The 91,197-nt window shown below is 43.7% G+C and carries 69 protein-coding genes and 2 pseudogenes (1 of these 71 cut by a window edge); 20 read left to right on the top strand and 51 right to left on the bottom strand.

Going from position 1 to position 91,197, the window contains the following annotated elements; genetic code table 11:
- Positions 1 to 507, top strand: a pseudogene (locus ACJAZP_RS06645) (hypothetical protein); the annotation flags it as partial.
- A gap of 161 nt (positions 508 to 668) precedes the next feature.
- Here the strand turns inward: ACJAZP_RS06645 and ACJAZP_RS06640 are convergent.
- The 22 genes and pseudogenes from ACJAZP_RS06640 to ACJAZP_RS06535 form a co-directional block, all read right to left on the bottom strand.
- A complete protein-coding gene (locus tag ACJAZP_RS06640; protein ID WP_415229955.1) occupies positions 669 to 1,880 on the bottom strand; it encodes a helix-turn-helix domain-containing protein in 1,212 nt (403 codons plus the stop codon).
- A 754-nt stretch (positions 1,881 to 2,634) separates the two neighbouring features.
- Positions 2,635 to 5,784, bottom strand: coding sequence for a DUF4157 domain-containing protein (locus ACJAZP_RS06635; RefSeq protein ID WP_415229954.1), 3,150 nt, complete (start codon positions 5,782 to 5,784; stop codon positions 2,635 to 2,637).
- A 25-nt stretch (positions 5,785 to 5,809) separates the two neighbouring features.
- Complete coding sequence (locus tag ACJAZP_RS06630; RefSeq protein ID WP_415229953.1) at positions 5,810 to 8,185, bottom strand: DUF4157 domain-containing protein; 2,376 nt, start codon at positions 8,183 to 8,185, stop codon at positions 5,810 to 5,812.
- Positions 8,186 to 8,248: 63 nt separating this feature from the next.
- On the bottom strand, positions 8,249 to 12,556 hold the full coding sequence (locus ACJAZP_RS06625; protein ID WP_415229952.1) for a DUF6519 domain-containing protein: 4,308 nt from the start codon (positions 12,554 to 12,556) through the stop codon (positions 8,249 to 8,251).
- A 43-nt stretch (positions 12,557 to 12,599) separates the two neighbouring features.
- Positions 12,600 to 14,276 carry a phage tail protein gene (locus ACJAZP_RS06620; RefSeq protein WP_415229951.1) on the bottom strand — a complete coding sequence of 559 codons (1,677 nt, stop codon included), beginning with the start codon at positions 14,274 to 14,276 and terminating at the stop codon, positions 12,600 to 12,602.
- 9 nt (positions 14,277 to 14,285) lie between these two features.
- Complete coding sequence (locus tag ACJAZP_RS06615) at positions 14,286 to 17,111, bottom strand: baseplate J/gp47 family protein (protein ID WP_415229950.1); 2,826 nt, start codon at positions 17,109 to 17,111, stop codon at positions 14,286 to 14,288.
- Positions 17,108 to 18,352, bottom strand: coding sequence for a hypothetical protein (locus tag ACJAZP_RS06610; protein ID WP_415229949.1), 1,245 nt, complete (start codon positions 18,350 to 18,352; stop codon positions 17,108 to 17,110). The genes ACJAZP_RS06615 and ACJAZP_RS06610 overlap by 4 nt, the downstream gene beginning before the upstream one ends.
- A gap of 35 nt (positions 18,353 to 18,387) precedes the next feature.
- The gene (locus ACJAZP_RS06605; protein ID WP_415229948.1) at positions 18,388 to 18,792 is read right to left on the bottom strand and encodes a GPW/gp25 family protein; all 405 of its coding nucleotides are present in this window, start codon (positions 18,790 to 18,792) and stop codon (positions 18,388 to 18,390) included.
- Position 18,793: 1 nt separating this feature from the next.
- Entirely contained in the window at positions 18,794 to 19,621 is an 828-nt protein-coding gene (locus ACJAZP_RS06600) for a phage baseplate assembly protein V (protein WP_415229947.1), read from the bottom strand.
- A complete protein-coding gene (locus ACJAZP_RS06595; protein WP_415229946.1) occupies positions 19,621 to 20,757 on the bottom strand; it encodes a hypothetical protein in 1,137 nt (378 codons plus the stop codon). Before ACJAZP_RS06595 ends, ACJAZP_RS06600 begins: the two co-directional genes overlap by 1 nt.
- Entirely contained in the window at positions 20,757 to 21,092 is a 336-nt protein-coding gene (locus ACJAZP_RS06590) for a hypothetical protein (RefSeq protein WP_415229945.1), read from the bottom strand. Before ACJAZP_RS06590 ends, ACJAZP_RS06595 begins: the two co-directional genes overlap by 1 nt.
- Positions 21,093 to 21,101: 9 nt before the next feature.
- The gene (locus tag ACJAZP_RS06585; protein WP_415229944.1) at positions 21,102 to 21,734 is read right to left on the bottom strand and encodes a hypothetical protein; all 633 of its coding nucleotides are present in this window, start codon (positions 21,732 to 21,734) and stop codon (positions 21,102 to 21,104) included.
- The gene (locus ACJAZP_RS06580) at positions 21,731 to 21,991 is read right to left on the bottom strand and encodes a hypothetical protein (protein WP_415229943.1); all 261 of its coding nucleotides are present in this window, start codon (positions 21,989 to 21,991) and stop codon (positions 21,731 to 21,733) included. The genes ACJAZP_RS06585 and ACJAZP_RS06580 overlap by 4 nt, the downstream gene beginning before the upstream one ends.
- A gap of 42 nt (positions 21,992 to 22,033) precedes the next feature.
- Complete coding sequence (locus tag ACJAZP_RS06575) at positions 22,034 to 23,380, bottom strand: ATP-binding protein (RefSeq protein ID WP_415229942.1); 1,347 nt, start codon at positions 23,378 to 23,380, stop codon at positions 22,034 to 22,036.
- Positions 23,380 to 24,561 carry a Pvc16 family protein gene (locus ACJAZP_RS06570; protein WP_415229941.1) on the bottom strand — a complete coding sequence of 394 codons (1,182 nt, stop codon included), beginning with the start codon at positions 24,559 to 24,561 and terminating at the stop codon, positions 23,380 to 23,382. Before ACJAZP_RS06570 ends, ACJAZP_RS06575 begins: the two co-directional genes overlap by 1 nt.
- 1 nt (position 24,562) lies before the next feature.
- Positions 24,563 to 25,354, bottom strand: a complete 792-nt coding sequence (locus ACJAZP_RS06565; RefSeq protein WP_415229940.1) for a hypothetical protein — start codon at positions 25,352 to 25,354, stop codon at positions 24,563 to 24,565.
- Positions 25,351 to 26,220 carry a hypothetical protein gene (locus ACJAZP_RS06560; protein WP_415229939.1) on the bottom strand — a complete coding sequence of 290 codons (870 nt, stop codon included), beginning with the start codon at positions 26,218 to 26,220 and terminating at the stop codon, positions 25,351 to 25,353. Before ACJAZP_RS06560 ends, ACJAZP_RS06565 begins: the two co-directional genes overlap by 4 nt.
- Positions 26,221 to 26,223: 3 nt before the next feature.
- Positions 26,224 to 26,733 carry a phage tail protein gene (locus ACJAZP_RS06555; protein WP_415229938.1) on the bottom strand — a complete coding sequence of 170 codons (510 nt, stop codon included), beginning with the start codon at positions 26,731 to 26,733 and terminating at the stop codon, positions 26,224 to 26,226.
- A gap of 43 nt (positions 26,734 to 26,776) precedes the next feature.
- On the bottom strand, positions 26,777 to 28,285 hold the full coding sequence (locus tag ACJAZP_RS06550; protein WP_415229937.1) for a phage tail sheath family protein: 1,509 nt from the start codon (positions 28,283 to 28,285) through the stop codon (positions 26,777 to 26,779).
- Between the two features lie 517 nt (positions 28,286 to 28,802).
- Positions 28,803 to 29,058, bottom strand: a pseudogene (locus ACJAZP_RS06545) (hypothetical protein); the annotation flags it as partial.
- Between the two features lie 679 nt (positions 29,059 to 29,737).
- Positions 29,738 to 30,364, bottom strand: coding sequence for a GerMN domain-containing protein (locus tag ACJAZP_RS06540; RefSeq protein ID WP_415229936.1), 627 nt, complete (start codon positions 30,362 to 30,364; stop codon positions 29,738 to 29,740).
- On the bottom strand, positions 30,361 to 31,050 hold the full coding sequence (locus ACJAZP_RS06535; protein ID WP_415229935.1) for an N-acetylmuramoyl-L-alanine amidase: 690 nt from the start codon (positions 31,048 to 31,050) through the stop codon (positions 30,361 to 30,363). Before ACJAZP_RS06535 ends, ACJAZP_RS06540 begins: the two co-directional genes overlap by 4 nt.
- 152 nt (positions 31,051 to 31,202) lie before the next feature.
- On the opposite strand from ACJAZP_RS06535, the gene ACJAZP_RS06530 reads away from it, so the two are divergent.
- On the top strand, positions 31,203 to 31,523 hold the full coding sequence (locus tag ACJAZP_RS06530; protein ID WP_415229957.1) for an alpha amylase C-terminal domain-containing protein: 321 nt from the start codon (positions 31,203 to 31,205) through the stop codon (positions 31,521 to 31,523).
- A 1,032-nt stretch (positions 31,524 to 32,555) separates the two neighbouring features.
- A complete protein-coding gene (locus ACJAZP_RS06525; RefSeq protein ID WP_415229934.1) occupies positions 32,556 to 33,953 on the top strand; it encodes an MFS transporter in 1,398 nt (465 codons plus the stop codon).
- A 311-nt stretch (positions 33,954 to 34,264) separates the two neighbouring features.
- Here ACJAZP_RS06525 and ACJAZP_RS06520 read toward each other — a convergent pair whose 3' ends face one another.
- The 3 genes from ACJAZP_RS06520 to apt are packed head-to-tail and all read right to left on the bottom strand — an operon-like array spanning position 34,265 to position 37,524.
- Entirely contained in the window at positions 34,265 to 34,594 is a 330-nt protein-coding gene (locus ACJAZP_RS06520) for a YbaB/EbfC family nucleoid-associated protein (protein WP_415229933.1), read from the bottom strand.
- 45 nt (positions 34,595 to 34,639) lie between these two features.
- Entirely contained in the window at positions 34,640 to 36,973 is a 2,334-nt protein-coding gene (gene dnaX / locus ACJAZP_RS06515; protein ID WP_415229932.1) for a DNA polymerase III subunit gamma/tau, read from the bottom strand.
- A gap of 5 nt (positions 36,974 to 36,978) precedes the next feature.
- Positions 36,979 to 37,524 (bottom strand): adenine phosphoribosyltransferase, encoded by a 546-nt coding sequence (gene apt / locus ACJAZP_RS06510; RefSeq protein ID WP_415229931.1) that lies wholly within the window; start codon positions 37,522 to 37,524, stop codon positions 36,979 to 36,981.
- A gap of 268 nt (positions 37,525 to 37,792) precedes the next feature.
- Here apt and ACJAZP_RS06505 point away from each other — a divergent pair, with 268 nt between their 5' ends.
- The gene (locus ACJAZP_RS06505; RefSeq protein WP_415229930.1) at positions 37,793 to 38,737 is read left to right on the top strand and encodes a tRNA-dihydrouridine synthase; all 945 of its coding nucleotides are present in this window, start codon (positions 37,793 to 37,795) and stop codon (positions 38,735 to 38,737) included.
- An 80-nt stretch (positions 38,738 to 38,817) separates the two neighbouring features.
- Here ACJAZP_RS06505 and ACJAZP_RS06500 read toward each other — a convergent pair whose 3' ends face one another.
- The 7 genes from ACJAZP_RS06500 to ACJAZP_RS06470 all read right to left on the bottom strand — a co-directional run bounded on the left by ACJAZP_RS06500 (position 38,818) and on the right by ACJAZP_RS06470 (position 48,887).
- Entirely contained in the window at positions 38,818 to 40,737 is a 1,920-nt protein-coding gene (locus ACJAZP_RS06500) for a DUF3466 family protein (RefSeq protein WP_415229929.1), read from the bottom strand.
- On the bottom strand, positions 40,738 to 42,654 hold the full coding sequence (locus ACJAZP_RS06495; protein ID WP_415229928.1) for an ABC transporter ATP-binding protein: 1,917 nt from the start codon (positions 42,652 to 42,654) through the stop codon (positions 40,738 to 40,740). It abuts the gene before it with no gap.
- A gap of 17 nt (positions 42,655 to 42,671) precedes the next feature.
- Positions 42,672 to 42,908, bottom strand: a complete 237-nt coding sequence (locus tag ACJAZP_RS06490; RefSeq protein WP_415229927.1) for a glutaredoxin family protein — start codon at positions 42,906 to 42,908, stop codon at positions 42,672 to 42,674.
- A gap of 8 nt (positions 42,909 to 42,916) precedes the next feature.
- Complete coding sequence (gene rlmKL, locus ACJAZP_RS06485) at positions 42,917 to 45,175, bottom strand: bifunctional 23S rRNA (guanine(2069)-N(7))-methyltransferase RlmK/23S rRNA (guanine(2445)-N(2))-methyltransferase RlmL (protein ID WP_415229926.1); 2,259 nt, start codon at positions 45,173 to 45,175, stop codon at positions 42,917 to 42,919.
- 169 nt (positions 45,176 to 45,344) lie between these two features.
- On the bottom strand, positions 45,345 to 46,577 hold the full coding sequence (locus ACJAZP_RS06480) for an ABC transporter substrate-binding protein (protein WP_415229925.1): 1,233 nt from the start codon (positions 46,575 to 46,577) through the stop codon (positions 45,345 to 45,347).
- A gap of 16 nt (positions 46,578 to 46,593) precedes the next feature.
- Positions 46,594 to 48,036, bottom strand: coding sequence for an ATP-binding protein (locus tag ACJAZP_RS06475; RefSeq protein WP_415229924.1), 1,443 nt, complete (start codon positions 48,034 to 48,036; stop codon positions 46,594 to 46,596).
- Between the two features lie 125 nt (positions 48,037 to 48,161).
- Complete coding sequence (locus tag ACJAZP_RS06470; protein ID WP_415229923.1) at positions 48,162 to 48,887, bottom strand: response regulator; 726 nt, start codon at positions 48,885 to 48,887, stop codon at positions 48,162 to 48,164.
- Between the two features lie 587 nt (positions 48,888 to 49,474).
- Here ACJAZP_RS06470 and ACJAZP_RS06465 point away from each other — a divergent pair.
- The 4 genes from ACJAZP_RS06465 to nspC all read left to right on the top strand — a co-directional run bounded on the left by ACJAZP_RS06465 (position 49,475) and on the right by nspC (position 54,839).
- Complete coding sequence (locus ACJAZP_RS06465; protein WP_415229922.1) at positions 49,475 to 50,899, top strand: diaminobutyrate--2-oxoglutarate transaminase family protein; 1,425 nt, start codon at positions 49,475 to 49,477, stop codon at positions 50,897 to 50,899.
- Positions 50,889 to 52,370, top strand: a complete 1,482-nt coding sequence (locus tag ACJAZP_RS06460; protein ID WP_415229921.1) for a pyridoxal phosphate-dependent decarboxylase family protein — start codon at positions 50,889 to 50,891, stop codon at positions 52,368 to 52,370. Before ACJAZP_RS06465 ends, ACJAZP_RS06460 begins: the two co-directional genes overlap by 11 nt.
- A 39-nt stretch (positions 52,371 to 52,409) precedes the next feature.
- Positions 52,410 to 53,627, top strand: coding sequence for a carboxynorspermidine synthase (locus tag ACJAZP_RS06455; protein WP_415229920.1), 1,218 nt, complete (start codon positions 52,410 to 52,412; stop codon positions 53,625 to 53,627).
- Between the two features lie 81 nt (positions 53,628 to 53,708).
- Positions 53,709 to 54,839 carry a carboxynorspermidine decarboxylase gene (gene nspC, locus ACJAZP_RS06450; protein ID WP_415229919.1) on the top strand — a complete coding sequence of 377 codons (1,131 nt, stop codon included), beginning with the start codon at positions 53,709 to 53,711 and terminating at the stop codon, positions 54,837 to 54,839.
- Positions 54,840 to 54,924: 85 nt separating this feature from the next.
- Here the strand turns inward: nspC and mtgA are convergent, their stop codons facing one another.
- Positions 54,925 to 55,647, bottom strand: a complete 723-nt coding sequence (gene mtgA / locus ACJAZP_RS06445; protein WP_415229918.1) for a monofunctional biosynthetic peptidoglycan transglycosylase — start codon at positions 55,645 to 55,647, stop codon at positions 54,925 to 54,927.
- A 316-nt stretch (positions 55,648 to 55,963) separates the two neighbouring features.
- Between mtgA and ACJAZP_RS06440 the strand changes: the two genes are divergently transcribed.
- Together ACJAZP_RS06440 and ACJAZP_RS06435 are read left to right on the top strand one after the other, a co-directional pair.
- Complete coding sequence (locus ACJAZP_RS06440; RefSeq protein ID WP_415229917.1) at positions 55,964 to 57,619, top strand: putative bifunctional diguanylate cyclase/phosphodiesterase; 1,656 nt, start codon at positions 55,964 to 55,966, stop codon at positions 57,617 to 57,619.
- A 192-nt stretch (positions 57,620 to 57,811) separates the two neighbouring features.
- Positions 57,812 to 59,491, top strand: a complete 1,680-nt coding sequence (locus ACJAZP_RS06435) for an alkaline phosphatase family protein (protein ID WP_415229916.1) — start codon at positions 57,812 to 57,814, stop codon at positions 59,489 to 59,491.
- A 96-nt stretch (positions 59,492 to 59,587) separates the two neighbouring features.
- Here ACJAZP_RS06435 and ACJAZP_RS06430 read toward each other — a convergent pair whose 3' ends face one another.
- The 3 genes from ACJAZP_RS06430 to ACJAZP_RS06420 are packed head-to-tail and all read right to left on the bottom strand — an operon-like array spanning position 59,588 to position 61,409.
- On the bottom strand, positions 59,588 to 60,244 hold the full coding sequence (locus ACJAZP_RS06430; RefSeq protein ID WP_415229915.1) for a sortase domain-bontaining protein: 657 nt from the start codon (positions 60,242 to 60,244) through the stop codon (positions 59,588 to 59,590).
- Positions 60,225 to 60,638, bottom strand: a complete 414-nt coding sequence (locus ACJAZP_RS06425; protein WP_415229914.1) for a hypothetical protein — start codon at positions 60,636 to 60,638, stop codon at positions 60,225 to 60,227. The genes ACJAZP_RS06430 and ACJAZP_RS06425 overlap by 20 nt, the downstream gene beginning before the upstream one ends.
- Before the next feature lie 27 nt (positions 60,639 to 60,665).
- Positions 60,666 to 61,409: an OmpA family protein gene (locus ACJAZP_RS06420; protein ID WP_415229913.1), complete on the bottom strand. Its 744-nt coding sequence runs from the start codon at positions 61,407 to 61,409 to the stop codon at positions 60,666 to 60,668.
- Between the two features lie 211 nt (positions 61,410 to 61,620).
- Between ACJAZP_RS06420 and pdsR the strand changes: the two genes are divergently transcribed.
- Both pdsR and pdsS read left to right on the top strand, forming a co-directional pair.
- Positions 61,621 to 62,325, top strand: a complete 705-nt coding sequence (pdsR, locus tag ACJAZP_RS06415) for a proteobacterial dedicated sortase system response regulator (RefSeq protein WP_415229912.1) — start codon at positions 61,621 to 61,623, stop codon at positions 62,323 to 62,325.
- Positions 62,322 to 64,481 (top strand): proteobacterial dedicated sortase system histidine kinase, encoded by a 2,160-nt coding sequence (gene pdsS / locus ACJAZP_RS06410; RefSeq protein ID WP_415229911.1) that lies wholly within the window; start codon positions 62,322 to 62,324, stop codon positions 64,479 to 64,481. The genes pdsR and pdsS overlap by 4 nt, the downstream gene beginning before the upstream one ends.
- 90 nt (positions 64,482 to 64,571) lie before the next feature.
- On the opposite strand, the gene ACJAZP_RS06405 is transcribed toward pdsS, so the two are convergent.
- The gene (locus ACJAZP_RS06405; protein ID WP_415229910.1) at positions 64,572 to 65,588 is read right to left on the bottom strand and encodes a diguanylate cyclase domain-containing protein; all 1,017 of its coding nucleotides are present in this window, start codon (positions 65,586 to 65,588) and stop codon (positions 64,572 to 64,574) included.
- A gap of 552 nt (positions 65,589 to 66,140) precedes the next feature.
- On the opposite strand from ACJAZP_RS06405, the gene ACJAZP_RS06400 reads away from it, so the two are divergent.
- Entirely contained in the window at positions 66,141 to 67,922 is a 1,782-nt protein-coding gene (locus ACJAZP_RS06400; RefSeq protein ID WP_415229909.1) for a putative bifunctional diguanylate cyclase/phosphodiesterase, read from the top strand.
- Between the two features lie 15 nt (positions 67,923 to 67,937).
- Here ACJAZP_RS06400 and ACJAZP_RS06395 read toward each other — a convergent pair whose 3' ends face one another.
- The 4 genes from ACJAZP_RS06395 to norV are packed head-to-tail and all read right to left on the bottom strand — an operon-like array spanning position 67,938 to position 71,795.
- Positions 67,938 to 68,276, bottom strand: a complete 339-nt coding sequence (locus ACJAZP_RS06395) for a DUF1971 domain-containing protein (RefSeq protein ID WP_415229908.1) — start codon at positions 68,274 to 68,276, stop codon at positions 67,938 to 67,940.
- Positions 68,277 to 68,322: 46 nt separating this feature from the next.
- Positions 68,323 to 69,096 carry a ferredoxin--NADP reductase gene (locus ACJAZP_RS06390; RefSeq protein ID WP_415229907.1) on the bottom strand — a complete coding sequence of 258 codons (774 nt, stop codon included), beginning with the start codon at positions 69,094 to 69,096 and terminating at the stop codon, positions 68,323 to 68,325.
- 18 nt (positions 69,097 to 69,114) lie between these two features.
- Positions 69,115 to 70,260 (bottom strand): NADH:flavorubredoxin reductase NorW, encoded by a 1,146-nt coding sequence (norW, locus tag ACJAZP_RS06385; protein ID WP_415229906.1) that lies wholly within the window; start codon positions 70,258 to 70,260, stop codon positions 69,115 to 69,117.
- A complete protein-coding gene (gene norV, locus ACJAZP_RS06380) occupies positions 70,257 to 71,795 on the bottom strand; it encodes an anaerobic nitric oxide reductase flavorubredoxin (protein WP_415229905.1) in 1,539 nt (512 codons plus the stop codon). Before norV ends, norW begins: the two co-directional genes overlap by 4 nt.
- Before the next feature lie 212 nt (positions 71,796 to 72,007).
- Between norV and norR the strand changes: the two genes are divergently transcribed.
- The 3 genes from norR to ACJAZP_RS06365 all read left to right on the top strand — a co-directional run bounded on the left by norR (position 72,008) and on the right by ACJAZP_RS06365 (position 75,124).
- Positions 72,008 to 73,561, top strand: a complete 1,554-nt coding sequence (norR, locus tag ACJAZP_RS06375) for a nitric oxide reductase transcriptional regulator NorR (protein WP_415229904.1) — start codon at positions 72,008 to 72,010, stop codon at positions 73,559 to 73,561.
- Between the two features lie 153 nt (positions 73,562 to 73,714).
- The gene (gene ltaE / locus ACJAZP_RS06370) at positions 73,715 to 74,728 is read left to right on the top strand and encodes a low-specificity L-threonine aldolase (RefSeq protein WP_415229903.1); all 1,014 of its coding nucleotides are present in this window, start codon (positions 73,715 to 73,717) and stop codon (positions 74,726 to 74,728) included.
- A 108-nt stretch (positions 74,729 to 74,836) separates the two neighbouring features.
- Complete coding sequence (locus ACJAZP_RS06365; protein ID WP_415229902.1) at positions 74,837 to 75,124, top strand: nitrogen fixation protein NifW; 288 nt, start codon at positions 74,837 to 74,839, stop codon at positions 75,122 to 75,124.
- An 11-nt stretch (positions 75,125 to 75,135) separates the two neighbouring features.
- Here ACJAZP_RS06365 and ACJAZP_RS06360 read toward each other — a convergent pair whose 3' ends face one another.
- On the bottom strand, positions 75,136 to 75,594 hold the full coding sequence (locus tag ACJAZP_RS06360) for a TlpA disulfide reductase family protein (RefSeq protein ID WP_415229901.1): 459 nt from the start codon (positions 75,592 to 75,594) through the stop codon (positions 75,136 to 75,138).
- 300 nt (positions 75,595 to 75,894) lie between these two features.
- Here ACJAZP_RS06360 and pyrC point away from each other — a divergent pair, with 300 nt between their 5' ends.
- A complete protein-coding gene (pyrC, locus tag ACJAZP_RS06355; RefSeq protein ID WP_415229900.1) occupies positions 75,895 to 76,926 on the top strand; it encodes a dihydroorotase in 1,032 nt (343 codons plus the stop codon).
- 115 nt (positions 76,927 to 77,041) lie between these two features.
- Here the strand turns inward: pyrC and ACJAZP_RS06350 are convergent, their stop codons facing one another.
- Together ACJAZP_RS06350 and ACJAZP_RS06345 are read right to left on the bottom strand one after the other, a co-directional pair.
- A complete protein-coding gene (locus ACJAZP_RS06350; protein WP_415229899.1) occupies positions 77,042 to 77,632 on the bottom strand; it encodes a PhnA domain-containing protein in 591 nt (196 codons plus the stop codon).
- A gap of 110 nt (positions 77,633 to 77,742) precedes the next feature.
- On the bottom strand, positions 77,743 to 78,795 hold the full coding sequence (locus tag ACJAZP_RS06345) for a glycoside hydrolase family 18 protein (protein ID WP_415229898.1): 1,053 nt from the start codon (positions 78,793 to 78,795) through the stop codon (positions 77,743 to 77,745).
- A 110-nt stretch (positions 78,796 to 78,905) separates the two neighbouring features.
- On the opposite strand from ACJAZP_RS06345, the gene ACJAZP_RS06340 reads away from it, so the two are divergent.
- On the top strand, positions 78,906 to 80,054 hold the full coding sequence (locus ACJAZP_RS06340; protein ID WP_415229897.1) for a methyltransferase: 1,149 nt from the start codon (positions 78,906 to 78,908) through the stop codon (positions 80,052 to 80,054).
- 143 nt (positions 80,055 to 80,197) lie between these two features.
- On the opposite strand, the gene ACJAZP_RS06335 is transcribed toward ACJAZP_RS06340, so the two are convergent.
- From ACJAZP_RS06335 to ACJAZP_RS06310, 6 genes are all read right to left on the bottom strand, one after another.
- The gene (locus ACJAZP_RS06335) at positions 80,198 to 81,583 is read right to left on the bottom strand and encodes a sodium-dependent transporter (protein ID WP_415229896.1); all 1,386 of its coding nucleotides are present in this window, start codon (positions 81,581 to 81,583) and stop codon (positions 80,198 to 80,200) included.
- A gap of 144 nt (positions 81,584 to 81,727) precedes the next feature.
- Positions 81,728 to 82,285: a cell division protein ZapC domain-containing protein gene (locus ACJAZP_RS06330; RefSeq protein WP_415229895.1), complete on the bottom strand. Its 558-nt coding sequence runs from the start codon at positions 82,283 to 82,285 to the stop codon at positions 81,728 to 81,730.
- A gap of 52 nt (positions 82,286 to 82,337) precedes the next feature.
- Complete coding sequence (gene pyrD / locus ACJAZP_RS06325) at positions 82,338 to 83,348, bottom strand: quinone-dependent dihydroorotate dehydrogenase (RefSeq protein WP_415229894.1); 1,011 nt, start codon at positions 83,346 to 83,348, stop codon at positions 82,338 to 82,340.
- 92 nt (positions 83,349 to 83,440) lie between these two features.
- Complete coding sequence (locus ACJAZP_RS06320; RefSeq protein ID WP_415229893.1) at positions 83,441 to 84,229, bottom strand: hypothetical protein; 789 nt, start codon at positions 84,227 to 84,229, stop codon at positions 83,441 to 83,443.
- A gap of 36 nt (positions 84,230 to 84,265) precedes the next feature.
- Complete coding sequence (gene tsaB, locus ACJAZP_RS06315; protein ID WP_415229892.1) at positions 84,266 to 84,979, bottom strand: tRNA (adenosine(37)-N6)-threonylcarbamoyltransferase complex dimerization subunit type 1 TsaB; 714 nt, start codon at positions 84,977 to 84,979, stop codon at positions 84,266 to 84,268.
- Positions 84,980 to 85,095: 116 nt separating this feature from the next.
- Positions 85,096 to 87,018, bottom strand: coding sequence for an ATP-dependent DNA helicase (locus ACJAZP_RS06310; RefSeq protein ID WP_415229891.1), 1,923 nt, complete (start codon positions 87,016 to 87,018; stop codon positions 85,096 to 85,098).
- 1,025 nt (positions 87,019 to 88,043) lie between these two features.
- Here ACJAZP_RS06310 and ACJAZP_RS06305 point away from each other — a divergent pair.
- Positions 88,044 to 88,442, top strand: a complete 399-nt coding sequence (locus ACJAZP_RS06305) for a nitrous oxide-stimulated promoter family protein (RefSeq protein ID WP_415229890.1) — start codon at positions 88,044 to 88,046, stop codon at positions 88,440 to 88,442.
- A 669-nt stretch (positions 88,443 to 89,111) separates the two neighbouring features.
- Positions 89,112 to 90,728: an aspartate:alanine exchanger family transporter gene (locus ACJAZP_RS06300; protein ID WP_415229889.1), complete on the top strand. Its 1,617-nt coding sequence runs from the start codon at positions 89,112 to 89,114 to the stop codon at positions 90,726 to 90,728.
- A gap of 434 nt (positions 90,729 to 91,162) precedes the next feature.
- On the opposite strand, the gene ACJAZP_RS06295 is transcribed toward ACJAZP_RS06300, so the two are convergent.
- Positions 91,163 to 91,197, bottom strand: partial view of an ATP-binding protein gene (locus ACJAZP_RS06295; RefSeq protein WP_415229888.1) — the 3' portion only. The gene runs 2,743 nt beyond the window's last position; the window shows 35 of its 2,778 coding nt (coding positions 2,744-2,778); the start codon falls outside the window, past its right edge — the gene reads right to left on this strand; it ends in the stop codon at positions 91,163 to 91,165.

Genomic DNA, 91,197 nt, shown 5'->3' with positions numbered 1-91,197 from the left:
AATGTAAAAGAGCTACAGAGCATAGTCGATTATTCTCGTTCTCCATCAACAAGTCATTCCCCTGCCATTGATCCCGTTTTCCAGACCACTAAGATCACCAACGAAGGCGGGCAGGATGATTATGGCTATTTTTGGAGCAGTGACACGCATATCGCTGCCATTTATACAGGTGATGACGCTCCAATGAAGGGAGGCAGCGCTGGTTACGTTGCCTTTGGACGTTCGTTAGGATATATGGGCGGTCAGTGGGTTGACGTACATGGTGCAGGCGCTCAACGTAGTGACCCAAAAGTAGGAGATGCAAGTCAGTTCTCAACGGGTCACGGACCCCAAGGAGATAATATCCGTATCGATAACTTCGTGCGTTGCGTGACAGGGGGGGCAACCAAGGTTATTCAACCGACTTATGTAGCACGTGACAAAGTGGAAATTACTTTGACGGGTAACGAAGCATCATCGGGCTTGCCTCCTGGTGGTTCTAAAGGTGAGCCTAAACCGAAGCAATAAGCTTTAAGCAAAATATAAAAGTATTTTATAGAAAAGCCTTAACTCAATAATGATTAAGGCTTTTTTGATAATAGATGGCTAGATAAGCCTCGTGTGTGAAAGCCATTTTTTGAAATTGGACTTTCACTTTTTATTGTGCCTAGCTAAATAAACGCAAAGAATTAGTCTAATTTTTTGCGATACTGAGAAGGTGTCATTTCAGTCAATCTTTTAAATACCGTATTGAAGGTGGATTTAGAGTTGAATCCAGATTCATAAGCAATATCTAATAATGTCATTTCTTGCCCTCCTTGACTCATCATCCACTCCTTAACGGTATTAATTCGATATTCATTGATAAATTGGTGAAAGTTTTTATCAAGCTGCTCATTAAGTACTTGGGTTAGGTAATGTCTGGGCATCTTCAGTTGATTAGACAGTTTATCAAGGGTTAGGTTTGCATCTAGATAAGATTTATTGTCATTCATATGGGTGACAATACGTTGTAAATAGCGATGTGATTGTTGTTGGTTAAGTCCTGAATTTTTATATTTTTCGCTTTGATTTTGGTCATCAGAAACTTTTTCCTTTGTTTCATGCTTAAGCGTGGCGGGATTAGATTCCAATTGAATTAACGCTTCCTGTGATGGAGCAACAGAAGTATCGAAATATTCGCTAGTAGGTACATCTGACGGATCGAAGTTTTGTAATTCTGATTGAGGGAATAATAGTCGAGGCTGTTTCATAGAAAAAAAACTCAGCATGAGAATTAGACTCACAAAAGTAAATCCATGGGTATGAAGTAAGCTTGGAAGTTGAAGAACAGGTGCAAATATCGGTATTAAAAAGGAGAGAATAAACCCAATCGTAAGCACTTGTAGCCATTTTAAGGTGATCATATTTGATAGGTATGAGTAGTGATTTAGCATATTCCGCTGATGTTTTACGAGGTGCCATAGGGTGGCAAGCGAATAACAAAATAGTGGGATATCTGACAGTATTACGTTTGGCAGATAAAAAGCGTCGATAGATACGCCATCAAGAGAAGGGATTTGGTTTTTTTCTGGCGCTAGAATCTGTAACAATGCAAGTATTACAAAGGGGAGACTATGCACCAGATCCCGAAAAGATAACGTTTGCACTTCATTGGTTAAGCTTCGGGTGTAGAGCCACAATAGTGGCCCGTAAGTGGCTGGATAACAGTTGATAGAGTCCAATCCCCAAAGCGAAATATTTAAGTTTTCGGGGCTAAACAAGCGCAGAAGCATCGGCAATACCAATAGCGGCATCCAAAAGACAATAATGTAGTCACTGGATGCTTTGGAATTTTTAAATAGTAAAAATAGCATCGTAAACAACGACTGGTAGATGCCAATGTAGAGTAAACTTTCCATTACCAATTCCAATTTAAAAATAGCGATTTTACACGAAGATAGGCTTAGTTCTAGCGGTTTTCTCGAATTGTTATGGTTGAGTATTAATGCGCATTTACCATTTAGCAGCCCTTTCAATACCCAATCGCGACATCAAGAAATTTCGTTTTTGCTCGCTATTGGGAGCAAGCGAGCGTAAATGGGGTAATATCAACAAATAAATAGTGCAAAAGCTCTAAGGCGATGTGCCCCTAAGTGCCTTGGATGGTGAAAATTTAAGCTCTCGTCACGATCGCTTTTCCCCGAGCCAGATACTCTTCGCACATCTCATAAGCATCTAGCTAAAATCAAGGCGTTAACATTAGAACTGAGCATCAGAACTAAGATTCATGGAAGCGCTAAAGAGTCGACAAATGATATTCTACTGCCCTTTCAATCTGTTTCGGCTCCTAAAAGACGCATATTGGGTGCATGTCCCTATAAATGTCTAGATGAGTATTACAACTATAAAAGTGACTTCGTTACTACTAATACGAATGATCACTCAAAAAACAAATACAAAATTATTTTAGATTTACTGGGCATCAAAGAAATCAACAAAATAAGATGCAAAAAGTCTTAATCAGCGAGAAATACAATGATAATAAGGTGTATCGAAAAACGTGATTGAGTCATTCCTACATTAAATACTATAAATAAAACCACTGGTTATATAGTGAGTGTAAATTATAAATGAGTTAAAAAAATGTGGCTGTCCTCACTTTTTCTCTTTATCCTACGGTCGGCGGAAAGGCGGCTTCTCGAGATCCTTCAGTAGCTTCTTTTCGATCCGGATGCTTTCGCGAATCGACTTAATCTCCCGCTCTATCTGGCGCTTTGCCGCCCAGTCTGGTTGGGCCGGTTCGTTATTGTTCCGGTAGACAGACCTGCTGGCCTCCGCAAGTCGTTTCTGGAGGGGGGCGAGATTAATCTCGAGCACATCGATGATCGCCCTCTGCTCGGATACTTCCTTCTTCGACGCTGGCTGGGTCCACAGAAACCTTTGACGATCTGCCGCTAAATGATCCTCCAATGGTGCGTCAATCAGGCCACCGACATTTGACCAATTGTCTTTGGACTGAAATTCGCTCTCTCCCATCGAAACCGCGTGCGCGCGCAACTTGTCCAAGGGTACCGATTTAACTTTGGCTTGAGCAATCACCTCGTCGATTGGTCCGTCGATAAGTGCTTCCATCCGACGCCAGTACTTTGCTACCTCAGGTCCGCGACCCGCTCTACCTCGAGGCAAAGCGCCAGTCGATTCGATTTTGTGCATCACGTACTCGCGTAGATATTCCTTAGAGAAATCGCCCTGCCGAGATTTCACTACGAGCTCCTCGAACTCCACTTGCGATTCGCCCAAGGCAGCCTCGACGCCTTTGATAACCTTGTTCCTCCGCCGTACTTCCTCGTCTGTGCCTTCAATAGGATAGTCGCGATATGAGTAGTGCAGTCGCACGTCCACCAGGAATCTGAACGCATCGCCGGCCCAATTGGTGTTGGGATCGTAGGATTTGGGTTTGTCTCCCTCAAAGACAACCTGCACATCCTTCACGTTCGCCACGTAGGACCACTCTCCGCTCGATAGTCCCGAACCCGCGATCGGATCGTTATCCACATGGGTCACGGAACCAGTTTCAACCACGACATGAAGGCGAACTCGGCGTCCCTGCGCTTGTGCCGCCTCAATCGACGAGCTATTGGCTTCGATCGCAGCGAGGTACCTTGGATTAGCCTTCGCGAGAGCTTGTTCCGTCAACTTGGAAAAACCTTCTGCTTTTCTTTCGCTGTGATATTCTTCGAGAAAATGGTTAATAATGGGCACAGCGACAATAGCGACAATATCAGCTGCTACGGCAGCGCTGACCCGTCTTCCACCAGTGCCGGTCGTAGACGGGGCAGCCTCTCCAGAGTGTGTTACCGATCCTAGCCTCGGCCCCGGTTTTCCCGACCTCCGAAGTTTACCGCCTCCAGGCGAACTACTTCCGCCTATCGCTCCGTTGGCAACGCGCGCAGGCGGCCCTGCACTAGCGGGCCATTTCGCGTTGGACATCCTAGCCCTTTTGCCCTGAGCTTTGGGGCTTCCGGGCGTGCTTGATCCCCGCGATCCAAGGCTATTTTCAGATGCGGATGATCGGCCTGATACCTGGGAAATCGACTCTATCTCTCCTGAGACAGAACGCGCAGGCGGCCTTTCACCAGCGGGAAATTTCGCGTTGGAAATCCGAGCTCTTTTGCCCTGAGCTTGGGGTCTTCCGGGCGTGCTTGATCCCGGCGAGCCGAGGTTATTCCCCGAGGCGACAGGTCGCGACACCGTAGTCTCTGCGAAGCGTATCTGTGCAATCGGACTTGAACGGGGTCTTGCACCCTTGATAGAATCATCGTCCGCGAACATGATTCTTACCATTTCCGCCTGGACAGCGCGGTCGCGGGGCCGGTCGTTGAAACTGATGACGACGGGTTCATTCACTAGTAAGTGGCCGATTCGACCGCGCTTCTTGGGGTCGCCATACATGTTCTTAATCGCCTGGACACGTGCTTGCTTAGCGATCTTCCGTGCGCCAGCCATCCCAATGTGTCTGATGTCGTTCGACTTCAGGTTGACATGGAGCCGGGCGCTTTCGCCGGCACTACGGGTCGTATCAGAAAAATCGGGCCGGGCGAAACCACCGCGTCTCTCAACGATTTCATGCTGGGGAGCCGCCGGCCCTCCGCTAACATAGGTTTGCTGGACAGACACACCGCGCCGCCGCGGCGTGCGCAGTGCTTCGTCGAAGGTGAATTGCTTGTTGGTGCGCTCCAGAACGATGGCCCTCTTGCGAGCTACAAGCCTCTTCCGCTCTCTGTCGCCCTTGGCGGTTCGGCCCATTCGTTCATCAATATCGGTCAGTTCGTCGAAACGATAGAGATCCAGTTGCCTGCGAAACTTGTTCGTCAGTTGCTGCTTGCTTTTGAGTGAAGCAGACTGGTGGCCGCCGCTCTCTGCATCGCCGATCATCCGATCTATCGTGGCTGCGGCTTCCCGCGCCGCGCGTCGTAGCGACTTGGTGTTGCCACGTTGCCGTAGTTTAGTGATCCGTTTGTCTTTCTCCTTCTTCTTTAAGCGGTCGGCGTGCACGTCGCTATCGAAATCGTCATCTGGTGTGCGTGCGATGGTCGACGGCGGCGGTGCGTCCGTCGCGCGCTGCTGCACCACATGCGTCAATTCATGGGCGAGTAATTTTTTCCCTTCCTGATTGTTGTGTGAATACTGACCAGTATTAAAGACAATGTTATTGCCCATGGTAAAGGCTTTGGCCTGAATTGCCTGTGCGGTATCGGTGGCTTTAGAGCCGGTGTGGATTCGGACACCACTGAAGTCCTGTCCCATACGCGATTCAAAGAAGCGCCGTTGATTTGTTGGTAAGGGCTGACCACCACCTCTTAAATTTTGGATATTGGCGGCAACATTTGGGGTCACCTGAGAAGTATGTCCCGGGGTGCCCTTGGCTTGTATGCGATCTTCTTCGTCTTCATCGAAATCTGTTTCTTGTTGTCTCCGAGGTAGATTGTTAGCCTTGAGCTGGATTCGCACGCCTCTCGCATCTTTTTGCTTAGATTCTTCTTGCCGCTGAATCGAATTTTCTGCACTGCCTGCTAAAAGGGAGGATGTTGTTCGATCAGTATTAGCGTTTCCTTGAGTGGTATTTTTCTCTTTGGGTTCGGTCATGCGAATGACCTGTTCAGCCACCCGATCGGCTTCCTGCTCATATTTATCATCGGCAGGACCAATTTTTAATTTAGGCTGCAGAATATCTTGAACGGCGGTCGCATGGGAGACGGAGACAGTTTTGTTTTTTTTACCTGTCGTATGCCGTGCTGTGACACGCTGCTGCATATTTTGCATTTTATTAACCTCAATATATGAACTTTTATATACTTGGATCTGCTGTGCTACCCGGCCAGTTGCGCCACTCCATATGCCATATTTCTTTCTGCGTATTATAACTGTCGAAACCAAAATCAGTTGAAAAACGTGATAACCAGACTCCCGCAGCTGCACGCAGCGCATTGGCATTATGACTGCGATTGATACCATGCATTTGAAAATTTGAATTACTAACTGCATAAGGAAAGTTAATATCCACCACCAAACCGGAATGATGTGTCGACCCACCGCGCGGCGCTTTAAAACCTGCGGTAATACGCACCAGCTGTTGTGCCAGAGCTGCATTCCAGCCGGGTTGGGCAGCCACGGCATCTCGAAAGTGCCGGTGCGCTGTCGAACCGGAAAACCCCAGTTCACTGCGCGCATCGTCTAGTAAGGCTGCAGGAAAAGTGAGCGTGCCGAAAATATCAGGATTGAGTATGATGGTACGCCTTAACGCATCAAGATAAAGATCACCCTCATGCTGGTTAGGGGGCCGATATCCAACCGCGATAAATGCCTGCAGCAGACTTTGGTCATTTAATCTGGCGCCTTCAGCCCGCATAGCCGACATCATTCTATTGAGGGGGTTCACGATCTCCGGGCGTAGAAAGGCGCTGCCGTTATCAGCAGCACCGGAATACTGCACCATGGATGACTGCGGGTGCTGAAACTGCGGTCTGCTGCGATTATTTGTATGTGTGCCAACAGCAGGAAAACGGTAAAATTGACCGACAGAAGTAGTATAAAGAGCTACCCCAGTCTGACCAATATCCAGTTCAGTCAATAACTGCCCCGGTGGTGGTCCCAGCAACTCTTCTCTACAAAACGCCGCGTTTTCCTCTCCCATTATTGATATACAGTCGTGCAGCTCTCTTGCACTTGCATAGGGAAGCGTCCCCCCCGCAGGAAAATGTTCCTGCTCATCCAGCGGCAGACGCTGGATAACATCATTGTTGCTTTTAAGACTTGTTTCCGCCGAGAGCGAATTACTTTCCTTACGGCGGACCGGCACATCAGACGGCTCTGGAGACGTTTCCGGCTGCTGAGCTTCTTGGGCGGCAAGCGCGCTACTCAAAGGCACCACGGCAATACCCAGCTGGGTTAACCATTGCCTAGGATGAATACGAATTGAAGCTCTTTCCTCATAATCAGAACCTCTAAATCGTGTATTCCCATTTCGCTCACTGGTCGGCCCTTGCCCCCTTAGAATTGCCTGCACACTAAAATGCAGATGAGGCTGCATGCCTTCTCTAACAGCACCTTCTCCCCGTCCTGACATGCCAACACTGCCAACTTGAGAGCCGGCAGCAACATCGTCACCAGCTGATACATCCAGCGAATCCAAATGGGCATAAAATGTACTGACAGGTCTATCTCCAGCAGCGCTCGTGCGCGGCGGACAATCATGCTGCAGCAGTACATTATTACCATAACCGCCAGTGCTGGATGAGGCGATAAGAACCCGACCGCGGATCGGAGCATACACAGCGCTGCCAATGGGGGCAGGTACATCCAAAGCGGCATGGATGCGACCGTGCAGGCGGCTTAACCTCGCAGTTCTTGTTGATGGACATTGTTCGGGGTCGCTTCGGCATAGAGCAGATAAGTCACGCCAGTCCGCTCTTTCAGCTGCATTTAACCGCAGCAAAAATGCGCTTCCTCGGCGGCCTGCCGCCACTAAAACCGCAGCGGTATTTTGGGCATCCCGCAGCTCATCGCTGCAGGGCGGCATTGTTGTTGGATCTGTTTGTCTCTGCACAGCATCCGACACGGCATTGCCCCTGCCGTTCTGCTGAACTACATGGGTTAACTCATGGGCGAGTAGTTTTCTACTTTGTGTCGAGTCGGACGAGTACTGCCCAGCACCGAATACCACATTGTTACCGTAGGTAAATGCTCGGGCATGCACTGTCTGAGCGGTATCGGCGGCCTGCTGTCCCCGGTGCAGCCGTACATCACTAAAGTCGGCTTCGAAACGCGGTTCAAAAAAACTGCGCTCAGAAGAAGACAAAGGTTGTCCGCCGGTTTTTAATGCATCGATTTTTGAGTTTATGTCCGCTGTCATATACGGGGAGGGAGCATCGGTTGATTTTTTCTGCAGTAATTCTTCTCCTTCACACTTGCTGCACACCCGCTGCACAGTTTCACGATAAGCCGCAGTATTATTGACAGGTGAAGCTTGCCTAGCTTTCGACATAGCCATCACCTGCTCGGCAACCCTGTCCGCCTCCTGTTCATACTTATCATTAGGAGGGCCAATTTTTAATTTTGGCTGCAGCACTTTTTTTACGCTGCCCGCATGAGAAACAACAACCGCTTTTACCTGTTTAAATTGAGGTCGATTGTGATTGATGCTTTTTTGTAAATGGCTGTGCATTTTTTTTCCTTTCATTTCTACCAAATAACAAATAACAAATTACAAATAACATTCAGATTTCATCTATTTATTGATAATGTTAATGGATTTGGTCAGTAAACTGGCAGCGGTTCTGTCGGTCAGGCCCATTTTGATCAGATTTTCTTTACTGACAGCGGTTAATGAACTGAGGTTGTTAATATTATTTTTTTCCAATAGTTTCAAATTGACGGTACTGATACCGGGAATTTCTGTAATAGGCTTGGCACCGTTTAACACAGGGCGAACATCTTTACTGATTTTCTCAAATTCCTGCAGGCTTTTTTCAAATTCAACAAATCGTTTTTTTGATGCAAGTGATTCGGTTTTTAAATTGAGCAGTTGCAGTTCCAACTCAGATACCTTCGCTTCTGCCAGCTTTTTTTCATTTGAAAAAGAGATAAAACGCGCTTCGACCGCGTTTTTTTCTTCCTGCAGTCGAATAACATCGACCGTTAACTGTTCAACATTCTGCGCATTAAGCTGATTGTCCAGCTCAAAGTCGGCAATTTTTTCCTGCAGCTGCTCATTATCAATTGACACTTTTCCAGTATCGATATAAACACCGGGTTTATAGCTGTATTTGCCGTGAACAAAATCCGTGTACTGCCCTTTATTATTGAAACCTGAGCCTAACGCACCTTCGACACTGCGTTTCATCATGTCACTGCCGCCTTTAGACAGATTTTCCAGTATTTTAGTAGGGCTGCTGAGCACCGCAGTTTTTACCATATTGGCCTGCAACGCACTGATCGACAGCTGACTCTTTTTAGCATCTCCGGTAATATCAGGGAAAATATAACAACATACTTTCTGTACAACCCAGCTGATCAGGCCTTCAATGGGAATTATTGACATCCAATAGGAGAGGGTTGGAAAGGTCTTCACATACTTGCGTTTACTAAAATTACAAATCTGGTAGACCTGATTTTCTTCAAAACTCAGGCAACCTAAATAGACTTTGCTCTGTTGATCACATTCAGGGCAGTTGACCAGCAGATGCTGACAGAAACAGTCTTTTATGTACTGAAAAATACCCGATGCTAAACCAAAGAAAGCAGCCAGCATAGCTGCCCGGTATTCAGCCAGAGCCTCCCGCTGTTGCTGATACGTCTGCAGGTCAAGGTTAAACACACTAATGGACTGGCCCGAGTGGTTTAAAATCAACAGCTGTTTGCTCTTTGTATTAACAAGTAGCTCAACGGGCCCTGCCTGTACGGGAATACTTAGCAGACGATCCTGTTGGTAGCGTTTGGGATCTGCAGGTATAAATTGTAAATCATGCATGGCGAAGCGGCTGGCAATCACACCTGCTGTTTTACCGTTATCAAAATATTTAATCGACACTTTTTCTGCCGCCTCAAAAGAATGCAGTCGAACACCCTGCAGCAGCATTTTTTTGTCACTGCTGGTTACTCTTTTCTGTGTGTCAAATAAACAGAGTGTTTTTTTATCATTCTCATTGATAACCACATATAACACTATTTGCGGTGTCTTCCTCCTTAGATCCGTAAGACTTACTTCACTGTCTGGACTTGAGTTGAGAACAGCAATATCAAAACCATCGTTGCCCTGAACATAATTGTCATTAACCTGCAGACGATAAATTTCCGGCTCCTGAGGTGTATCGGGTATCGAACCGTCAAAAAATACTACTGCGTTATAATGGCCTGTTTCACAGGTCCCCCTGTGTGTTGATTTTCGGCCAGCAATGGGTGAATTTTGATAGGCGGCAACGCTGACAAAGTGATTGTTTTCATCAAATTTCAGATGCCCGACAGCGGCAAAAGACCAGCTAGGTTTAGAGTCGATTTTTTCATTATTTAACAATGTTTCTATGGGCAGTAGAAAGACCCCTTTACATAAAGCGAGTAGATACAAATGCTGTCCAGACCAGGGAGATAATGCAAGTTCAGTAATTTTTACGCCGCAAATAAAAGTGCTTTGCCAATCTATAATCAGCTTGCAATTATCAATTTTCTGCTCTATAAATTCACCGCTGTAAATAACACTGTCTTGCCTATGCACAATAGCAGAAACGAACAACCTGTTTTTGTCATCAACTAGCAGGTCAGTGATGCTGCCGTCCTCTAGTTCAGGCAGATCAATACAGGCTAAAACATCCCCTAAGCATCCCTTTATCTGCTTGAAAACAAATATGCGCGAACTGTCACGCTGCCAGGCAAAGAACACTTTACCATCAGGGTGCTGGCGCATATGGTCTAATTTTTCAGGCGTAAACCAACTGCCGCGGCAGGCTTTCACATTGAAGGGATAATCTGGAAATGCATGATTCTTAAACTGTCCGCAGAAGGTTCTACTGCGCAACTTATCTTTAAGTTTATTAAAAAGATCTGCTAATAAAGCATGTTCACAGGGCGATACATTCAACACCGTTTTATTGTCATTTCCGCCGTCATTATAAATAAGATTAGTAATTGTCAGCGTACGCCTGTTTTCCGGGGGCAAAAGCTTTTTACCACACTCAGTTATCGCGCAGCGTGCTTCAACCTCTTGATCATCCTGCATTTCACCACGAAATATATTTAGCAGGTCAACAATGCAGTCCTGATAAAAATCCATTAACAAACTGTCGGCAAAAATAGTTTTCCAATCGGCATCCTGCACTTCACCCAACTCTGCTTTCACCTCCAGAGTATTACCTTGAGAACGGTCCAGATATAAACAAATCTCCTGCTCGCGGTTAAGATTATCCAGGGCAATGCCCGCTTCTTTGAGCAGCGTAACTACGTTAACTTCCAGTGCATCATTGACAATCATATCGCGCCCTTCACAGTCCAGCGCGTATCCAGGCTTGAGCGACACAGTCTGCGGATTTTCCCGATTACACTGCAGCGCCAGACCGCAGACGATACCCCAGCCGTGCAGGTGTTTATTGTGCCAAGGCAGGTCTTTTTTCTGACATAAATGATCTAAAGCATCCTGCACCGTATCCACCTCGGGCATAGCGCATTTTTCATTGTCATAGCAGATATCATCGGCATGCAGATCCGTCAGGCTCGGAAACTGCACCTTTTTACAGGCATTGTAAACATCACATTCACTTTCTGCGGGCAAACTCCATAGGTTGTCGGGAGCATCGCCAACATCCACCAGCAGCATGTAATGATGCAGCTCGCCTTCTGGTAATGCACCTTGACCGGATACCTCTCCCTCAAGCAGCACTTCTCCCTGCTGATGCACAGACTCTCGAACCGGCACCGTCCAATAGTCTCCGGCAATCAGATCAAAATCAGCCAATTCTAAAGAAACAGAGATCACCGACAGTTCAATAGAGATACTACTCCCGCCCTGCTCTACATGCCCGGGCTTAGCGGACCCTATGCCGCTGCTCAGATCAACACGTCCTTCAAACCCCTCAGTGACCTGCCAGTTCCCTCCGTTTTTTTCGATTCTGCACCAACCGTCCCAGCGCCGGGTAAAAGTTTTTGCCGAGGCTGAAACCGCAGAAAACTCACTAACGAGAGGCGCGCGACTGCCGTCAATGACACGACTGCCGCCCGCATTGCGGGCGAGATGATTACCAAGCTGCTTTTCAGAAAAATCATCAAAATACTCGTAGACGTACTGATCGGCGACAAAGTCCGGCGGCAGATCAGCAGTTTTATAGGCTTCGGCGCCGTTCTCCGATGACCATTTTAAAATAACCGCATCGGGACGATTATTATCGTCATAATGAACATCATGCACTTCTGCCCTGAACAGATAATTACCAACGGCCTCATTGATCTGCAGTTCCTGTGCGCAGGGATCGCACGGATCGGCGGCACTGAACAGGCTGCGCAGGACCAGATGCAGACGGGCATTACCGATGGCCGGATTAATTTCTGCACACAAAGGGTCTAACTGCGAAGCACACCATTTAACCTGCGCGATAGTCTGGGTTCGCGCTGTGGTATCTGCACCGTGCAGACCAGGATCGCGAAGCATTTCATCCTCTAACCAGCTGACCGAACGCTCCCAGACATCAAGGTAAAACCGATAACCCGTTTCAGGTAAAGCCGGAGCGCCCGGATAATGAAGCTGATGTGCATAATCAAACACCAGTTTATCAGCAGCCTTAGCGTCGGCAACAACAACTGCAGGTACTCCATCTACATAAACACGTCCCCATAACAGCTGCGGTAGTCCCTCTTCTGAGATGCTCAATATTCCGTCATGTCTGGGCGTGCCGCTGCCTATCACATCGCGCAGCGAATCGCTTAATCTGTCTCTAGCGAGTAAAGCCTGCTCATTTAAATCAGAATCCGTGAGCATTCTGCCCTGTTGATGGGTAACTGAAGAGTAACCTTTTGCAGCCTGCCTGCTGTTGCGAGATATCTGTATTTTCATAATAATATTCCCTTGATATATGCTGGGCTGATTGTTTTATTTTTTATTGTTTTATTTCATTGGGCAGCTGCAGCAGTGAATGGTCCGGTATTAGTAGCGCTTTTATCCCCACTGGTAAAAAGTCCTGCATTTTTTTGAGCACCGCCTGTTGCGCGGCAATCAAATAAAGATGATGGTATGCACCTATTTCAGTGCCGTCCTGGGCAGCGTTTTGTAACTTTTGATCACAAGCGGGGTGCAGTACCCCGCAACCGGCATCGCCAAATTCAAGTGAATAAAAAACCGCTGCCGTAAAATACGTTTTAAAGAGGGATAAAGCGCCTCTTTGTTGCCCCGGATTAAGGGCGGAAAAGCGTATACAGCCATTACCGGGAAGCGAACCAAAAACGCTCTCTTTCTGTACAGCACCATTAAAAATAGAGTCACTGGCATTTACTCTCTCGGCAGTTGTGCTGGTCAGGACAGTACAGTACTGCAGCTGAATATGGCCCTTCAGCGCTTCAATACGTTTAAACAAACAATTATCTGCCGTTAAATCAACAGGCCTGCCATTAGGCGCATTATGAAAAATCACCGTGCGCACCGCACATTGCTGCAGCTTAAGTGCACCATTATTGATCTCAATGGTGTGGCTGAAAATAAATCCTGAAAATGTCCAGACGTTAAGCTCTGGCGCTGCTTCAAGTATCACTTTTAGTCGAATAACAATTGGTTTAAATAGCATTTCATCGAGACTTTTATTGCGAAAAATTGTTTCACTGCCGCGAGTTTCAATAGAAACCAGCGCTAGAAAGTCCGTATTTTCAAGCAATGACTGCTGCCATAAAAACCTTCTCTGCGGCGGTACAAATTCGAAAAAACCAGAATGAGGGGCAGTAAACAGCAGTACCCTGCGCGGATGAAAATGTCCCTGCCGCCAGTTAGGATTTCTAAAGTCCACGGTTCTTACAGAAGGGTCATCAAAGTAACCCGGCAGCCAGTCAGCAATGCGGCTGTCGCCTACAGGCAGCACAGTGTGCCCCGTATTACAGCTCTGCGCACCATGTACACTGCTTTGCCGCCAGCGATAGGTGTTTCCCGCAACGCGGCTGGTCACGGCAGCCGGATTATCAGCATCTGCGCTAACTGCCCCGCCTTGACAGCGAAAATCCACAGTGCCTGCAGGTATTGCCGGATGTTTCGCCCACATTGGTGCTAGGTCGGGCGTTCTGCTTTCCAGAAAGCTTTCAAAATTATTTTCATAGTTTTCATTACCACTATATCCATAGCTGTCCAATGGTAAAACTGGCAGGCCGACTCTCGCTGTGACAGCAACCCGTTTCCATCCTTCCTGCACCACCACCTCCAACTGCCCGACCGATTCAGCAGCCTGTTCAAGCACCGGCACGGTGCCTTTGGCTTTGCGCCATGCAACAGCACGGCTTATCTCTTCACGTTTGCCCTGCTCGAAGGGAGAAACCAGTTTTACATCTAACAGCTGCGCGATGTAGGGCAGTAGCCAAGGCTGCGACAGCAGTTCAAAGGCCGGGTCGCTATCGGCAAAAATATCGGCATAACGCTGCAGCAGGGTATTGTGCAACTGATTAAGCACCACCCCTGTACCATTGAGATATTTTTTTAAATCCCCTCTCTTATCACGCTCACGGTAAACCGCGGGAAAAATCTTATAGAGGATTTTTGCATGGTCGTGCCGTCTGGCAGGATTAAAAGAAATACTCATATTATTCTCCTAAATCTGATAAGGCTGACTGAGGATCTGCAGCGGATAACTCTCCACATCAAGAAACAGCAGTTGAAAAGGTTTAATGCTCACCTTGCGGATCAACCCGTCATCCCCTCTATGCAGTAGCGGCGCAGCAGCTTCCATTGTCCTATAAGGCGTATCCATTATTGTACAAGTCGCGTTTTCCACGCCTTCAACCTGTTCTAATAATGCAGTCACGTCACTGCGTAGCAGCCCTTGGCCGAGCGCTCTATTTTTTATCTTCAGACTCTCCTGAAGATGTTCAGCGACAGCCTGCTCAACCTGTTTTTTGTCAAAGGCCTGCTCATTCACCATAATATTCAACTGCAGATGTATCTGTACTGGGCTGTAGGAGATAACCGACAGCGGCGTTCCCGGAACGCCATGACTGGCTAAATAATTTTCAATGAGAACGGCTGTTTCAGAGCCGCTGCTAAAGACTTCGCCTCCTGAGGCGACCACCACCACTTCAACCAATGAACGGGCTGGTCTGTCGGGCATTTTTTCAAATGCACGCGCCTGCCACAACATGCTGTGACGGGCAGCTAAATGACTGTAATCATCAATAGATACTGCTCTGTCGAGTGTCAATACAGTGGCAGGGGCATTTTCTCGCAGCGATTCAGAAGTCTCTTTATCAGCCCCTCCGCCGCTGTTGAGCGGCGCACTAAAAGCTTCTATTAAAGGATGGGGCCGCAGTATTTTGTGCAGAGCACCCGCTACTAAATTGCCCTCTTCACCATAACCATCGCGGTAAATAACCCGGATATTATCAATGCCAGAGGGCAGTCTGCGCCCGTGTTTACCATCCCCGAAACAGACACTGAGTTTATTATCCTCATTAACTTTAACCTGGTAATGACTGTCTTCGGGAGCTGCTAGTGATAATCTTTCAACCTGCAGCCAACTTCGTTGACCGACAAACAGATTTAGATCAGCACGCACCCCAGTGCTGAATGCCGCATCACTTATCCAGGAAATACTCTCTGAACTCAGCTCAAAACACTGCTTACTTTTAGACGCATCACCGCTGCCGACGATTTTTACAGGCTGGGTTTCTCCGTGCGCGGCTTTAACCGCATTACCATGAATAATAGTATTGTTACGCGTAAAACCAACGGCCGACGGATCTAGATGAAATGGTGGAGAGAGATACAGCAGGGATATGCCGTCAGGGGAGAGTGCTTTATCTTTGAGCTTTACAACAAAAGAGCGCTGCTTCGATGAGATGATAAGCTTCTGTCCAAGAGGCAAACTATCAGTAGCAGACAGATCATCTAACGGCAGCACTGTCTGCACAGCACTGCTTTCATCACACCAAGCATGTAGCGTATTTTCATTAAAATCTTTCGCTTTCAGAGCGCGTTTGAATGCGCCTCGAAGCTGCGATACTGTGCCTGACAAACCGCTGAGATTAACCGTATACCATGCTTCATCTGTTCTGATATTGCTTATTTTATAGGCTTCAACAGTCGTTCCTGATTCAACTAATGCCCAGCTGCCGGTTTTAATGTCCGGTGCTTTGCCGGGAAAACTAATCTCAGTCAGCCTTATCTGCTTAATAGAGCCAGCAGATGATTGATCCGGATAATATAAGTCTCCGGCAGTAATTGAAGGCTCATAGCGAAAATTGACACCGTCTAACGGTTTTCCTTCAAAAACTGCGTCTTTTACATTGAGTTCACTGTCTACAAAAAACTCAGGATCAGCAGCAAACTCTACTGGTAATACGAAAACATCATTATTAGCATCAAGTTTAGGGATGTGCTGTTTTTTTAAAAGCCGCGCGCGGAAAATCGCCCCGTTAACATCCTGATCGCGTAAGGCGATTTGAAATTCGATATGTTTCTGTGCATTACGCAGAACCCGCTGAGCAGCCCATTGACCGTTACTCTTTATAAAGACAATCTCTTGTTCTGCTGTACTTACCTCCTCAAAAACCAATGCACTATTCTCCCCGTTTGCCAACGGCGAAGAGACAAAATCCGCCTGCAGATACAGAGTGACACTATGTGCGGGCTCATTTATTAAACCGTTTTGCGATAAAACTTCAAGGTCGAGGTAACTGTCGACATCTTCATTCATATTGACCGCGGTAACCCGCACTGAGCACGCACTGTGTTCTCCTGCCAACACCCCCATCTCCCCGATATTAATGTCTTCTGACGGCTCAGGCAGGAAAAAACGAACCTTATTTTCCGAGAGCACGAGGTAGGGTAAAGAGATATTTTTATCCCAGTCATGGAGGTGCAGCGCATTAACTAAACTGCTTCCTTCGAGTTTCTCCATCGTCTCAAAAATAACCGTCGATTGCCCGGCAGCCGGTTTGTTTTTTACTGCAAAACCTTTATCAACGACGCCCGTACTGTTTTCTTTAAAAATTAAGGCAATAGTCGTTTCTGCCGAGGCAGGTGGAGACGGCCGGTAATCAAGCATGGCAGTCAGTTTGCGCAGATTATCCCACTCCAGCGCAGTAGAAATGTAACCTTCATTGGCATAGGCATTGATATATTCACCTAAAATATGGGTGCTCCGCGAAAAGCTTCTCAATATCTCCCATGCATAATCCCTGCGCTGATCATAATATTGCGCGGCCAGGCGTTTTCTATTTTGCAGGCGCGATTCATTCGCCAATTCAGGAAAGCGCTCGATCAGCTCTTTCCACTGCACTTCACCGTCCTGTTGAAATTCTTCTGCCAACTGCTGTCTAAGTGTTTCAAGAAAAATGATCGCGTTACCGTCGAGATAGCGAAACTCACTCAAACCAGCACGATTCCAGCGGCTTAAATCAATTTTTTTATTCAGTCTCATCCCGGTTTACCTCCATGCAGTGTAATACTGAGTCTGCCCCGCTGCGGTTTTTGCGGATCATTTTCCAGTACAGCAGCTTCAAAACCCTGCAGCACAATGCGCCCGCTACCGGACTGATCTGCATAAATACTGCCGACCCGTTTAATGCGGTTGATACAGACAGATTCGACGCCATCAAGCAGAGTTAACAGCTCGATAATATTACTGCTGACAATGTCCTCGCCAAAGCGAGTATTACCGGGGGCAAAAAAACCATCATTCTGATCAATTAACACTTCACTTACCGCATCTCGTATTTCTGTTCGGTAAAAATCACCTTTAATGCCTATCGACACAGCTAATACGATCCCGACCAGCAGCGCATTTTCCAACAGCACTTCTTGACCGACCATGCGCTGCTGTTTGATTATCTGCTGCAGGATGAAACGGCTGCTGCGCCCCTCAATATCCGCAACATCAGCTATCTCCATCCGCTGATAATAATCCGCCATCTGCTCGTTAAAAATCTCTACAGCCTGCTCTTGATCAAGCTCACCGGCAGTCACCAGGGTTTCGCTTAACTTATCGTCAAGCTGCAGATTAGCGATTAACCTCACTACCACATAATGGGTGTTCCAGGAGCCTGTCCATTTCATATAAGCATCGACATCAGCGACCAGCGGATGAGTCAATAACTGATCGCGGTAATCCTGCAGGGTCACCATGCGCAGCTGCTGGTGAATGGAAAGCGGGCCGGCCAATTTTGCTTCTTCCATCAAGTGCGGATAATAACTCCACAACTTTTCCAGTGTCTGGTTGTCATGGCGCTGATTTTCAGCTGCTGTACTGCCGTTAAGTCGACGGCTTACCCTCTCCAGCAGCTTGCTGTCGGTATGAAGTAAAGGGTTATAACCTATCATCTGCAGCAGACGGCGAACCGTATCAGGTCTCCTGGCCGTCTCTAAAAAAGATTCCGCCTGAATGCGGTCATTCATATCCGAGAGTTGATCCAGCACCACGGAAAGGCTTTCTACCAGCAGTACTTCCATATCCGCTGGAGTCCAGCTGCGGCGCTCTGGAAAACGTGCGCTCAGCTCTTCGAGCATAAACAAACGAAAGCCGTCGTAGTCGCGTACATCCCAGTCAAAGTCATCACCGATTTCAGGCAGAGGGGCAGGCAAAACGGCCCGTCGAGCACCGCAGTCTCCGCAGCCCTCAAAGTCTTCAATAAATTGTAAATCGAGCTCGGGTTTATCTGCCACGTTCCTCTCCCCTATCTACCTGCTATTGCAAACTGTTACTTTCCGCCGCCGTTAAGCAGAAATTCAAGATTCTCGGTATGCGCTAGCGCCGCCATCTGATAACTGATTATGATTTTCAGTTTTTCATTTTCACCCTCTACCTTTACCGATAAGGTTTCCGGCAGCACCTCACCTTTCAACGCTTCCGCCAGAGATGCTAATAAACGTTTTTTAACCAGCTCCCACATCACTTGATGGTTCGGTTCAAACACCAGAGCAACGGCGCCGATACCAAACTCCGGCCGGTACCAGCGTTCGCCGGGATTGGTAAACAGAATTTGTTCTATCTGCTCACGCACATGCCGTGCGCGACTACTCACCGTCGAACCTGATGCCTCAATGCGCAAAGGGAAACTCATATAATCCCGGTTATTGAGCTGTGTTCTTGTTACCTTTTCCATATTATTTCACCATCCCGGTTGTGCTTAGCGTACTGAACTCACCCTGCGGTATCGGTGGAGATGAGGGCGAACCCGGCGCAGTACAGGTGTGCATATGGGTGGCAAATAAACTCAGAAAACTCTGTCCTTTGATCAGCGGCTCTCCACCCGCACCACCTACATTCACCACACTGCCTTTAATGGTTACGGCTGCGCTGCTGCTGATCTTTACTCCGCCGCCTTCCATGACAATTTTATTGCCGTTACGGTCGGTGACCGTGGTACCCGATGCGTTGGTTAACATGCTGTTGCCATGGCTATCGGTAATTTCAATAAAAGGTTTTTCACCCGCGGTCATCACCAGCGTTGCTCCTGCTCCGTCCGTCAGCTGCACTGTCCCTGCAGGGTTAATCAGCAGCTCGGCTTTACTAGGGTGAAACAAACGGATCTGCTCTTCACCCTTGGTATCGTCAAAGGAAAGAATTTGACCAGAAGGGGTTTTAAGCTGGCGCATATGCGGCGACCTGTCGGCAGCCTCTTTCGGTGCATCTCCTTTCTTCTTCCAGGTCGTGCCCGTCCAGATCGGATGATTAAGATCCCCTGCTTCAAACTCCACCCACAACTCAGCGCCTTTTTCCGGCACCACAAACAAGCCCTGATCCGCCAGCCCGCCGAAGGGCAGGCAGGGCTCAGCCCAATGGCTCTCTACTTGACTGTCCAATATCGTGGAAACAGTCAATTTCACTCGAGCACGATTTTCCGGATCGTTATTATCAACCACCTCGCCCCGATACTTGCCGTAATGTTTTTCCTGCGATTGGGTGATTAATTTTTCCACTACAGATTCCATTACAGTATCCCCGCTAAAATATGAATTTCGCTACTACTTTCATCACCCGCAGCACCATTACGTATTATTTCAAAATCAACAAAATAGCCGTATGCATTAAAAGTATGTTTAGTAAAATCGACATACCATTTTCCGTCGTTATGCCCGGAGCCGCCCACTTCCACCATATTGCCCGGCAGCAGCAACGCCCCGTAGGCGGTGCCGTCTAACTTTCCACTTGCCTGAAGCTTGAAGGCATTTTCATTCGCTTGCGCCTGGGCGTTTTGCGACGCTTGGCTTTCTTTTACTGAATCCTGTGGCGGTAGGCACCATTCAAAGGCTTCAAGCCCACGGTCATTAGAATCGGCACTGCGGCTGCCGAATAACTGCAGCTGTGGTTGTGTGGTCTGCATATTATCCTCCCCCTCTTTAACCGGCGCAGTAGAAAAACGCACACGGTCAGGTTTATAGCCATCGAAACTGACATTAAAACTCAGGCAGTTAGTCTCCCTGCCCGCCCTAATCATCAGCTTGGGCAGAGCACTCTTCGAAGCGGCCTGCACATTACCGAAAGTTAAACAACGTTCGCCATTTTCAAGATCGCGCAGATACCATTCATAATGACTACCGGCCAGTGCCCGAATAAAACGAAAATCAGTGACATTCTGGTGGGTATTAGGCAGCGGCAGCACAGATAAATCCGTTTTCAAGGTTAACCCATAGGGCCGGATCACTTCGCGGATAATATCCAGACCATCACGGCCCTCATCCCAGGTAACACGGCGGCAGCTTCTATCCATAGCTGCGTAAATATCCTGACATATCACAGTCACCGTGCCAATATTGCCCGACTGGCCAGTTTCGGTATTTATCTCTTTGATATAACCGCTGAATAAGGGCTGCTCACTGTCACCAAATACCACAATAATTTCTATTTTCGACCAGGTGCGAAGCTGCTCACTCTCTTCCATGGGCCAGCTGGCGCCGTCTCTCAAGACTGAAAATATTAAAGTTGCTTGGCCGCTGCCGCGACGTGTTAAATCAACAACGGTAGTCTGCAGATTCTGGTAAAAATCAGAAAACTCTCGGCCCGCTATTTTGATGATGCATTCGCCCATATCCCGGCCTGCACCACCTAGCAGAGATGCAATACCCATTATTTAACCTCTCGAGCAGCAGGCACAGCAATCACATCGCCATAGATATCCTGTTCTGAGATTTTGTCCTGCTCTGCTGTTTCCGGCGGGTGGATAAAATCGCTGCCGAGCAGATCAAAACCGTAAAAAAAAGCGGGGTTAGCATCCATAATGCGCCACCAGCGGCGGTTCTTTTTATAATAATCATTGGCCAGATGATCCAGCCTGTCCGTATGCAGCAGCGTATGTTCAACCAGTCCCGGCGGAGAAGTGAGTTTTCGTTCTCGATAACCGGCAAAGTGTTTATCTTCACTAAAGGGACGGGAATTTTCATATCTTGAGCCTTTTAAACGCATCATTTTTCCTTAAAACGGTAAGGGAACATTAAGCGAATTTGCAGCCGACAAGATCATGCGCTGCACCTGTTCCACTTGATAAAACGGGTTATTACTCTCTAAAACCTGCAGACTAATAGCGGCTTTTGCTCGATAGGGGGCCAGCAGCGGCAGGTGCGCCTGCTCTTCAATATTTAAGCTGGTCATAAATACCGGCAAAATATGGGTGCCCCAGACAAACAGCAGCACAGACAAATGCTCATCTCGTTCGTGAGCGTGCGCCGAATTACCCGCCAGAGAAGACATCATCTGAAATGCACTCGGACCATTAATTTTCGGCTCCAGCATACTGCGCAGCGTGGCAATCTCAGGCTCAACCCCGGAAACTTTAGCCACCTGATGCATAATATGACTGCTATCGCTGAGCTTATCCGTGGCATCGAGTAAAATATCAAAACTAATCATTTCCGCCGTCGCAGAGGCGGCCTGACCAATACGATTACTTTCCGACGAAGTTACAAAATCAATAATCGGCAGCGCGTTGCTATCGAAGGTTACGCTTCTACTGCGTGTCACCGATTCAGGATTAAATTCAAACTCCAGAGCCAGCGGCGGCAGACTTAATGTATATTCAATGAGCATCCCCTTTGCAGTTTTTATCATCTACGGTCTCCTCTTGAGGGATTTGTAGACTTGCCCGTTGCCTCATTCAACCGTTCAGACAGCTGCTGATTCACTCTGGCTGCCACGCCTGAAAAATGCCCCTGTGCTTTTATTCGTATCTCTTGGCTGCTGCTTAACTGTGCAGAGTGAAGCTGGATCTGCTCAGACACTTTACGGGCAAGATAAACAGGATCACCCTGCCAGCCGCTGCTGAGGTGAATATTTAAACTGTCGATATTGACCTGCTTGTTAGCCATGCCAGCACCCCTCTGAAAAACAAATTTAACTACCTAGTGCGGTTAGTCACTGCCGATAATGCCCGGTGGCAGGTACAACGCCAGTTGCCGCAACTCGTTAACTCGGGTTTTACCTTCACTTTTCTGCAACACCCGCCACACGCCGACACTGATATGACGCATGGCGACATTTTTTTGTTCGTCCGCCGCCAGAATCGCCGCATGCATAGCCGCGTTACGTATTTCACCGCCCGACAGGGCGACCGCCTCGGCCGTCAGCGGCAGATCTAAATCATCGTCCAAAGGCGCTTTGACAGGAAGCAGTGCTTTCCACAAAGCAAGCCGCTCTTTTACTCCCGGGCGGGCAAAAGTCACCACAAAATGAAAGCGCCTCTGAAAGGCCAGATCTATTTGTTTGCTTAAATTAGTGGTCAGAATACAAGGCCCTTGATGCTGCTCAATACGTGATAACAGATGGCTGACCTCCATATTGGCATAGCGGTCACGGGCATCTTTAATCTCACCCCGCTTGCCCATCAACGCATCCACTTCATCAAATTGCAGAAGCAGTTTCTGTCCTTGGGCCGCATCAAATAGCGCATTGAGGTTCTTTTCTGTTTCACCTATGTATTTACTGATTAACGCCCCCAGATCGACACGGAATAACGACCAGCCAAGCGCATTAGCCAAAACACTGGCGGCAAAGGTTTTACCTGTCCCTGACGGACCGCAGAACAGGGCTATCGGTCCACCCGCACTACGTCCAGCCCACTCATTTTCTACCTGCTCGCGATGCGCTATCCACATTAAAAATTCCTGCAGCATACGCAGCTGAGCGGCCGGAATGATAAGATCCTGCCAGTTCACATCACTGACAATGCGCACCGCACCGGGAATTTGCAGCAAAGCGCGACGCCCAGTTATGACCTGCATAACAGCTGTATGCGGGGTTAACTGCATCATCGGCCCTTCCCCCTGCACCATTATCAAGCCGCGTGAAAGCAGTTCTCCCTGCTGGTCGGTCAGCTGTTGCGCTAACTGATAATCTGCTTCGCTAAGGGCCAACAAACGATACAAAAAAGCCAATGTTGGACTGCTTCGGCTGCTCTGCTGCAGATCTTGAAACAGCAAAGCGACACTGGGGTTTACGGTTGGCGCATACACTGCTGCTAACAGGTCCAGCGCTAAACTTGGCAGATTGTGAACTGGCAGTTTATCCCAGCACCCTTGACTGCCGCGAAGCAATGTCACTTGCTGCTGCTGATATTCGAGCTGTTTAAGCTGCGCTTCGCTGATATTTTTTGCGGAGCGGCTGTCTAACAGGCACTGCGATAAAATTTCAATACGTTTCCATTCATGGGATAACCCTTGATCCGGGATCATATCCACGTTATCGGCGGCCGCATCCATTACACAATTGCTCGAGTAATAGTGATCAGCACAGGATTACTGCGAATACGTACCGCCAGATCGTCCGGCCCGACATCCGCCCAGTCATTATTCACGGCGTCAAATTTGATATAACGCTCTGCAAACAGCTGCACTTGCCAGCTGTTCTGGGCTGCGTCAATATCTGTCCAATGTGCCTGCCGCAGCACAAACGCCGCAGCACCGGCTGCCGGTGCAGGATCAGGAAGCGCAGCCATATCAAGCAGATCCGTATCGGCGCTGATATTGGCAACGGCACTGATGTCATGCCAACTCCCAGCACTATTAGCAGTGTCTGGGTTTTGTAGTAGTTGCCCGACTAAGGTCAGATCGCTGTTTTTTGTTGTGTCCCCGGCAATCCAGATCTCTATCGCCGGGAAGGTGCTGAAATCAGCCAGTCCGGCTGGACCGTTCGGCACTTCAAAATGTAAACTGAGATTAGCTTTTCTGTCTCCGGCTAAGCCGCTGAGCATGACAATGGCCGGCGCCCATTGTGAATTATCACTGTTTACTGTAATAGATTCGGCAACCGGGTAACGCGTTTCCCGATCAGCAGGCCAAGGCATATGGGTATTTTCCATTGAGGCATTGGCCTGCAAGCCTATGGAAGCAACCCGAGCAGCCTGCGGCGCGATTTCTTCTGGAATAATCGGCGCAAGAGCAATTTCATAGACAATCGACGGACGGTAGATAGTGTCCCCTTGAGACGACCAAATCTGATTGATCTGTTCATCGTTAAACGGGCGCGCTATAAACTGTAGGTGCCATTTCTGATCATCGTCCCCATTGATCAACATAACGGGCTGCTCCTGAAACAAACGCATCACTTGCGACAGCATGCACAATTCATTAAAGCCGACTGAAAAATCCAGACTGCTGTCGTCTCCAGTCCCCTCATCGATACCGAAAGCGGTGATCACACACAGCACCTTCATCCACTGAACATCTCCAGGTAGGGCGTTTGCGGCAAATGCAAAAGGCTCAAAACGATAAAAAAACAAATTCAGGGTATTTTTACTTTGGGCGGTAGCTAGATTAACGCCGGGCGCACCGATGGTAACAGCAATATCCCAGTCACTAGGGCTGGTAACTTTACCGAGCGTGTTAATATGCTCACGAATAACATCGCAAATTCTAGCCAGCGGCGATACCGGTAATGTCATATCACAACCCCCTCAATCCGAATGAATTGGGAGATTTTGCAGGGCTTTGAACAGGGCTGTGTTTTACTTTTGCTGACCGGTCATCAATGACCACATTGACCTGCCCGATACGAACCTGGGGGATCTCTTCCGCCGCAGCATGTGCAGCCAGTAATGGAGAGGGGCGGCTGGTTTCATTTCCAATGGTAGAGTTTACAGGGGGATGATTTTCAATTAACTGCTGTGCGATATTAAAAACGGGCTCCGCCTGAATGCGCTGTGCAGTATGTTGAGGTTTAAGGTCGGCATTTTCATTTAAAGTGCTGACATCTTCGTGAGTCACAGAGCCGCGCTGATCAAGTGAATTGGTCACGACAGGGCCGCTTAGCGAAGATAGTGCAGGCTTCGCATCTGTTTTATTATCGAGCAGTAAATCACCACCGTTTTTCTTTTGTGTCAATGGCTTATCCGTGGTTGCATTAATCTGATTCTGCCTATTATTAATTTCTTCTGCGTTTCCCGGCAGTAACTTCTCTAACAGATCTTTTTTAATGGAATTTACGGGATCAGCTGCTGCTTGCGGTTTATCAAGCGCCGTAAACCCTGTTTCTAGCTTTCCCGCCCCCCTGGTGGAATTCAACTGTTGCAGTTTTTGCTGCGGCTCATCGTTAACATGTTCCGGTGTATCTGTTAATGGATATCGCAGCTCAGATTGAACGGCAGCGGTTGAAGTTTCAATTTGTGAAGACGAAAACTCCGCAGCCCGTTTCGCGGGCTGCAGGCAATGGTTTATAAATGCGGACAGAAATTTCATATACCGCCCCTTGAAACATCACTATGGTCAACATCACCACGACCCTTAAATAAATTTCTTTCTATCAGCGTGACATACTGTGATCGGCGTTTCTTCGGCAGCGAGAGGATCTCTTTTTCTGACCAATGATAATAAAATGCAAGAGTATGTATTTGCTCATCCAAGCTGCTGTTTTCATGAATTATCCACTCATAATTATCAATCGACTGTAGCTGTTCTGTTAGGCAGTAGGGACAGGTAATATTCACGGAGCGGCTAATTTGCGGACTCATTTGATCCAGCACTCGGTCAATCATCAGCAGGTCAGAGGTTGTTAATCTGTCGTAGGCTATAGCTTGATCGAGGCAATTTTCATCACCTAAGGTCAGCAGCCGTTTCAGCAGCATCGACATGGCGGAATCATGATCTTCGCAATTATCAGCTAGCGCTTCCTCATCGGTGCCGATCGGCACACGCATCTGCGCATCACAAAAACTTAACTTAAGCGCTGTTTGCGGGTATTTTTCACCAGCAGACTTTACAGGAAGCGCGGCAGCATCAATCTGAAACTGTACCGGTTGGTCACACTCAGCACATCGGCGGGTGATCCACCGAGGATCAGGCTCAAGCAAAGAGTGCAAATAAAGAATTAGAAATTCCCTATCACCAGAGCTTAGCATTCTGATCATTTTTTTAGTGACCCGCTGTCCGGCAACGTTGTCCAATGCGTAGGCCAATATATTGGTAACCTGACGCGCCAGACTATGCATACCTAACCCACTTTCAGCGATTTCACGCTCAAGCATTCCGGTGATCGGCGCAAACTCAAAACTTCGATGAAGCTCACCATCAAGCAACAGGCCGCCCGGCAGTTGTGATGAATTCATGGTTTAGGTCTCCGACGGTTCACTAACTGCAGAGTCACGTTCCCAGCCTTCATGTTGCAGCGTCAAAGTTTGAATACCCATGGTATTCATACTGTTCGAATCTAATTCCGGCAGCGCCTGGTATTCCGATACCCAGGCCCGCAGCAGTTTATAGGAGATGGCCACCTGTCCCTGTAAATTAAGCACATTGATAACAATATCTTTACGGTAATTGAGCAGTGAAACGCCGCCGTCCCCCTCGATGTTATTGACCAGATTTGCCCACTGTTCAAACACCGGATCGTGCGTTAAACCCTGCTCTAGTGTGACTGCCTCGTAGGAGGTGCCGCCCGGGATCACTCTCTGATGTGACGGATCGCCGGCAGAGCGCCATTTAACCTGCTCGGTGGTTTTTTTCAACGCGCCCATTTTCTGTAGACCAGCGACCGCTCGTCCGTCGATAAGACACTGAAATTTAAATGTTCTATAAGGGTCAAAACGATGTGCATTGGCCGAAAAAGTTGGAGCCGGCATGATCTTCTCCTTAGTAAAGTTGATGCTAAAAATTATATTTAGGTTATTCTTCGCCTACTTTCTGCTGAATCCTGACTATCACAAATTCCGCAGGTTTAAGCGCGGCAAAACCCACAAGAGCAATCACCTGTCCACGGTCAATATCCGCCTGCGTCATAGTGTCTCCCAAACCGCAGCGGACAAAATACGCATCACTCGATTTTTGTCCTTGGAATGCCCCAGCGCGGTACAGACCGTTCATAAATGCGCCGATATTAGCGCGCAGGGAGCTCCAAAGTGGCACATCATTGGGCTCAAAAACCGCCCATTGAATACCGTTATAAATACTTTCTTCAATGAATATTGCGGTGCGACGAACCGGGATGTAACGCCACTCTGGATCGGCTTTGGTAGCCAGCGAGCGTGCCCCCCAGATAACAGAGCCGTAATTGGGGAATTTTCGAATACAGTTAACACCGAGTGGATTAAGCTGGTCCTGTTCCAGGTTTTCCACCTGAAACTGCAGAGACGAAGCCCCGGTAATTTGAGCTTCAACACCAGCAGGTGCTTTCCAAACGCCGCGTTTTGCATCAATTTTTGCCCACATGCCGGCGGCAATTGCAGAAGGAGCGACATCAACACTGGCACTGACATCAGGATTTTTATCGGGATGAAAAAGGGGATTAGAGACGCCTACCCAAGGATAATAAAGTGCAGTGTAAGTTGAAGTAGGTAAAGCCATGGTTTCTACAGTGCCGGCATCAGCCAGTTCATGGCCATTTGGCACATCGATCAGCACGATGCGGTTTTTCATTTTATCGCAGTGCGCCCTTGTCTCACTGATAATGGCATTACCAGTGCCATCAGCTGCCCAAGTTTGTCCCGGCAGCACAATAATACTCACTACCCGGATTTTGCGCAGCGTATCAGCATAAAAACTCGCAAAATCAGCCGCCGCAGGGGAAGTTTGTGCCCCAACAACGTTATCCAGAGCATCGCCCTCAGAGCCAGTTAAATCAGGTATAGCAGCTATACCAGGCAATACAGGTATCTCCACGGTAACTGTCACATAGGCTGAAAAGCCATTGATGACGGTTTCGGCAAAGCTTTCAAGAGTCGCATCGAAAGTTACTTTTTCAAATGACTCTAACGAATAAAAAGTACCGCTGCTGTTCCGTGTCCCCACGGCCATATCAAAGTCAGAGGCACTAACACGACTAATTTTTATAAACAGAAAAGTTGACCACGGACCGTCACCGAGGGCAGAGACAATCATGGCGCCAAAAAGCCCTTCACCGGTAACCGATGCCGTAGATAGCGGGCAGATATAGGCTGCCCCACCGCCGTTGCGATAATATGCCTGAACGGATAACCCCATGGCATCATCGGTAGTGAGTATCGGGCCGAACAGATCTGTGTAATCTGTAACGCTTCCGATCAATACAGGATCGTGTGTACTGTTGCGCTGCGTAATACCAACAAAAGCAGTGGTTGATGTAGCAACACCTTCGATGGGTCTGGAGCCGCTGGCTATCTCCTCTACATATACCCCCGGGTGTAGATAACTTGCCATGGTCTTTCTCCTATTGTATTCGCAGAACTACCGCAATAGCTGCTAACATTTGTAATCTGTATTTGAAGTACAACGCATTACAAATTACTACGAGTATAAGTAGAATAAACATCACTTTTCATAAGATATAAGGTATATTTTAGCTCGAATTTTAAATTTTACCTCTTTTACATATCAATGGAAGAACCCTTGTCAGACACTCCTCGCCTATTACTCAACTATTTTTCACAAAATTCAAAATAGAAACAAGCGCCTCCGCTATTGTTCAAAGCAGCTCTGCAGATTAGTTTTGTTTATGATGATGAACGTGTGTTTATTTAAATAGACTTATCAGAAGAAGTGCAAGATTTTAACGATTTCGTCATTTTTATTTAAGTGTCTGAATATTTTTTTTATCACTACTGAACGCTCATTAGACACTGCCCTGCGGTGAAGCATTAGCTGTACAAATCGACTTTCCGGCTTATTTCCCCCATGCTTGCATGCTCTTAACTACACCATCGCTTTCTTTTTTAGTCTTGTTGGGAGAGATATCTGCTCTGTGTTTACTGTTTGACGAAAAAACACCGTGACCTATTGATCTGGAATAAATTAAGTCAACCAACGGTTGTCCATAGGATGAAAAATAAGGATTATGCTCATCTAAACCTGGTTAGGTTTACTCGGGGTTTAGGTACTATGGCAGCCAAACATGCGATAAAATCCAGCGGTTCAAAGATCACATGGACGTTTCCATCACGATCGGGTGTTTTAAGTAGGTAACCAATTTGCCCGTAGTAAGTGCGCCTTGTGATCGAATGTTCTCCAGTATTTAAGTCAGTGTTCAGTGGCATGCGGCGACCAACCGAACAGCACAAAGACACATCGGAATCAGGTGATATTACTATGACCAGAAACGGCATGGCTTGAGGATGCTCTCTGCAACAGCTTTGTGCACTTGGCATGGGAATGAATTACTGGAGTTAAAGTTCCCGGTATGTGGTTCTGAATTAAGTCTTTTGTTTAGCATGAAGTAGTGAAAAATGACAAGAGCATCATCATTAAGTGGTGTTTGGAGAAAGCCGGATAGTAAAACGGTAGGCCGACGAATAGAAACGTCAGATAAGAGCGAGCCTGCAGTAACTCAGTACAACATATTTAAGCCGTTGGATCAGGAGATATGGTAATGGACGCGTTCGTATCGAGGAAAATCATGTTCTCACTCTGGACCTGTTTCATGAACTTGGAAAAACGGCAGCACAGACGATGGCGTTAGCAGTTATGAGAGAATCGGCAGAGACCATAAGAAGTGCAGCACGTGACTGGTAAACGGAAAAGTCGAGAAGATTCACAACACTGAAGGCCAAATATGCAAAACTAAGAATATAATGCGCATTATTGGAAAGTGGCTACACGCTCGGACTTTGAAAAATAACAGAAGAATATTCTTTTAGCAGCTTGTTGAATTTTTTCCTACCACTTCATGAAGGGAGTCGGGTCGCAATTGTCGTTGGTTTGATCGCACTCGAAATCCATCCAGTCGTAGAAGACTCTTGGCTGTCCCTCGATTGCGAATAGGATCCGCTCAATGGTCGGAAACTGCTCCAGAGTTCTCTGGATTTGTGTGAAAAACTCCGCACTCCCACAACTGGAAGTGGCGCCCGTAAGTTCCTGACGTCTGTCATGCAGGTCGATGTACGCAATTCCAGCTTTGATCTTCAGTCGTTTCAACAGCCCTGCAGTGCGTACCGAAAAATAGGATCGATAGCCTTGGGAACGCTCCTCAGCGGTAGGCCCTTTAAACAAAGCCTCAAGTGCGGCGGCAGCTCCATTGGTGGTCGACGGGGATGATCTCGAAACCGCGAATACCGCATCGCATACCATCGAGCGATTGGCAAAATCGTCGTTATTAAAATAGACGTTGAATCGGCTGAAGGGTTTACCTTCATGGGGTGACTGGGGGTCAGCACAACCGCCTATCGCAACCAGGACGAGGATGACAGCGAACAGACAATAAAACGTCTTTGAGACCCTGGTAGATAGAAGACACTTTGCCCGTCCGCTCACAAAGCACCACTCAGTTGCGATATACCCCTTCATTCTGGGATGTTCAATAAACCGCGTTGGGGATCCCAAACGACTAGGGCATCCACGTCCACCTCGGTCTCGAACACAACTTTGTCGTCGTGAATCACACGGATTGTTCTGGCCATGCCGATCCTATCAATAGCCTCCAACATAACCGCAGCTTTGTCCAGGACCTTCTCAGCATAGTCTGCCTCGCTACCGCCACCTGCGAGATCAGCTCCGCGATCGTTCGCATTGCTTTCCTTGTACTTGTGACCAACGCTGAAGGCTATCAGCCCGCCATTCGGGAAAAACCGTTGAATGCTCTCGACAAGGATTCGTGCCAGATCGGTTTGCCCTCTCTCGCTACGGATAATATCCGCATGCTGAGGATTGCTCGCGAACAGTGGCTCAAGCAGGATGGCCGGCATTTTGGTATGCTTCAAGTTGCCGTCACCGCGGCCGTTCCAACCACCGACCAGTATGCCGCTATCGCCCGCAACCTGAGTTCCGAAAAATGTGGCGACTGCCTTGGCGTACCAACGACCCCAGTTCTTGCTCGTGGGCGATGCATTAGAACCCGTCACGACAACCGCGTAGCTGGCGGTGTTGGAAGAACTGCTGTTAAAGTGATGTTCGACATAGGCGACTGCCTTATCGGTGTTTGCCTTACTTTGACGTGTTGCGTAATTGCCCTTGTAAAAATTAACCTTGTACATGCATGACCTCCTATAAAACCTCATAAGAGGATAGGTAGAATAAACGTCATTTTTCATTAGATCTAAAAATACTTTAGTTCATAACTTAATATTTACATCTTTTTCATAATAATGAAGCTACGAAATTCAGATATTTATCTCTTAGCACCAATATTTTTCACACGCACAATGATGAACGCTTAATTGCTTTTCAACGCTGGATTGCAAATGTCGGCGAAGACCTTGTTGTAGTAGTGTCTTTGAATGAAAACGCCAGGTATCATTATAAACTTGGTTTTCCAAGCGCAGGTTCTTGGAAAGAAATATTTAATAGTGATGCCTATGATAATGAAGCTCATTCTCCAGTTGGAATTTACGGTCATATTGAAGCACACTGGAATTGCCATGATGAGCTACCAACCTCGGCTTCAATCAACATACCACCAAACGGTTTTATAATTTTTCCGGATAAACAACCTTATGATAAAAGCTAAGTAGATTTTGGTTAATCTAAATTTAAGGGTTGATCCTTCGTCCGACCATATTATTTTTTAAATAGCGATAATCAACCCGCGCCTCCCCGAGCGATCCAAATACATTAAAAAATTGAATGAACATCCTAAGGTGTTATCTACTCTTGCAACATAAAAAAGTAACACGTAAATTTTCCCACAATAATATGAGTTGTCTGCGGATTCATTGGACGACTTTCAGTCGGTATTTTTTAGGTGGTATGTTCAAAGTAAGTGATTCACCTGTATATAAGCACCTATACCGGCTATAGCCTTTGATTTTACTGGGGTGTAAAGGAAGGTGGTATTGGTGGTATAGATATTTTTCATTTTTTAACAAGCAGTCCTGTTAAAGTAAAAATCAATGAATGATGTGGATAAAAACAGCTGATGGTTATCGACAAAATAATTTACTTAATGCACTTATTCTTTGAATCTAAGACATAGCCGAAAAACAGGCTTTGGTTTAATTCCATTGCAGGGTATTTGATCTCATCTAACAAGAAATATGCATTGTTTATTCCCTATTAGAAATAATCATATTAAAACCTCTTACCTGACCAGCTAATAAATCTGTACCTCAAATTATGACTCCTCTCTAAAGCAGTACCACAGCCAGTACTTATCAAAAAATAAAAATCAATAACTTACAATACAATTCCCCCCTTTTCCGTCGGAAATTTTATTTAAACGGCGCTCATAATCCGTTAAACAATGGCGATTGCTACAAAAGCAGCTTGATGTCATTGCTTAAGCGACAGCGAGTTACACTGAGGTCACGTAGTACTAGCTGTCAGACTTGAGTCCCTTGTTGAACTTTTAATAAAAAGTGATCATACGCAAAAACGTGAACAAGATTCATATTTACATTAATTTAGCGCGCTACAATAACAGCAATAGAAAACAGGGATGTTTGATTAGGGTTTGTTTACAGAAAAGAGCGAATCGACATTGGACGTGCCTGAGTTCATATACTGAATATAAAAATTATCAGAATCAATAGGGCGAGATTACATGAACCAAGTAGAGAAACTTCCAGGAAGCAAGCAATTCGCTTATTCGATTGGCCAACTTGGCTGGTCGATACTGATCAATATTGTCAATCTACAATTGGTTTACTTTTATATTCCACCTGCCGATTCCGGTTTAAAGTCATTTATTCCACAAATGGTTTTTTTAGTTGTATTAAATACATTAACCCTATTAGCGGCTAGTGGTCGTTTATTTGACGCTATTACAGATCCTTGGATTGCCAATTTAAGTGACAATTGGAAAAGCGACAAAGGTCGTAGAATTCCATTTTTAAAAGCCGGCGCTTTTCCTGCGGCTTTATTTTGTGTTTTAATTTTTATTCCCATCAGTCAAGATGCAGGTTGGATAAATGTGGCTTGGTTGTTCTTCACTCAAATATTGTTTTATCTGTTTTTAACCGTTTATGTCACCCCTTATTTCGCTTTAATACCGGAATTGGGACACACTTCCAATGAAAAACTAAACTTATCCACTTGGATTTCAATCACCTATGCATTGGGGATTGTCGTTGCTTCGCAAGTTCCAGTCTTTGCTGGAGTCTTTAAGGATCTCCTAGGCATATCCGATCCGATACAATTGACTCAAATAGCCATCGCTTTTGTAGCTTTTCTGGCAATGCTCTGCATGATGGTGCCGGTCATTTTCATTGATGAGAAAAAGTACTGCAGGAGTATTCCTAGTGACGTTCCACTTATGGAAGCTGTAAAACGAACATTCGAGAATCAAAATTTTATTTATTATGTAGTGGCTGATTTCTCTTACTTTATGGGATTAACCATTATGATGACCGGTTTGTTATATTACATTACTGTACTACTTGCATTACCTGGAAGCATGATGGCTTTGTTGTTACCCCTGATGGTCGTTATCTCTTTTTTGTTTTACCCCATTGTCAATCTGCTTGCTAAAAAGACTGGTAAAAAAATTCTTATCGTCATCTCTTTTTTATTCATGAGCATCATTTTTCTTATGAATTATTTTCTCGGTAATCTGCCAATTCCTAACGATACTCAAGCTTACCTGCTGATTATTTTTTATGCCATACCATTGGCCTTTGTTGGTATTTTACCCAATGCTGTATTGGCTGATATTGCCGAACACGATGCTCTGAAAACAGGTGTCAAACAAGAAGGAATGTATTTTGCTGCAAGAACCTTAATGCAGAAATTTGGGCAAACCTTTGGGGTATTGGTTTTTGCTATGCTAACCTCTTTAGGAAAGGATCAAGGTGATGATTTAGGCATTCGCTTGAGTGGCGTGGTCGGTTTTGTTTTATGTGCAACAGCGGGCCTGTATTTCATCAAATACAATGAGAAAAAGCTGCTCGCAGAAATTGAGGCAATGAAGAAAAAAGAGATAGCTCGAATTATGTGTGAGTAATTTGATCATTATAAAATAGAAGAAACTTAGATGCACTTGAGCTGTGCTAGTGTTCGGCAGTATTTTGAGGTTATGTATTTATACATGCGTATTTAGTTTATTAAAGCAATGCAAAAACGTTGCAGGAATGATGTTATAGCTATCGAGGCAAAGACTGCTCTTGGTCATTTTAACGAAACATCGTAAAAGGCAAAATAAAGGGGCTTAATCAGCCCGCTAATCTGGATCAGATGTACAGGGAACAACAGAAAGACTTGTCCCTGTGTCACCATCTACAACGATAAATCATCAGTGGTTTTTAATAAGAAGAACTAGAATGGCATTTTAAAACCAGGCGGTAATTCCATACCACCCGACACACCGCTCATTTTACTTTTATTGACTTCTTCAACACGGCGGACCGCATCATTCATTGCCGCCGCAATAAGATCTTCAAGCATCTCTTTATCGTCTTCCATCAGGCTCGCATCAATGTCAACTTTACGAACATTGTGATTGCCCAGCAGTGTGATTTTAACCAAACCTGCACCAGATTCACCAATCACTTCTGTATTGGCAATTTCAGCTTGTGCTTTTTTCATATTGTCCTGCATCTCTTGGGCTTTTTTCATTAAATCACCCATGCCTTCTTTATTAAACATCTCTATTCTCTTTTTGGTAGATTAACGTAAAAATATAATATCAGATTATAGCGGTATGATGCTATTTTCATAGACCTTGGCACCGTATTCACTGACAAAAGTTAGAATGTTTTGATCTTCTTTAATCGCTATTTTTGCATTATCCAAACAGCTTTGATAAATAACCAGTTCCGACTCAACGGCGGTTAACTTGCCGGTGACATGGCCAACTTCTATATACATACTCATTTTAGCCCCAAAATGAGTTTTTAATTGTGTTTCTAATTGGGTGCATAATTGATTGTTATTAAGTAAGTGTTGTTGTTCAGGTTTTAAGGTCAATACAATTTGCTGATCAACTATTTTCATGACGCTATTTTTGGCTAATAATTTAACTAAACCGACTAACTGCATTTTCTGAATAGCTAATGCCCAGGGATCGGTTATTTTATCTTCCACAAATTTGCTTTGATCAATTTCAGCTTGTTCGATGTCTTCATTAATAAAGATATTATCCGCCAAGCTAGCGCCACTTTTATCTATTGCAGCAACAGCAGACTGACTTTGAGTTGTCTTATTGTGCAGGTCATTTTCCGGTGCGCGACTTTCAGCATAATCAGCACTGAAAGTTTGACTGAAATCATCATCGGGCTGTTCCTGATAGTCACTGTGTGGTGCGAACTGATCCTGTTGATAGGATTCAAGGGGAATCATCTCCCCATCGTCTCGACCACTTTTCGCTGTTGCTAATCTATTATCCGTATTCGCAATGTGAGAATCCACTGGCGGTTGAAGTTCTGGCGTACTGTGCATCTCTTTGGCACTGTACATCTCTTTAGCAATCTGCGGCTTATCAGCTTTTAAATTTTCTTTATTTTCCACCCCGGATGCGACAACTGAGGCTGTTTGATCATTGGTTGTCGCCTGGTGCTTTTTTGCCTCTTCCCGTTTTAATCTATGACTGCGCAACATATTTCGAGAGTTACCCTGCGTAGCAGGTGCTATTTTTTCAGCTGTCGGTGCAGCTTGATCCTGCTGCGGCGCTTGCTGCCTTGCAATTTCAGATGGCGCCAAAGGCGCGGGTGATTGCTGTATTGGTTCAATAGTGGGAGATGCAGGCTGAACGGCATCGGGTATAGGCTCTGTCTGCGGCGCTATTTGTGGCGCACCGCTATGTTGCTGCAAATTGTCTGTAACAGGAAGAGGTTGTGCTGTTTCTTCGGGTTTGAGCGATTGCGAAGGTGGTGCAATATGACTTTTTACCGCGTCGCTTACTGCCGGCTTATTCAGATTACCAAGTTGCTGCTCATCCAAACTGATATAATTTGCAGGTTTAAAGGCCAGCAAACGCATCACAGTCATCTCAAAAGCAATTTTACCATTAGGTGCAAAGGTGTAATCTTTATAGCCCTGTACGGCAATTTGATAATAAAGCTGTACCTCTTCAGGGCTTAAACGTTCGGCTAATAATTGTACTGCTGATTTTTGGGTTACATTTTGTTTAGGCTGCATCTGTAACAGAGCAATTTCATGACACAAACTGGCTAAGGTTTGGTGTAGCATGGCAAAATCGGCCCCCAGGTGCACAAATTCTTCTATTTTTTGAAAGACTTTTGGAACATTTCCGGAAGCAATAAAGTGCAGTAAATAATGCAGATGGTTGTTGTCAATAGAGCCGAGCATCTTTAATACGGACTGGTATTCAATATGACCGGAGCCAAAAGCGAGAGCCTGGTCAGTCAAGCTTAAGGCATCGCGCATACTGCCTTCTGCCGCCGTGGCAATAACAGTCAGAGCAGCATGTTCAAAGGTCGCCTGCTCCTGACCCAGAATATAAGCTAATTGCGTTTCAATTTCCTGCGGCAAAATTGTTTTTAAGTGAAATTGTAAGCAGCGTGATAATACCGTGATGGGTAATTTTTGCGGATCTGTGGTGGCTAATAAAAACTTCACATATTCAGGCGGTTCTTCTAATGTTTTCAGCAACGCATTAAAACTGTGCTTGGAAAGCATGTGTACTTCGTCAATAAGATAAACTTTATAACGCCCCTGCGCAGGTTTGTATTGCACATTATCAAGCATTTCACGCGTATCATCGACCTTGGTACGGGAAGCTGCGTCTATTTCTAATAGATCAACAAAACGCCCCTGGTCAATCGCCTGGCAGTTGACACATGTGCCGCAGGGAGTTGCCGTAACCCCCTTTTCACAATTAAGACTTTTTGCCAAAATGCGGGCAATGGTGGTTTTACCAACACCGCGGGTGCCACTAAACAGATAAGCATGGTGTAATTTATTTTGCGCCAAACTATTAGATAAAGCGGTCAACACATGTTGCTGGCCGACAACTTCCTGAAAATTACCTGGTCGCCATTTTCGTGCTAAAACTTGATAACTCACAAAAATTACTCGCCTTCAAATTCGACTAGAGAAAAATGCGGAACATTAAGTGCGTGCAGTTTTGCGGCGCCTTTTAATGCTGGCAGTTCAATCACAAAAACCGACTCAATAACAACCCCGCCGGAACGCTGAATTAATTTAACAGAGGCTTCTGCTGTGCCGCCCGTTGCTAAAAGGTCATCCACTAATAATACTCTTTCTCCCTCTTTAATCGCATCGCTGTGGATATGCAATGTGTCACTGCCATATTCAAGTTCATAATCTTCATGAACCGTGGTTCGGGGTAACTTGCCCGGTTTACGGACAGGGACAAAACCTGCCCCGATAGCGGCCGCTAAGGGAGCACCAAAAATAAAACCGCGCGCTTCGGTACCAACTACTTTGGCAATATTTTGATCTTTATAACGTGCGACTAATAAGTTAATGGTGGCAGAAAATGCAGGACCATTTTCAATCAGACTGGTGACATCACGAAATATAATACCCGGAATCGGATAATCTGGAATACTTTTTATACTATTTTTTATCTCTTCTAATACAGCTGATGTCATTATGTAAACTCTTTTTAAAAACCGATAGGCTAAGGGTAATTAGTTGTCTGGCTATGTGCAAGCATTGCTGGCATATATTCATCAATGTGAGTGAAAAACAGGGAATTTAGGACTGTTTTATTGTCTTTAATTGACCTACAACATTAAAAATTAAGATCTAGTTTTGTATTTGATGCGCTTTGTTTTAAGTATTGCGGAGATATCTTATTTATCACATAAATAATCAGACTCAGGTATACTGCCGCTTTTTCAATAAGAGACTGAGCAGATGCACATAACACTTGCCCCGATGGAGGGCGTAATGGATCACCATATGCGTCAATTATTAACGGCACTGGGCGGTTATGATCTGTGCATTACCGAATTTATTCGCGTCATTGACTTGCAGCTACCGGCAAGAGTATACCGCCGTCTTAGTCCGGAACTGTATAACGACAGTAAAACAGCCTCCGGCACCCCGGTACGCATTCAATTGTTAGGTCAAAATCCGCACTGTTTAGCACAGAATGCACATAAAGCCATCAGCATTGGCTCCGATGGTATTGATCTTAATTTTGGTTGTCCTGCAAAAACCGTTAATAAAAACAAAGGGGGTGCCGTTTTACTTAAATCACCGCAAACCCTGTATGAAATTGTCAGTGAGGTGCGTAAAGCGGTGCCCGCATTTCAGACGCTCAGTGTCAAAATACGACTGGGTTATGAAGATAAATCCTTGGCGGTTGAAAATGCACAGGCGATCGAGGCCGCCGGAGCCAATGAACTTACCGTGCATGCCCGCACTAAGTTGGAAGGTTACCGCCCCCCCGCCCACTGGCATTGGATAGCTAAAATCAAAGATGCAATTACTATTCCCGTGACAGCCAATGGTGATATTTTCTCTGTTGATGATGCCAAGCGTTGTATGGAGATAAGCGGTTGTGAAAGGTTAATGATCGGCCGGGGAGCTCTTGCAACACCCAACTTGGCGCAGGCGATTAAAGGCATTGAATCCCCTAATAGCTGGTCAGAGATTTTGAATATAGTGGAAAAATACCTGTTTATCCAAACCCACGGCGATCAGGAAAAATATTTACCCAGCCGCATTAAACAATGGTTAATGTTTATAAAATCACAACATCCGCAGGCAGCTGTTTTTCTGCAACAGGTGCGAACCATTAAAACAACCGGGGAAATGTTAGCGGCGATCAATCAAGAACAGTTAAGATTTAGATAATAAACACTGCTTTTTTAATGCAAAAAGCACTTCAGGATTCAATATCCTGAAGTGCTTTGCAGATTTAATTAACCGTATTTTTATTTAATAAAGCGGCGAATCAATAATACCGGCAGTGCAAAAATCCACAACCAGAAACTTGCCGCACCGGAGCGCTCATAGGAATCATCTGTATCCATCAAGTCTGAATCCCAACAGTTCGGACTGTCGTCGGGTGAACTAACGGCGGTATTACGGGTTAATTTCAACATTATTTCAGTTGAATTAGTTTCATTGGTGTAATCTGAAGCGTTGTTATATTGCCATCCTTCAGCTAATACATAATAGAGACCATCGGCATCCATATCGCTAATCACCCTCGCACTACGAATTTTATAGTACGGAGAGGTGACAACACCATCAGTATCTTCGCTACAAATAAGATCATTAATGTACCAGCTGTCACCTGAATCATTATCATATAAAAAGGCAGCTTGGATTCGCGGACTTCCTCCGGTGACGGGATCAGTTTGATCATAGTCATCAACCTTACCGACAATCAAGCCTGATTCATTAATATCATAGGCTTGGCTATTCGCACCAGTTTTAGCACTGCTGTCACCAGCCAATCGCTGCTCAGTTGTTAATACTTTTTTATCTTCCAATGGAAAACTAATGCTGTCATTATCAATATCATAAATAAAAAACTCAGTGGGTTTATTCACCGATTTTGCAACGTTATATTCACGGTTACCGATAACAATATTAGTGTCTGTAATCGCGATAGCCCATGTATTGTAAATCGTATCACCTTCATCACTTGCGTCTTCAATATCCCGAGCTGCATCGGTTAATTCTATCGGTGCGCCATAATCAGGATTACCATCGGTATCATAAGTAACAGTATCACCGGTATCATAGGAGTCATCGCCATCGGCATCGCTATAAGGCGTCATAATAATAGCACGCTGGCGAGCCCCCGTCGCTGCAGAGCTATATTCAAAAGTGGAAACGCCGACAGCAATACCCGATGCATTTATATCTAGCGCGCTGGCACTGTATGTCGCATCGGAACCGTCATTATCATCATTATCATCAAGCCATTCACTTGCAAGTTCAAAACCCTCGATATCTTGAGTTGTATCTGTTAAATCGGTCACATCCCAAGCCCAGGCCTGAGTATCAAAACCAGGACAATACACTAGTTCATTAATAGTAGAAGTTTCGTCATCTTCATCACTGAAAAAACAGTTCTGGAAATATTCCTGCACATCATCGCTGTCATCATCTTCAGGAAGTGAAATACTGCCGGAACCCACTACTAAGGTTTTTGTAACGCTGTCAATGGTAACTTCTTTAATCTTATAGGCACTGCTGAAGCCGCCGTTGGCGTCAGAAGCATCGTCATCACCAGTATCAGTATAAAATTCAGGTAATAGTGAAGTAACCTCATCACTGCCCTGGTATTTGAAAAATGCACGGCGAACAAAATCCCGTTCATAAGAAGAGTAAGGTGCCGAAGAATAACCGACAACAAATTGACTCTCGCCACTGTCTCCCGTGACATCTGTCACTTTGATATCTGTTGTATAATATCCTAAATCATAGGGCAGCTCTTCCGTACTGTAACCATCAACGACACTATTGCCCATCATATAAGTACCATATGAGCTATCTTCAGCATCGGATTGTGCATTACGCCATGCCTGAGAAGCATTGTCATAACTTAAATCACCGTAGGTTTCTGAGCCGGAAAACTCAACTTCACAAAACGCATCATCATACTGACAAGCGCGGTTAAAAGTGAACGGCAAACCAAGGTCTATCTCTCTTGATAAGGAGGTCTTCATGGAATAGGTACCGAGAAAAGTACCATCGTCCGACATGGCAGAAGGATACGGTCCATAGCTGGCATCGTCTGCAGTAACACTGATTATTTCGGTACTAAAATAAGGGTCTCCGGCCCAACTGTTCGCCGACAGTAATAATGCCAATCCGGTCAGGGGTAGTTTATATCTCATTTAACTGTTTTCTCCATTTTGCAGTCCTTCTAACTCTTCCCAACGCATAAATGTTTTTTCAAGCTGCTCTTCGGCCTGCGCAAGTTGTGCTAAAAAAGCATCTGCTTCTGTTTTGTCTTTGGTAAAAAATTCCGGCGTATTGATCGTTGCCTGAAAACTTTCTACCTTTTCTTCCAGCTCTTCCAGTAAACGCGGTAAACCATCCAGCTCAAGTTGTAATTTGTAGGATAATTTTTTCTTGGCGGCCGCTTTTACAGGCGCCTTCTCTTTTTTAACTTGCGCTTTGACGTGGCTAACCACAGGTTGAGCGGGTACTTCACTTTGCGTTTTATGGCGCATAGCGTCACTATAACCACCGACAAACTGTTGTACATTACCATTACCGTCAAAGAACCAGGTATTAGTGACGGTATTATCAACAAAACTACGGTCATGGCTGACCAATAATAAGGTTCCCTTATAATTGGCTAACAGCTCTTCTAATAACTCCAGCGTTTCGACATCGAGATCGTTGGTAGGTTCATCGAGAATTAATAAATTACTGGGTTTTAAGAAAATTTTGGCAAGTAACAGACGATTTTTTTCACCACCCGATAATGCTTTTACCGGTGTTCTGGCGCGCTCGGGGTGGAACAAGAAATCTTGCAAATAACCTAATACATGGCGTTTAATACCATTCACTTCAACTTCCTGCTTACCTTCAGCGAGGTTATCCATTACCGATTTTTCAGGATTTAATTCACCCCGGTATTGGTCAAAGTAAGCAACATCAAGCTTAGTACCGCACTTTATTTCGCCTGCATCGGGCTGTAATTGGTTCAGTAATAATTTAAGCAAGGTACTCTTGCCACAGCCATTTCGGCCGACTAATGCAATTTTGTCACCGCGCATAATCGCGCAGGAGAAATCACGGACGATACATAACTCATCATAACTGTAAGCCACATGCTCGGCTTCGAAAATAATTTTCCCGGAACGTGTGCCGGCATCGATATTAATTTTCGCTTTACCCATCACATTTTGACGATCTGCGCGTTCATTACGCAGTGATTTAAGCACACGAACACGGCCTTCATTACGGGTACGACGGGCTTTTATACCCTGACGGATCCATTTTTCTTCAATCGCCAATTTACGATCGAATTCAGAATTCTGCTCTTCTTCAACGCGTAATGCTTCTTCTTTGGCGATTAAATACTCATCGTAACCGCCTGGCCAGGAGCTTAAATTACCACGGTCAATATCAATAATACGGGTTGATAAACGGCGAATAAATTCCCTGTCGTGGCTGATAAAGATAATCGCGCCCTGAAAACTGAGCAAAAATTCCTCTAACCACTCGATGGTACCGACGTCGAGGTGATTGGTTGGCTCATCAAGCAGCAATAGGTCAGGGTCATTCACCAATGCTTTGGCTAAAGCGACTTTACGTAACCACCCTCCGGATAACTGATCCAGCGTTGACTCGGGGTCGATTGCCAAACGATCTAATATTTGATTGATTTTACTGTCTAACTGCCAGGCATCCAACTGGTCGATTTGCTCCTGCAGCCTTTGCAGTTTATTTAGCTGTTTTTCACTGCAGTCTTCTGCAATAACATGCAGTTGGTGATGATATGCTTTTAATATTTCACCTGCATTTTCCATACCCGAAGCCACAAAATCATAGGCACTCAGGGTACTGGCTGTGGGTGGATCCTGTTCCAGACGTGCAACTTTAACATCGGTATTGATCAATAAGGTGCCATCTTCAAGTTGAATACGACCGTCTAATACTTTTAATAGGGTTGATTTACCTGCGCCATTACGCCCAACCAAACAAACACGTTCATTAGGTTCAATAACCAGGTTGGATTTATTTAATAATGGGTGATCACCAAAGGCGAGCTCTGCGTTGTGTAACGTTAATAATGCCACTAAACTACTCTTTTTAATTAAAGATGAAGGTTGATAAAATCGTTTAACTGCTGCAAATCAAATGGCCAGTTAATAGTATTGCCGTTTTCACTTTGAATAACCGGAATACTGTAACCGTATAACGCCACTAACTGCGGGTCATCGATAATATCGACTTTTGAATATGAGACCGATGTCTGCTGCAATAATCGCTGTGCATCATCACATAAATGACAGCCATCGGTAAAATATAATAACAAATGCTTTTGCGCCATTAGTTATCTTAAAGGGTATGCTTGGTTAGAATCCAGCACTGATGAATTTTGCTGTTACGTTTAAAGTCTTCCGGTATCGAGGACTGACTGATATCTTTCACGTAAAAACCCAATGCTTTAACAGCATCAACGTCTAATTTAAAACCACGTTTATTATTTGAAAAAATAATTTCACCCTGAGCATTTAAACGCTCACTGGCAGAGGTTAACAGTGCAACATGATCCTCCTGCACGTCAAACACATCACTCATACGTTTAGAATTTGAGAAGGTCGGCGGATCGATAAAAATAAGATCATACATGTCATGGGCATGCTGCAGCCATTTGATACAGTCCTGCTGGATAAACTCATGTTTACCTTCAATGCCGTTTTCTGCAAAGTTATCTTCGCCCCAGGCCAGATAGGTTTTAGACATATCAACGCTGGTGGTGGATTTAGCGCCGCCCAATGCCGCATGCACGGAAGCGGTTGCCGTATAACAAAAGAGATTTAAAAAATCTTTATTTTTAGCCATTTTGCCAATCAGCAAACGAGTCGGACGATGGTCTAGAAACAGCCCGGTATCTAAATAATCCTGCAGATTAACCAGCAGTTTAGCCTGTCCTTCATGAACCACTAATGACTGTTTTTTGGTATCGAGTTTTTCGTATTGCTGACGCCCTTTCTGACGCTCACGTACTTTAATAACCAGCTTATCATCGGGCAGGTTTAATACGTAGCGTACCGTTGAGACAACATCTAGAAAGCGGCGGCGTACTTTTTGTGTCTCAATCTCTTTGGGAGCACGGTATTCTTGAATAATGATATATTCAGCATAACGGTCAATGGCAACGTTATATTCAGGCAAATCGGCATCGTATAAACGGTAACATTCAATTCCTTCGCGTTTTGCCCATTTTTCCAGTTGTTTCAGATTTTTAAGTAAACGGTTAGCAAACCCTTCAGCATAAATAGCCGGTTTGATTTGTTGAACCTCTTTAAAAATCAGCTCAGACTCATTCTCGACGGCGGCTTCAACGCCTTTTTCATTTTGCCCCATGGTCCAGGGGTTGATAGGCTCCGGGCTGCTTGTATTGGTCTTGGCCGGAGTCGCTAGCGCGACAGGTTCAACGACTTCAGCGCTACGTTTTGGTGAAATACGGTAATTCTTAAGCACACATTCAATCGGGCCATTAAAGAATTTAAAACTTTTACCGGCACGCATTCCTAAACAACTTAATAGTTCAGTGTCCATGGCAAACATAGATAAATTCCAACCGGCAAAGGCATCTTTAAAATGAAAACCAAGCTCAGTATAAAGTGTGATGGTATCACTGAAACTGCCTAAACGTTCTCCGTAGGGAGGGTTAGTTATCAGCATTCCGGTTTCCAACTCTTCGGGTGGTAATACCTTTTTAGCATCGGTCACAGAAAATTCAATGACTTCAGCAACCCCTGCCCGTTGTGCATTTTTGCGCGCTATTTCAATCATATCTTTGCTTAAATCAGAGCCGTAAAAACGTGTTTCACACTGATTAACCGCGCGACGGCCATAAACTTGAGCGGATGTTTTAAGGGTTTGCCAGCATTCCTGATCGTGTTTTTTCCATTTTTCAAAACCAAAGGTTTCACGCAATGAACCCGGTGCGATATTTAACGCCATCATGGCCGCTTCAATAACCAGAGTACCTGAACCACACATGGGATCTAAAAATGCCTCACCCTGCCAACCACTGCGTTTAATAATACCGGCCGCTAAGGTTTCACGCAGAGGCGCTTCACCTGCGATAGTACGGTAACCACGAAGGTGCAGCGGCGAACCCGAAAGGTCTAAATAAATCGTTGCTTTGTCTTTCCATAAACGGCCGTTAAAACGAATATCTGCATCGCGTTTTTGAACATTTGGACGCTCATCAAAGTGTTTACGGAAACGATCCACAATGGCATCTTTAATTTTCAACGCACCAAACTGGGTATTACGAATTTCCTCGTTGGTACCGGAAAAGTCGATAGAGAATGTTTTATCAACATCAAAATGCGTTTCCCAGGGAATGTTGCTGCAGCCTAAATACAAATCCATTGAATCCAATACTTTGAATTCACTGAGTTTTAATAATACTCTTGAGGCAAAACGAGACCATAAACAAACTTTATACCCTTGCTCTAAGGTGCCCTCGAATTTCACGCCACCATTCATCTGTTGCGGATTTTCAATACCCATCTCTTTCAGCTCGACTTCAAGCAGAGGGGCCAACCCTTTAGCAGTAGGGATAAAATAACTTAACATATAGGATCTCACGGTGTAATAGAAGAATAAAATGGGGCGTATTATACCCCTAAAAGACTATTATCCCAACATAATTAATCTCGATCGATCGGCTGTTAGCTGTCGGCTGTCGGCGGTCCGGGCATTCTTGCATTATGGCCTTCTTTAAAGCGTTCCGGGGTGCTCGAAATTACTCCTTGATTGCTCTAATTGCCAGTGACAGATAGTTGACCGTATTGGTTGCATCTGCAGCAGGGTTATTAAAATAGTTGCTTATTATTTTGATCATAATATTTTGCAGATAGCTGGTGCTGGCTAAATTTTGAGTAAAAGAAGGGACCAATTCGCCAGAATTAAAGTCGGCGAAAGATTTATGCGAGCATTGATCAAATTTAACCATATTGATGCCTTTTCTCACGGGAATTGAACCCTTGGCAAGATTAAAATCGGCTTGAAATTTCTCGCTTAACAAGGTATCAGCAAAGCCCCGTTGTATTTCCCGCGGCGTTTTTGACCCGTTTTTTTCAAAGAATACAAAGCTGTCGATATTGTAACTAAAAAGTCCCTTACTTTCAGGGACATCGACGCAGATGTAATCCACCATCGCTGTTTTCCCCTGAGCATTCCACATGCCCTTTGCCCAGTCGCCCATGAACTGCATACCGGCCTTATTGTTACTAATAAGCTGGCTCGCCTGATACCAATCTTTTCCGCGCATACTACTATCCGTATATTGATGTAAGCGTTTAAATTGCTCAAACACATGGATCATTTCCGGTGAAGTTAAAACCGCCTTATCATGCTCAACAAAGGCTTGTTTATACTTTTCAGCCCCTAATAAAGACAGTGCCATGGATTCAAATAGCAGCGCATCCTGCCAGTCGGTACCACCATGTGCGATGGCGATATAACCCGCCGCCTTTATTTTATCCGCAATATCGAAAAAACTATCCCAGGTTGTCGGTACAGGAAGGGACAATTGATCAAAAATGGCTTTATTAAGCCATAACCAATTAACGCGGTGAATATTAATCGGGACGGCCATATATTTGCCGTCAACGGTCACCGTCTCGCGAACGATTTGGGGCAGAATTTGTGGCCACAAGCTGGTATCCGTAATCTGCCCGATCTCCTCAAGCATGCCAATTCTTGTCCACTCGCCAATATCAGGACCTTTGATTTGTGCGACATCGGGTGGATTCCCCGAAAGTGCGCGCATATGCAATACTCGAACAGCACTTTCCCCGCCTTCACCGACAATCGCAAAATTATTCCATTTTATATTTTCCTCAAGCAACGCCTTTTCAAGTATGGCTTGTGCTTCAGTCTCTCCCTTAGCTGTCCACCAGTGAAGCACCTCTATGTCAGACGCATAAACATTAGCAATACATAACAGCGCCAGCAGTAAGGTTAAACATTTCATACAGCATCCCGCTTTATCATAAATTAGACTTGTAAATTCTTGGTAAGGTGATGATCACCTCTAACCCTCCTTCATCGCGATTAATAAGATGTAACTGACCGTTATGTGCATGAATAATATTACGTGAAATGCCCAGGCCAAGTCCATAACCCTGCTGATCATCATGTAAACGGCGATAGGGTGTAAATATGTCCTGAAGCTCTTTAGCCGGAATACCCGGACCATTATCTTGAATTAACAACTGCAGACTTTCATCACTGTCAGTCAGATAAACCTTTACTGAGTGGCCATACTTAACACCATTATCGATTAAATTAGAAAGGCAGCGTTTTAATGCCAGAGACTTACCGCGATAAGGTTTAATTTCCCCGGCAATAATCTTTATATTATCCGGTTGTGAACTGCTGATCTGATCCAATAGTTTAAGCACATCAACTGATTGGATATTTTCATGAATATCGGTATCTTTGACCGTTTGTAGTGCGCCCTTAACCAACATTTCCAGATCGTCCAAATCGTGATTAAAGGCGACTATCTGCTTTTCATTATCCAGTAATTCCACACGTAATCTTAAGCGCGTAATGGGGGTTTTTAGATCATGGGAAATAGATCGAAATAACACTTCGCGATCTTGTATATAACGTTGTAATTTTTGCTGCATGCGATTAAATGCACGGGTTGCAGTCACTATTTCCGAAGCACCCTCTTCTTCGATGGGTTTCTGGTATAAATCAATACTCATTTCAGCAACGGCAAGGGCTAACTGCTTAAGGGGGCGGGTTTGCCAAAAAAAGAATAAACAGATGAATACCAGTAAAATGCAGGTAGTAAATACCAGCGTAATGATCTGTTGAGTTGATATAATTGAGTTTTGTGAAAGCAGATAAGGAGGCGGTAAAATGGCCGCCAGATAAAGCCATTCATTCTCTGCCACTTCCACTTGCATCACTAACACCGGAGGTTTAACGGAAGGAATAATCAAAGAATAGGCGCCCCAGGAAGGTGGCAAATCTTTTAATAAAACATCATTTTTCAATACATGCAAATCATCGGGATGTGAAAATTCTATTTGTAACTTTTTTTGCGTTGAAATTCGTCGCCGAAGCACATCCTCAACGGTTTTTATAATATCATTTTTTAAAACACTGTCGGCGATCGGCTTGATATTGATTAGTTCGTTATTTAATGACACAAAAAAACGGCTACCGCCTAAATCTCGAAGTTGCTGTAGCGCTAAATAACGGTATTGCAGAGGTAGGTCTTGAAAAAACGAAATAGTGCTTAGGGCATTTTCAGCTAAATTATTAGCATTTAAAAGCACCGATTTTTCTTCACTTTCAGCAAACTGATTTACCCAAAAAAAACTGCTCATCGCCTGTGCGACGATAACCGATAACATGGTCAGCAATAACATTCGAGAGACTAATGATCTGAACAATAAACGCAAATAAACCATCATAGATAGGGCCTGTTTATGTAGGATGACAACAGGACATAAGTGCTGTCTTGTATAAAAAACTGACCAACCGTTGGCAAAATAATCCGCAAAGATAAACAGCCCCTAAACCTGCACGGCTGAAAATATTAATTTTTTTCACTGACATCGGCAATAAAGACGTAGCCGGCTCCGCGGATCGTTTTGATGATTTTGGGTGATTTAGCGTCATCCTTTAAACACTGACGCAGGCGGCTTACATGGACATCAATACCGCGCTCATTAGCAAAAGCATCCCGGCCATGCAAGGCCTGGCAAATCTGATCTCTTGAAATAGCGCTGTTGGTGTTTTCTAAAAACAGATTGAGCAATTGAAAATCGGCACCGGTTAATGATATTTCCTCATTATGCTGATCGATTAAAGTATGCTGTTTAGTATCAAGCTTCCAGTTTGAAAACAGTAAATAACGCGCTTTTACAGACGTTTTATTTTCCTCAGTGGAAAACTGTGTGCGTCTTAATAAGGCTTTAATACGTGCCAGTAACTCGCGGGGGCTGAAGGGTTTAGCAATATAATCATCGGCACCAATTTCCAGGCCTAAAACGCGGTCCATTTCATCAGAGTTAGCCGTTAACATAATGATCGGCACGTGGGACGTCTGGCGGATTCTTTGGCAAAGGATAAAACCGTCATCACCGGGTAGCATAATATCCAGTATAATTAAATCGGGTTGATGGTTTGCTAGCTGGTCATCCATTTCTCGGCCGTCTTCTGCGGTAATGACATCAAAGTTATTCTTTGATAAATATTCCGCTAACAGTTCACGTATTGCCTGATCATCATCGATCACTAAAACTTGTTTATTATTGGTCACATCTATTGCCTTCAAAAACAAAAATTAATACTCATTATTTCCAAGATGTTAACGCAATCTTTTTTCAGTTAACAGCCGCACCACTAATTAATGGCTAAATAAGTCAGACTCTCAGCATAACATTTTTAAATGTGAGAAGAGTATCCCAAAATATTTTCCGGCAATGCTTTACTTTGCCGCTGAAAATATAATTTTTACACTTAATTTTAATATTAAAATCAGTATCTAACAAAAAAAAGTTAGATACTCTGTTTTTTACACTTGCCAGCAAAAAAAACGATGATAAAATGCGCGCCCTAACACGTAAAAAAATCTATTTCTGCGGGTTTTAACACAACATTCAGTACAGCTGAAAATAATAATAGGAGCGTAATTAAATGTATCTATCAACCTTACTTAACCACGCGACAGCCCTATTTTTTATTGGTTATGCTGCCCATCACGCTTCATACCATACCTATTTAAACTCCCTAACTGAACCGTGATTTAAGCGGTTAACCCCAAGTATCACTCTCATTTTCTAAAAGTGAGTACAATCACTTTAGCTCCATTTTATGAAGCACTTTAAAATATTTAAGGATCCCGTTATGCAAAACGTCCTGAATTTGACGCCTGAAACAACTTTCTCAAACGATCAAGAAATCCCAGTATTGAACGAATTATATAATTTGACACCTGACAATGTTCTTTTAAGCCAGGAACATTATGAATCAGAAGTGCGTTCATATCCGCGTCGTTTGCCGCTTGCGATTAAAAATAGTCGCGGTGTTATTATTGAAGATACCAAAGGCCAGATTTATTTAGATTGTCTTGCAGGTGCGGGTGCTTTGCCCCTTGGATACAACCATGCCGAAATCAATCAAGTGATGATAGCACAACTCAATCAGGGTGTGCCTTATCAAACATTGGATATTACCACGCCGGCGAAAGACAAATTCATTAAAACGGTGATGCAGTTTTTACCCGCTAATTTTGCTAAAAATGCGCGCATTCAATTTTGTGGTCCTTCCGGAGCAGATGCCGTGGAAGCATCCATCAAACTGGCAAAACTTTATACTAAACGTAATACCATGATCTCCTTCCATGGTGGTTATCACGGTATGACTAATGGTGCGTTATCCTTAACCGGTAACCTCGGTGCTAAAAAACGTCGTAGCGGATTAATGCCCGATGTGCATTTTTTCCCTTTCCCATACAGTTTGCGTTGTACCTTTGGTATGGGCGGGATGGAAGGTGTTAAACAAAGTATTCGTTATATAGAATCGGTTTTAATGGATGATGAAAGTGGCATTACTAAACCTGCAGCTATTATTGTTGAACCTATTCAGGGTGAAGGTGGGGTTAATCCGGCACCGGCTTTGTGGTTACAGGAACTGCGCCGCATTACCACTGAACAGGGTATTTTGTTAATTTTTGATGAAATTCAGTGCGGTATCGGTCGTTCCGGAGATAATTTTGCTTTTGAAGAGTCCGGTATTGAACCTGATATCCTGATCTTATCCAAAGCAATCGGCGGCGGCATGCCAATGTCGATTATTTTATACAACAAAAAGTTTGATTGCTGGAATTCAGGTGAGCACACCGGTACTTTCCGCGGCAACCAGTTAGCAATGGCGAGCGGTGCAAAAACACTGGAAATTATCCAACGTGATAACCTCACGGAAAATGCCAAACAACGCGGTGAGCAGCTGCGCGGTTTATTACGCGACATTCAAACCGAAACAGATTGTATTGCAGAAGTGCGCGGACGCGGTTTAATGTGTGGCATTGAAATAGTCAAAGCGGGTGAATTTGATACTCTTGGTCATCCGGTCAGCGATCCTAAGCGTACATCACTGATTCAGCGTGCGGCATTAGAGCGTGGTTTAATCATTGAAAAAGGTGGCCGAAAAGGTGCCGTTTTACGCTTTTTACCACCTCTAATCATCAGCGAAACCCAAATTAACTTTGTCGCCGAAACCCTTAAAGCCGCCATTCTATGTACGCAGGATAAAATCATTGATGCAAGCTAATTCACCCTGGTCAAAGCACTTTATCCAAGTTGCCGGGGTCGACAACCAAGCCTTTTCGCTAGCAAGCCAACAGGCCCTTGATAGCATTAATGCACTGTTTGCGCAGTGCACTAAGCCCTATTCCGGTTTGTCGCCAAATTTGTTAAAAGAAGCAATTTATAACAGCAATTTAGATAAGGTTGAACCGCTGCAGCAGGTTATTGAGCAAACCAATAACCTGATCGCTAAAAATTCAATCATGGTCCAGCACCCGCATTGTATTGCCCATCTTCATACCCCGCCGTTAATCTCGTCGGTGGTCGCTGAATTTTATATTGCGGCATTAAACCAATCAATGGACTCATGGGATCAGGCTTCTGCTGCGACATACCTCGAGCAGTTTATTATTGATTGGCTGGTAAAAACCTACGCGCTCGGCGATGCAGCCGATGGTGTTTTCACCAGTGGCGGCACGCAAAGTAATTTGATGGGGTTATTATTAGCCCGGGATTGGTTTGCAGATAAACACTCAGGGCATAATATTCAGCAGGACGGTTTACCTGATTACGGTAATAAACTGCGCATTATCTGCTCGAACAAAAGCCATTTTACCATTCAAAAATCCGCATCATTAATGGGCCTTGGGGAACGTTCGGTGGTTTGTGTTAAAACCAATGTTCAGGGGCAGATGGATACTGAGGATTTACAAAATACCCTCGATGCTTTACTCGCGCAGGACTTATTGCCAATGGCGGTGGTTGCCACCGCGGGCACCACGGATCACGGTGCAATTGATGATTTACAAAAAATCGTACAAATCAGTCACGATTTGGGGCTCTGGTGCCACATCGATGGCGCCTATGGCGGTGCATTAATGCTCAGCCAAAAACATAAATCCCGTCTGCTGGGCATGGAATCAGCAGATTCCGTGAGTGTAGATTTTCATAAACTCTTCTATCAAACCATCAGTTGTGGCGCTTTATTAATCAAAGATAAAACTAACTTTAAAAGTCTTCTGCACCACGCAGACTACCTCAACCGCGAAGGTGATGAACTGCCTAACCTGGTTGATAAAAGTATCGCCACCACCAAACGTTTTGATGCGCTAAAAATGTTTATGACCTTAAAAGGGGTTGGTGCTAAGGCTCTGGGCGAAATGTACGATGGGTTAGTTGAACTCACTCAGGCGGTGGCAAAATCCGTGCAGCAAAACAGCCATTTTGAGCTCTGTTGTGAGCCTTTATTATCAACTGTTTTATTTCGCTTAAGCAGCCAATATCAAGGTGCGCTATCACTTAATGAGTTTAATCGGTTACAGCAAAGATTACGTTTACAATTATTAACCGATGGCGATGCCGTGATTGCAGAAACCAAGGTTGACGGCAAAATTTATCTTAAATTTACGCTGTTAAACCCCTGTTTAACATTAAACGATTTTGATGATCTGTTTAAAAAAATCCAAACCCATGCACAACAATTAATAAACACTTAACTTACAGAAAACCATAGATTACTCCACAAGGACTTTAAAATGTCAGTATTACAAATAGGCGCCGGTGGCGTTGGTTGGGTTATTGCCCATAAATGTGCCCAGCATAACGATGTATTTGGTGATATCACTTTAGCTTCCCGCACCATTTCTAAATGTGAAAAAATTATTACCTCTATTAAAGGGCGTAACAACCTTAAAGACACCACTAAAAAATTGACAGCGCTAACGGTCAATGCCGATGATCTTAATGCACTGGTTAAGCTTATCAATGAAGTAAAACCGGATTTGCTGATCAATGCCGGCCCTCCCTGGGTGAACGTCACTATCATGGAAGCTTGTGTTTTAACCAAAACAGCTTATCTGGATACTTCGGTTGCGACCGACTTATGCAGCCCCGGACAGCAAGTGCCTGAAGCCTATGATCCGCAATGGGCCTTTGCCGAACGTTTTAAAGCAGCCGGTATTACCGGTATTTTAAGCGCCGGTTTTGATCCGGGTGTGGTTAGCGTTTTTGCAACCTATGCGCATAAGCACCTGTTTGATGAAATTGACAGTATTGATGTGATGGACGTTAATGCCGGTGATCACGGTCAAAAATTTGCCACCAACTTCGATCCTGAAACCAACTTGTTAGAAATTCAAGGTGATTCTTTTTACTTTGAAAATCAGCAGTGGAAAAGTGTTCCCTGCCATAGCCGAGTAATGGAATTTGATTTCCCCGTGGTTGGCCCGCAAAAAGTTTATTCAATGGCCCACGATGAAGTGCGTTCTTTGGCTCAATATATTCCCGCTAAACGTATCGAATTCTGGATGGGTTTCTCTGATACCTACCTTAATTACTTTAATATGATGCGTGATATTGGCCTGTTAAATCCGGAGCCGATTACCACAGCAGAAGGTATTACGGTTAAACCGCTGCAGGTATTAAAAGCAATTTTACCCGATCCTACTTCCCTTGCAGCCGGTTATACCGGTAAAACCTGTATCGGAACCTGGATACGCGGGCAGAAAAACGGTCAGCCTAAAAGTGTCTTTATCTACAATATCTGTGACCATGAAGAGTCTTATATCGAAGTTGAGCATCAAGCCATCTCCTATACCACAGGCGTTCCTGCGATCACCGCTGCTTTGCTTTATTTTCAGGGTAAATGGAACAAGGTCGGTTTATATAATGTCGAACAGCTTAATCCGGATGATTTCTTAGATCTTATGCCGCGCCTCGGTTTAACCTGGCAGGTACAAGAGTTAGAGGCTTAAACTCCGCTTACTTTAAGCGAAGGTCTCGACCTTCGCTTTTATTTTTATCCTTACATTTTAATCTGCCAAAAGACCCCCACTATGCCCTTTAATGAAAACCAGTTAAACACCCCTTATTTTATGATCGATGAAACAAAGCTGATTGAAAATCTTGAAAAAGCCAAACAGCTTAAAGATATTTCAGGGGCTAAATTAGTCCTGGCATTAAAGTGTTTTTCCACCTGGGGCACTTTTGCTACGATCAAACCCTATTTAGACGGCACCACCAGTTCGGGCCCTTTTGAAGTTCAATTAGGCCATCAGACCTTTGGCGGTGAAACCCATGCCTACAGCGTCGGTTATTCTAAACAAGATATCGATATAGTTGCGCCTTTATCGGACAAAATCATCTTCAATTCATTAACCCAGTTAGATGCCCATTTTGAAGCAGCGGACCCTTTTGCATCTTTAGGCTTGCGCATTAATCCCGAGCGCAGTGTTGCCGGTCAAGATCTCGCCAATCCAACCCGCCCCTATTCGCGTTTAGGGGTCAAACAGGATTTACTGGATTTATCTGTGCTTGATAAAATTGATGGTTTTATGTTTCATATGAACTGTGAAAACACAGATGCCGATGCTTTTATCGATATTTTGGATCATATTTCAAAGACCTTTGGAGAATACCTAAGCCAGCTTAAATGGTTGAGTTTAGGGGGGGGAATTTTTTTTACTGCACCGGATTATCCTATTGAAAAACTGGGTCTGGCGTTAAAAGCCTTTAGTGAAAAACACCAGCTGCAGCTTTATTTAGAGCCCGGTGAAGCGATTATTACCCGCACCGCGGATCTGGTGGTTAGCGTGATTGATATTGTTGAGAATGATAAAAAAACAGCCATTGTCGACAGTGCAACAGAAGCACATCGTTTAGATACTCTAATTTACAATGAACCGGCCTCGATTGGTGAAGCATCTAATGATGGAAAATTTCCCTATATCATAGGATCATGCTCCTGTTTAGCGGGCGATCTATTCTGTGAGACACAATTTGACGAAGCACTGCAAATTGGACAAAAATTACATATTCTCGATTCTGCCGGTTATACCATGGTCAAATTAAATTGGTTTAACGGTTTGAAAATGCCCAGTATTTACTACAAGCGTGTGGATGGCGAAATTGAGCTGTTAAACTCCTTTGATTATCAGGATTATAAAAATAGTTTAGGCCAAGGCTAAGCTAAATTCAGCAAGGCAAAACAAAGCTAAGCTAATCAAAGCAAAGCAAAGGCTATTTTTCTGCAATAACGGATTTATAGCCAAATCAGAGGTTCCGCAGATAACCAGGTCCCCCTAATGATTTAACCGCTATCTGGATTTGCGCAGCGCGCTGCAGCACATACTGCGAAGGATATTTAGCTGACAGCCCCTTAGGGTTAGGTAAGACCGCCGCTAAAAGTGCGGCCTGGTGAGCACTGATTTGACTGGGCGAGCGGAAAAACAATTCCCGGCTTGCGCGCCCTATCCCGTAAATCCCGGGGGCAAATTCGACCACATTAAGATAAATCTCCAGAATTCTGCGTTTAGGAAGAAAGCACTCAATCAGCACCGTAAGATAAGCTTCCAGCCCTTTTCTAAAATAACTTCGTCCGGACCACAGATAAATATTTTTCACCAGTTGTTGGGTAATGGTACTTGCACCACGGGTTTGCTCTCGGTCTTCATTTAACGCCTTGGACAGCGCAGTAAAATCAAAACCATAATGATGTGGAAATTTCTGATCTTCAGATGCAACGATAGAAATCGCCAGGTTGTCGGCAATATCGGCATAAGGGATCCAGTTTAAAGGGATCAATTTTTGCTCTTCAAGCGGCTCCTGAACAATAAAAGCGGTTGTAAACGGGTTAAACCAGCGTAAAGGCAGGGTCAATAATACACTGACAGCAAATAATGCACAGCAGGCGATCAGAGCATAAGAGACAAACCGTTGTTTTAAGGTTTTATTAGTGTGCCTCGTGTGCTTAGTGCGCCGCCTAGCCTTTTTCATTGTTTAAATAATCCCGAATCCAGTTAAAATTTTATTCATTATACTGGTTTGTATGACTAATACTATTGTGTTTAACTATCTGATCAAGCTTGCTGAATAAAATCAGCGGGCTGCTGCGCATCTATCCCTGGGCCGTTGTTGTTGATCAAAAAAACAACATTTAGGCTTTTTTTCCCCCACTTTTTTGATTTTAACTATTTGTTTTTAAATATTTAAAGGGTATAAATGTTATTAACTTAAGTGACAATGTGTCAGTATAACTAGCAGACCGTGAGTTTATACAGGAAGAGCGCATGGATGATAAAAAATTATATGTATGGATAAAAAATTATATGTATGGATAAAAAAGCATCATAGGCGTATTGAACCGCTTATGTTGCCTATCATTGTGCTTCTCGTGACTGGCGTCTATACACTGGTATATATGACCGGCGGTAGTAAATATGTTTATGCGCACACCATGTACATACCTATATTAATAGCCGGCATGGTATTTGGTATAAGAGGCGGTGTCTTAATTGGGCTGCTTGCCGGGCTGGTATTAGGACCTCTCATGCCGCTTGAGGTCAGCACCGGTGAGGCGCAAGCCATGCTTGATTGGCTTTTTCGCTGTGGTTTTTTTATCCTGATAGGATTTATCTGCGGCGCGACAACTGATAGCGTCAGATCTTATCTTCGACATATAAAATGGCTTGCACATCATGATCCCTTTTCCGGTTTACCTAACCGGGCTGCATTGTTCGAAAAGTTAAAAGAAATATTGTATGACCAATCGAACGCTTATATTTTTGCGCTTATCTCTATTGAAAATGAAAAAGAATTATTACCCGTATTTGGTTTTAGTATCGTTGATAACGCAATTGTACAATTGCTCAAGCGTCTGCAAAAGAAAACCCCGCAAATACTCTCTGTATTCCGTATCAATACAGCGCAACTGGGGGTGTTGGTAAGGCTTTCATCTAATTGGGAAGATCAACATTTTTTTGATGAGCTTTCCACGGTTTTTAGAGAGCCTATCCTGTTTGAAGAAATCCCTATCCATCTTGATATAAGAATGGGATCAACCGTCCTCATAGATTGTAATGAACCGCCTGAACGTTCTCTGCAAAAGGCGGAGAGTGCTCTGGCGGAAGCATGTTATAAAGCCTGTGATCACATCAGTTTCACACCTGCCATTGCTACCACCAGCAGAGAAAATATTATTATGCAGGGTGAATTACAAAATGCACTGACCAACAAGCAGCTTGCCCTTCATTATCAGCCCAAGGTAGTCATTTCAACCGGTGCGGTGCATAGCGTAGAGGCTCTACTGCGCTGGAACCACCCGCAAAAAGGCAATATACCTCCCGGCATCTTTATTCCACGTGCGGAGGAAAGCACGCTGATCAACCAGATAACTTTTTATGTGTTGAATGAGGCAATGATACAAATGGTATTGTGGAAAAAATCTGGCATAAACATTCCAGTTGCGGTCAATATTTCGGCACATAATCTATTACAGTCAGACTTCAGCAATGTTGTGTTTTTTCTTCTTGAGTATCACGGTTTAGGCGGTGAGCAATTAGAGTTGGAAATCACCGAGGGCGCCCTGATGCTCGATACACAACGCGCTATTGTTGAGCTGAATAAACTTTCTGAAGCAAAAATTACACTTTCAATTGATGATTTTGGTACGGGGTATTCCTCATTACAATATCTGCACCAACTCCCGGTTTCATTTATTAAAATTGATCAATCCTTTGTGGGTAGATTGCCGACTGATAAATCTGCCATTTCTATTGTAGACATGGCGATTAGCATGGCCCATAAAATGCATATTAAGACCATTGCAGAGGGTATAGATGACAAACAAAAATATGATTTTCTTAAAAATATCGGCTGTGATCTGGCGCAGGGTTATATAATATCCCGCCCGTTACCGGGAAATGAGTATGCAAAATGGCATCGGCAAAATAACGGTGTTTTCAGGTAAAAACCACCGTTCCTGTAAGCGAAAATATTTAACCATTTAAACCAACAAAGCAGCTTGAATAGATAGGATTAAAGATCAATTTCTTAATTTGCTTGCGCAGTGGCGGTTTTTGTATTTATTTCCATTATGATTTTGATGACCTAAGCTAAAATACGCAGATATCAACAGTGACCTTCTTTAGGAAAAAATAATATGAAAAAGTATAATAGGCTGTTCTTATTGGCATTTATTTTGTTGCTAAACAGTTTATTTTTGATCAGTGCAGCTAATGCTAATGAGCAGATTAAATTGGTGCTGCAAATTACCGTGGACGGATTTCGCGGTGATTTACTGACCCGTTATAAACACCATTATGGTGTTCACGGTTTCCGTTATTTATTGGATCATGGGGTTTATTATGCAAATGCGCATTACTCTCATGCAAATACCGACAGTGTGGTTGGTCATGCAACGCTGGCGAGCGGATCTTATCCGGCCGATCACGGCATGATTGGCAATATCTGGTTAGATCCCGATAGCGGCAAACAAGTTAATAATGTTGAAGATATTAACTCCCCGCTTTTAGCCGTCACGGATTTATTGCCCGATAACCAAGCTGTCAGTCAAGAGCGCATTAGCGGCCGCTCTCCAAAAGCGATGCTTGCGACGACCTTTTCTGATCAGCTCTTTATAAATACAGCGGGTCGATCCCGAGTGTTTGCTGTATCAGCTAAAGATTATGCTGCCATTTTGATGTCCGGGCATATGGGCAAAGCATTTTGGTTTTCAGGCGCGACCGCTAACATGGTTTCTTCCACTTATTATTATGATAGCTACCCTGAGTGGGTTTCCCAATGGAATGCTCAAAAATTGCCAAACCGTTATGCCCAGACAAGCTGGGAACTGAGTAATAACAGAGAGCAGTATCTCTTTTCCGAGCAAGATGACCGTCCCTATGAAGTTGATTTAAATGGGTTTAGCAGAACATTTCCACATCCCTACGGGGATTTAGACAAGCCGCTTTTTAGCACCTTGTTAACGGCCGGCCCGGCGGGAGATGAATTAGTGGCGGACTTTGCCAAAGCGTTAATTGCCAATGAAACCTTAGGCTCAAGAATACCCACAGATTATTTGTCGGTCAGTTTTTCAAGTTTAGATACCAGCAATCATCTGTTTGGCCCTTCAAGCTTAGAAAGTGAAGATATCATTGCACATCTGGATAAAACCCTCGCGGACTTATTACAATTTATTGATAAGCAGATTGGTCTGGAAAATACTTTGATTGTATTATCCGCGGATCATGGCATGCCCGAGGCCGCCGAGTACATTACCGAGTTGGGTTTTCCTGCGGGGCAAATCAGCAGTGACGAAATTTCTGCAGCAGCCAATGCCATCGGCAAAAAAGAGTTTGGTATTGAGGGTGTTGTTAAAGCTTTTATCCGCCCGTTTATCTATCTGGATGAGACTAAAATAAAACTTACCAAGCTGACCCTTAAAAATGTCGCAACGCACATTGCCAAGGCTTTAAATGATCTCGAGGGGATCGGATTTTCAGTGGCTAAAAGCGGTTTACCCGCATTAACGGATAACCCGATTGCTCAGCAAATTAAACGCAATTTTCATGCACAGCGCGCCGGTGATATTTATATCGCACAAGCGCCCTATTGGTTATTACAAGAAACAAACGAGGATGCGGTAATGAACGGCTCGCCCTGGTCTTATGATACCTATGTGCCGATTTTATTTGCGGGCGCAAACTTAAAAGCGCAGCGTATTGACCGCCGCGTTCATCCCGTGGATATCGCCGCAACACTTGCGACCTTAATGTCTGTTACCCCGCCCAGTAATGCGCGAGGCAGCGTGCTGGAAGAGGTTGCCAGTCAGCGCCCTTAGCATACAAATAGTCTTGTTATAGTATTGTTATAGTATTGAAATAGTGTAAAAAATAAATCAGATCGCCTGTTATTGCGCCTACAGGGCAATAACAGTTTAATTTTTAAATTGTTTATTTAACCATGCTAAATTAATATCAGCAGAAGGCTGTTTAATTCTTTTTGCAATCACCACATAACATAACCCACGGTTGATAAGACGGCTGGTAAAGGGATAACAGGTGGTCAAGGTTAGTATCTCCTGATCGTTTACAGCCAATACTGACAACTTTTTTTCATTGACCCTTTTTGTGACCATCACCTGATAGTTATATGGTAAATTTGGATAGCTATGCAGCGTTAACAAGCTGTTTAACTGCACCTCCTTAAGCTGCTTAAAATAGCTATCATTATGTGCCACAACTACACTGTTGCCGGCTTGCCCAAAAGCGCTACTTGACACCATCCACGCAGGTGCAAGGGTCAAATGATTCGCGCTCGCACCTTTGAGCACCATTAAAGGGGCTTGCCCGGCAATACTTAGCTCCGCGATAGGGCCGCTGTCTGCCCATGGCCAGGGTTTATGGGGTTTCCCATCCTCCAGTTGAGAGACCCAGGCAATGCTCAGTAAGCGCTGCGCAAGCATCGCTTTACCCTGTTGATAGATACCCGGAGCAAAAAAACAGATGGCAATCAGAGTAATCATCAACAGTACTTTATGGTAAAGGCTGAGCCTTCTGCTGCTGTTTTTTTGGCTAGCTTTTATATATCTCATTTACTCCTCCCTGCCACGGATTAGCTCTTTTAAGATGAATAAAATGACGCTCAATAATCCAAAATGTCGCAGCAACAAGCAGCAACCAAAATCCTATTTTGGAGTTTAAATCACGGCCAAAACTGGCTTCCGCCAAGGCCATAGTATTTCCCCCTAGCAGCGCCGATTGATTAGCACGGCTTTGCAGAGTTTGTGAAGTTTGCAAAGATCTATTTTGCTCAGCGGCAGGCAAAGTTCTGGAATGGATGATAATCTGCAGTTCCTGCCCATGCGCAGGCAGTTCATTACCCGACAACTGACTGGACAGTAATACCATAAAGAGCAATAAAAGCATTCTAAGGCGCTGTCCGGTGAAATATTTGTGGCATGTCTCTGGTGGTTTGAAATGTCTCATAAAGCGTCCTTTATTTTCTGATTAAAATTAAAAATTAATGACCGCAGATCTCATAGTAAGGAACGGATTTTGTTCAAACGAAAGATTCGTAGCAGCTGTCAACGCCTGTTCCGATAACGGCTGCTGTAACTGTTCAAGGTTTAGCGGATGGCGCTCAGCGGGGGTTATTGATCGGCTTAACTGTTTTGCTAATGCCGCCACTTGTGCTTGATAAGGGTGAACTTCAACACGGCGGTTGCTGGCGCGGGTTTGAGTAAATTTTAAAGGCGCGCTTTCACCTAGGGAAAGAACCGATAATTGCGCTGCCTGCACGCCCTTATCCAGCAAGAAATCCGCGACAGCCTGAGCGCGTTGCGCAGCAAGTTGGAGATTAAATTCAGCCGAGCCGCTTTGATCCGCGTGCCCGACAATTTGCCAGATACTCTGTTTAGACTTTGCGGCCATTTTTATGCGCTGCGCGGTAACGCTTAAGGCGCTAAAATAGGCAGGTTTTATTTGAGCTGACGCAAGGTCAAATAAAATCCTCTCTTGGCTTAGCAGTTGAATGTCATCATGCATAAGCCTGGACGGAGCAGACACTGGCGCGGCTAAGGGAATGGTTTTTAACGGAGCAAGCGGAATCGGGTCATGGATTCGGTAAGTGTGACTTTGCTCTGCCAGATAGCCCTTATTAAAATGATCCTGTAATGCAATTATCCCGCCGGTAATGACCGATATGATCACAATACTGATGGTGGATTTTTGTGAAATTGATTTCTTAGTCGTGTTCATTCTCTTTTATCCTCTCGTTTGTTAATAAATTACTTTCTTCACTTTTTTTGATGCTCTTATTTAAGCAGAGTGTTATGTCCTTTTAAGGTTTAAAAAAAGGCAAAAGGATGATCAATGATGTTCAAAAAATGGCAATCGCTGCCCCGCCCTTTTGCCTGAGCATTTTTCATATATACTGAGTTTTCCTTCAGCTGCTCAGCAAGATATAAATATGAAACGAATTGCGATTGTCGAAGATGAAAAATCAATCAGAGAAAATTATGCAGATTTAATGAATAAACAAGGTTATCAGGTGGATACCTATGCGAATCGACTGACGGCTATTGCCGCCTTTGAGATCCGTTTACCGGATTTAGCCATTATTGATATTGGCTTGGGCAATGAATATGAGGGAGGATTTACACTTTGTCAGGCATTACGTCAGCTTTCACAAAGCGTGCCTATCATTTTTTTAACCGCACGCGATAATGATTTTGATACTATTTCCGGTTTGCGAATGGGAGCCGATGATTATTTAAGCAAGGATATTGGATTGGAGCATTTAATGGTGCGGATCAGTGCGCTATTTCGGCGCATTGATTTACAGCAAAAACCCACGGACCAGAAGCGCATATTAACGCGTGGTTTATTATCCATTGATAACGATAAAATGCAGATCTGCTGGACAGGACAAAGTCTGGATTTTACGGTCACGGAATTTTGGATTGTTCATGCGTTGGCAAATCGGCCAGGAATAGTGCGTAACAGGCAACAATTGATGCAGGATGCAAGAATGGTTGTTGACGACAATACCATCACCTCCCATATCAAGCGAATTCGCAAAAAGTTCCTCTGCTTGGATGCAAATTTTAATGAGATCACCGCGCTCTACGGCATGGGTTATCGTTGGGATATTTCCGCAGAAGCAAACGCGTGAAAAAGCTGATACTCGGATTACGCACCAAAATCATTCTGTTATCCAGCTCACTATTGATCTTACCCTGGTTTGGTTATCAATATTTGCAGGAAATGGAAAATTTTCTGCGCCAGGGGCAGGAGCAGACCCTGATTGGCACAACCCAAGCCGTGGCAACCGCCCTGCATGAGCGGCCCGAGCTGTTTAATGCACAAGCCAGTTTCGTGAATGAGCTTGATGCCGGTAAAGATTTATATGCCTATCAGCTTGAACAGGCTATCAATATTGACGGTTTGTTAAATGATTGGCAGGGAGGTCAGCAGCAGAGTCTTTTTTACGGGCAGAAACAGGTCCGTTTCCAAACCGATAAAAACACTAAAAACCCGATCTCCTTTACCCATCAATTGGGTAAACGTAACGGCTATTTATACGCTTATTTGCAAGTAATTGATAAAAAACCCGTTTTTAGAGACATTCATGCGCCTCGGTTGGATCAAAACGATCATCTGATCATTGCGCTGTCCAGTCCTCAAGGTCTGCTACAGCGTTATATTGTCTCGGTCTACAAAAGCGGCTGGTTTAACGCGTATCTGATGCCCGGCTTAGGCGCTGATATTAAGCAGTTACCACGCGAAAAGCGCATTCAGGGATTTTGGAAATTAAGCGCTTCCGGTTACACCATCGAATTGCGTTTGCCACTGGACATGCTGGGTAATAAATTAGGCTTTGCGCTGCATAATGTATCCAATCCCAACACACACCGAGTGGACAACATTATCTCAACATCAAATACCGACGATTTAGCCGAGCTGGGCACGGTATTAGTCCCTTCGCCAGAAATTAAACGCATATTAAAAGGAATGAGCCATACAAAATCAAAAATCTGGGTGGTTGATCGCCATCAACGGGTGATCGCTGAAAGCGGCGATATACTTCAGGCTGATGGTGCCTGGGCCTCGCTTCAGGCACCACCGGAGTCTCAGTGGAGCAGATGGCTATCCAAGTTACTTACCCCTCTCTACGCACTTATTCTATCCCCGCCCGACGGCGCCTTCATCGATGACTTAAAAGATGCAACGCGTTTAAACAGTCAGTTTATTGAGCAGGCCTTAACCGGTCAGTTACAATCAAGCTGGCGGGTCAGTAAAGACAAAAAAGCGATGATTTTATCAGCCGCTTATCCGGTTCTGGTCGGTAATCAGGTGATGGGAGTTGTGGTTGCCGAAGAGACTACCAACGGTATTCTGGCACTGCGTAATAAAGCCTTTGAGAAACTCTTTAATATGCTGATCAGTATCATTTTTATTGGCGTCTTAGTACTGTTTATATTTGCCTCGAATATCGCGCGCCGTATTCGAACATTACGCAATCAGGCAGATAACGCTATTGATTCACAAGGGCGTATTTCAACCCCCTTTTCAGCATCGTGTTCAACGGATGAAATTGGTGACTTATCCCGGGGTTTGGCAGAAATGGTTAACCGTCTCGGCCAATATCATCATTATTTAGAGCAGCTTGCACCGCGTTTATCCCATGAATTGCACACCCCGGTTGCGATCGTACGTTCCTCATTAGAAAATCTTGCTTTATTACCACAAAATGAAGACAACAAAAAATATATTAAGCGCTCACAGCAGGGTATTAAACGCCTTAATCGTATTTTAACCAGTATGAGTGAAGCAACACGCATTGAGCAAAGTCTGCAGCATGCGGAACAACAGCAGGTTATATTTAATGATCTGGTTAATGGCTGCGTGCAGGGTTATCAAATGACCTACCCGGCCTTTCAGTTTCAATTATCACAACCTCAGCAAACCCTGCAGATTGTTGCTGACCCTGATTTTATTGTGCAGCTGTTTGATAAATTAATCACCAATGCGATGGAGTTTAGCGACACCGAAAATGCCATTGAAATAACACTCAAAAAAGAAGGAGGTTTTGCTTGTCTGCTGGTCAGTAACCGAGGTCCGCTATTACCGGACAATATGACCGATCAACTGTTAAACTCAATGGTTTCTGTACGCACCAAAAAATCGCAGGATAAAACCCATCTGGGGTTAGGCTTATTTATAGTAAAAATGATTGCAGAGTTTCATCGAGGGGAAATAATAATCAAAAACAGAGCGGATGGCTTGGGGGTTGAGGTATTACTGCGTTTGCCTGTTGCCGGGTCGTAAAGTAGACCGATTCTTAACCGCCCGCCACTGATAAACTATATATCGAGCGATGAAAAGCTACAAAAGAAAATACGCGTACTCGAAAGAGGGCTAAATAACCAGGCTTAAGATTTTATTTCTGCCGCTGTTTTTAGCCTGGTACATTAAATTATCTGCCTGCTCATAAATCGTTAACATACTTTTACTGTTATGTTTAATAGTCACTATGCCGAGCGAAATCGTTAAAAATTGATAGTTTTCATTTTGCACATGCTCAATCGCTAAATTTTCTACGCCCTGACGAATATGATCGGCAAATTCCCGACCGTTCACCTCATCATTGCTGTAAAACAACAAACCGAACTCTTCTCCACCTAATCTGAAGATATAATCATCGGCACGCAATAAACATTTTTCCAGAAAACGAGATAATAAAATCAGGGCATTATCACCCGCCAAATGGCCATAATTATCATTATAATTTTTGAAATTATCAACATCAATAATGGCAAAATTTAATAACCGTGTTTGCCGCTTTGCAATGCTTAAGCTGGTTGCAAATATATCGTTAAATTTTCGCCTGTTATACAATCCGGTTAATGGATCGGTAACCGAATGCTCTTCTAATTGTTGCGTTTTTTCTTGTAATGCCTGCTTCTGATTTTCTAATTCAGTCACATCAAGCATCACCCCTACTGTGCCTATCACATCTTGTTGCAGATTATTCACCGAGGCTTTGTGAAACAGATAAATTCGCACTAAACCATCGGCACAATTTACCGATGATTGAAACACCAGCTTACCCGGGTTTTCAAGTAAATATTGATCTTTAGCGTGATATATCTGAGCCGATACAGCGGGTATGTATTGTCCTAAATCAAACAGTGTTTTGTTCATTATTTTGTCTTTGCTGACACCGAAAATGACCTCTGCAAAGCTGTCATTACAACTTCTGTAGATGCCCTGCGTATCTTTAAAAAACATCGGAATAGGAATAGCATTAGCCAAGGTGTGCAAAAAATGAGCATCTTTTACTGATTCTTTTATTAAAGATTTGGACTCCGTAAGGTTTTTTTCCAATAACTCAACTCGAGCTTCTAATTGTTGATAAGTTAAACTTTTCTTCATAGAATATCCAAATAGTGCCATTATAATAATTAAACGCGATATCATATCAATCACATTAATTTAAACCTCTTATCAGGTTAAAATTAATCCGGGCTTCCTTGCTTACTACTAACATCTTATTATTCAAACCATTTGCTCAGCCAGAATAGTTAAAACCATCGTACCAATGACTTAATTCCCACTTACTTAAATGCCAATTATTGAGCTAAAAAGCTGATAAGTTTTTGATCCTCTTATGATAAATGATTTTTTGAATTAAAGCATTAAAATAACTTCCCTAACTCCGTTTGCCTGACAGAAAAATAATGAACTTGCCATCTGCTAAATTAGAATCATCAACAAGTACTTCGCTTATCAAAATACAATCTATTTGAGGTCAGATATTTTATCAATAAGATTGTTAAAACAGAGCAGATCCTATAAGCAATTACCAGAATTAAGCCTATTATTAATAAAATAGAAATGCTTCATGTTTTATGCGTAATTTTTCAAAATAAAAAATAGTTTATGGGCTCTCATCCTCAATAATCAATGAGGATTTATAAAAATAAGGTGGCTATTATTTTTACAACTACACTAAAATCCCGGTTATTTGCAAATGAAGCTGCAAATGAAATCAAACTAAACGATATAACACTGCGCAAAAATAATGAACAAGCGACTCAGCTAGCGGCATCGGTATATATAAATAGCAGTGAAGGCATGGCGATAACTGATGCAAACGGGTTCATTTTAGATACTAATCAGGCATTTTCTCGGTTGACCCAATATTCACAGGAAGAAATTATCGGGCAGAGTTTCTCAAAATTGTGTTCAGGTGGTCATAATAAAAATCTTTACAGAGAAATGTGGGAACAAATAAAGACCACTGGCCACTGGCAGGGAGAAATTGAAAATAGGCGCAAAAATGGTCAACTGTTTAGCCAGTTATTAACCATAGATACTGTTTATAACGAAACCGCAGGCGTGGATCATTATGTGGCAATTTTCACGGATATTACCGCGAGTAAAGAAGCGCATAAACTTATTTGGCAGCAGGCCAATTTTGATCCCCTCACCCGCTTACCAAACAGAGCCATATTAAAAGACCGAATAGAAAAAGAGATTGCACGATCTGATCGGCGTAATAGCATGTTAGCAATGCTGTTACTGGATATCGATCTCTTTAAAGAGGTCAATGATGCTTTGGGTCATGCGATCGGAGACGAGCTGTTAATTGAAGTTGCCCGGCGTCTGACCTCCGCGGTCAGGAAGGTCGATACCGTGGCGCGCTTGGGGGGGGATGAGTTTGTGGTGTTATTGAGTGATATAAAGGATCTCTCCGACGTCAATCTTATCACCCGTAATATACTTGAATCTTTAGCTCAGGTTTACCATCTGGAGCATAACAGTATTCAAGTAACGGCCAGCATCGGCATTGCTTTGTATCCACACGATAACCTCTGTCTCAAAGATCTATTAAAATCTGCGGATCAAGCAATGTATACCGCCAAAACGCAGGGCCGTAACCGTTATTATTTTTTCACGCCGGCAATGCAGGCGGCAGCCCTTTTGCGTACTGATTTAATCAAAAACTTACACGACGCAATTGAAAAGCAACAATTTACACTTTTTTACCAGCCTATTATTGATTTACAAACGGGTAAAATAGAGAAAGCAGAAGCATTAATCCGCTGGTTACACCCAACTAAAGGCACCATAAAACCCGTTGACTTTATCCCCCTTGCTGAAGAAACCCGGTTGATCAATCCGTTAGGTAAATGGATATTCAGCACCGCATTAGAACAGGTGAAGTTACTTAGACAAACTGTTAATAAAGATTTTCAAATTGCGCTTAATATTTCGCCCGTACAGTTTTCTTCTCCTGAAAGTGAGATGGAAAATTGGCCCACCCAACTGTTCAATGTCAACGTAAGCGGCAGTGCCTTATTGATAGAAATAACCGAAGGGTTAAAAATGCATGCCGGTCAATTCACGCAGACGCGGTTATCAACCTTAAAAGGCGTGGGTATGCAGTTAGCCCTTGATGATTTTGGTACGGGTTACTCCTCTTTATCCTATTTACAGGAGCTCAACAGCCATTATGTGAAAATTGACCAAACATTTGTGATGAATATTAGCGAAGGTAATGAAGCGCTGACCATGTGTGAAGCAATCATTATTATGGCTCATCGATTGGGCATAAAGGTGATTGCCGAGGGCATTGAAACAAAATCACAAAGAGACTTATTAACAGCCGCGGGATGTGATTTTGGACAGGGTTATCTGTTTTCAAAACCCTTAAGCAGTGAACAGCTGTTAGATTTTCTGGTAAAACATAATAACCAGCTTTAGTAAAAACCAATAAGCTTATTTTTTGGCATTGAACATAGGTTTATCGCGCAGGTCCTTAGCCGCCCAGAAATTGAGATTAAACTGCGCATCGTCACTCATTTCAACACGATGCCAATATTGTGGCGGACTGGTTGCAAACTGTCCGGCCTTAATCACTACTTTTATTTCCGGCACAGTAGCCTTCGCATCTGCAAAACCGTAATAGGTGACCACCCCTTCCATGACGCATAGCTGGCCAAAGACATCTGCAGCCGTATTATGGTGAGACAGCAATGCAGCAGGGACATTATCTTTAGTAAAGAACGGGGTTGAACGTTGAATTTCCCAGTTAGCTGGAATACGTAAATGACTCATAAGTAACTCCTTAAATTAATAATATAGTTGTATTAACGATAAATTTTTACCAATAATTTTCTGAACTGAAGTGACCGGACTTTCTGCGCAGGTGCTTACGGTAACCCATATTCACTAACGCCTCACTGGTATCGCGCACCATGCTCGGATTACCGCAGAGATAGAAAAAACTGTTCTCCGCCGTCAATTTTATCTGTGCTTTTCTAAGTAGCTCACCAGATTGTAATAATTGCGGTATTCTGCCCTTTAATACCCCAGCACAGGACTCCCTTGATAGCACAGGAACATAACGTAACTTGCCCTGATAACGCTCTTTTAATGCCTGTATTTTGCTTTGATAGACTAATTCGTCTGCTCTTCTGACCGCATGCACCAGGACGATATTAGTGAATCTTGATTGTGTCTGCAGCTCATCTAAAATCGCCAGGAACGGGCCAATTGCGGTGCCTGTCGACAGTAACCATAGGTCGGTCATCGAATCAGGTATTTCATTCAGGGTCATAAAGCCGCTAGCCATTCGACCCACATAAATGGGATCATCTCTGTTTAACGCATTTAAGCGCGGGCTTAATTCGCCATCGGGATCGGTAATAAGCAAAAACTCCATTTCCTGGCGACCGTTTTTATGGTTTGGACTGTTCACTAGTGAATAAGCACGGCGAATCCACTCACCGGCTTCATTCTGCAGTGCCAATTTAGTAAATTGCCCCGCAACATAATCATTAATAGGCGCATTCACCCTGAGACTGAACACAGTGTCAGTCCAGTCAATGCGATCTGTGACTGTGCCTTTAATTAAACCATCAGGTAGTTCATGCATTCACTGTCTCCTTTTCCGTTATAAGCTGGCGGGTAATTCGCGCATCATCGGGAAAGCTTTGCTCATATGTTGCTCAGTCACAATAAAACCAATTAACTTTTTATCACTGTCATAGGATTTAACAGAGCAACCCTCGGCATCGATATCAATTTGCCAACTATCAACACCAACCACCGTCTGTCCTGCCATCTGCATCGGCAATTTAGGTGTTTTAACTTTGATCAGCATGGCCGGCAGTTTTAATGTAGTTTGCTGCGCTAATAACGTTTTTGCCAGAGCATTTGCACTGAGCAGAATAGGCTGCAGATAAGCCATTACTTTACCGTTAATTTCGGCGCAGTCCCCTAACGCATAAATGTTTTTCTCCGACGTCTGCAGCTGCAGATTGACCACTATTCCTTTATTAGTCTGCAGCTCAGCCTGTTTGGCCAGCGCAATATTAGGCCGCAGTCCGGCGGCAGAAATAACACAATCTACCTGATATTGTTGTCCCGAATTTAATAGGACATTAATGCCTAACTCTGATTTAGTTAAGGATTTAACCGTATCCCCCAGAGCAAGTACGCTTCCCGATTTAAGCAGACTTTTTTGCAGCTGCAGTGCAATAAATTCCGGCAGCATTGCTGACATCAGCGACGTACAGGGATCGGCAATAATGACCTTTTTCCCACTACTGTCTAAATCCATTGCCAGCTCGGTACCAATCAAACCGCCACCAATAACCAGTACTGACTTAGCCTGTTGAATTTTCAATTGCGAAGCTTCGAACTCCCGCAGACCATTGAGTGTCAGTACCTGGTCAACCGCATCCCCCTGCATACTGGGAATAATGGCCCTGGCACCGGTTGCCAGTACCAGTTTTGAATAATGTAAGCTTTCACCATCGACAGAAATAGTTTGCTGTTGAGGGTTTATTGCCGATACAGCGGTAAACGCATGCAGAGAGACTTGATACTCCTTGGCAAATTCTTCTCCGCTCATGCGGATCAAGTCAGCGCAGGACTGCTGTTTCGAAAATGCATGGCTGAGATCGGGTTTATTATAATCGTGTCCCTGATCATGGGTAAAAACATGAATTTCCTGCTGCTGGTCAGTGCGGCGTATGGTTTTAATAAGCTGATAAGCGGCAAAACCACTGCCGATAATAAAGATTGGCGCGTTCATGATGCTTTTACCGCTTTAATGGGTTCAAATACGTCTTTCCCCATTGCACATTCAGGACAGAGGAAATACTCCGGTACATCAGCCCAGGCAGTATTTGGCTCGACACCCTGATTGGGTTCACCAATAGCGGGATCGTATACCCAGTTACACACGGTACATAACATTTTTTGCTGCGCATCTGCGGGCGTTGATTTTTCATTTGCCATGGGCGCAACTGCTTGAATATTTTCGGCAGGCGCAACATTCTGCGATTGCTCGGTAGTTGCCGTTGTGACGGCAGCAGGGGCTGATTGCGCTTCTAAGGGTTTTATCACCAGGGGTTCCATGTTATCTAAAGGATGCAGTGCCCAGTTTTTAGCAATAATACGGCCATGTTCACGGCATTCAAGCATCGCTTTACCATCGGGCCGCCATTTAGTTTTCAGAGAAATCGACGTGTCAAAACCGGCATCCATCAAACGCGTATGAATTCGGTCAACCGCTCCGCCATTCCAACCATAACTGCCAAATGCAGCCGCTTTTTTATTTTTAAAGCGCAGACCGCTGATCTCTTCCAACATACCCGCCACCTTAGGCATCATGACATTATTCATGGTGGAAGAGCCGACTAATATCCCTTTTGAGCGGAATGCACTGGTTATTATGTCATTCTTATCTTGACGTGCAACGTTAAAGACTTTAACCGCTACTGCGGGGTCAATATCATGAATACCCTGAGCAATAGCATCGGCCATCATGCGCGTATTATTAGACATAGAGTCATAGAAAATAGTAATACGATCTTCCTGATAAGCATCGGCCCACTCTAAATATTTATGAATGATTTGGGTCGGATTATCTCGCCAAACAACACCGTGCGCCGTGGCAATCATATCAACGGGCAGATTAAAGCTAAGCACCTCTTTTATTTTTGCTGTCACTAGAGGACTAAAGGGCGTTAATATATTGGCGTAATAACGCTGACATTGATCCATCAGTTCATTCTGATCAACTTCATCATTAAACAGATGCTCATCACAATAATGTTGACCAAAGGCATCATTACTGAATAATACCGCATCGCCGGTCATATAAGTCATCATACTATCGGGCCAATGCAGCATTGGTGTTTCAATAAAGACAAGTTGTTTGCCATTACCGAGGTCTAAACTATCACCGGTTTTTACGGTCCGGAATTTCCATTCGGGATGGTGATGGATCCCCACGATAGAATCAATGGCATTTTCAGTACAATATATTGGAGTATTCGGGATTTTAGCCATTAATGCTGCTAATGCGCCGGAATGATCTTCTTCAGCGTGATTGGTGACAATATAATCGATGTCGTTAAGATCGATTTCCATTTCTAAATTCTGTATAAATTGCAGACTAAAACTCTCTGCAACGGTATCAACTAAGACGATTTTTTCTTCACGAATTAAATAACTGTTATAACTTGTTCCCTTGGTTACTTTATACTCAGTACCGTGAAACTCCTGAACTTCCCAATCGCGTTGACCTACCCAGTGAATATTGTTTTTAACATGAATTGTCATAATAATACCTTGTATTTTGATTAACATAAGTTGCTTTATATATAAGATATAGCATTTACCATGCCAAAAACGTAAGTGATTGTTATTAAAGTATTTATGTTTTACAAGACATTTATACTTGTCATATTGACAGTTATCAAGTAAAGTCAATTTAACAATACAATTGTCAAAAAGACACCGCCACAACCCCTTGCACTGGAAAAATTAATAAAATGAAAAATGCACATGATGAACTGACCCAACTGGCACTTGATCTCACCCTAGGCGTCTCCAGTGCGGATCGTTTTAGGCGCCTGTTGACCACTATTCGTAAATTATTTAATTGTGATGCGTCCGCGCTCTTAGTTTTCAAAGAACAGCAGTTCTCTCCTTTGGCCATGGATGGATTAGCCGAGGAGGTCCTCGGGCGGCGATTTAGTATTGAAGAACACCCGCGTTTAGAAGCAATCGCAAGAGCCGGTGATATTGTGCGCTTTCCTGCCGATAGTCAGTTAGCTGATCCCTATGACGGTTTGATCCCCAATCATGAAGGAGAATTACAGGTCCACTCCTGTATTGGTTTCCCCTTATTAGCCAATGACCGATTAATTGGCGCCTTAACCATTGATGCATTTGATCCCACTGCCTTTGATACATTCTCCGATGCTGAACTGCGTATTATTAATGCACTCGCGGCGGCCAGTCTGTATACCTCACTGTTAATACAAAAATTAGAAAATCAAATTGGTGTTATTCCGCAATCACAACTGCTAAGTAACCCGGACAAAAAAAACAGCATTGAAATGATCGGTAACTCAGCGGTCATGACCGAGCTGCAGGCGCAAATAAAAGCCGTTGCCAATACCGATCTCTCGGTGCTGATCACCGGAGAAACCGGCGTTGGTAAAGAATTAGTGGCAGCGTCGCTGCATGCGCAATCATTACGAAATGAACAAACGCTGGTTTATCTTAACTGCGCGGCTTTGCCTGAAAGCGTCGCCGAAAGTGAACTCTTTGGTCATGTAAAAGGGGCATTTACCGGCGCAATAAGTGATCGCCGGGGGAAATTTGAGCTCGCCGATAACGGCACGCTTTTTCTTGATGAAGTCGGTGAATTACCGTTGTCGTTACAGGCAAAATTATTACGTGTTCTGCAATACGGTGATTTACAACGAGTCGGCGATGATCGCAGCCTTAAGGTCAATACGCGTATTGTTGCTGCCACTAACCGCGCGCTGCATGAAGAAGTTAAAGCGGGTCGTTTTCGTGCCGATCTTTACCACCGGCTCAGCGTTTTTCCGATCCACGTTCCCCCTTTACGGGAGCGTGCTAAGGACGTGGTATTATTGGCGGGTTTTTTTGCCGAAAAATCTAAAAATAAACTGGGTATAAACAATATCAGTATCGCTCCCGAGGTGATCCATCTTTTTTTACACTACGCCTGGCCGGGTAATATTCGCGAATTGGAGCACGCCATCAACCGCGCCGCGGTGATTGCAAAATCACAATCCAAAAGTGGCTATATTGTTCTACTGGCTGAACATTTTATTATTAACGCACAGGTTGAAAATGACTCCGAACAAGATAGTGAAGATCATCAAAATAGTGCCGACCATCTACAAATAAATCTGCGTCAGGGATTGCGTGAAGCCACGGATGCACTACAGCTGAGCATGCTCAAACAAGCATATCAGGATAATAACCACAACTGGGCGGCAGCGGCAAGGCAGTTACAAATCGACACGGGGAATCTGCATCGTTTGGCTAAAAGACTGCAATTAAAGTAACCAGGGTTGCCACTTAATGGCATTCAAACAAACTAATTTTTTTCCTGCAATGCCGCTTGCAGTTGTTTATAACTCATTCATTTGCGCTATTATTCAGGCACAGGAAAATGGCTAAGAACCAAAACGAATAATAAAAAAGGAAATAAATAACTGATGATTGATTTTCGCTCGGATACAGTCACCCTACCATCGCCCGCTATGCTGCAGGCGATGATCAATGCCCCGCTCGGCGATGACGTTTATGGTGACGATTGCACCGTCAATGATTTAGAACAATGGGCCGCACAACGTCATGGTTTTGAAGCGGCCATATTCTGCAGCTCCGGTACTCAGGCAAACCTGTTGGCCTTGATGTCACACTGTGAACGTGGTGATGAATATCTTTGCGGACAGCAAGCACATAATTATAAATTTGAAGGCGGCGGCGCGGCGGTTTTAGGGTCGATTCAGCCACAGCCAATCGAAAATGAAAATGATGGTTCGCTGTCATTTGTAAAACTCAGCTCGGCCATCAAACCTGACGATCCGCATTTTGCCCGTACAACACTGTTAAGTCTTGAAAATACCATCAATGGCAAGGTACTTTCACTCGCTTATCTGCAGCAGGCACGCGCGTTTGTGAATCTTCATGCACTGCAGATGCACCTTGACGGCGCTCGAGTATACAACGCAGCCATTGCATTAGCGGTTGATATTAAAGAAATCAGTCAATATTTTGATTCCATGAGCATCTGTTTATCAAAAGGCTTAGGCGCTCCTATCGGATCCTTATTATTAGGTGACAAGAAATTGATCGCCAAAGCGCGTCGCTGGCGTAAAGTATTAGGTGGCGGAATGCGCCAGGTAGGTATTTTGGCGGCGGCCGGCAAGTATGCCTTAACCGAAAATGTAGCACGATTAGCGGAAGACCATGCGAATGCGCGTTATCTAGCCGAGCAGTTATCATTAATCGAAGGTTTTACGGTCAATCCCGAGTTGGTACAAACCAATATGGTTTTTGCCAAACTTGACCCGGCCATCGATCAGCAGAAATTACAGGCTACCTTAAAAGAGCAGGATATTTTATTCAGTACTGGCAACCCTGTGCGCTTAGTCGCCCACTTGGGTATTAACCGCATGGATATTGAACGTTTTTTAACGGTCTTAAAGCAGGCTTTGAAACTTTAACAAATGGCCGCTGATAAACGACAAGCAAACTATTAACAGGTGATCCTTGCCTGCTAAGGCACACTTTGCGGTGGTCAGCATCTCTTTTTATTGGGTGGGTTATTCTTTGTGAAACAAAATAAAACTGGAAATAGCCTGCAGCAAAAACTGCAGCAATTTTCTACTATTGAAGAAGCTTTAGTCTATTTTGAAATAGGATTTGATCGCAGCTTTATCGAACAGTACCGTGACCAGCTGTTTAAACGTTTTAATGGTAATTTAATTGTCAGCGGGGCCGATGACTGGTTTTCCGGCCGCCGGGCTTTAAAAAATGCCTACTGCAAAATTCAACGCGGACGTTTAGATAAAAAAACACGCTCAGCCTGCCGCGGTTGCACCAGTTGTGAGCGCCGTTAATCACATATGCCTTATTGAGCGGAACGACCCAACTGTTCTAATAATTTGACAATATTTGCTTCATAGCGGGAAACATCGTTTTGTTTAAAACCAAGATGCTTATCTGCCAGTTCACCTTTAGCAGAAAAAAGATAGGAGCTTGGCATGGCCGTTATTTTATATTTTTGCGCGAGCATCCCTTTAGGGTCAGAGTAGAGCAGGAAGGAAGCGGGAAAGGTTTCAATAAATTGATAAGCTTTGTTTATATCTTTATCGAGATTGACCGCAATAATAACCAGCCCTTTCTTCCGGTATTTATCCTGCATTTTATTTAACCACGGAAAAGATTCCCGGCAAGGACCGCACCATGATGCCCAAAAATCCAAGTAGACCACTTTATTCTGATACTCACTCATATCAAACTGAGTTAACCATTGTCGCTCTGACGCTTGGGCTGTATTGCCGGTTAATAGAATGATTAAAACTGTCATAATTTGCACCAGACGGCTCATAGTTTCTCTTTTGTTATTTTTAATAGTTGACCCCAGTATGGTACAGAATGTTTATTTTTACTTAATAGTGAGTACTTTATAAGCGATATTAATATGAGTGGGTCAATTATCTAAAATTTTTGAATGCTGCAATGCACAAATCTCAATGCCTGCTGCTGTTTTAACAGGCAGTGTTAAATGCGCAGTTAACTGCACAATTGCCGGTCAATGAAATTTAAAATTACCTTTAGTTCACAGCCTGATACTTGTAAAATAGTTAAAAATTAACGGAGATAATCAATGACAACAACAATCACAATAACCCGCCCCGATGATTGGCACGTGCACTTACGAGACGGTGATGTATTAAAAGATACCGTACGTGACATCAGTCGTTATATGGGTCGAGCGATTATCATGCCGAACCTTGCGCCGCCGGTAACCGATACCGCATTAGCACTTGCTTATCAGGCAAGAATTTTTGCGGCGCAGCCCAAGGCAGGCTTCAGTCCATTAATGACCCTCTATTTAACCGACAGCACCACAGCCGATGAGATAAAAAAAGCCAAAGCTACGGGGCAAATTTATGCCGCCAAGTTATATCCCGCGGGCGCCACCACCAATTCAGAATCAGGCGTCACCTCGGTTGAAAAAATCAAAGATGCGCTGCAGGCAATGCAGGAAGTCGGCATGCTGCTACTGATCCACGGCGAAGTTACCGCCAGTGAAATCGATATTTTTGACCGTGAGAAGGTTTTTTTAACGACCGTCCTTGCGCCGATAGTGGCAGCCTACCCGAACCTGAAAATTGTTCTCGAGCATATCACCACCGCCAATGCGGTAGACTTTGTGAATAATGCCGGCGACAATGTTGCAGCAACCATTACCGCTCACCATTTAATGTTCAACCGTAATGATATGCTCGCGGGAGGGATACGTCCGCACTTATATTGTTTGCCTATTTTAAAACGCAATATTCACCAGCAGGCATTAATAAAAGCGGCAACCAGTGGCGCTAAAAAATTCTTTTTGGGGACGGATTCAGCTCCACACGGCCTTCATCGTAAGGAAGCGGCTTGCGGTTGCGCGGGATCTTATACAGCTCATGCGGCGATTGAGTTATATGCAGAGGTATTTGAACAAGCAAACGCACTGGATAAGTTGGAAGCCTTTGCCAGTTTTAACGGCCCTGATTTTTATAATCTTGCGCGTAACAGCGATACTATTACCCTTAAAAAATCAGCTTGGGATGTGCCTGCGTCAATGAATTTTGGCCATGAACAGGTGGTGCCTATCAAGGCCGCAGAAAAGATGCTTTGGAAAGTACTTTAAATAAATTTCTATAGCAATACTTCTATAAGAACAGCAAGGCGAATAACTGTTTGTATTCGCCTTGCTGTTGTTGTTAGTGCTGCAGTATTTTACAAAAAAATTAATGGATTTGGTATTAAAGCCCGGCAGGCATTTTCTTGATAAACTGGGTTAACAGAACAATACGAACCCCATTTACGCGGCCTTCAATTTGCTCCGGATTATCCGTTAGTGAGATATTACGCACCGGCGTACCGCGTTTAGCGGTAAAGCTACTGCCTTTCACATCAAGGTCTTTAATTAAAGTGATATTATCACCTGCAACCAGAACGGTGCCGTTTGAATCACGTGTCGCTGCAACTTCTTCGATTTGATCTGCGGCAACATTATAATCGGCCCATGCCTTTGTTTCATCTTCCATGTACATCATTTCTAACAAGTCATGCGCCCAACCTTCGCTTTTAGCGAGTCTGGTTAAGAGTCGGAATGCCAGTACCTGCACAGCCGGTACCTGACTCCACATACTGTCATTAAGGCAACGCCAATGATTACTGTCCATCTCGGTATTTTTTTCAATTTGGGCTAAACAGGTATCACATACTAAAACTGATTTATCAGAGTTAGGCTCAGCCACCGGCGGTACCTCGAAAACAGACAAGTCGGCGGTGCTGGCACATAGTTCACAGGCTGCGTGGCTACGTTCTAAAAGAGCAGTTTTAATGGGCATACGGTTAATACCTTACAAATTAAGAGGAATAAAAGTGCCGCTCATTATACTCAAGCCGCTCTAAAATACCAGCCTTGGTATTTTAGCGCAGCTTATCGTCCGAAAAACAATCAGTCACAGGTACTGACGGTATTATAGTTAGCGGTTTCATTGATAACATCGAGTAATAAATAATCGGTATTCTCATAGGAGTCTTGCTCCAGCGACATCATCATCACACCACCGGCATTACTCAATGCATATTCAGTTTTCTCAATGACAGTGGGAATACCATTATAATTACGGTCATCATCCTCATCTTTGCAGGCATTGCTGGTAGATTCATCGACTATATCATTATAACTATCAACAGCATCCCCTGCGGAATAAAGTGGAATACCCAATACTAATTTATTTTGAATCAAGCACCGCCCAGTCCAGTAATCAATAGCATCTTCAGCATCTTCCATTGAGGAGTGCAGATCATCGCTATTATCTGTATCAAAAGCCCTGACATTAACGAAATCAACATAATCAAATACAGTATTGTCAATCACATCACCGATATCATCATCATCACCTACACCTGAAATAACCGAAATACTAAACTCATAACTGTCATCCCATAATGCATCGGAAAGGTCTTCCACAAGATCTTCAAAAAGTTCGCCTTCATCATCATCACCCGGTGTCTGCCAATTTAAATCAACACCATCCAGATCATAGTCCTCAACGAACTCAATAACGTTATCTACAAAAGTATTGGTCAGGGTTGAAGATGCCGCAATAGTATTAAAATTGCTGTCGCCTGCATCAGCTCCACCAATGGAAATAAAAACGTCGACTCCCTCGCTTTGGGCTGTTGCAATCATATCCTCAAAGTCGTCCTGTTCATCATCGTCAAAAGCCACCAAACTGCCATCGGCATTGACCTCTAAATAACCGTAAATAAGATAATCTAGCTGATCGTACTCCGGGTCATCCATGTATTCCATTTCATCGCCATCCCAATAAGCGACTTTTTTAAAGCTCACCGAGGTAGTATCGGTATCACAATCATCTTCACCGTCATAATCGATCATGAACCCAAAAATCCCTTCACAAGCGGATAAAGAGAAGACGGCCAGCAGGCAAATCAACACTATTCTAATTTGGCATTTCCAGTCATTTAGTTTTTCAAGCAAAATAGGTCTCTATTTATTTGGTTTCTAGTGAATAAAATTACTTACCTAAAGTGTCTAAGCAAGTTAAAATGGCCGATTGTAACTTAACTATTTCCATTAGGCAAAATGCTATGAATGAAACACTCAACATTGCGGACCAAAATTTGGTCCTGCATCGACACCCAAGAATAAAAAATGAAACATTACAAGCATGGGATTCTGCTGATGAATACCTGATCAATCACTTCACTGAAAATGAACTGCAAAATCAGCTCGGTGAAAATGAACAAATATTGCTTATTAATGACAACTTCGGCGCGCTAACTTGTTACCTTCAAGCGTTTCAACGCACGGCTGTATCAGACTCTTACCTGTCCATTAATTCAATCAAGCTGAATATGCAGCGTAATCGTTGCTCGGAAGAAAATGTTCTTTTACAGGACAGCCTTCAACCGTATCCTGAAAACGTCAAAATTGTATTGATTAAAATACCTAAAACACTTTCATACCTTGAAGACATTTTACAAAAATTACACGCTGTGATCACACCTGGAACTATCGTTGTTGCAGCCGGTAAAGTAAATCTGATTCATAACTCTACTCTAGATTTATTTGAAAAATATATCGGTACAACCAAAACCTCATTGGCGAAAAAGAAATCGCGTTTAATTTTCAGTTTACCTGAAACCAAAGAAGTACCTGAAAAAGAAATAGCAATCACCTGGGAAGTTGAAAAACGTGAGTGGAAAATTCATAACCATGCCAACGTATTTTCTCGCAATCACTTAGATATTGGCGGTCGTTTCCTAATGGACAACCTGCCTGAAGGTGATTTCGCTAAGATTGTAGACTTGGGTTGTGGTAACGGCATTATTGGTATGGCGGCAGCAGAGGCTTATCCAAAAGCACAAATCACTTTTATTGATGAGTCTTACATGGCGATTGATTCTGCACGTATTAACATGCATAAAAATTTGCCGGAAGAGCAAGCTGAAAATGCACGGTTTGTGGTTAATAATGGCTTAGTGGGTTTTAAACCCCGCACCTATGACCTGATTTTATGCAACCCTCCTTTTCATCAGCAGCAAACAATCACCGATCAGATTGCCTGGAGCATGTTTAATGATGCGCATTTCTGTTTAGTCGAGGACGGCGAATTAATGATCGTTGGCAATCGCCATCTTGATTATCAGGATAAACTAGAGCGTATTTTCGGCAACTGTGAACTGGTTAGCGAGAACAAAAAGTTTGTTCTTTTACGTGCCGTAAAAGTGGATTAGTTTGCAAATTAAAATAAAAAAGCAACTCAATGAGTTGCTTTTTTTTGAGTGTAAATAAAAAACCGTTTAGTTTTACCTAAACGGTTTTTTTATTGGCGCAGATTTAAACCACCGAAGATAACTTCAAATGGTCTGCGCAGAGATTACTTAAATAGACCTATCGCATTAGCAAATACAAGTAGAATACCTAGCGGAGCAACATAACGTAAGAGTATTAATACAAGCGAGAAAGCTTTATCAGACATATTAAACTCTTCTCTTAAAATCTCAGGCTTGATTATCCAACCGGCAAAGATTGAGATAAAGATGCCACCAAGCGGTAATAAAATATTAGCTGTAATGTAATCTAAAAATTCAAATATATCCCCGCCCATTCCAAAAGACAGTTTTGTCCATTCCGCACCGGCAAATGAGTAGATAGTACATAAGCTTAAAATCCATACCGTAACACCGGCAATGACAGCAGCTTTAGTACGGCTCATCTTTTGTCGTTCCGCAAGGTATGCAGTAGGCGATTCAAGCAGTGCAATAACCGATGTAAATGCAGCAAAAACGATCATGATAAAGAACAGGGTACCGACAAAATCACCAAAAGGCATTGAACCAAAGGCAAGAGGAATCGATTGGAACAGTAATCCGGGTCCGGCACTTGGCTCTAAACCATGGGCAAATACAATCGGATAAATAGCCAATCCTGCAATTAACGCAACCACAGTATCAGCGACAGCAATCGTAATAGAGGTTTTAACGATTGAAACACCTTTAGGTAAATAGGCGCCGTAAATCATCATAATACCCATTGCTAAACTAAGCGTGAAAAAGGCATGACCTAATGCCACTAATGCGCCTTCAATAGTAAGCTGAGAAAAATCAACATGGAACATAAAGCTAAAGGCAGCAGAAAAATCACCCACCACGGCAGAGTAAAGCATAATGCCGACTAATAGTACTAACAGAGACGGCATTAAATAGGTTATTGCCGTCTCTAAGCCGTTTTTAACCCCTTTAGAAATAACGTACACCGCAGCAGCAAGTGTTAACGTTGTCCAGATCAGAAGTTGCGACACGCTGGTGATCAAATCAGTAAATAAAGCCCCGATTACATCTGCATTGGTAGCCTGATTAACGGCAGCAGCACTGAATTCGCCAGAGCCTGCAAAAAACACGTAGGCAGCAGCCCAACCGGCAATAACAGCATAAAAGCTTAAGATTAAGAAACCCGCCAACACGCCAATGGTGCCGACAATAGACCAATGAGATGAATGACCCGACTCGGTGGAAACATGTGCTATTGCATTAGCAGGTGTTGAGCGACCGCGTTTACCAATAACGACCTCGGCCATCATCACCGGAATACCAATTAGAAATATGCATAAAAGGTAAACAAAAACGAATGCTCCACCTCCATTTTCGCCCATGATATAGGGAAATTTCCATATATTACCAAGTCCGACTGCAGCACCTGTTGCAGCTAGAACGTACGCGTATCGACTTGACCATCGATTGGAAACATGTGTATCAGTGTTCATTTAAATCCTTGAGATGTAATTAAAATAGAGTTATTTATAGCCAAAACGTATAAAAATGTCAATTAAGCAGCTAATTGCTTAATACTAGTAAGGCTCGAAGGCCACCCAAACCACAATAAAAATTAATTTATACCATTGAGAATACTAGCATAGTGCATTGTAGTCAGCTTTACTTGCAGATATTTTGTCATAAGTCACTTTAACAACCTGAAACTGGCTAAAAGTTCGGCTAACGGTCAGTCCATGGGATTTTTCAATCAGCATACATAAAATAAAATTAGCACCATTATCTAAAACTAAGTACTTTTTAGCTTCTTTCATGACCAATGATTTTAATATTACATGGTCACCTTTGTTAATTTCCTGTTGCTCACCGTCATTAGATTCAAATAACCAATTTTTGGGCATGATAGGTTTGTGAAACTGGTTAGCCACCAATATATGCAGAATAATGCGACATCTTAATTCCGGCTGATAGCCGGCTAATGCCGAGTCTTCAAAAAGATCAATATAATTAGCAACATCTTCCATAGTAAAAAAGACCGCTTGATCAAATTGTAATGTCAGCATAGCGGGTTTATAAACAATATCGATGCTGCTACGACCCATATTAAGTGTTAATGTCGCGCGATTATGATCAAACAGCCAATGCCAATTGGCCTGCGGTATAAAATCAATTAAGCCATGCTTTTTTTTACACAAAGTATCTTTCACCTAATATTACGGCTCTGCACAAACACAGCCGCCTCATCATTTAAATATTGTTGACAATATTTTTAACTAATTTAGGGCCATGGTAGATAAACCCGGAATAGAGCTGCACTAAACTTGCACCCGCCTGTATCTTCTCTTTAGCAGCAACCACGTTATCAATGCCACCCACGCCGATAATAGGGATTTGACCTTTTAACTGTGCGGCAAATTTTGCAATCACCGCGGTACTTTTATTTTGCAGAGGACGGCCACTTAAACCACCCGCCTCACCCGCATGCGACATTCCCTGAACCATATCACGGTCGAGGGTGGTATTGGTTGCAATTAAACCGTCAATTTTGTATTCAAGCAATGAAGCCGCGATAGAGACGATCTCCTGATCACTGAGATCCGGTGCTATTTTTAAAGCAATAGGCACGTATTTCTTATGCTTAACTTCAAGTTCAGACTGGCGCGTTTTCAGCGCAGCAAGCAGTTCATTGAGTGCATCACCGTACTGTAACGAACGTAATCCCGGCGTATTGGGTGAGGAGATATTAACGGCAATGTAACCGGCATAAGGATAAACTTTATCCATGCACAATAGGTAATCATCTTTACCCTGCTCCACCGGCGTAGAGAAATTTTTACCTATATTAATACCAATAACCCCTTTGAAATTACTTTCCTGAACATTCTTAATTAAATGGTCGACGCCTTCATTGTTAAACCCCATACGGTTTATAATGCCTTCCGATTCTAATACTCTAAATATTCGCGGAGATTCATTACCGGGCTGCGCCACCGGGGTGACCGTACCCACTTCAATATGTCCAAAACCCATTGCCGCAAAGGCATCAATACACTCGCCATTTTTATCTAAACCGGCAGCCAAACCAACTGAATTTGGAAAGGTTAAACCCATCACCTGCACCGGTCTGCTCTGCACTTTCTGACGATAGAAGAGATCTAAGATAGTTCCCTGAGTTAATTTTAATTGTTTAAATGAAACGTTGTGTGCCTTCTCAGGATTTAACATGAATAAAAAACTGCGCATAATTCGATAAAACATAATAAGACCTTTAATATAAAGTGGATAAAATAATTCTGTATTTATTGTACCTTGTATCTGTTAAACACAAACTAAAAAATCAAATAAATAAGCTAGTTAACGACAATATTTTGGTAACCGTGCACGCGTACTCGCCACCCTTCTAACCAGCGCAGCTCATCTTTTGGTGCATTTTTAACACGACGAGTTAATACTTCATCGGCCGATAAAGAAAATGCCCGCAGGGGATCATCATATTCAAGCGGCATGGTTAATAAAACCTGTTTTAATCCCCACCCCTCTCCCTGGTAAGATTCTTTGGACAAAAGTCCTTCCCCTTTGAAATTAATATAATCGAGCAGCGCAAAGATTCCCTCGGGCAAAGTGGTTAAACGGGCCAACTGGTAATTGATCACTTTCGTTTCGGTTTTATTACTGTCCGCGAGTATTAACGGGATCCCGGTTTCTAAACGTTTTATAATAAATTGCACTTGTAAATCAAGCTGTTTACTTAATAACAGCCGCAACTCGGTCAACGGTGCTTGGTCAAATTCCCGGTAAAACTGCTCGCGACTTTTCCACGGCGCCTGTTCACTGTGCGCAAGCCACTGCGGCAAAGCAACCTCATGGTGTTTAAAAAATTGTAATAATTCCGGGAACTGCTCTTTAAAGGGCCCCTTTTCAGTGCTCGGGTACCAGATAAAATGTCCCAGACCCAATGACGGGAAAGCTTCATTTTTATTCCAGGTGGTCAGATGCTGCAGTTTTTGCTGGCCTTCATTTTGCCATATCAGCCGTCCTAATTTATCTGCCTGTTGAGGCGTTAAATTAATAGAGTAAGACTGACTGATACAACTAAGACTGGTGAATAATAAAAAAACACCACACATTAAACGCCACATTAAACATTCCTTTTTATAACAGGCCAAAATAAAAGATTATTCTCGGCCGGGTAATTTTTTCCAGGTCACCTTGTCGCGCAAATAAACAGGGGTTGCCAGTTCCGGTAAAATATCTAATGAATTGTTGATACAATTAACCGCTTCGTCGAGCATAAATCTCGCGCTGGGGAACTCAATGTCGCTTTGTTCAGCCGCTTTAAAGTGCTCCGTTAATTCAGGATAAGCCGCCCAGCCGGAGCCTACCAACACAGCATCATCTGCAATCTCAGCCTGCTTGGTGATTAAATCAGCAGGTTTAATGACCACCTCTTCACCCACTAATACCATTAACTCATCGCTTAATCTGTAATGGGCAAAATAAACCTCGCCCATGCGCGCATCAATGGCAGCATAGACATCTTTAGCGCCGTTCGTTTTAAAAGCTTGTTGCGCCATTGCCTGCAAGGTGGAAACGCCAACCATGTTTTTTTCACTGCCAAAGGCCAGGCCCTGTGCAATGCTGATACCTATTCTAACGCCGGTAAAACTACCCGGTCCACGCCCGTAAGCAATAATATCCATAGCAGATAAGCTCAAACCCGCGGCTTCTAATACTTGCTCGACCGTGGGCAGAATTTTTGTCGTATGCTCACGGGGCGCCAACATAAATTTATCATTGATAACTTGTCCCGTTGCCGTTTGGCAAAGCACTGCCACTGAGCACGCTTCGGTTGAAGTATCTACACATAACACATTTAACTTTTTGAACATATTTAGCCTATCTATTCGGTGGGTCTTCCCAGTCGGGAGAATATGGAAATTTGGTTTATCTAAAATGCCTACTTCTGTGCAGGCATTATATTCTTAACATGGTTGATTATTAATTATTAATCAATCGCTTTTAAAAAATCAATCGCATTATCTAAGGAGCGGGTACGCGGCATGCAAGGTAAACTATTGAGAAACAGATTACCATATTTACGGGTCACCAAACGTGTATCGCAAACAATCAATACCCCTTTATCATTTTCCGCCCGTATCAAGCGCCCGACGCCCTGTTTAAAGGTAATCACGGCTTGCGGTAATTGTACTTCGGCAAAGGGATCTTTACCCTTTAATTGCGCATCTTCCATACGTGCTTTTAATAAAGGCTCCTCGGGAGAGCTAAAGGGAATTTTGTCGATAATAACGCAGGATAGAACTTGTCCGCGCACGTCCACCCCTTCCCAAAAACTGCTGGTTGCCACTAGCAATGCATTGCCGTGGTTAATAAACTCATCAAGCAGTGCCTGTTTGCTTTTTTCCCCCTGCAGTAAAACCGGAAAGGTCAATACTTGGCGAAATCCCGCCGCCAGCTGATTCATCATGGCATGACTGGTACATAAAAAGAAACACCGTCCTTTACTGGCTCGAATCACCGGCGCGAGTTCGTTGACCAGCTTATCGGCCAATCCCGGCGTGCCGGGCTCAGGTATTAACCTGGGAACAACAAATAGCGTTTGCTTGGCATAATCAAAGGGACTGGCCAACTGCAGACAGCGACTGTCCTGCAAACCGAGCAACTTGGTGAAATGCTCAAACTGCCCCTGCACCGATAAGGTTGCCGAGGTAAAAATCCAACTGGCCTGTTTTTTCTTACATTCAGCCTGAAAACGCTCGGCCACACTTAATGGCGTAATATTTAATGAAAAGTGCTGTTTGGTACACTCGAACCAGTAACTGAATCCCGTTTCATTAACACTGTTGAGTTTTTTAAATAACAGCGTGAATTGGGTTAAACGATCAAAACAATGGTCTAATACCTCACTTTTACCCAATCGCTCCAGCACCACTTCCGTTAAAAAATCCATGACCTGCAGGATACGATCAACATGTAACCGCATCACCCGCTCTTTAGACTTATCACGCCAGCTTCCGGTGCCTTTATCAATGGCAAATGCCATGCGGAAATCTAACACGCTTAAACGTAATTGATCCGCCGCCTTAGACATCTGTTTCGCTTCGCGAAGCTCAGTGCGAAACACAAAGTCTATCTCCTTAGCAAGTTCCATTAACTGCCGGCTGGACAGGGATTCGCCAAAATAGAGGCTGGCAATATCTGGCAGTTGGTGGGCTTCATCAAAAATATAAACCCCGGCCTCGGGGATAAGTTCTCCAAATCCGGTTTCTTTAACCGCCAAGTCTGCAAAAAACAGATGGTGATTGATCACCACCAGATCGGACTGCATGGCTTTTTGGCGCGCTTTGACAATAAAACAATCATCAAAACTGGGACAATCACGGCCTAAACAGTTGTCATTGTTACTGGTAATAGAGGGGATAATCTGCGCATCTTCAGCGAGATCTTTGATTTCAGCAAGGTCGCCGGTTTTACTGGTAACGGACCAATTTTTTATTTTTATCAGCTCTATTTGTAATGCTTTTTCCCGGTGTTTAGTTTCCAACATATAACGCGCCAGACGTTCATTACAAAGGTAGTTGCTGCGGCCTTTTAACAGGGTCACGGTCCCGGTGAAATTAGTTGCTGCCATTAAGAGGGGTAAATCTTTTAAAAACAGCTGTTCCTGCAGCGCTTTACTGCCCGTTGAAATAATGATTTTTTCATCGGAGGCTTTATCAAAGGTTAATAAAGCCGGCGCTAAATAGGCAAAGGTTTTACCCGTTCCCGTTTCGGCTTCGACCACTAAATTTTGTTTGTTGGTGATAGCCTTTGACACGGCGTCAGCCATTTCAATCTGTGCATCCCGGGAGATAAAAAAAGGCAGTTGTTTACTTAATGCACCTGAGGCTGAAAAAAAAGATGAGATCAAAGTTAGGACTCTAAAATAAAAATGGCAGATGTTCTGTATTCTACGTGAATTGAAAGTATGATTATAGGCTAATCAATAAACTGTGATTTAATATATGAGCGAGCAAAGCGCTAGCAGCAAAACGTTTGGTTTCTCATGCTAGTTCCCATGCTCCGCGTGATAATGGAAATACCGTACTGGTTATTCGTAAGCCTTCGCTTGTGAGCTTTTGTTACTCGTTCCCACGCTCCACGTGGTAATGGAAATACCATACTGGTTATTCGTAAGCCTTCGCTTGTGAGCTTTTGGTTTAACTTTCATTGTTGGTATTCCACCTTTGACGGCGTGTAGACGATAAGAAACCGAAACGCAGTTTCGCAGTTCGAGGTATGAACAGCCAAAGAAAAGGAAGCAAAAGGCAATACGCGATCCCATTCACAATGGGTGACCCCATGACCTTTCAGCCCCACTCTTAATTTATTTTATGGCTCTAACTTTTTAAGAAGTACATCGTAGTACCATGAAAATGCACCAGACAAAACAGCAACAATAAACGTTATGATTAGATTAGCAGTCTGATTTGATGTGTCATTAAACAGAGAGAAAATTAAAACAAAAATCATTAATGCAGATAAGATTTTTGAGGAAGTCACAATAAGCCATCTAAAAGTGCTCATTATGTGGAAAATTATAGTTTTCATAAAGTACTCATATTAAATAACACTACCGTTATCATTACATTTAACACCCGCTTAAACGGACAAAAATTGGTGGTTAAATTTTTTAATCAACGAAATATAACCAACTATTTTTGTTCCGTTCAAATACTTTTTTATGCCATTTGACCATCAAGTATTATCGATTGAAGGTGTTTTTCTGCCGGAATTCTAAAATGCTCATACTGAAGGTTTTCCTCTTAATGCCCCCGAGGCTGAAAAAAGATGAGATCAAAGTTAGGACTCTCAAATAAAAATGGCAGATGTTCTGTATTCTACGTGAATTAAAAGTATGATCACAAGCTAATCAATAAACTGTGATTGAAGATCATGAGCGAACATTACTTACCGAAAAAACTAGGGCTGGAATTTAAGACCATCAAAGCGATGGTGACTATTTACTGTCAAAAGCATCACGGCGCTGCAGTTACGATTTCAGGGCAAAAAACAGTGTGCGCGTCCTGTACTGAATTTCTTTTATACGCCAATGAAAAATTAGACCGCTGTCCCTACGGCCAACACAAACCAACCTGTAATAAATGCCCCATTCACTGTTATAAAAAAGCGCAGCGTGAACAGGCCAGAATCATTATGCGTTATGCCGGCCCGCGGATGTTGTTTAAACATCCGATTTTAGCGGTAAAACATATGATGGCCCAGAGGCATCCAGTGCCGGAAAGTATTCCGAATAAGGCATCGAATCGGCATGTTCGTAATGTACACAAATAAACTTCACTTGCAAAGTTTCTCTTCGCTTTCATTGTTCGGCAGCCATTATTTAATAAAGTTTTGTTCAAAAAAATATAGACAAACCGGACTTTGTGGTCTTTAGGCGTTCGCTCGAAAGCGTTTGGTTTTGATTCTTCGCGGGAGTTCCGCCCTTGACGGCGTGTAGACGACGAGAAACCGAAACGCAGTTTCGCAGTTCGAGGGAGTCATGCTCTCTCAACAGCAAAAGAAAACAGGTCACGCAGAGCTTAGCCCGCTCATCAGACTGAACTAACGTTCAATTCGCGCCATGTTTCACTTGCTAAAGGAATTGATTGAGCAAGAAAAACGGTCGGAAACTTCCTAGCCGCATTAGTTGGGATTTTTAAGGCATTGTATTAGTTGAAAACTAAAAACAGGTGATATTTCTTTGCCTACAGTCAAAATAAAAGACCTGCCTCTCATGACATTGGTTTACTTTTTATTAAATTGAATTAATTAATTAAAAGTAGTTGTGCCTTCTCTACCGAAAAAGGTATAACTACTATGATTTTTAAGATTAAATAACGTTTTTATTGATGGTCAAAATTAAACACTTGACCCCACTGCTGCTGTTAATCGTATAATGCAATTATGCAAACGTATATCTTTACGTGCTTAACTTCTATTTTTAAAAAACAGGTATTATTTATGACGCTTATTACAGAATTAGTCACCAAAGACTACTTCGTATTATTTCTAGTTATTGGTCTTGGAACCGCACTTGGTAATGTGCGCGTAAAAGGGATTAGTTTTGACACCTCAGCGGTTATATTTGTCGCTATATTTTTCGGGTATCTATACAACTTATACGGCGTAAACTTTAATATTCCTCCGATCATACAAAGTGTTGGATTGGTATTGTTTATTTACACTATAGGAATGCAGGCCGGGCCTTCGTTTTTTAGTTCATTTAAAGAACAGGGTACAACACTTCTGGTGCTCGCCGGAACGACTGTTTTGACCGGTGGAATAACAGCAGTAGCTATTGCTTATATTTATGATGTAGATATGAATATGATGAGTGGTTTATTAACCGGTGCATTAACATCAACACCTGGTTTGGCGGCATCTATTGAAGCTTCTAACTCACCATTAGCCTCTATAGGTTATGGTATTGCTTATCCATTTGGGGTTTTGGGGGTGATTTTATTTGTCAAAATAGGACCTGCTTTATTTAGAGTCGACATAAAAAATGAAGAGGAAGATTTTGCGAAAATATCACGTTCAAACACGCCGCCAGTGATAAATAAAAATTTGATTATTTCTAATGAAAATGTGAACGGGAAAACGCTTGAAGAGTTGAAAATACGTTTTATGACCAAGGCTAATATTTCACGCATTATGAAACCTAATCAACTTCCTATTTCACCAACAAGTAGTACGGTATTAGAAACAGGAGACATAATAAAAGCAGTAGGTACGGTAAATGCGTTAGCTAGAATAGAGATTTTATTAGGTAAGGTTACGGATATAGAAATTCCAAGTAGCGGATTGTATGACATCAAATGGTACGTGGTAAGTAACGATAGTATTGTAAACAAAACAATTCAAGAGCTTAATCTTTTAGAAAATTACTCTGCGACTATCACTCGAATAAGAAGAGCAAGTATCGATTTGGCACCGCATCCCACTACTCGAATGAAATACGGTGATAAAATTTTAATATCGTCTTCTAAAGGTAATGTGCCTGCTGTTACACAACTTTTTGGCGATAGTTTAAAACGTGTTGAACAAACTAGTTTTTTACCTGTTGCATTTGGTATTGTTGTTGGCGTTTTAGTTGGGTCTATTGCTATGCCATTAGGAAGTATAGAGCTTAAGTTAGGATTGACGGGTGGTGTGCTTCTGACCTCTATATTTTTAAGTTGGAAAGGGAAATTTGGTGGAGTCATCTGGAACTTGCCAACTGCTGCAAATAAAATATTACGTCAGTTTGGACTTTTAATGTTTTTAACACCAGTAGGCTTGAATGCAGGACAGAGCTTAATTCCTGCTATTCAGGAGCACGGTGCTGTTTTATTTCTTTATGGAGCAGTTATAACATTAGTTCCAATGATTGTTACGGTTCTTGTTGGGCGCTTTCTGCTGAAAATTAATTTTTTATCCATTTTAGGTGCGTTGACAGGTGGAATGACATCAACACCAGGATTAAGTGCTGCAGATTCGATGACCGAATCTGAAGCGCCACAAATTGCTTATGCCGCGGTTTATCCTTTTTCGTTGGTTTTAATCATCATTGTCGCAGAAATAATGGCAATTTTATAATTGATGATTGTTGGGAGTTGCACCTTTGACGGCGTGTAGATGGGGAGAAACCTTAATGTGGTTTGTAGGCTGTCGCTTGGAGGCTATTGGTTATACTTTCATTTTTGGTATTCCGCCCTTGACGGCGTGTAGACGATGAGAAACTAAAACGCAGTTTCGCAGTTCGAGGGAGTCATGCTCTCTCAACAGCAAGAGAAATAAAGAGAGTTTTGTTCTTACTAAATAAATCCCTTTTTAACGCACCAGTCCGGACAGCACATCCCTGTGCAGAGCCGAATTTAGTAGAAACAAAGGGCACGCGCTCATGAGCCTGAACTGACGTTTAATTCGCTCCATGTTCCACTTGCTAAAGGAATTGATTGAGCAAGAAAAACGTACGGAAATTTCCTAGCCGCATTGGTTTAGTTTAATAAAAAATTGGCATTCTTCAATTGTTACTCAAAGCTATTATCCCATAATGTTGCAAATT

Origin of the sequence: Psychromonas sp. (assembly GCF_047632955.1) — a bacterium.
Taxonomy (GTDB): Bacteria; Pseudomonadota; Gammaproteobacteria; order Enterobacterales; family Psychromonadaceae; genus Psychromonas.
Note: the sequence above shows the minus strand (reverse complement) of the source record. Positions and strands in the feature narration are given on the sequence as shown.

Bases quoted from the DNA above. Each gene is read 5' to 3' on its own strand.
- ACJAZP_RS06435 (WP_415229916.1), top strand. From the start codon at position 57,812: ATGAAAAAGTATAATAGGCTGTTCTTATTGGCATTTATTTTGTTGCTA.
- ACJAZP_RS06360 (WP_415229901.1), bottom strand. From the start codon at position 75,594: ATGACAGTTTTAATCATTCTATTAACCGGCAATACAGCCCAAGCGTCA.
- ACJAZP_RS06630 (WP_415229953.1), bottom strand. From the start codon at position 8,185: ATGCACAGCCATTTACAAAAAAGCATCAATCACAATCGACCTCAATTT.
- ACJAZP_RS06600 (WP_415229947.1), bottom strand. From the start codon at position 19,621: ATGGAATCTGTAGTGGAAAAATTAATCACCCAATCGCAGGAAAAACAT.
- tsaB (WP_415229892.1), bottom strand. From the start codon at position 84,979: ATGTTCAAAAAGTTAAATGTGTTATGTGTAGATACTTCAACCGAAGCG.
- apt (WP_415229931.1), bottom strand. From the start codon at position 37,524: ATGACATCAGCTGTATTAGAAGAGATAAAAAATAGTATAAAAAGTATT.
- ACJAZP_RS06505 (WP_415229930.1), top strand. From the start codon at position 37,793: ATGCACATAACACTTGCCCCGATGGAGGGCGTAATGGATCACCATATG.
- ACJAZP_RS06340 (WP_415229897.1), top strand. From the start codon at position 78,906: ATGAATGAAACACTCAACATTGCGGACCAAAATTTGGTCCTGCATCGA.
- ACJAZP_RS06320 (WP_415229893.1), bottom strand. From the start codon at position 84,229: ATGTGGCGTTTAATGTGTGGTGTTTTTTTATTATTCACCAGTCTTAGT.
- ACJAZP_RS06570 (WP_415229941.1), bottom strand. From the start codon at position 24,561: ATGACATTACCGGTATCGCCGCTGGCTAGAATTTGCGATGTTATTCGT.
- ACJAZP_RS06395 (WP_415229908.1), bottom strand. From the start codon at position 68,276: ATGAGTCATTTACGTATTCCAGCTAACTGGGAAATTCAACGTTCAACC.
- ACJAZP_RS06405 (WP_415229910.1), bottom strand. From the start codon at position 65,588: ATGAAGAAAAGTTTAACTTATCAACAATTAGAAGCTCGAGTTGAGTTA.
- norV (WP_415229905.1), bottom strand. From the start codon at position 71,795: ATGACAATTCATGTTAAAAACAATATTCACTGGGTAGGTCAACGCGAT.
- ACJAZP_RS06625 (WP_415229952.1), bottom strand. From the start codon at position 12,556: ATGAAAATACAGATATCTCGCAACAGCAGGCAGGCTGCAAAAGGTTAC.
- ACJAZP_RS06540 (WP_415229936.1), bottom strand. From the start codon at position 30,364: ATGAAGGGGTATATCGCAACTGAGTGGTGCTTTGTGAGCGGACGGGCA.
- pyrD (WP_415229894.1), bottom strand. From the start codon at position 83,348: ATGTTTTATCGAATTATGCGCAGTTTTTTATTCATGTTAAATCCTGAG.
- ACJAZP_RS06560 (WP_415229939.1), bottom strand. From the start codon at position 26,220: ATGAATTCATCACAACTGCCGGGCGGCCTGTTGCTTGATGGTGAGCTT.
- ACJAZP_RS06615 (WP_415229950.1), bottom strand. From the start codon at position 17,111: ATGAGACTGAATAAAAAAATTGATTTAAGCCGCTGGAATCGTGCTGGT.
- ACJAZP_RS06565 (WP_415229940.1), bottom strand. From the start codon at position 25,354: ATGAAATTTCTGTCCGCATTTATAAACCATTGCCTGCAGCCCGCGAAA.
- ACJAZP_RS06595 (WP_415229946.1), bottom strand. From the start codon at position 20,757: ATGGGTATTGCATCTCTGCTAGGTGGTGCAGGCCGGGATATGGGCGAA.
- ACJAZP_RS06635 (WP_415229954.1), bottom strand. From the start codon at position 5,784: ATGCAAAATATGCAGCAGCGTGTCACAGCACGGCATACGACAGGTAAA.
- ACJAZP_RS06475 (WP_415229924.1), bottom strand. From the start codon at position 48,036: ATGATGGTTTATTTGCGTTTATTGTTCAGATCATTAGTCTCTCGAATG.
- ACJAZP_RS06580 (WP_415229943.1), bottom strand. From the start codon at position 21,991: ATGGCTAACAAGCAGGTCAATATCGACAGTTTAAATATTCACCTCAGC.
- ACJAZP_RS06390 (WP_415229907.1), bottom strand. From the start codon at position 69,096: ATGCATGAACTACCTGATGGTTTAATTAAAGGCACAGTCACAGATCGC.
- ACJAZP_RS06590 (WP_415229945.1), bottom strand. From the start codon at position 21,092: ATGCGTTTAAAAGGCTCAAGATATGAAAATTCCCGTCCCTTTAGTGAA.
- pdsR (WP_415229912.1), top strand. From the start codon at position 61,621: ATGAAACGAATTGCGATTGTCGAAGATGAAAAATCAATCAGAGAAAAT.
- ACJAZP_RS06520 (WP_415229933.1), bottom strand. From the start codon at position 34,594: ATGTTTAATAAAGAAGGCATGGGTGATTTAATGAAAAAAGCCCAAGAG.
- nspC (WP_415229919.1), top strand. From the start codon at position 53,709: ATGCCCTTTAATGAAAACCAGTTAAACACCCCTTATTTTATGATCGAT.
- ACJAZP_RS06490 (WP_415229927.1), bottom strand. From the start codon at position 42,908: ATGGCGCAAAAGCATTTGTTATTATATTTTACCGATGGCTGTCATTTA.
- ACJAZP_RS06555 (WP_415229938.1), bottom strand. From the start codon at position 26,733: ATGCCGGCTCCAACTTTTTCGGCCAATGCACATCGTTTTGACCCTTAT.
- ACJAZP_RS06535 (WP_415229935.1), bottom strand. From the start codon at position 31,050: ATGTACAAGGTTAATTTTTACAAGGGCAATTACGCAACACGTCAAAGT.
- ACJAZP_RS06305 (WP_415229890.1), top strand. From the start codon at position 88,044: ATGAGCGAACATTACTTACCGAAAAAACTAGGGCTGGAATTTAAGACC.
- ACJAZP_RS06430 (WP_415229915.1), bottom strand. From the start codon at position 60,244: ATGAGATATATAAAAGCTAGCCAAAAAAACAGCAGCAGAAGGCTCAGC.
- ACJAZP_RS06525 (WP_415229934.1), top strand. From the start codon at position 32,556: ATGAACCAAGTAGAGAAACTTCCAGGAAGCAAGCAATTCGCTTATTCG.
- ACJAZP_RS06605 (WP_415229948.1), bottom strand. From the start codon at position 18,792: ATGGAAAAGGTAACAAGAACACAGCTCAATAACCGGGATTATATGAGT.
- rlmKL (WP_415229926.1), bottom strand. From the start codon at position 45,175: ATGTTAAGTTATTTTATCCCTACTGCTAAAGGGTTGGCCCCTCTGCTT.
- mtgA (WP_415229918.1), bottom strand. From the start codon at position 55,647: ATGAAAAAGGCTAGGCGGCGCACTAAGCACACGAGGCACACTAATAAA.
- ACJAZP_RS06335 (WP_415229896.1), bottom strand. From the start codon at position 81,583: ATGAACACTGATACACATGTTTCCAATCGATGGTCAAGTCGATACGCG.
- ACJAZP_RS06575 (WP_415229942.1), bottom strand. From the start codon at position 23,380: ATGGATGCGGCCGCCGATAACGTGGATATGATCCCGGATCAAGGGTTA.
- ACJAZP_RS06300 (WP_415229889.1), top strand. From the start codon at position 89,112: ATGACGCTTATTACAGAATTAGTCACCAAAGACTACTTCGTATTATTT.
- ACJAZP_RS06420 (WP_415229913.1), bottom strand. From the start codon at position 61,409: ATGAACACGACTAAGAAATCAATTTCACAAAAATCCACCATCAGTATT.
- ACJAZP_RS06500 (WP_415229929.1), bottom strand. From the start codon at position 40,737: ATGAGATATAAACTACCCCTGACCGGATTGGCATTATTACTGTCGGCG.
- ACJAZP_RS06440 (WP_415229917.1), top strand. From the start codon at position 55,964: ATGGATAAAAAATTATATGTATGGATAAAAAAGCATCATAGGCGTATT.
- ACJAZP_RS06585 (WP_415229944.1), bottom strand. From the start codon at position 21,734: ATGATAAAAACTGCAAAGGGGATGCTCATTGAATATACATTAAGTCTG.
- ACJAZP_RS06460 (WP_415229921.1), top strand. From the start codon at position 50,889: ATGCAAGCTAATTCACCCTGGTCAAAGCACTTTATCCAAGTTGCCGGG.
- ACJAZP_RS06480 (WP_415229925.1), bottom strand. From the start codon at position 46,577: ATGAAATGTTTAACCTTACTGCTGGCGCTGTTATGTATTGCTAATGTT.
- ACJAZP_RS06550 (WP_415229937.1), bottom strand. From the start codon at position 28,285: ATGGCAAGTTATCTACACCCGGGGGTATATGTAGAGGAGATAGCCAGC.
- norW (WP_415229906.1), bottom strand. From the start codon at position 70,260: ATGAACGCGCCAATCTTTATTATCGGCAGTGGTTTTGCCGCTTATCAG.
- ACJAZP_RS06455 (WP_415229920.1), top strand. From the start codon at position 52,410: ATGTCAGTATTACAAATAGGCGCCGGTGGCGTTGGTTGGGTTATTGCC.
- norR (WP_415229904.1), top strand. From the start codon at position 72,008: ATGAAAAATGCACATGATGAACTGACCCAACTGGCACTTGATCTCACC.
- ACJAZP_RS06425 (WP_415229914.1), bottom strand. From the start codon at position 60,638: ATGAGACATTTCAAACCACCAGAGACATGCCACAAATATTTCACCGGA.
- ACJAZP_RS06620 (WP_415229951.1), bottom strand. From the start codon at position 14,276: ATGAGTATTTCTTTTAATCCTGCCAGACGGCACGACCATGCAAAAATC.
- ltaE (WP_415229903.1), top strand. From the start codon at position 73,715: ATGATTGATTTTCGCTCGGATACAGTCACCCTACCATCGCCCGCTATG.
- ACJAZP_RS06350 (WP_415229899.1), bottom strand. From the start codon at position 77,632: ATGCCCATTAAAACTGCTCTTTTAGAACGTAGCCACGCAGCCTGTGAA.
- ACJAZP_RS06640 (WP_415229955.1), bottom strand. From the start codon at position 1,880: ATGGAAAGTTTACTCTACATTGGCATCTACCAGTCGTTGTTTACGATG.
- pyrC (WP_415229900.1), top strand. From the start codon at position 75,895: ATGACAACAACAATCACAATAACCCGCCCCGATGATTGGCACGTGCAC.
- ACJAZP_RS06465 (WP_415229922.1), top strand. From the start codon at position 49,475: ATGCAAAACGTCCTGAATTTGACGCCTGAAACAACTTTCTCAAACGAT.